This is a genomic window from Mesorhizobium salmacidum (SeqCode) (genome assembly GCF_037179605.1).
Lineage (GTDB): Bacteria > Pseudomonadota > Alphaproteobacteria > Rhizobiales > Rhizobiaceae > Mesorhizobium > Mesorhizobium salmacidum.
Map to the genome: position 1 here is coordinate 234,668 of NZ_JAPYKS010000003.1, position 110,253 is coordinate 344,920.

The following is a 110,253-nucleotide window of genomic DNA, read 5'->3' on the forward strand; positions in this document are numbered from 1 at the left end:
TTGGCCGCTTTTTCGGTTATGGGTGCGGCCAAGGGCCTGGCCATTACCGGTTCGCCGGTCGTTTCCGTCATCACCGGCGTGCTCACCGCCACGTCGGGCGGCATCCTGCGTGATCTGTTGGCGGGTGAACCCTCGGTGCTGCTGAGGCCGGAGATCTATGTTACGGCCGCTCTCGCGGGCGCTGCAATCTTCACGGCTGGCGATGTCACAGGATTGCCGCCGATCGTTTCCGAGCTGGCCGGCTTCGCCGCGGCATTCGCGGTGCGCGGCGGTGCGCTCCGTTTCGGCTGGACCTTTCCATCCTACAAGAGCCGGCCCGGCCGGCGGCCGGAAGACATTCCGTGAAAAGAAGGGAGTAGCGAGTAGCGAGTAGTGAGTAGCGAATAGGGGGTTGGCAGCCTCACGGCTGCGGCATAACTCTCGCTATTCGCTATTCGCTATTCGCTATTCGCTATTCGCTATTCGCTATTCGCTATTCGCTATTCGCTATCGTCACGCCGCGAAGCGCTGCGCTTCCCCGCCATAATAATTGACGTAGCGTGCGCCGATCTCCTTGACCGGCATCACGACGAAAATGTCGACCGTGGAGAATTCGCGGTCGATGACGCAACCATCGCCGATGCGAGCGCCTACCCGCAGATAGCCCTTGACTAGAGGCGGCATCGCCGCGATCGCCGCCTTGGTGTTGACCGCCTCGATCGGCATCAGGTCCATGGAGCAATAGCGTTCGGCCACAGCCCGCACGTCCCAGGCCGAGTTTGTGCGGCAATGATGGGCGAGATAGGTGAGCGCCTCGGCATGCGCCGCAGGCACGGTGCCGTGGAATGAGGCACAACCGGTCATCACGCCGATTTCGTAATGATTGATATAGGCCCAGATGCCTTGCCACAGCGCCTCGATGGTGCGCTTCGAACGGTATTCGGGTAAAACACAGGAGCGGCCGAGTTCGAGGAAACGCTGGCCGGGATGACGGGCGATGAGCTTGGTCAGCTCGAATTCGCCTTCGGAATAGAAGCCGCCGGCGGTTGCCGCGATTTCTTGCCGCAGCAAGCGATAGGTGCCGACGATGCGGCGGTGCTCAGGGCCGGAAAGCGTGGTATCGAGGACGAGCAGATGGTCGCAGAGCGGGTCGAAACGGTCGGCGTCACGGCGGTCCTGCGCCTGGAACAGATCCTTCCTGGCGCCAAGCTCATCATAAAATACACGGTAACGCACTTCCTGCGCGGCAGCGATCTCGGCCTCGTTGCGGGCAAGCCGCACTTCGAGGTTGCCGATACGGCCGAGCGCTGCGCCTTTTATGATGGAATCGACATTACGTCCGGCGAGCAAGGCGCTGCTGGCGTTCGGCCGAGTGTCACATTCCGGCATAACTGTATGCACGAGTGATTCTCCTTCGAGCCATCCCTCTTGGCACGGGGATACGGTGTAGGTGCAACAGGATTGTGACAGTACCGTGATACGGCGTCGCGGGCAATACTTCGTCGGCTGGCGAAAGCGGTCAACCGGCTATGTTGCGTCACAAGGCCCCAGGTGCGTGGTGTTCGCGGGCGCCGAAACCGGGCTGCTTTTTTGGTGGTCTTCGTCAGCCACGCACCGGCAAAAGGCGGCTCAAGCGGCGACCTGGCCTTCGACGGCGCTGACCAGCGCCTCGGGGTCAAGCGGCTTGGTGACGAAGCCGCTGGCGCCGTGGGCAAGCACCGCGTGACGGGTCTTTTCCTGGCTATCGGCTGACAGCACCATGATCGGCACGGGCGGCACGGATGTCTCCTCCTCATGGCGACGAATCGCGGCAATGGCGTCCAGCCCGTCCATGACCGGCATATGCAGATCCATCAGAACCACGTCGAAACGGCGGTTGTGGCCGGCGCCCGTGACCGCCTCGACGGCGGCCTTGCCATTGCCGACCACCTTGACGCGATGTCCGGCCTTCACCAGCGTTGCACGGGCCAGCATGGCATTGATGTCGTTGTCCTCGGCGATCAGCACGGACAGGCCCTGCTGGCGTTCGCCTGACGCACGAAGCGCCGATGCGCGTCGTTTTTCCGGCTGCGGCGGGGCAAGGACCGGTGCGTGGCTGCTCAAAAGGACACGCAAGAGTGTTCCTCCGCGCACTGGCCGGGCAAGGAATGTCGCGTAGCCGCTGCCGCGAAACTCGCCAAGCATGCCGCGGTCGGTGGGGGCAATCAGCGTGATGGCTTCGCAATTGGCGAACCCATGTTGACGAAGCCGCTTGAGCAGCCTTCCGTCACTCTCTTCCAGGGCCGCGTCGACCAGAAGCACGTCGCAGCCGTCGGCAAAGGAAGCGGCCTGAGCCACGGTGGTGGCCATGCCGGCCGCGCCGCCATTGGCGCGGATGGTGCGGGCGATGGCGTCGGCCTCGACGGTGTTCTTGGACAGGATCACGGCGCGTCGCCCGGCAAGCGCGTTCAACCGGCCCTGCGGTGGCTCGGTGGCTGATATGGCGGGAATTTCGAAGACGAATTCCGATCCCTGGCCAAGCCGGCTGGAGACCGAAATCGCGCCGCCCATGGCGGCCACCAGGCGCTTGGAGATGGCAAGTCCCAGTCCGGCACCGCCATGCCGGCGCGTCGAGGTGCCGTCGGCCTGCTCGAATTCCTCGAAGATGCGCTCCATGTCCTCGTCGCGCAGGCCGGGACCGGTATCAGCGATGGTGAAGCAGATGCGGTCGGTGGTCTCGGTGCGGGCGCGCGCGACGCTGACCAGAACGCCGCCGCTGTCGGTGAACTTGATGGCGTTGCCGATGAGGTTGAGCAGCACCTGCCTGACCCGGCCCGGATCGGCTGTGATCAATTGCGGCACATCCGGTTCGACATGGCAGCCGAGGCCAATATTCTTGGCGAAGGCGCGTGCGGCCATCAGTTCGATGATGTTGTCGGCGATCTCGCGCACGGACATCGGCTGCGGTTCGGGATCGAAGCGTCCGGCCTCGATCTTGGAATAGTCGAGCAGGTCCTCGATCAGGGCAAGCAAGGCGCTGGCCGAAGTCGAGATGGCCCCGACATAGGTCTGCTGCTCCGGCGACAGCCTGGTGTCGGCGAGCAGTCTGGCCATGCCCATGATGCCGTTCATCGGCGTGCGGATCTCATGGCTGACCGTGGCGAGGAAGCGCGACTTGGCCTGGCTTGCGAACTCAGCGCGCTCGCGCGCGGTGATCATGGACGATTCGGCGCGCTTGCGTGCGGTGATGTCGCGGGCGATGGCGCGATGCGAGACGGCATTGCTGTCCTTATCGCGCACCGACAGCTCGATCCACGAGAACCAGCGCGGGCCGGTCGGCGTGCGGATTTCAACGTCGGTGGAACTCAGGCATTCATGGTCGGAGAAAGCGGCATCGGGAACGATACCGACCTCGATGCCGAGCTCGGCCAGCGTCTTGCCGGCAAGGTCGCGCTGATCGGTTTCGACAAGGTCGGCGAACACCTTGTTGGCATAGACGATGTAACCGTCGCGGTCGCGATGGATGACGAGGTCGCCGAGCGCGTCGATGAGACCGCGAAAGCGCTCCTCGCTTTCCTGCATCTCCCACATGCGGTCGGCCAGCGTCTCGATCTCGGCGCGGTTGCGGGCGGTGGTTTCGTCAAGCATGACCGTATTGCGGCGCACGCTGCGTCTGGCGTGCAGATGCATGGCCAGGCCGGCAAGGCCGGTTACCAGCAACGCCACGCTGATGAAGGCCGGCGCCCCGGTCAGATAGGAGAGGCCTGCCAGCGCCATGACAACGAAGGTCAGGATCGGCAGGCTTTCCCGCTTGGCCGGTTGCTGATCGGGCACCAGCGGCGGCGCGGCGATAAACCGCCGCGCAGACGCCGGCGCTTGCGCCGGTGCCGCATCGATGTCGTCACCTGCATCGATATCGTCGCCTGCGTCGACCGGTTGGCTGTCGGATTCCGCGATCATGCGAAATCCTTTGCCAGACAGAGATTATGGAAAATTGCGGGGGATCGTTCGAATTTTAGCGGATTGGGCGTTTTTGCCTCGGCGGCGACGGATTTGCCAGCCAATGTGGCAATTCCGTCCGGCGTCGCGACCCCGACGGGTCACATGTCGACCACGACACGGCCGCGGATCTTGCCATCGACGATGTCGTGTGCCGCATCGATGATGCCGTCGAAGCCGATGGTCGTGGACAGGCTGGCGAGCTTGTCGACATCGAGATCGGCACCGATGCGCCGCCACGCCTCGAGGCGTACGGCCTTCGGTGCCATCACAGAATCGATGCCGAGCAGGGAGACGCCGCGCAGGATGAAGGGAGCGACGCTCGACGGCAGATCCATGCCGCCGGCCAGGCCGCAGGCGGCGACCGCCCCGCCATAGGAGGTCATCGACAGAACGTTGGCCAGCGTGTGGCTGCCGACCGAGTCGATGCCGCCGGCCCAACGCTCCTTGGCCAGCGGCTTGGCGGGCTGGTTGAGCTCGTCGCGCGATATCACCTCGGCGGCGCCGAGGTTGATCAGGTAAGGGCTTTCGGCATTGCGGCCGGTCGAGGCAATGACATGGTAGCCGAGGCTGGATAGGATCGAGACCGCGACCGAACCGACGCCGCCGGCAGCGCCCGTAACCACGACAGGGCCGCGATCGGGCAGGATGCCGTGCCGCTCCAGGGCCATGACGCAGAGCATGGCCGTGTAGCCGGCGGTGCCGACCGCCATGGCATCATGCGCGCTCATGCCTTCCGGCAGAGGCACCAGCCAGTCGCCCTTCACGCGGGCGCGCCCGGCATAGGCGCCGAAATGGGTTTCGCCAACGCCCCAGCCATTCAGGATGACCTTGTCGCCCTTGCGCCAGTCGGGATTGGAAGAGGAGATGACGGTGCCGGCAAGGTCGATGCCCGGCACCAGCGGCCATCGGCGGATCACCGGCGCCTTGCCCGAGATGGCCAGTCCATCCTTGTAGTTCACCGTCGTCGCCTCGACCGCGATGGTAACGTCGCCCTCCATCAGATCGGCGTCGGTGAGATCGGTCACGGCGACCGACTGTTTTTTCTCGGCGTCGCGCGAAACGAGGATGGCTTTGAAGGTTTCGGTCATCTTTTTCTCCGCGAACTTGCTTGGCGTGTGACTGTGCGGCGATGGCAGCGTGGGGTCAATCGTTCGAAGGCGTGGGTTCACGCCGCCAGCCGATGAGTTCGTCGAAGACGACCAGCGCCGCGCCCACGGAAATGAAGGCGTCCGCAAGGTTGAAGACGGCGAAGGACCAGACCGGCGTGTGGAACAGGATGTAATCGATGACGTGGCCGTAGACGGCACGGTCGATCAGATTGCCCAGCGCGCCGCCGATGATCAAGGCAAAGCCGATGCGGGCGATGATATGGCCCGATGGCGTGCGCGTGGCGAGGTAAAGCACGAAGGCGACGACCAGCACGGCGATGACCACGAGACCGGCATCGCCGAAGGAGGAGAACATCGAGAAGGCGATGCCGGTATTATAGGTGCGAAACAGCGCCAGGAAGGGCAGGAGGTCGAGCTTTTCCTGGAAGGGCAGGCCGGCCTCGACCAGCGCCTTTATCCATTGGTCGAGTCCGATGGCCAGGATGACGAGCAGCGCGTAGGGAGACCATGACTTCACGATTGGGCAATCCTCATTGCTGGTCCGGGATTGGTTCGAGTTTCAGCGCGCCGCGCCTGATCTCGAACAGCATGATGCCGGTGGCGACCGCGAGGTTGAGCGAATCGGCACGGCCCGCCTGCGGAATCCTGAGCAGCCTGTCGCAGCTTGCCGCCAGGCTTTCGGGCAAGCCCTGCTGCTCGTTGCCCATCATCAGCAGCACCGGCCCGCGGGAGAAATCGACCGAGCGGTAGTCGACCGCGCCTTTCAGATGCGTGCCGGCAACGAGACCTGAAAAGCCGCCGCGCCAGGCCAGGAATGCCTCGGTCGTTGCCTTCGCCACTGGCACGGCGAAAATGGAACCCATGGTGGCGCGTACAGTTTCCACAGAAAACGGATCGGTGGTATCGCCGACCAGAATGACGCCCCTGGCGCCGACGGCATCGACGGTGCGGATGACGGTGCCGAGATTGCCTGGATCACGCACCCGGTCGAGCGCCACCCAGACATCGCCATTGTCGGCACGGATGTCCTTCAGGGCCAGGAATTTTTGCGAAAAGACGCCGACCACCATTTGCGGATTGTCGCGGCGGGTGATGGCGACAAGCACCTTTTCCGATACTTCGAGCACGGTGCCGCCGGCGGCAACGGTGCGCGCCGCGACCTTTTCCACAGCCGCGTTGCCGCGTCCGGCCTTGGCGAAAACAAGCGTCCTGATCTGCCAGCCCAAATCGAGCGCATCGATGACCAGCTTCAGCCCTTCGGCCATGAAGGCGTTCTGCTGGTCGCGGAATTTCTTCAAGGCAAGTGCCTTGATGTCCTTGACCAGCGGATTGGCAAGGCTGGTGACTTCCTTCACCTGGCCTGGTGCGCCGGCATGCCGTTCGTTCATGTCAGGCCACCCAGCGCGAAAACAGTGAAGTCGAAAGCGCCCGGCCGACGGACTTTTCACGGATGATCAGCTCGCCCGATTCAACCTTGCCGCCCATGCCGGCAAAGGTGTCGCGCATCAGAGCGTGGATGGCGAAGAAGGAGGCACGGATCGAATAGGCGGTCAGAACCACGGCAAGCGGTTTTGGGGTCAGGATCGAGCGACAGAGGTCCGTCAAATCAGGCAGGTCCTCGAACAACTGCCACACTTCGCCCTTGGGGCCGCGGCCATAGGCCGGCGGGTCGAAGAGGATGATGTCGTAGCGGCTGCCGCGACGCTCCTCGCGTTCGGCGAACTTCACCGCGTCGTCGACGATCCAGCGGATCGACTTGGCGCCAAGACCGGCCATCTCCTGGTTTTCGCGCGCCCAGCCGATCGCCTTCTTCGAGGCGTCGACATGGGTGACCTCCGCACCCGCGCGCGCCGCCACCAGCGAGGCAAGGCCGGTATAGCCGAACAGGTTGAGCACCTTGACGGGGCGCCTGGCCGCCGCGATCAGGTCCGCCATATGGTCCCAGTGCGAGGCCTGCTCGGGAAAGACGCCGACATGGCGAAACGAGGTGAAACGGCCGAGATAGTCGATGCCGTCATGCTTCATCGGCCAGGTTTCGCCGAGCGGTGTCTTGGGAAAACGCCAGCGGCCGATGCCCTCCTCGTCGGTGTCGCCGGTGAAGATCGCGTCGGCCCGCTCCCAGTCCCTTGCCGGCAGAGCCTTCTGCCAGATCGCCTGGCCCTCGGGCCGCACGATGCGGTAGGGACCGTATTGCTCAAGCTTTTGGCCGGCACCGCTGTCGAGCAGCGCGTAATCTGCGTTGGGAGCTACTTCGAGGATTACCGGAAGGTGCTCAGCGGGCAGGGCGCCTTCGCGGCGGGCGAGGATGCGCGGCGCGGATTTCGGCTCGAACCGGTTTTCCGGTTTCACATTGTGTTGTTCGCGCGGCCTGGCATCTGGCTTGACCGCGGAACGATTCTCGGCCTGGCGCGGCTGTACGGTCCCGCTCTTCGCTGGGTGCGGTCGGCCGTCGCGGCGTTTGTCGCGAAAAGACTTCAAGAGGCAGCTTCTCCGGCGGTTCGGCCCGCTTCTGCCACAGCTATGCCCATCGGCGCAACAAACCCGCGCGACATTGCGGTTGCGGATGGCTCAGCCACGCCCGATCGAAAGGAGGGCGACAACCAGCGAAACGAAGCCGACAGCCTTGGCCGCCGTGACGGCCATGTGGCCGGTCTCCCAGCGCAGCCGTATGGCTTCGAAATTGTCGGGAATCGGGCCCGGCACCCAGGTGGCGAGAACGTTATTGGCCGGTTTGACGAGAACGAACCAAAGCACCAGGGATAGCGCATAGAGCAAGGTGGCGCCGAGTGCGAACCAGGCCGCCGGCCGATCCTCGCGCAGCAACCATGCGAGCAGTCCCGGGCAGGCGACCGCCGCGACATCCAGCGGCGCGCCAATGATAGCGAAGAGCAGGAACTGCCCGTTGAAAACGGTGGCCTCGCGCCAAAGCGCCGGGGACCACTGGGTGAGCCGGGGCGCCGATTCCAGGACATGGGCGAAGGACGGCCCGAGGCTGAGCGCAGCTATCGTGGCGGTCAAGACAGACCAGAAGAGCAGGAAGCCATATAGTCGCATGACGCGACAACGGTTCCGGGCCGAAGCCGTTCCGAACCGTCGCCACTTGCCGTTGCCTCAGCGCTGGCCCTATCGTTTACCACTCCCGGATAGCGTCCATGTCCCGTTCCGAACGCCTGCTTGACCAGATCCAGTCGCTGCGCCGGCACCGCCGGCCGGTGGGCGGGCAAGCATTGGCCGACGGAGAACAGGCCAATGGGGGACAGAAATGAGCGCGTGTTGGATCGCGGTAGCGTCGGCCGACCATGTCCGGCGCGGCCGGCAAGGCGGCTTCATGCAGGTCAACCACGGCAAGGCGGCACCGCTGCACCGCGTCAGGCCTGGCGACGGCATCGTCTATTACTCGCCGACCACCGATTAGCCCCTGAGCGCCTTGTAGACGGCAATGCCGGCGGCCAAGTCCTCGAGTGCCGCGCCAACCGACTTGAACAGCGTGATCTCGTCAGGGCTGCCGCGGCCTTCCCTTTGGCCGCGCGCCAGTTCGTGCAGGTCGGCGACGATGGCTTTCGGCTTCAGCACGCCGGAGGCCAGTGGCTGGACGATGTCGCCGGCCTCCTTGGTGGCGCCGGCGCGCGTGTCGACATAGACGCGGGCGCGCATGATCGCGTCGTCATCGCTTTCGCGCATCGTCGGGGTGAAGCCGCCAACCAGATCGACATGGGTTCCCGGCCGCAGCAGGGCACCCTTGATCAGCGGCGTGGTGGTGATTGTCGCCGAGGAGACTATGTCGGCCTGGCCAAGCTCGGCATCGAGATCGGTCGCCGCGCTGGCCGCGAAGCCCTCGGCGCACAGATCGGCCGCGACTTTCTCGGCGTTGGCCGAGGTGCGGTTCCAGATGCGGATGGTCTTGATTGGCCGCACGGCGCTGTGCGCCTTGGCCAGGAAGGGTGACAGCGCGCCGGCGCCGACCACCAGCAGCCGCGAGGCATCGTCACGGGCGAGATAGGACGCCGCGAGCGCCGAGGCGCAGGCCGTGCGCCACTGCGTCAGCCGCTGGCCGTCGATCAGGGCTTCCGGTTCGCCGGTGCCGCCGTCGAGCAGGAGGTAGAGCCCCATCACGGCGGGCTTGCCGATGGTGTTGTTGTCGGGCGAGACGGTGACGATCTTGACGCCGATATGGCCGCCGGCGGAACCGCCCGCGGCTTGAAAGTCGGTCCAGGCCGGCATCAGCAGCAGGGTCGACGCCGCACCGTCAGGCCTTTCGACCGCGTGATGATGCCTGACCGGCTGCACCGCGCCCTCGCGAAATGCCGTGCGCAGCGTCTCGACCAGACCAGCAAAGGTCAGCGCACGATCGACCTCGGCGGCCGAAATGGTCAGCATGAAAGGCTCCGTGAAAAGAAATGCGCCGGCCGACGCTTTAATTGGTGGGCTTCGGCAATGCTGACCCTGGGGCTGACCCTGGGGCTGACCCTGGGGCCGACCCTTGGACAGGGGCTTGCGGCACTGAAGGCGCGCGGACTGCCTGGCGCAGGTTTTCCGCCTCGACGCCGCGCTGGCGCGCCAGCTTGCGGTAGCGGCCCTGCTTGACCCATGTCGCCAGGCTGCCGACGACCATGCCGACGGCGAGCGCCAGGAACAGGAAAATAAACAGCGGCAAGGTCAGCGTCAGCTTCGGATTGCCGGGATTGAACGGGTCCAGCGTGAAGGCGACGAGTTCGCGGTTGGCGACGGCCAAAGCGATCAGGATGATCGCCAGGGGCACGAAGATCACGATAAGTATGAAGCGGTTGAGCATGATATTTTCCGTCGCAAGCGGGCCGGGACAAGCCGTCCGGCTACTTGCCGCCGTTCAGTCTTTCACGCAGTTCCTTGCCGGTCTTGAAGAACGGCACCCATTTCTCCTCGACCTCGACGGATTCGCCGGTGCGCGGGTTGCGGCCGGTGCGGGCAGGTCGGTTCTTCACCGAAAAAGCGCCGAAACCGCGCAATTCGACCCGGTTGCCCTCGGCAAGCGCGTCAGTGATTTCATCGAAGATCGCGCCGACGATGTTTTCGACGTCGCGCAGGAAAAGATGCGGATTGCGCGTGGCAATAATCTGCACAAGCTCGGACTTGATCATCAGACGGGTCCCCGTGAAAGCAGTTCGGCCAAAATTATCAGGATGATTTTATTTGCTTTTTCAGCTGTCCCAACGCGTCTCAAGGGTGCCAGACGGAAACGAGACCGTCAAGAAACAAGCGGTCGGCGCCAAGTTCATGGATGACGTCGCCGCCGGAGTCCGGCAGGCCGAGCGCGCCGGCGACCGTGCGTGCCATCGCCTTCGACCACAGGAAACCGCCGCGCCGTTCCGTGTCCTTCCACTCGACCACCTTGAGTTTGGCATTGACACCCTTGGTCGCCAGCCAGTCGATCGCCACAGACTCGCCGCCGACGGCGTCGATCAGCCCGTTGGCAACACCCTGGCGGCCGGTGAAGATCGAACCGTCGGCGAGCGCCAGCGCCTGTTCGTGAGTCATCTTGCGGCGTTCCGCGACGATGCCGACGAACCAGTCGTAGCTGTCAAGGATGAGCTTGCGGACCATGGCGCGTTCGTCGTCATTGGTCGGCTTGAAGGGCGAGGGTGAGGCTTTCAGCGGCGAGGATTTCACCTCCTCCAGCTTGACGCCGAGCTTGTCCATCAGGCCGCTGACGTCGGGATATTGGATCAGCACGCCGATCGAGCCGACGATCGAGGTTTTGCGGGCGACGATATGGTCGGCGGCACTGGCGATCATGTAGCCCGCCGACGCGGCGAGCGTGCCGACCTCGGCCACGACAGGCTTGTCGGCGGCGAGCTTGCGCACCTCCTCGTAGATCGACTCCCCGCCGACGGTCGTGCCGCCAGGAGAATCGACCACCAGGATCACGCCTTTTACTTTCGGCGACTGGCGGATGGTCTCCAGCCGCTTGATCAGTTCGTCGTCCTCGGTGATGGTGCCTTCGACCCTGACCTTGGCGATGTGGTCGACGGCAGAGCCCCCGAAATCGTCGCCATAGAACCAGGTCGACAGCGCAATCACGCCGAGCGCCACGATACCAAAGGCCGCAACACGCCAGAAAGTCAGTTTGCGCCGCAAGCGGCGGCGGTCGATCAGGTCGTCGGCTCTCAATGCCATCGTCAGCCTCACAGTCAGCGGGAAGAGACGCTTTTAGACCATGATGTCTTCATCGGGAAGCAGTTCCGTCCCGCACATGGCGCGACGATCTGCGCGCGACGGTCCATATGCTGTCTTTTTTGTGACTGGCCTATGCGAGCGATGCAAGGTAAGTGCGAAGAACTTCGGTGATGAAAAAAGACGCAAGGGCGTCTATTTCTGCTATGAAGCACTGGCTGTTGCGCTGACCCGGTTTTGTTTGTGCACGGCAGCTGTCACATTTTTGCGGTTTTCGTCGGCTTGTGCTTGCGTGAGGGCGCTGGCGTCCCACCTATAGGCGGGGCTCCTGGGCAGGGTTTTGGAAGAAAGCAGTCATGTTAGCGCGACCGAATGAACAGACCAGCCCGGAGACGGAGTTGGCTCCCCCGGCGGATGGCTGGACGCGGGGCGAAGCTTTCGACCGCGCCCAGCGTCATTCGCGGCGCGTGCGCGTGCTCAAATTCGCCGTGCCCTTGGCTGCGGCGTTGATCGCCGTGGCCTTCCCGGTCTATTCCTATTTCGCCGCGCCCGTCTCCGTCGCGGTGCAGGCCGAAGGCACCGCCTTCTCCAACGGCAAGCTGGTGATGGCCAATCCCAAACTCAACGGTTTCACCAAGCAGAAGCAGCCTTATTCGATGACGGCGCTGCGGGCGATACAGGATGTGAGCACGCAAGGCATCATCGAACTCGAAGGCATCGACGCCAAGGTGCCGATCGCGCCCGACAATGTCGCGGCGGTAAAAGCCTCGCACGGTACCTACGATCGCGACGGCAACACGATGAAACTGAACAGCGACGTGACCATTACCACGACCGACGGCATGCAGGCCAAGTTCAAATCGGTCTTCCTCGACATGGGCAAAGGCACTATGAAGACGGATGATCCCGTCGATGTCAGCCGTGGCGGGTCGCAGATCAGGGCGGATTCGATGTCGGTCCAGGACAATGGCAAGATCCTGGTGTTCGAGAACAAAGTTCGTGTCAATATCGATCCCGCCGTTCTGAAGGCGGCTGAGGCAAAGGGCGAAGAAGCGAATGTGGGTCAATAGTTCGACACGGCTTGCGGCCGCAACTTCGGCGCTGTTCCTGCTAAGCCTGGCGCCGTCGCTGGCGCAGTCGGGGGCGGCCAGTCAGGTGTCGGGTCTCAAACTGGCCGGCGACAAACCAATCCAGATCGAAAGCGACAAGCTGGAAGTCCACCAGGCCGACAGTGTCGCCATCTTCACGGGCAACGTCACCGTCGTCCAGGGGCCGACGCTGATGAAGGCCGGCAAGATGATGGTCTACTACGTCAAGGATCCCAACGCGGGCGCGAAGGGGGCCGAAGCCGCCGGGGCGGCAGCCATGACCGGCTCGGCCAACATCGATCACCTGGAGATCTCCGACAAGGTCTACATCAAGTCGGATCAGCAGGTCGCGACCGGCGATCAGGGCAGCTTCGACATGAAGAGCCAGGTGCTTGTGCTTTCGGGCAAAAAGGTCGTCCTGTCGCAAAACGACAATGTCCTGGTCGGCTGCAAGCTCACCGTGCAGATGAAAAGCGGGCTGGCCCAGGTCGACCCATGCGCTGGGCAGCGCGTGCAGATGTCGATCACGCCCCCGCCGAAATCGGATGCGTCGAAATCGGGAGCGACGAACCCCTGATGGCCAGCCTGTCGTCGCTGACGGCGCGTCTTCCGGGGCGGGCCGCAGGCAAGCTTTCGGCTCCGGCCGCGATCACCGTCGACAAGGCGAAGTTCAAGGGAACCTTGATCGCCAAGGGCCTGACCAAGAGCTACAAGGGCCGCAAGGTCGTCAGCGGCGTCACGCTGGGCGTGCGCGCTGGCGAAGCCGTCGGGCTGCTCGGCCCCAACGGCGCCGGCAAGACGACCTGTTTCTACATGGTTACTGGCCTGGTGCCGGTGGATGAAGGCACGATCGAGATCGACGGCTTCGACGTCACCTCGATGCCAATGTATCGCCGCGCGCGCCTCGGCATCGGCTATCTGCCACAGGAGGCCTCGATCTTCCGCGGCCTCAATGTCGAACAGAACATCCGCGCCGTGCTCGAAGTGGTCGAAAAGGACCGCAAGGTTCGCGAGCGCAACCTCGACGAACTGCTCGAGGAATTTCACATCAGCCATCTGCGCAAGGCGCCGTCCATGTCGCTCTCGGGCGGCGAAAGGCGGCGCCTGGAAATCGCGCGCGCGCTGGCGACGCGCCCGGCCTATATGCTGCTGGACGAACCCTTCGCCGGCATCGATCCGATCGCCGTCGCCGACATCCAGCAATTGGTGCGTCACCTGACGGCGCGCGGCATCGGTGTCCTCATCACCGACCACAATGTGCGTGAGACGCTCGGCCTGATCGACCGTGCCTATATCATCCATGCCGGCCAGGTGCTGACCCATGGCCGCGCCGACGAAGTGGTGGCAAATCCCGACGTGCGGCGGCTTTATCTCGGCGAGGGTTTCACGCTCTGAGACGTTCGCTGTCTGAAACGGCGAACCTCCCGTCTCTTTTTCACGGAATTCCGATCGGAAGCCATTTTTCCCCGGCTCCTGGAATCGCTCTCAGCGTGAAATTTGTTTCCTGATACGATTTTTTGCGCGCCGACGACCTGTTTTCCGCGATTTTGATCCGCAATAACGCTCCGGTAAGCGAGTTTTGCTAGGCTTTGCCTTGACAAGCAAAAGCCGGGCCAGTTTCTATGGCCGGCCGAGAAATTCATTCCGGAAGTCCGGACGCGTAGAGGAGGCGTTTGAAACCGAACCATGGCATTGGCGGCGAAACTACAGCTCCGACAGTCGCAGTCGCTGGTGATGACGCCGCAGCTGATGCAGTCGATTCGGCTGCTGCAGTTCACCCATGCGGAGCTCGAGCATTTCATCGACGAGGAGATCGAGCGCAACCCGCTGCTCGAGCGCGCCGAGCCGCAGGACGATGCCGCGAGCGATCAGGCGCAGAAGCTCGAGGCTGAGCCGCAAGCGGCTCCCGATGGCGACTGGTTCGAGAACGAGACGGCATGGAGCGCCGAGGCGATCTCGGAAAAGCTCGATACGTCCCTGGAAAACCTGTTTCCCGATGATCCCGGCACCAGCGAACGGCTCGGGCCCGACCTGACGGCGCAATGGAAATCGGCTTCGGGCAGTGGCGGCGGCTCCTCTTCCGAGGGGCTCGATGCCGGCGACATGGCGGCGAGCGCGATCACGCTGCGCGACCATGTCGGTGAGCAGATCGCGCTCGCCTTCACCGATCCCGTAGCGCGGCTGATCGCCGGAGAACTTGCCGAGGGGCTCGACGAGACCGGCTATGTCAGGGCCGATCTGGCGGAGATCGCTGGGCGGCTTGGCACCGACGGCGTGGCGGTGGGCAAGGTGCTGGCCGTATGCCAGGCCTTCGAGCCGGCCGGCCTGTTTGCCCGCGATCTCGCGGAATGCCTTTCCCTGCAGCTTGCCGTGCGTGACCGGCTCGATCCGGCCATGAAGGCCCTGATCGCCAATCTCGAACTGCTGGCGCGCCGCGATTTCCAGACGCTTAAGCGGCTCTGCGGCGTCGATGAGGAGGATTTGCTCGACATGCTGGCCGAAATCCGGGCGCTCGACCCGCGGCCGGGCATGGCGTTTTCGGGCGGCGCCAGCGACTCGATCGTCGCCGATGTCGAGGTGCGGGCGGCCAATGACGGCAGCTGGACCGTCGAACTCAACGCCGAAACGCTGCCGCGCGTGCTGGTCGACCATATCTATTTCGCCCAGGTGTCGCCGCACGCGAAGAACCAGGCTGAGAAGGACTTCCTGGCCGAGTGCCTGCAGAATGCCAACTGGCTGACACGCAGCCTCGACCAGCGGGCCAAGACGATCCTCAAAGTGGCCTCGGAAATCGTACGCCAGCAGGACGCCTTCCTCGTCCATGGCGTGCGCCACCTGAAGCCGCTCAACCTGCGCACGGTGGCGGACGCCATCGGCATGCACGAATCGACGGTCAGCCGGGTCACCGCGAACAAATACATGCTCACCCCGCGCGGCGTGTTCGAACTGCGCTATTTCTTCACCGCCTCGATCGCGGCATCGGGCGGCGGCGATGCGCATTCCTCCGAAGCGGTGCGTGATCGCATCAAGCAAATGATCGACGAAGAGAAGCCCGTCGATGTGCTGTCGGACGATGCTATCGTCGACATGCTGAGGGAAAGCGGCGTCGATATCGCCCGTCGCACGGTCGCCAAGTACCGGGAAGGCATGAATATTCCTTCGTCGGTGCAGCGCCGGCGCGAGAAACGGGCGCTCGCCAGCGCCGGCCGTTAGGCGCTCGCGATTTCCACAGTTTTCGAGTTTCATTGACAAGCCACGGTGAAGTGGCTAGAAGCCCGCCCGCATGAGACGGGCTTTATGCCCGCTAGCGGATGGTCCGTCACGACAATGACCCGGGACGGTCAAGAAGGCGGCTTGTGATCAACCGGAAAGTTCGGATTTAAATCGGCGCGAGTGACGCCGCAAAGCTTGTGCGCACGGATCACGAGTATAAACTCGGGCCAGTTTGAAGCCTGAGCAAGGAAGGTCAGTTTTCAGATGAATCTGCGCATTTCGGGAAAGCACATGGATATCGGCGATGCGTTTCGCACACGCATCAACGATCGTGTCGGTGAAGCGATCGGCAAATATTTCGATCGCGGCTTCGCGGGGCACGTCACCGTCATCAAATCGGGCTCGCGCTATTCGGCGGATTGCATGATCCGGCTGGATTCCGGCGCCTCGCTGCAGGCCACCGGCGATGCCCAGGATCCGACGCTCGCCTTCGAGGCCGCCGCCGATCGGCTGGAGACCCGGCTTCGGCGCTACAAGCGCCGTCTGAAATCGCACAATTCGGGCAATGCCAATGGCGAGTTGACCGACATTGCCTATACCGTGATGGCACCGCTTGCCGATGACGATGAGGAGATCCCGGAGGATTTCGCACCGGCCATCGTCGCCGAATCAACCATGACGCTGAAGACCATGTCGGTGGCCTCAGCCGTCATCGAGCTCGATACCAAGGACAGTCCGGTGGTTGTTTTCCGCAATGCCGGAACCGACCATCTCAACATTGTCTATCGCCGGCCCGACGGAAACATCGGCTGGATCGATCCGTCCACGACCAAAGTCGCACAGGGATAAAAGCCGGCCGCACGAGGGGTGGGGACTGGCGCGGCAGGCGAACAAGGATTTTCAAGCATGGATCTGAGCGATCTTATCAGCGTTCCGGCGATCTTGCCGGCGTTGAAGGCGAACTCCAAGAAGCAGCTTCTGCAATTGCTGTCCGAGCGAGCCGCGGCGATTTCGGGCATCCCGGAACGGGAGGTGTTCGACACCATCCTGCAGCGCGAACGCCTGGGTTCGACCGGCGTCGGCAACGGCATCGCCATCCCGCACGGCAAGCTCGCCGGCGTGAAGCGCATCGCCGGCGTTTTCGCCCGGCTGGAAACCCCGGTCGATTTCGAATCGCTGGATGACCAACCGGTTGATCTGGTGTTTCTGCTGCTGGCGCCTGAAGGGGCGGGTGCCGATCACCTCAAGGCGCTGTCGCGCATCGCGCGCGTGCTGCGCGACGCCGACACCGTGGCCAAGGTCAGGGGGACGCGCGACGCTGCGGCGATCCACGCGCTTTTGTCGGACACGCAGGCCTCGCACGCGGCCTGAAGCCATCTTTTTTAAGATATCACCCCAAGGGCCGCCGTGAGCGGCCCTTTCGTTTCCGTCCCGCCTTAATGAATGGCGACGGTGGTCAGGTCGTTTTCCATGGCGCCGGCCAAGGCACGGTCACGCGCGTCGGAAAGCAGGATCGGCTGGCCGTTGGCGCCAAACAGGGCCCACAGCTCCATACCGGGCGCGATTTCGCCGATGTTGGGAAAGCGGCCGAGCAGTTCATCGCTCGAGACCTTGCGCAGATAGGCGACCGAGCCTTCGCCGAGATGGGCGAACTCGCCGCTGGTCATGGTGATGGTTTCGTCAGTTCTGGTCATTTCAAGCCTCCTTGGCGCGAGGACGCCGCTCAAGGCCATCCCGCATGAGAGCCATCAGTGAAGATCAGTCTTTCACCGATATATTTATTTTCCGTACCAGCCGTTCAGACTCCGGCCGATCGAGGTCGATCGACAAAAGGCCGTTCTTCAGCTCCGCCGCGATCACGCGCATGCCGTCGGCCAGCACGAAGCAGCGCTGGAACTGGCGTGCGGCAATGCCGCGATGAAGGAATTCGCGCTCGGTATCGTCGGTCTGACGGCCGCGCACGACCAACTGGTTTTCCTCCGTTGTCACATCGAGATCGCTTTCGGCGAAACCGGCGACAGCGAGCGTAATGCGTAGCCTTTCGGCCTTGCCGTCGGCACCGCTGAGACGCTCGATGTTGTAGGGAGGGTAGCTGTCGCCGGACTTCGCCAGACGCTCCAGGGTCTTTTCCATGGCGTCGAAACCCAGGAGAAGCGGGCTGGAGAAAGGCGTCATTCGGCTCATGTTACACTGTCCTCTCAAGAGCGACATAAACTGGAAAAACCCAAATGGCATTTTTCCCGATGGCCTTGATATGGTCCGCCCCACGACCAAGTTCAAGCCACCAAAAGACCCGCCCAAAAAGACCAAGCCGTGGACTCACAGGAATAATCGACATGGCGCTTGAAACGACGCGCGGATGCAAGGAGAAGCGCGCAGGCCGGGACCGTTCCCCGTCGAGCGGTTCGGCAGCTTGCAGCCGGTCGGCGTTTTTCGGGCGCACGATCGGTCCGGTGAGCTGATGGCTAGCCAAACAAGGAATTGAAATGCCCCAACCACGCAAGATCATCATCGACACCGATCCCGGCCAGGACGATGCCGTCGCCATTCTGCTGGCGCTCGGCAGTAGCGAACTGGACATCATCGGCATTACTGCCGTTGCCGGCAACGTGCCGTTGAAACTGACCGAAAAGAACGCCCGCAAGATCTGCGAATTGGCCGGCCGGCCAGATATCAAGGTCTATGCCGGCGCCATCCGTCCGTTGGCGCGCGAACTGGTCACCGCCGAGGAAGTGCATGGCAAGACCGGTCTCAACGGGCCGCAACTGCCCGAACCGACGATGAGGCTGCAGGAGCAGTATGCCGTCGATTTCATCGTCGAGACGCTGATGAAGGAAGAGAGCGGCACCATCACCCTTTGCCCGCTCGGGCCGCTCACCAACATAGCGCTGGCACTAATCCGCGAACCGCGCATTGCACCGCGCATCAAGGAAATCGTGCTGATGGGCGGCGGCTTCTTCGAAGGCGGCAATGTCACGCCGGCCGCCGAATTCAACATCTATGTCGATCCACAGGCCGCCGATCTGGTGCTCAAGTCCGGCATCCCGATCGTGATGATGCCGCTCGACGTCACCCACAAGGCGCTGACCACGTCCAAGCGCATCGATGCTTTCCGCAAGCTTGGCAGCAAGGTCGGCATCGCCACGGCAGACATGCTCGAATTCTTCGAGCGTTACGACGAGGAGAAGTACGGCACCGATGGCGGACCGCTGCACGACCCCTGCGTCATCGCTTACTTGTTGAAGCCGGGCCTGTTCAAGGGCCGCCATTGCAACGTCAGCGTGGAAACCGCCTCGGAACTGACCATGGGCATGACCGTGATCGACTGGTGGGGCGTGACCAAGCGGGAAAAGAACGCCATGGTGATGCGCGACATCGACCATGACGGGTTTTTTGCGCTGCTGGTGGAGAGGCTGAGGCGGCTTAACTGACGTTTTTTGGACAGCGCGCGTTGGCACCAGCGCGCGTTGTCACCCATTGAGCAATCGATAGGTGTCGACGCCGTGCTTGTGGTGCTGCCGTTCAATAGGAACGAGGGAGCCAAGAAGATGCGGTCGCTCGACGTCATCGTCGATCGATATCCGCGTGTTGTCGTCATCAAGGCGTACATCGTAGGTATAGTATAAATTGTGACCTACCATAGCATACGGGCTGATAGGCTTCACTCTGATGTATTCGACCACGGCCATCACTCGTTGGGTGGCGACGACCGGATTGGCCTGAAGCTCTACAATCGCGATGGATTTCATCAGCGCAAGGCGCAAAATAGTGAAGAATTGTGCAGTGGCGTACAATTCTTCAATACGTCTCTGCGAAAATATATGAAGAAGGCGCTTTCGTGGTTACTTCGACCGCGAAAACGCCAGCCACAGGCCGCCGCCGACCATGAAGCTGCCGCTGATCCTGGACAGGAGCTTGACGCGGCTGGCCGAGAGCATGCGGCCGGCGCGGCCGGCGGCGAGCGCATAGGTCGAATCCGACATGACGGCGAAGATCATGGCGGTTAAGCCCATGACGACGATCTGCAGCGAATAATTGCCCTGCGGCGCGATGAACTGCGGGAAGAAGGCGCCGAAGAAAATCAGCGTCTTGGGATTGCTCAGCGCCACGAGCAGGCCCTGCAGGAAGAAGCCGCCGCGTGGTTTACGAGCGGTTCCGTCGGCGTTCAGCGTGCCCTTCGAGCGGAACATCTGCACGCCCATCCAGATCAGGTAGGCGGCGCCGATCAGACGCACCCACTCGAACCAGTGGCCCATGCCCGAGATCAGCGTGTTGAGGCCGATGCCGACGATGGCAATCATGACGGCGAGACCCGCCTGTGTGCCGGCAACATTGGCGAGACCGGCACGAGTTCCGTGGCGGATGCTGTTGGCGATGATCAAGGTCACCGTCGGCCCGGGAACCAGGATGATGACGATGCAGGCAAGAACATAGGCGGCGTAGAGTTCCAGCGACATGATTTTTCCTCGCAATGCCGCTACGCGGCCTTTCAGGCGACAATCAATGCATGGCGGCGATAACGACGCAAGCCGGTGCCCGGCGCGCCTGGCTCAGGCGCCGGTCGGCCAGGGCAACGTCGTCTCATAGGCGGCCGCGGCCTTCAGCACGGCGAGATCACCGCGTGGCCGGCCGATCAGCTGCATGCCCATGGGCCGGCCCCTGTGGTCGAAGCCGACCGGCACATTGACCGCCGGGCAACCCCCCAAGGTGGCGAAGGCTGAAACCTGCATCCAGCGATGGTAGCTGTCCATCGCCTGCCCGGCGACCTCGCGGGGCCAATGGGTGCCGACGTCGAAGGGAAAGACCTGCGCGGTTGGCAGCGCGATGAGGTCGAAACGGTCGAAGATCGACAACAGCATCCGGTGCCAGGAGGTGCGCACGACCGAAGCCGCGCGGATTTGCGGCGCCGTCAGCCGCATGGCGTTCTCCACTTCCCAGACGGCTTCCGGTTTCAGCAGGCCGCGCTTGGCGGGATCGTCATAATGCACTTTCAGGGCGCAGCCGCTGCTGGCCTGGCGCAGTGTCACGAAGGCCTGCCAGAGTGCCTCGAAATCGAAATCCGGTCGCAAGGGCTCGGCCAGAAAGGATACACCCGTGAACCGTGCGAGTGCTGCCTCGCAAAGATCGAGGATGCCGGGCTCGATCGGCAGATGGCCGTCGAGATCGCCCAGCCAGGCGATGCGGCCGCCGGTCGCCGCCGTCGCGAGCCCTTCAAGGAAGGAGCCTTGCTTCTCATAGGATAGGGGCGCCTGCGGGTGATAGCCGGCCTGCACGTCGAGCAACAGCGCCATGTCGGCGACATTGCGGCCCATCGGCCCCTCGACGCCCATCTGCGCGTGGAAGACCTCGAAGTCGGGACCAGCGGGCACGAGCCCCTGCGATGGCCGAAAACCGTAGACATTGTTCCAGGCTGCCGGGTTGCGTAGCGAACCGCCGAAATCGCTGCCGTCGGCGACGGGCACCATGTCGAGTGCCAGCGCCACCGCCGCACCGCCGCTCGAGCCGCCGGCGGTGAGCGACGGATCGAAAGCATTCAGCGTTGGCCCGAACACGTTGTTGTAGGTGTTGGAGCCGAGCCCGAATTCGGGAACATTGGTCTTGCCGATGATGATGGCGCCGGCGTCGCGGATGCGTTCGACGAAGAAGTCGTCTTCCTGCGGCACGAAATCGGCGAAGATCGGCGAGCCGAACGAGGTTCTGAGCCCCGTTGTGGAGGCAAGGTCCTTGATGGCAATGGGAAGGCCAAAGAGGGACCCGCTTCCATCCGTCCGCCTGATATCGGCGGCGTCGGCCTCGCGCAGGATGTCGGCGCGGTCGCGCAACGAGACAATGGCGTTGACCAGCGGGTTGACCGCATCGATGCGATCGAGGAACGCCGTCACCACCTCGCGCACGGAGAGTTTCTTTCGGCGGATCGCGTCGGCGAGTTCGACAGCCGACAGGCGGCAGATGTCGCTGGCCGCGGGTACGGCATGTCTGGTGCGGGGGCGCATCATCTCAACGGGTTTCCTGCAAGGCCTGGTCGACGTCTTTCGCCAGCGGGATTGCCGGCTGGGCGCCGGGCTTGAGGCAAGCCAGCGAGCCGGCGGCGCCGGCCCGCGCCAATGCCTGTTCGAGCGTGAGGCCCGACGCCAGGCCGGCCGCGAAATAGCCGCAGAATGTGTCGCCGGCCCCGACCGTGTCGACCGGCGTGATCTTCAACGCGGGAACGGTCAGGAAATCGCTCGGCGTCGCAGCCATCACGCCTTCGCCGCCAAGCGTGACGACGATGGCGCGTCCGGTTTTCCCGGCAAAATCGCGCATGCGCGCCTTCCGATCGCGGCCGCTGAGCGCCAGCGCCTCGCCATAGAGGTCGAACTCGGTTTCGTTGGCGACGACGTAATCAGCCTTGCCGAGGAAGCCTGCCGCCTTGGCGTGGAACGGAGCTGTGTTGAGCACGGTGACCGCGCCGGCCGCCCTTGCCTGGTCGAGTGCCGCATCGATCGTCGCGAGCGGAATTTCATGCTGCAGCAGCACGACGTCGCCCTCTTTCAGAAAGGCTTTGGAGAGGTCGCCGGGCACCACGGAAGCATTGGCGCCGGCAACCACGGCGATGATGTTCTCGCCGTCGTCACCGACCATGATCAGCGCCGTGCCGGTCGAGGCAAAGGTCTCTCCCACGCCCGACAGGTCGACCTTGGCCTCGCGCAGCAACGCTAGAGCTTCTGGTGCGAAATTGTCCTTGCCGACGGCGCCGACCATGCGCACCTGAGCACCGGCACGTGCGGCGGCGAGCGCCTGGTTGGCGCCCTTGCCACCGGGCGCCGTTGTGAAACCGGAACCGCTCACCGTCTCACCGGGGCTCGGCAAGCGGTCGACATTGGCGATAAGGTCGAGGTTGATCGAGCCGACTACGATAATCAAGAAATGCCTCCTGCTGAATGCAGGGGAAGCTATCCTGCCAGGCCGCTCGATGCCAGACCACGCGAATGGTCCAGCGCGATTTGCCGCCTCACTCACACAGCACTGTGACGATGCCCTGATAGCTGCCGGCCGGGAAGATGCCGCTCGATTTGGTGGCAGTGAGGTCGACCTGCATGGCGTGGGTGCCGTTGACGACCCTTTGCGGCACGCCCCCATTGTTGTCGACGCCCGAGCCATCGAGGCGGAAGACCGAGACGAAGGTCACGTTGGTGCCGCCGCCGCTCGGCGCGGACGAGAATGCCGCAGGCGCCGGCGCTGAAACCGAATAACAGTCCAGCAGGTTGAACAGCGAGCACAGCGTGGAGCTTGCCACCACGGTGGCACTGGCGCTCGATCCGCCTGCCTGCTTGGATCCGAGTATGCCGATGGCCGGATTTACGGTCATCGTTCCCGATGCCCCGACCATGATGGTGCAGGTGCCGATGATCGCCGCCGGCGCCGGAAGGCAGAAGCCGGCGAGCGCGGCCATAGCAAGCAGCGCCCGGTTATTTCTTCTTCTTTTTCTTGCCATCGCCGCTTCCGGTCCTGATGCTCCAGCCTTCGTTGGCCCATCCGGGTGATGCGGCCACGGGCGTGGGAGCGCTGGCGGCCACGCTCGCCGTCGGGCCGTCGCCGCCGAGGCCCATCTTGAGCAGTTTCAGCTCCAGTTGCAGGCGCTCGACCTCGAGTTCATAGAGGCGGCTGCAATCGACACGTTTCGGCGTACGACCGATCGGGATCACCACGCGGCCGTAGGTGGCGACGTCGTTGTTCGACTGGCTGTTGCCTCTGATAACGCCGAGGTCGAAATAGGCGCCGGTGCCCGACACCGCCGAACGGCAGGTGGTGCCGTCGGAAGCATGGACCTCGTCCTGGCCCTGAGGCAACGTCACGCCGGGCAAATTGAAGCCGCTCTCGTTCTGATTGAGGTTGTAGACATCCTCGGCCAGCACCGGCGAGATCCCCGCCCACATTGCCGCACACGCGACTGTCAGGATTTGCGGTGCCCAAAAAACTTTCCGCATATCTGTGCCTTTATCTGCGTCTGTTGATTGGGAAAGGGGATGCTCTCGGTACAGATACGCACTTTACGCTCGGCAGCGCCGCCGAAGGGCACGACCACAAGGACGGGGCGGGAAGCCTGCGAGCCCAGCTGAAAGACGCTCGGAGAGATCTTGGCGTCCACTGGCTGAAAATTCTGATCGTAGACGTGGATTTCGACCCTTATCTTCTGGCCGTAGGGATTGGCGGGGAAGACGCGGACCGCGAAGGCGTCGGTGAAACTGTTGACCTCGCCCCGCATCGGCGACATCGACTGGGCACACGCGGCAATGGGCATCAATCCGACGGCCAGCGCCGTCGCCAGGTTCAGAGCATGTTTCAAGGACCCCTCCTTCGCGGACGTCATTCGCAACGCAGCGTTACCGTTGCCTGATAGTTGCCGTTCGCGAAGCGATTGCTGCCGCCCTTGGTGCCGGCGAGATGGACCGATACAAGGTCGGCGCCGGGGACTGTCAGGGCGGTGGAGGACGCCGTTTCCGCGATCGGGTGGGCGCCGCTGGCAGAATAGGTCGGTGTCCAGGTGATGGCCGTGCTGTCGGCGGCCGGCACGGTGGTGAGGGTCACCGGATCGACGCTCAGCGAAACACCCCCGGTGGTGGTGAGCGTGACTGTTCCAGCCGAACCGCCGCTGTTGTGTGAGCTCAGCGACTGGAGGTCGGGGCTCACCGTCATCGTGCCATTGGTGGCGACGACAAGCGTGCAGGTCGCGGTGACCGTGCCATTGAAAATGACATTCTGCGGTGCGGCCATCGCGGCGTGGTCCAGGCACGCGACCAGCAGAGCTGCGCCGAAAGCGGCGCGAAACAACGTCATCGAAACCCTCCTATTAAGTCGGAATACCCGAATTAATATGGGTCATCATCGCTTTAGCATGGTTAATTTAGCGTAAACTTAAATAAACCGCCAAAACAACGGCTGTGAAGAAACCGATGGTTGTCGCCGGTTGTATCCAGAAATTCTCGAAATAATTCCTACTAATACTTCGCCATGCGAATATTCATATATTCCTTGGAACCGGAATTAAAAATCGACATTTTAGGATGAAATCTGCCCCGCCTCCCAGCCGAGGATGGCGCGTTTGCGGGTCAGGCCCCAGTGATAGCCGGTGAGATCGCCTGATTTGCCGATGGCGCGGTGGCAAGGGACCACGAAAGAGAGCGGGTTGGCGCCGTTGGCGGCGCCGACCGCGCGGCTGGCGCTCGGCGCGCCGATGCTGGCGGCGATCGAGGAATAGGTGCGGGCCTTGCCCATCGGGATACGCAGCAAGGCTTCCCAGACGCGGACCTGGAAATCGGTGCCGATCATGACGACGTGCAGCGGCTGGTCGGCGCGCCACAGCGTCGGCTCGAAGATTCGCGCGGCATAGGGGCCTGTCGCTTCCCTGTCCTCGACATAGAAGGCGTTGGGCCAGCGGCCGGACATGTCGGCGAAGGCGGCGCGCTCCTCGCCGACGTCGCAGAAGGCGAGGCCGGCAAGCCCGCGATCCGTGGCCATGATCAAGGCAGTGCCGAACGGGGAGGGGTGATAGCCGTGGCGGATGGTGAGGCCAGCGCCGCGCGTCTTGTAGTCGCCCGGCGACATCGCCTCATGGGTGACGAACAGGTCGTGCAGCCGACCGGGACCGGACATGCCCAGTTCGAATGAGGTTTCGAGCAGCGGCATGCCGGAATCGAGCAGCTTGCGCGCATGGTCCAGCGTCACCGCCTGCAGGAAAGCCTTGGGCGACAGGCCGGCCCAGCGGGTGAAGAGTTTTTGCAAGCCGGTCGGTGTCTCGCCGACCTCTTCGGCCAGTTCTTCCAGCGATGGCTGGTCGCGATAGTCGAGGCTGATCTTCTCGATGGCGCGGCGCACGATCTCGTAGTCGCTGCCCTCGGGCGTGATGTCCTTCTTGAGGACTGCCGTGTGTGTGCTCATGGACCTGTCTCCTTGGGCCGGAATATCGCCTCTTGGGGCGCCGATCGCCACCCGAAACTTGCCTTCTTGCAGCTCTTGCCCAGATAGACTCCGGGTTCGAGCCCGAACGGAAAGCCGCTTCTTTTCCTGGAATTGCTTTAGCGCGCCTTGGCGGTCGCCAGCGCGCGTGCGAAGGCGGTGGCGAAGCTCTCGCGGGAATCGGGGTCGAGGAAGCCGCCGATCGGCACGTTCTGGCCCTGTGCTTCCACGATCATTCTGGTGATGCCGATCTCGGCGTGACGGGCGACCGAAAAACGCGCCCAGAAAGGGTTGAAGCGATGCGCTTCCGATTTTCCCGAGGGGGCCGTCTTGCGGATGTCGAGGCTGGTGCGCGAGACCGACACTTCCTCGCGGGCGCGTGCGGCCCGATTATTGACGCGGAAGGCGATATAGACGGCAATCACGTCGATGCCGAAGAAGCCGAACACCGGCCAGGCGCCGCGCGACAGGAAAAACGCACCCGTGACCAGCCAGCCGAACATCAGTGCGCCCATCAGGATCAGGAAGCCCGTCCGGCCCAGCGACCGGTGTGGGGTCAGCAATGCGTGAAAGAAGGGCTCATCAGCCTGAAACGAGGCGTTTGTGTCGCTCATGACAGGATATTATAGGAGGGAAATGACCAGGCCCAAGTCCAAAGAATCTTCCATGCCCGAAAAAGAGCCGCCGTCCGGACGGCGCGACGGCTCCAATGCCAAGCCGCGTCCACGGCCCGCGCGGCGGACTTCGCGCTACAGCCCGGCCGAAGTGCACGAGATATTCCGACGCTTTTCGGTGCAGCGGCCAGAGCCGAAGGGCGAGCTTGAACATGTCAACCCCTTCACGCTGCTTGTGGCGGTGGTGCTGTCGGCGCAAGCGACCGATGCCGGCGTCAACAAGGCGACGCGGGCTTTGTTCAAAGCCGCCGATACGCCGCAAAAGATGCTGGCATTGGGTGAAGCCAGGGTCGGCGACTATATCAGGACCATCGGTCTCTGGCGCAACAAGGCCAAGAACGTCATCGCACTATCGGAGGCGTTGATCCGCGACCATGGCGGCGAGGTGCCCGATGACCGCGATGAGTTGGTCAAGCTGCCCGGTGTCGGGCGCAAGACCGCCAATGTCGTGCTCAACATGGCCTTCGGCCAGCATACGATGGCGGTCGACACCCACATCTTGCGCATCGGCAACCGGCTTGGCCTGGCGCCCGGCAAGACCCCGGAACAGGTCGAGCAGGGACTTCTGAAGATCATCCCGGACGAATATATGCGCCATGCGCATCACTGGCTGATCTTGCATGGCCGCTATGTCTGCAAGGCGCGCAAGCCGGATTGTCCGGCCTGCGTTATCGCAGATATCTGCAAGGCAGAGGTGAAGACGACCAGCATTCCGGCACCGCTGGTGCCGATCGCTCCGCTTGAAACGATTGCCGCCGACGATCAGTAGCCGTAGCCACGCGCCATCGCCGCGGCGAAAACCGGGATCAGCAGGAAAACGAACGCCTCGGCGCGGATATAGGTCTTCACCGAGGCCAGTTCGCTGACAGGCACGGCGAAGGCAGGATTGGCGCTCGCCTGCCGGCTCCAGGACATGAAACGCACGGTCGGGATGATCGACAGCAGGCCGACGGTGCCGAATGCCGCCATCTTGGCCCAGAACACCCAGTTGTAGACGTAGAACTCCCAACCCTTGAGCCCCCAGACGACACGGCCGATGCCGACGATGATGATGAGCGCGGCGATGATGCCGTAGTGGCGGTCGATGCCGGCGAGCCGCTTGAGCGTCGCGGCCGGCAGATCCCCACGGATCAGCACGAATTCGGCGCCGATGATCCCGGCTAGCGAGAACACCAGCAGATGGTGGATGATGGCGAGCACGAGGTCGGTGGTGTCCATGCGGATTTCCTTGGATCGGCGGCAGTGGCCGGGCGTGAAAAATTGGGACGTGCTGAATCAGCCGGCGTCGAAAATAACACCGCCGCGCGAAAATCCCATAGCGCCCGGATGTCGTGAAGGCTGCCGGACGTGGCGCCTTGGATGATGGTTCCTGGTTTCCTGGCTCTTGCACCGCGCCGGCGATTTGCTAACCGCAGGCCGTAACGCGAGGCAAATCCAATGAACACGACGCAAGCGACCATCGCCCCGGTCATCGAGACCCCGCGAACCATCCTGCGGGCACACCGGCTCGGCGATTTCGATGCCTATGCCACGATGTGGGCCGACCCCGTCGTCACCCGTTTCATCGGCGGCAAGCCGCGCACACGTGAAGAGAGCTGGATGCGCTTCCTGCGTCACGCTGGCCTGTGGTCGCTGCTCGGCTACGGCTTCTGGGCCATCGAGGAGAAAGCGACTGGCCGCTTCGTCGGCGAGGCCGGGTTCCACGATCTGAAGCGCGATATGCAGCCGTCGATCGAAGGTATCCCCGAGGCGGGGTGGGCGCTCGCTCCGGCCGCGCACGGCGCCGGCTTTGCCACGGAGATCGTCAGCCGCGTGCATGGCTGGGGCGACGAGACGTTCGGACGTGCCAGAACCGTCTGCATCATCGATCCCGAGAATACGGCTTCGTTGAACGTCGCCAGGAAGTGCGGCTATACCGAGCTGACGCAGACCCTCTATCACGACGCGCCGACCATCCTGCTGGAGCGGCTGCCCTGAGCGGCGTCATCGACTGGACATACCCGCTCTGCTAGCATCGATCATCAAGCGAGGGGATCGATCGATGCATGCATTAAAGTCGACAATCATGAGGTTTTTCTGGGCGGGGCTTGTTCTCGCGCTGACAGTGCGGCTCGCAGCAGCCGACGCGACGGTGCCGACCGCCGATATCGCGGGCGCCGCCGACAATCAACTGGCCAAGCGCTACGAAGGCTCTTTCATCGTGTCCTACGCAAAGCTTGCCTTTACCGACTTCAGCGTACCGCTGTCGCCCCTGAAGCCAAGTGCAGATCCCAACGCGCGCGACGCCATGAACAATCGCGTTTTCGCGCCGGACAAGATGGCCGAGGTGGAGGGTGCCCTGACCCGTATCGCCTATGTGCTGCCGGCCGAGCGGTCGCCGCTCGAGGTGCTGCGCAATTATCAGGATGTGATCAAGGCAGCAGGCGGCGAAGTCCTGTTCGAGTGCAAGAAGGAGGAATGTGGCGGCGCCGCCGACCGCTCGTCGAGCGGCGGCGGCGGCGACATGAGCCTGACGATGTATTCCTTCCATGAAAGCGATCTCAAGGACGCGGCATTCTCCAATGGCGCTTGCGCGTTGGCTACCGGCATCAACGACCAGCGCTATTTCTCGGCCAAGGTGCCGCAGGACGGCGGCGACGCCTATGTCACCGTGCAGACCTATTCGTTGACCGACGATCTCTACTGCAAGAAACTCAACGGTCGCACCGTCGCCGTTGTGCAGGTGCTGGAACCCAAGGCGCGCGACAGGAAAATGGTGGTCGTCGAAGCTGCCAAGATGGCGGACTCGCTCTCCGCCACCGGCAGCATCTCCCTCTACGGCATCTTCTTCGACACCGACAAAGCTGACATCAAGCCGGAGTCCGAGCCGACGCTGAAGGAGATTTCGACGCTTTTGACCAATGAGCCCGGGATGACCGTGATCGTCGTCGGCCATACCGACAATCAGGGCGCCTTCGATTACAATCTCGATCTGTCGTCCCGGCGGGCGCAGGCGGTCAAGGCGGCGCTCGTGGCGAAATACGGGATCGATGGGTCGCGGCTTACGGCGGCCGGAGCCGGCATGATGGCGCCCGTCGCCAGCAATGACGAGGAGACCGGCCGCGCCAAGAACCGTCGGGTGGTTCTGGTCAAGTTGAACTAAGCGCTTTCGAGCGCTTCAAACTCTTTGTTGCGACGCAATACGGACAGGAAACCGCCCACACTTTTCCGCGCGAATGGCTGTGGGCCTATAGCGGCCCGCCGGCACGACCGCTTCCTGCAGATGAGGGCACGGATAATTGAGGCTTATGCCTGCTCGAGCGGCGCAGGCGCGGGAAGCTTCAAGGTGTTCACCAGTGTCGAGAGATCGGGCTCGTCGATGAGCATCGCGGCCTCGGCCGGCGCCAGCCAGGCCCGCTGCCGCCGCTTGGCCTCCTGCCAGTCGGCAAGCTCTTCCGTCACTTCCAGCAGAAACACGATGACGTCGACGCGGACAAAGCGGTTGGCCAAGCGTTTCCAGTAGGAATAGGTGCCCACCGGCTGCTTCAGCGTTTTGCCAAGCACCCCGGCTTCCTCCAATGCCTCGATGGTGGCTGCCTTGCGCCCGCTCTTGCCTTTCATCGGCCACCCCTTGGGCACGATGAAGCGTCTCGTCGTTCTCGATGTGACCAGCATCACCTCGATGCCGCCGCGCGGGTTCAGCCGAAAGGGAATGGCCGCCACCTGGCGGATCCTTTCGCCTTTCTTGGCCTGGCGCACGGCCTTTTTCTTGGTGGCTGCCATCTTGATAATCCAGTCGCTCCAATGCCCCTTAGCGTGATGCGAAGCCTTTGCAAAATCCAAACTGCCGCAGGGGCACCTAAAGTGCCCTACCATGTAAGTCGGCTAAATAAAAGAAGATGCCCGTCGATCAGCGGCAGGTGCTGACGGCGGTGTTGCCGATTATCTGCGTCTGGCAGCTCGGCCTGACCTGCGGAACGACAGGCGGCGGCTGCTGGACGATAACGCGATCCTGGGCACGATACTGCTGTTGCTGTTGCTGAAATTGCTGCCGCTGAACCCGGCTCTGCAAGGCCTGCAGGTCATTCTGCTGGATGAGCACACTGTTTCTGGCCGCAGGATCGAGCACCTGCGCGGAAGCAGGCGATGCAAAGCCGGCGGAAGCCGCCCCGGCCAGCACCGCCAGTACGAAACTCATAGGTGTACGACGCATGTACATCCGCTCATTCCTGCAAAAAAACCTCATCGCACCAGATATATAGGGTGTTTGTCCTGCGATGCCATGGCGGGAACACGACGTGGACCTCAACAACCTCGACGGCGAAGCTCCGCTGAACTTCCTGTCGATCGACAAGCTGTTCACCGAATATGTGGTGGCCAAGGGTTCGGCGATGGCCGATTCCGGCATCGAGGCGAAGACCTTGCATCCGGCAGTGGACTTCAACGTCCAGTTCAAGGTGGACAACGGCACCGATCTCGTTCTCTACGCCGACGATCCGACCTTCCTCGAACTGGCGCAGGATCCGGGTTCCGGCACTCACCGATCCGGGCGTGTTCCAGATGGCGCAGTGGCCGCTTTGCGGCTGCGGAGAATCTGCCCGGCTATCCGGCATTGCACTTGACGGAAGCGATCGATTCGCCGCTCTATCGGGTCGGCGCCGGCCTCGAGCCGAAAGGCGTCAATGCGTCGGCATGTCCGTCAGGTATAATGGCGCCTTCGGGGAAACGGTCAAACAGAATGCAGTCAGCGCGTCTCTCAAGGCCAGTTTCTAGACTGGCTCGAGGCGGAGCCGGGAGAGGTCTTGATGAGGAAATACGCGTATTTCGCAGCAGTGCTGGGTGCCGCCTGTATCGCCGGCCTGCCGGCCATGGCGGCGCAAACCAAGAGCGACAAGGTGACGGCAACACCGCCCGCCGCAGTTGACGCGCCGCAGCTGCCCGGCGGTGCATCGGCCTTGTCCGAAACTCACGGCGACTGGACGGTCAATTGCCAGATATCGGGCACGAACAAGGTCTGCAGCCTGTCGCATCAGCAGTTCAACAAGCAAAGCAACCAGCGGCTGCTGGCGATCGAGCTGTCGAGCAAGACCGGCGAGGATGCGACCGGAACCCTTGCCCTGCCGTTCGGCCTGGCGCTTGCCAAGGGTGTCGCGCTGACCATAGACGACCAGAAGCTCGATGGCAGCCTGCCGTTCAACACCTGCCAGGTGGTCGGCTGCCTTGTGCCGGTGGCGTTCGATGCCAATGTCACGCCGCTGCTGAAGAACGGCACCACACTCAAGATCGACGCGTTCGCGGCCGATACCGGGCAAGTCGTAAGCTTTTCAATTCCGCTCAATGGCTTCGGCGGGGCGCTTGCCCGCACGGCTGAGCTTTTGGCCAACTGACGGCTTAGCGCACAGCACGCAACAGGATGTTGGCGGCTCCGCCAACACTTGTCAGACGACGATCGTTTTCAACCGCGCGGCGATGAGCGCGGCGAGCCGCGCCGCCACCTCGTCCTTGGTCATTTCAGGCCATTCCTCGATGCCGGTTCTAGACACGATCCGGACCCGGTTGCGATCGCCGCCCATCACGCCTGAAGGACCGATGCCGCTGGTCTGCGACACATCGTTGGCGACGATGATATCGGCACCTTTCTTGCTGAGCTTGGCCTCGGCGTTGCGCAGGAGATCCTGCGTCTCGGCGGCAAAGCCGACGACCAGGCCAGGTCGCCGCTCGTGGTGACCGACACCAGCCAGGATGTCGGGGTTCTCGACCATGCGCAGCACCGGCGGGCCTTCGCCGGCGACCTTCTTGATCTTCTCACCGGCCGAATTCTCGGTGCGCCAGTCGGCAACGGCGGCGACGAATACCGCGGCGTCGGCGGGTAGAAGCTGTTCCACCGCGTCGCGCATTTCCTGCGCTCGCTCGACATGGATGGTTTTCACGCCGGCTGGATCGGCAATGCTTACGGGACCGGAGACAAGTCGGACATCGGCGCCAAGCCTTGCCAATGCCGCGGCGATGGCATGGCCCTGCTTGCCGGACGACCGGTTGGCGATATAGCGCACGGGATCGATCGGCTCGTGCGTCGGGCCTGAGGTGACGATGATCCTGCGCCCTGCCAGCGGCTTGGGGCCGGCATCGAGCAGCGCCTCGACCGCGGCGATGATCTCCAACGGTTCGGACATGCGGCCTTCGCCGGCCTCGTTGCTCTCGGCCATCTCACCCTTGGCGGGGCCGACGAAGGTGATGCCGTCCTTGCCTAAGGTCGCGCGGTTGCGGCGGGTGGCGGGATACGACCACATCTTCGGGTTCATGGCCGGGGCCATCAGCACCGGCTTGTCGGTGGCGATGAGCACGGTCGAGGCCAGATCGTTGGCATGGCCATTGGCGAGCTTGGCCATCAGGTCGGCGGTCGCGGGCGCCACCACCAGGAGGTCCGCCTCGCGCGATAGCCTGATGTGGCCGACATCGTGTTCATCGTTGCGGTCGAACATGTCAGTGAAGACATGGTCGGCGGAGAGCGCCCCGACCGACAGCGACGTCACGAATTCCTGCGCCGCCGACGTCATGACCACCCGCACCGCCGCACCACGCTCGCGCAGCCGGCGGATCAGATCGAGCGCCTTGTAGGCGGCGATGCCGCCGCCGATGATGAGCAGGATGCGCTTGTTGGAAAGTGTGCCTCGCGGCAAGTTCTTGACTGCCAAGGCCGACGCCACGGTCGGGGCGCCTTGCGAATTGGCCAGTTCAAGGAGGGCTTTCTCGATCTGATCGAGACGGCCAACCGGGCCGATCTGGCCGTCGACAGCGGCCCGGATCATCACCCGCGCCTGTTCTTCCATGGAGCGATCGTTTTCCGCCGCCAGCTGGCGCAGCAGTTCCTTGACCTCATCATCAAGGTTGCGGATCGTGATGCTGGCCATATGATTGCACTCTACTCATCTTGCCCGATAGCGATGATAGCAATGCAATCAAATTGCCGCAAGCCGCAGGCCTCGGAGCGACGGGGCCTAAAGAAGCTTCCAGGCGATATAGACCAGCGTCAGCGCTATCACCCACAGCGCCACACGGCCAGAACGGCTGTAGCGTGCCTCGGCCTTGCCGATGGCGCGGGCGGTCGCCTCATCGAAGCGCAGGCCGTGCTCGGCCATCAGGTCGATCTCTCGCGACAGCCGTTCCGTACGGGCCGCGAGTTCCGGCGCCTGGCGGATCAGCGCCAGCATCGCCTTGCCGCCGTCGCGCGCGTCGGTCAGCAAGCCGCGCGGCCCGAGGTTACCGGCTATCCAGCCACTGACTACCGGCTCGGCGGTCCTCCACATGTTGAAAGCCGGATCGAGCGTGCGCGCCACGCCCTCGACCACCACCATCGTTTTCTGCAGCAGGATCAATTCAGGCCGTGTCGCCATGTCGAAGAGTTCGGTCACCTCGAACAGCAGCGTCAAAAGCTTGGCCATGGAAATGGTTTCGGCCGGCTGGCCGTGGATCGGCTCGCCGATCGCACGGATCGCCTGCGCGAAGGCGGAGACGTTGTGCTGGCGCGGCACATAGCCGGCCTCGAAATGCACCTCGGCGACGCGCAGATAGTCGCGTGTGATGAAGCCGTAGAGAATCTCGGCGAGGAAGCGGCGCTCCTTCTTGCCGAGGCGTCCGGCAATGCCGAGATCGACGGCGACGATGGTGCCGTTTGCCTCGACGAACAAATTGCCCGGATGCATGTCGGCGTGGAAGAAGCCGTCGCGCAGCGTATGGCGCAGGAAGGACTGGATGAGATTGGCGGCGATCGCCTTCAGGTCATGGCCGGCGGCTTCGAGGCCGGCGAGGTCGTTCATCTTGACGCCGTCGACCCATTCCATGGTCAGCACGTCGCGACCGGTGCGTTCCCAGTCCACCGAAGGGACGCGAAAGCCAGGGTCTTCCCTGGTGCTTTGGCCAAGTTCCGAGAGCGCGGCCGCTTCGAGGCGCAGGTCCATCTCGATCCTGGTGGTCTGCGCCAGCGTCTCGGTTACTTCGACCGGCCTCAGCCGGCGCGACGACCGTATGTATTTTTCCTGCAGGCGGGCGGCGAGGAAATAGCTTTCGAGGTCCTGGAAGAAGCGGCGGCGCACGCCTGGCCGGATGACCTTGACCGCCACCTTCCTGGCGACGCCACCATCGACGGTTTCAGCAGCATGGACCTGAGCGATGGAGGCGGCGGCGACCGGGTCGCCGAATTGCTTGTAGAGATCGCCGAGCTTGCGCCCGAGCGAGGCTTCGATCGCCGCGACCGCCTCGGCCGTCGGGAAGGTGTGCATCTTGTCCTGCAGCATGGCGAGATCGAGCGCCATGTCGTTGCCGACGACATCGGGCCGCGTCGCCAGGAACTGGCCAAGCTTGACATAGGATGGGCCGAGCCGGACCACTGCCTTGGCCAGCCGATCGCTACGCTCATAGGCAAGCGCGCGGCGGCGGGTGAACAGCCGCGCCAGGCGCCAGCCGAATTTCGGCAGGCCGGACAGTTCCTCGCCGGGCAAGGCAGCGACGACGCCCTCGCGCACCAGCACCCAACCGGCCCGTACGAGGCGGAACCCCGCGCTGACGGTGCTCATGGCCGCGTCCGCCCCACCGGTTCATTGAACTGGCGCAAGGCACGTCGCGTGTTGGAGATGGGCGACGACGTCAAAGCTTCCAGCCCGAATGCAGGGCCGCTATGCCGCCTGAATAGTTGCGGAAGGAGACGCGGTCGAAGCCGGCGCGGGAAATCATCGCCGCGAAGTTTTGCTGATTGGGGAATTTCGCGATCGATTCGACCAGATAGGAATAGGGCTCGCCGTCGCCCGTGACCAACTTGCCGATCCTGGGAATGGCATTGAACGACCAGACTTCGTAGACCTTGTCGAGCAACGGCATCTCGACCTCGGAAAACTCCAGGCACAGAAGGCGGCCGCCGGGCTTCAGCACGCGGAACGCCTCGCCCAGGGCCACGTCGATATGCGGGACATTGCGAATGCCGAACGCGATGGTGTAGGCGTCGAAACTGGCGTCAGCGAAGGGCAGTTCCTCGGCGTTGGCCTCGACGAAATCGGTGTTGCCGGACAGGCCCTTCTTTTCGGCCCTGTCACGGCCGACAGCGAGCATCGAGCCGTTGATGTCGAGCACGGTGGCATGGGCATGGCCATGACTGGCATCGACGATGCGGAAGGCGATGTCGCCGGTGCCACCGGCAACATCGAGCACACGCCAGCCCGAGCGCTTGGGCGGATTGAGCCAGGCGACCATGGCATCCTTCCACAGCCGGTGCAGGCCGCCTGACATCAGGTCGTTCATCAGGTCGTAGCGATTGGCGACCTTGCGGAAAACATCGTTGACCAGGGACTGCTTCTCGCCTTCCCCTACACGCTTGAAACCATAGGAGGTTTCCATGCCGCCGGCGGCCGTGGTTCTCTCAACTGACATTTTTTTGATCCGTCATAAAACCGGCGGGACCATAGCCGATCGACGATGCGGGCGCTATTGTTTAAGGCGCGGTGTTCAGCCGCGCTTCCAGGTGGTGGGTTTTCAAGACCTGGACTGACCGACGGGATGTTTGAATGCCTTTGAAAGCGGAACTGCATTGCCACATCGAAGGGGCAGCGGCGCCAGATCTCGTCATCCGCCAGGCGCAGAAATACGGCAAGGATACCTCGCCCTATATCCAGAACGGGTCCTTCGTCTGGCAGGATTTCACCTCCTTTCTCGCGGCTTACGATTTTTCCGCCGACCTGTTCCGGACCGAGGAAGATTACGCGCGGCTGGCCGACCATTATCTGACCAGCCTGGCCCGCGACGGGGCAATCTACTCCGAGGTGTTCACCTCGCCGGACCACGCGACGAAAGCCGGGCTGTCGCCCAAGGCCTACACCGATGCGCTCGGCGAAGGCATGCTGCGCGCCAAGGCCAAGACCGGCATAGAGGGCCGCATGATCGTCACCGGCGTGCGCCATGTCGGCGTCGAATCGATCGAGCGGGCGGCACGCTTCGCGGCGCGCTGCGGCCATCCGCTGGTCACCGGTTTCGGCGTCGCCGGCGACGAGCGCACGGGCGACATGGAAGACTATGTCAGGGCTTTCGAGATCGCGCGGGAGGCCGGGCTCGGCATCACCGTCCATGCCGGCGAACTGACGGGCTGGGAGACTGTCCAGGCGGCACTCGACCATATCCGCCCATCGCGCATCGGCCATGGCGTGCGCGCCATCGAAAATCCCGACCTTGTCCGGCGCATCGCCGACGAGGGCGTCGTGCTGGAGTGCTGCCCCGGTTCCAACATCGCGCTCAAGGTCTTCGACAGTTTCGCCGACCATCCGTTTCCGGCCCTGCAGGCGGCGGGCTGCAAGGTGACGCTCAACTCCGACGACCCACCCTATTTCTGGACCTCGCTGAAGCGCGAATACGACATTGCGGCGGAGCATTTCGCGATGAATGAGAAAGCGCTCGCCGCGGTCACCAGGACGGCCATCGAGGCGGCTTTCGTCGACCGCAAGACCAAAGCGGCGCTTCTTGCCCGGCTGAACAGTGCCGCTCGCTGATTTCTTCCGACAAAGCTGTGGTCGATGCGGGCCAAGCGGTTCCTTGGCCGGTCCAATACCGCTAGGGTTCGCCCAAGCAGCTTGAAGCGCGACACGTCCGAAAGGGTCCATGCGCGCGGTTTCGGGCGACACCGCATCAGGAGAACATCATGAAGGGCGTCACCGTCGTCGACCATCCGCTTGTCCAGCACAAGCTGACCATCATGCGCAAGAAGGAGACCTCGACGGCCGGCTTCCGGCGGCTGCTGCGCGAGATTTCGCTGCTGCTCGGCTATGAGGTCACCCGCAATCTCGAACTGACGACGACCACGATCGAAACGCCCATGGAGACAATGGAAGCTCCGACGCTGGAGGGCAAGAAACTGGTCTTCGCCTCGGTGCTGCGCGCCGGCAACGGCCTGCTCGAAGGCCTGCTTGACCTGGTGCCGGCGGCCCGCGTCGCCCATGTCGGCCTCTACCGCGATCACGAGACGCTGGAGGCTGTCGAGTATTTCTTCAAGGCGCCGAGCGACCTCGGCGATCGGCTGGTCATCGTCGTCGACCCGATGCTGGCGACAGCCAATTCGGCGATCGCGGCGATCGACAAGTTGAAGGAGCGCGGCGCCACCAATATCCGCTTCCTGTGCCTGCTGGCGGCGCCCGAAGGCATCGAGCGCTTTACCAAGGCGCACCCGGATGTTCCGGTCTTCACCGCGTCCATCGATCGCCAGCTCAACGAGAAGGGCTACATCATGCCTGGCCTCGGCGACGCCGGCGACCGCATGTACGGGACGAAATAGACTGTCGGATCGTCTTAGGTCTATAGAACGTCCCCGTACCGGCGAATTGAGCAGTAGTTTTCTGGCCTCCAGGTATTTTCGTCATGTTACCCATACTCGGATTCTTGCCTCGATTAAGGCGCCCCACGAAAGACACAAGGCGGATCTTCATCAGTGGGACGGGGAGGGCTGGAACCACTTATCTTGTCGAGCTGCTAACAGAGCTTGGTCTGGATACCGGCGAATGGTCGGCGACAGATTATTCTCCGAAAGCCCGAGCCGGCCTGGAAAGAGCGATCTTTGATCCGTGTGGCCCGAGAATAATCAAGAGTCCATTTCTATGTGAGAATGTGGACGCGGTCTTGGCTGCTGGCATTAAGATAGATCACGTCGTCATTCCGGTCCGACGGTTTGAGGATGCCGCGGCCAGTCGAGCTTACGTGCAGGAATAACAACTGGCTCGCCAGACGGCTCCCCGGTTGCGGGAGGACTGTGGGAGACGGATCATGCGGATGAACAGATTGGCGTTTTGTATCGCAAGTTCGCAAATCTGATTGAATCGTTGTCAAGAAACGACATTCCAATGCTAATCTCCTTCCCACGTAGCGCAACGGATCCCCAATACCTATTTGGCAAACTGTCGTCTCTAATGCCAGGCGTTAGCGAATCCATGTTTCAGCAGGCGTTTTCACGAATAGCGAAGCCGTCATTGATCCATAAATTCGCATAGGCCAGGAGCAACACTACTGATACAGGCTGGCGATTCCCCGGCCCGATACGGTTTGTTTACGAAAACCTGCGGTTTCGGCCCGTGTTAAAAAAGCAAACATCATGACGTGGTAAATGTCGACTTTCACAAAGGCCGATCCATGCTGCGCAAGCTTCTCATTCTCAGCGTCTTTGCCGGTGCGTCGGCATCGATCCCGGTTGTCTACCAGTCAAATCCGCGAATATTCGAAGACCTGCTGAAATCGGCGGTGACGGCCAAGCCTGGGGCCGAGACGCAACCCGAGGCCAGTCTGGCGTCTGTTCCCGACAAGCCGGTGGCGCCGCTGCCGACCGGCCGCAAGGTTGTGGTTGCGGCTGACGGGCGCGGACACTTCTCGTCCACCTTCAAGCTCAACGGCCGTCAGATCGACGGCATGATCGACACCGGCGCGACGCTGGTGGCGGTCAATACGTCGACGGCGCGCAGGATCGGGCTGTCGCTCAATCCTTCCGATTTCAGTCATGAGGTCAGCACCGCCAACGGCGTTATCAAGGCCGCGGTGGTGATGATCGACCGCCTGCAGATCGGCAGCATCAGCGTCGACGGTGTGCAGGCGATCGTGCTCGACGACAAGGCACTGCGCACCAACCTGATCGGCATGAGTTTTCTCAACCGGCTCGGCAAGTATCAGGCCGAGAACGGCACATTGCTGCTGGTTCAGTAGGGTCCACTCAGTCGCGCGGCAGAATCCGCCGGATGACCGACTTGTCGGCGGCAGGCTTCGAAGCACCGATCGCATAGGCTGAAAGCACGGCCGCGGCAGCCGCCTCGGCATCGGAGGGTGAGCGGGCGTGGATCAGCGCCAGCGCATCTCCGGCGTTTACTTCCGCGCCTATGGGCAGCAGCCTGGTGATGCCGACCGCGGGGTCGACCTTGTCGTCGGGCCGTGTGCGCCCGCCGCCCAGCCCGACCACCGCGAGGCCGATGTCGCGGGTGGCTATGCCGGTAACGAAACCGTCCGTCGTCGCCTTGACCGCGAATTCCGTTGCCGCCCCGGGCAGGTACTTTTCCGGTTTCTCGATGAAATCCGCAGGGCCGCCAAGCACGGTCACCATGCGCGCGAAGGTGACGGCGGCGCGGCCGCTGGCGAGCGTCTCGGTGGCGCGGCGCATCCCGTCCTGGTTGGACGATACCAACCCTGCCGACTGCAGCATTTCAGCGGCAAGCGCCAGCGTCACGTCCTCCAGCCGCCGGTCGCGGAAGCGGCCGGTCAGGAAATCGACGGCGTTGCGCACCTCGACGGCATTGCCGGCGGCCGAGGCCAGCGGTTCGTTCATGCCGGTGATCAGCGCCGAGACCTTCAGCCCGGCGCCGCTGGCGACCTCGACCAGACTGTTGGCGAGCGCGGTCGCATCGCGGGATTTCTCCATGAAGGCGCCATTGCCGACCTTGACGTCGAGCACCAGCGATTGCAGGCCTGCCGCGAGCTTCTTCGACAGGATCGATGCGGTGATCAGCGGCACCGATTCCACGGTTCCGGTGACGTCGCGGATGGCGTAGAGCCGGCGATCGGCAGGTGCCAGATCGGCGGTCTGGCCGATGATGGCGCAGCCTGTTTCCAGCACCGCCTTGCGCAACAGCGCGATGTCGGGCTGGCTGATGTAGCCGGGAATGGCATCCATCTTGTCCAGCGTGCCGCCGGTATGGCCGAGACCTCGGCCCGAGATCATCGGCACATAGGCACCACAGGCGGCGACGATCGGCGCCAGCATCAGCGAGACATTATCGCCGACACCGCCCGTCGAATGTTTGTCGGTGACGGGACCCGGCAAATCCGACCAGTCGAGCACGTCGCCGGAATCACGCATGGCAAGCGTCATCGCCACGGCCTCGTCGCGGTTCATACCGTTGAAGAATACCGCCATGGCGAAGGCCGCGACCTGGCCGTCGGTTACGGTGCCCGACGTCACGCCGTCGATGAAGGCGGCGATTTCGTGAGGCGCCAGCCTATGGCCGTCGCGCTTGTGACGGATGATTTCCTGCGGAAGCATCACCTCTCCAGCAGCCCGTCACGGAACACGCGCTGCAGCACCGTTGCCAGCCGCGAACCGCCAACCGGCGCCATGTCCTTGGTTTCCTGGTGCGAAAGCTCGGCGCCGGTCATGCCGGCGGCCAGGTTGGTGATGACCGAGCAGGCGGCGACGCGCAGGCCGAGGAAGCGGGCGAGAATGACTTCCGGCACGGTCGACATGCCGACGGCATTGGCGCCCATGATGCGCGCCATGCGGATTTCGGCCGGGGTCTCGAAGCAGGGGCCCGAGAACCACATATAGACGCCCTTGTGCAGCGCTGTGCCGGTCGCCTTCGCCGCGCGTTCGATCGCGTCGCGGATGCCGGCATCATAAGCTTCGGTGAGGCCGACGAAACGGCGGTCGCTCGGCTCGCCGATCAGCGGATTGGTGCCGGAGAAGTTGATGTGGTCGGTGAGCAGCATCACCGAGCCCGGCGGCATATCCGGATCGACCGAGCCGGCTGCGTTGGTGAGGATCAGTTTCGTGATGCCGATGCCGGCAAGCACTTCCAGCACCGGCCGCATCGCCGCCGCAACGCCATGCTCGTAGTAGTGGGCGCGGCCGGACAGCATCAGCACCGGAACGCCGGCAAACAGCCCGGCCACCACTTCGCCGGCATGGCCGCTGACACCGCTCCGGGGAAAGCCCGGCAGGTCGGCATAGGAGACGCGGATGGGATTCTCGATCCGGTCGACCAGGCCGCCCAGGCCCGAACCCAGCACCAGCGCGGTCGACGGCGCCAGGCCGTCGAGCCTTTCGATAAGATGGTCCAGCGCCTTTTCCGTCATGTCGGCCTACGTTTCATTTGAGCCAGCTTTTCATTTTGAGCCAGCTTATCATTTGAGAATGTCGCCGCGAAAACCATAGGGCAGCATGTCGCCCATGGTCACGGTCTCGGCCACGCCGGTGTTGTCGCAGAGATAGAGTTTCGTTTCCGGACGGCAGAATTCGGCCAGCCGCTGGCGGCAGCCGCCGCAAGGCGAGCATTTGGCCATGCGTTCGGCAAGGACGGCGATTTCCACGATCTTGCCACCGCCGCCCATGATGTAATGGCCAAGCGCGGTGGTCTCGGCGCACCAGCCCTCGGGATAGGAGGCGACCTCGATGTTGGCGCCGGTGAAGATGCGTCCGTCCTCGGTGCGCAAGGCGGCCCCCACCGGGAATTTCGAGTAGGGCGCATAGGCCTTGGCCATGGCGGACTTGGCCGCTTCGAACAGATCATGCGACATTCAGTTGTTTCTCCGATGATCGTGTCCAAAACCCGGTGCTTCGTCCGCCGAACTGTCGACCGTTAGCGTTCCTTGACGTAGGGCACGCCGCCGGCGCGAGGCGGGATGGCCTTGCCGATGAAGCCGGCGAGCAGGATGACGGTCAGCACATAAGGCAGGGCCTGCATGAACTGCACCGACACCTTGCCGACAATGGGCAGCGGTGTCCCCTGCAGGCGGATCGACGCCGCGTCGAGGAAACCGAACAGCAAGCAGGCGAACATGGCGTTGACCGGCTTCCATTTGGCGAAGATCAGCGCCGCCAGCGCGATGTAGCCCTTGCCGGCGGTCATGTCCTTCACGAAGCCACCATTCTGCACCATCGACAGATAGGCGCCGGCGACGCCGGTGAGGATGCCGGTGCAGATCAGCGCGCGGTAGCGCAGCCAGGCGACCGAGATGCCGGCGGTATCGACCGCGGCCGGATTTTCGCCGACCGCGCGCAGCCGGAGACCGAAGCGCGTGCGAAACAGCACCCACCAGGTGAACGGCACCATCGCAAAGGCGAAATAGACGAGGATCGAGTGGCCGGAGATCAGTTCGGCATAGATCGGACCGATGACAGGCACGTCCCTGGCCGCGTCGGCGCCAGGCCAGATGATCGCCTCGAACCGCTCGCCCGGTTGCAGCGCCGGCGTGCGGCCGCCCTGCTGGAACCAGGCCTGGCCGAGGATGATGGTCGATCCGGCGGCGACGAAGTTGATCGCCACGCCCGAAACGATCTGGTTGCCGCGATGGGTGATCGAGGCAAAGCCGTGCACCAGCGCGAAGGCGACAGAGATCAGGATCGCCATGCCGAGACCGATGAGCGCCGAATGGAACACGGAAGCCGCGGCAGCACCCGCGAAGGCGCCGACCAGCATCTTGCCTTCGAGGCCGATGTCGAAAATGCCGGCCCGCTCCGAATAGAGGCCGGCGAGGCAGGCAAGCAGCAGCGGCACCGACAGGCGGATGGTCGAGTCCAGCACCTGGATGATTGCGTTGAAGATATCCATTTCAGGCACCCTTCCCGGTGACCGCCTGCATACCCACCGATTTCGGGCTGAACGAAGCGAACAGAGCCTGGATATAGGGTCTGAACATGTGCTCCAGCGCGCCGGCGAAGAGGATGACCAACCCTTGAATGATGACGATCATGTCGCGGCTGATCGCCGGCATCTCGAAGGCGAGTTCGGCACCGCCCTGGTAGAGCATGCCGAACAGGATCGCCGCCAGCACGATGCCGACCGGATGCAGGCGGCCCATCAGCGCCACGGCGATACCGACGAAACCGGCGCCCGAAACAAAGTCGATCGCGACATTGTGCTGGTCGCCCATCACCGGATTGAGCGCCATCATGCCGGCCAGCGCGCCCGAGATCATCATCGCGGTAATGATGATGCGGGTTTCCGAAATGCCGGCATAGCGAGCCGCCTTCGGGCTGTGGCCATAGGTGCGCATCTCGTAGCCGAGCCTGGTGCGCCAGATCAGCAGCCAGACCAGGAAGGCCATCACCAGCGCCAGCAGGAAGCAGACATTGAGCGGCGCCGAGCGGATCTTGGCGCCGAACAGTTCGATGATCCAGTTTAGCTTCGGCAGTTCCGCGCCGGCGAGGAAGTTGCGCGTCTGCGGCGCCTGCGACCCCGCCGGCTTCAACGGACCGACCAGCAGGTAGACCATGATCGATGCGGCGATGAAGTTGAACATGATCGTCGTGATGACGATGTGCGAGCCGCGCCTGGCCTGCAGGTAGGCGGGGATCAGCGCCCACAATGCGCCCACAAGCGCCGAAGCGACGATGGCCAGCGGAAATGTCAGCCACCAGGGCAGCGTGCTGTCGAAGGAAAGACAGACGATGGCGATACCGAGGCCGGCGATGTAGGCCTGTCCCTCGGTGCCGATGTTGAACAGGCCGCAATGCGCCGCCACCGCCACCGAAAGCCCGGTGAATATGAAGGTCGTGGCATAGAACAGGGTGAAGGCGATGCCTGTTCCCTTGCCGAAGGCGCCTTCGACCAGGATGACGGCGGCGCGGAACGGGTTTTCGCCGACCAGCATGACGACGAAGCCGGCGACGATGAAGGCGACCGACAGGTTGATCAGCGGGATCAGCCCATAGTCGGCCCAGGCCGGCAATTTGGCGTAAGGGGTGCTCATTGCGCGGCCTCCTGATGTTCGACACCGGCCATCAGCAGCCCAAGTTCGCCTTCGGTCGCGTCGGGGCCGCGCTCGCCGACGATGCGGCCGGCAAACATCACCAGGATACGGTCGGAAAGCGAACGGATCTCGTCGAGCTCGACCGAGACCACCAGCACCGCCTTGCCCTGGTCGCGCATGGCGATCAGGCGCTTGTGGATGAATTCGATGGCGCCGACATCGACGCCGCGCGTCGGCTGGCCGACAATCAGCACGCCCGGGTCCTGTTCGATTTCACGTGCGAGCACGATCTTCTGTTGGTTGCCGCCGGAGAAATTGGCGGTCTTCAGGCGCGGATTGCCGGGACGGATGTCGTATTTCTCGATCTTGTCCCTGGCATCGGCCATGATGGCGTCGATGTTGAGGAACGGTCCTTTGAGGTAGCGGGGATCGTCATGGTAACCGAGGATGGAATTCTCGTTCTCCTCGAAGGCCAGCACCAGCCCGACATGGTGGCGGTCTTCCGGCACGTGCGCGAGGCCGCGGTCGCGCAATTCGCCGGGATCGGCCTTGCCGGTGAGATCGATCGGCTTGCCCTCGAGCATCACGGAACCGGAAACGGCATGCCTGATGCCGGAAATCGCCTCGAGCAGTTCGGATTGGCCGTTGCCGGCGACGCCGGCGATGCCGACGATCTCGCCGGCGCGCAAATCAAACGAGACGTCGTCGACCATGGTGACGCCGCGGGAATCCCTGACCGTCAGGTTCTTGACCACGAGCTTGACGGCACCGGCTTCGGCCTCGCCCTTTTCGACCCTCAGCAGCACGCGCCGCCCGACCATCAGTTCCGCCAGTTCCTCGACAGTGGTTTTCCTGGTCTCCCTGGTCGCCACCATCGTGCCCTGACGCATCACCGACACGGTGTCGGTGATGGCCATGATCTCGCGCAGCTTGTGGGTGATCAGCACCACCGTCTTTCCCTGTTCCTTCAATTGCCTGAGGATGCGGAACAGGTGGTCGGCCTCGGCCGGCGTCAAAACGCCCGTCGGTTCGTCGAGGATCAGGATTTCGGCGCCGCGATAAAGCGCCTTCAGGATTTCGACACGCTGCTGCAGGCCGACCGGCAGTTCCTCGATGATCGCATCGGGATCGACTTCCAGCCCGTATTCGCGCTCCAGCCGGTCAAGCTCGGAGCGCGCCTTCGCGATGCTGCTCTTCAGAAGCGCATCGGTTTCGGCGCCGAGGATGATGTTCTCCAGCACCGAGAAATTGTCGACGAGCATGAAATGCTGGTGCACCATGCCGATGCCGAGCGCGATCGCGTCGTTGGGAGTCTTGATCGACGCCGGCTGGCCGCCGACACGAATCTCGCCGCTGTCGGCCTGGTAGAAACCATAGAGGATCGACATCAGCGTCGACTTGCCGGCGCCGTTCTCGCCGACGATGCCGTGGATGGTGCCGCGCGCGATCTCCAGATTGATGTCGCGGTTGGCGCGCACCGCGCCAAAACTCTTGTTGATGCCGATCAGTTCGATTGCGGCTTGCGCCATGCAGCCCGTCCCACTCTTATTTTTTATCGCTTGGTCAAGACGCCTAGCATGACGCTCCGCCCGTGCCAATTGTCCGGAGCAGCCTCCACTCTCGACAAATCCCCGCGCGCTTGTCAATTTCGAACGTGGCCGAAGCTCTCGCATTCGCTACTATGGCGAGGTCGATTTGACGTTGCGGCGCAAGGTGTCGCGGTACAAAACTGAGGACTTTGCATGATCATGCCCACCGACCGGCTGACGACACTGGAAATCCGCGCCGCCGAGCAGGAAAAGACCATCGAGGAACTGTCGGGCCAGATCGCCGAGCAGTGGAAGGTGATCGAACGCATGCAGCGCAAGCTCGATGCGCTGACCGACCGCTTCCTGGCGCTCGAAGAGCAGGCGGCACCGGACGTGCCAGTGACCAAACCGCCACACTGGTGAGCAAAAGGGGAGGGTCCTGGCCATGGCCGGTGAAAGCGACCGCATCGCGAGGGCCGGCGACTATGTGCTCGGCCTTATGAACGATGCCGAGCGCGAGCGGGCCGAGCGCGATCTCGAGATCGATCCTGCCTTCCGCGACGCGGTGGTGCGGCTCGCCGAACGCATGCATGTTTTCGACCGCGCCGAAAAACCGACCGGCGCCAATCATTGGGCGCTGGTTGCGCAACGCCTCGCCGAATTGCCGCAAATGCGCAGCGTTGGCCTGGGCGGCAACGATGCCAGGTCACCGACAGTGATCCGAAGCCTGTCCCGGCCACCACACGGCGTTGGCGTGCACGCGCTTGGCGGCCGGCGTGGGTACGTCATTGCCATCGGGCTGATTGCGGCCTTCGCGCTCGGTTACTTGGCCGGCAAGCTATAGGCCGATGCAAAACCGCCGGGCGTTGCCCGGCGGTTCCAGTCATTGCCGTATGGCGCCGCCGATCAATACGGGCAGGCGTTGTCGGCGGTGTAGTCGTGGACCTTGACCGTGCCGGCGATGATGTCGGCCTTGGCCTTTTCGACCGCCGCCTTCATCTCTGCCGTTACCAGCGCCTTGTTGTTGTCGTCCATGGCGTAGTCGACGCCACCTTCCTTGAGGCCGAGATTCTCGACGCCACCCTTGAAGGTGCCGTTCTTGCCGTCCATGAAGGCGGTGTAGACGGCAACGTCGACGCGCTTCAGCATCGAGGTCAGCACCTTGCCGGGCTGCAGGCCGTTCTGGTTAGAATCGACACCAATGCCGAGCTTGCCGGCATCGGCGGCTGCCTGCAGCACGCCAACGCCGGTGCCGCCGGCGGCCGCGTATACAACGTCGGCGCCCTGGTCGATCTGCGTCTTGGCGATCTCGCCGCCCTTGGCCGGATCGTTCCACGCCGCCGGCGTATCACCAGTCATGTTCTGGATGACGTCGGTCGCGCCGGCCGACTTGGCGCCGCCGACATAGCCGCATTCGAACTTGCGGATCAGCGGGATGTCCATGCCGCCCACGAAGGCAACCTTCTTCGACTTCGACGCCATCGCCGCCATGATGCCGACGAGATAGGAACCTTCATTCTCCTTGAACACCAGCGAGCGGACATTGGGCAGGTCGACGGCATCGTCGATGATGGCGAAGTTGAGGTCCGGGTATTCGGCCGCGACCTTCTTCAGCGCATCCTCCCAGGCAAAGCCGGCCATAACGATCGGGTTGTGGCCGTCCTCGGCGAAGCGGCGCAGCGCCTGCTCGCGCTGCGAGGCGTTCGACACTTCGAACTCGACATAAGGGGTGCCGGTCTCGGTCTTGAACTTCTCGGCGCCGTGATAGGCAGCCTCGTTGAAGGATTTGTCGAATTTGCCGCCCAGATCGTAAAGGATGGCCGGCTGGACATCCGCGGCGAAAGCCGGAAGAACCATTGCGGTTGCGGCCAGGAGGCCGAGAACGATACGTTTCATGTGATCCACACCCTGTCGGTTATTTTTTCCGTTACGCACCGCCTGCCTGCCCGGTTCTCCGGCCGGCAAACGACGTCAGCCAGGAGTGTATTCCCCTCCCGCTCCCGGGCAATCTGGCACGGCCCGAAACAAAATTCACGCGGAATTTTGACCTTTTGGAAAAGCGTGCCGCGGGCAAGCCACACAGCGATCTGACCTTGTGTGCAAGCCGTGAGGAGGCGGCCGGAATGGTGCAGGCGATGGGTCAGTTCGCCGCGAACCGTCCGGTGCGCCGCTGCCGCCGGTAGCCGATGGCGTAAAGCAGGAAGGCCAGCACCGCGAATACGGCAAAGCCCGGCTGGTTGAGCACCCAGGCGATGACGCCATCCCACAGCAGCGGACTGGCCTTGGTGCGGACGAAGCCTTCGAAGGCGGCCCGCGTGTCCGGCGAGACGGCCAGCCAGCTCGCGTTGAGGGGGGTCAGCACAAGGGCAGAAGCCGCCACCGTGCGCGTCGTGTCGAGCACCGCCATGATGACGGAAACCGACAGGGCGACCATGGCTGCAAGACGAAAGACGAAGCGAAACATCAAGGCTCTCCCCCGGTCCCTCCTGGACGCCAACCAGGAGACCTCCGGCACATGTCCCGAAACCAGAAATAGAATGCGTGCGGCTTGTCCGCAATCGCGATACGCGAATTTGAAGCCCCGCGCTTGCTGAACCCTATGCGGCCGGCTCGCGCCGGCGGCGGTGAACGAGCAAGACGGCAAGAATGCCCCCGGCAATGGCGCCGACCACCAGCCCGGCCAAGCCGATGAAGGCGGCAAAGTAGCCGCAGCCGCCCTCGAAGCAACTGACCTCGGCGACATCGGCGATCACCGAGCCAGCCAGGAAGCCGCCAACGGCGCCGATGACCGCGCCCAGGATGATGCCGAGCGAGGCAGCGACGATGGAAACGAAGACCGACGGCGCTTCCGCCCGCTGCCTGGCATAGACGCCTTCGGCGCCGGAGCCGCGGCGCAGCAGATAGATGCAGAGCAGGCCGATGGCGATTTCGGCGCCGCCTATGAGCAAGCTCCTGGCGGAGAAGACGAAATCGGGCACGGCAAGCACATAAGCCAGCCTCGCCAGCACCCAGACGATGGTCGTCACCTGCCAGATGATGAAGTGGCGCGGGAAACGCGCCGAGCGGCCAAAGGCAAGGCCGAGCAGGTAGAGTCCCCACAGAATGGTGATGATGTCGACGGCAAGCCCGCCGAGGAGGAAATAGAAGATCCTGTCCGGCAGGCCGGAATTGCCGGTCAGCCACCAGGCCGAGGCCAGGCCGTAGACCGACCAAGCCATGACGAAGATGAGCCAGCCCACCGGCACGTAGGACAGCCCGCTGTCCGGGTGCCCTGTCGGCGCCTGTCCACTGTCCGGCGTTCCGCCCGGTTTTTCACTGCTTGAAGACATCTCCGGACGATGCCCCCCGCAAAGCCTCCGCTTCACTCGACAGGTGGGCCGCGGCGAAGTCAAGCGCGACCGGCCCTACGGCCATGGCTGTGCACATCATTCGGGCGGCGGCGGCTTGAAGAACGGGTGCGACGCAGCTTGGCGAAGCTGTGTGTGGCCGGCAAAGCGAATAGACCGCCGTTATGGCTTGGCATTCGGCGCGGGATCGACTAGATGAGCCCCGCGCCTGTTGCTTTGACGGCTCAGGTGCGAAGGGAAGGTGTTTGCTGGTTGGCGGCACCAACGGCGCTGATATCGCGTACCGGCCTCCCTGAAGGGACTGCATTGTCCCCAACCCGCGCGGCGAAACCGGCCAACGCGAAAAATGCAAGGACGGAGAGGTGGCCGAGTGGTTGAAGGCGCACGCCTGGAAAGTGTGTTTACGGGAGACCGTAACGCGGGTTCGAATCCCGCTCTCTCCGCCATAATCGCTTGATTTCCTGGGTAATTTGAAAATTTTTCAAACCTTGCCCGCCAAGAAGCCCTGTCATCGGAAATGCCATTGGATGCGTCTGCCTGCAACAGCATCCTACAGCGCGTCACTGCGTTAGGCCGCAATTCCCGCCTGGCGTTGGCTTGGGATGGTCCTTTGCCGCTTTCACAATACGCCGCCTGATAGTCGGTGCCACCTCCCAACCGTGGCTCGCTGGTCGTCGTCGAAGGCGACCTCTATCGCCGGTGGCCCGCCACCCACCCCGAAAACCTTTATAAAATTCCTATTTCTTTCCCATCCATCCCGTCTCGAACCTTTATGGCGATCGGGTCCATATAACACGCCGACAGAAGCTTTGAATGCCGTCGCCATCGAAGCGACGAGTAAGCGCGAGCGGTTTGGCCTGTTCGATTGTGCCCGAAAGACAAGTGAAAAGCAAGGAACGCAATCATGGACGTCATTGTTCTCGGGGTCGGGGTTTTGTTCTTCGCCCTGTCCCTCGTCTACGTCAAAGCCTGCGACAGAATCTGAGCGGAAGGGTCGAATCATGCTTTTAGATTACATCCTCGGTGGTGGCGTGACCTTGTTCCTGCTCGCCTACCTCACCTACGTCCTCATTCGTCCAGAGCGTTTCTAATCCACCGGCGCACGGAAGCTACATCATGACCATGAACGGATGGATACAGATCCTCCTCTATTGCGGGATCCTCGTTTTGCTGGTGAAGCCGCTCGGCTTCTACATGCACCGCGTCTTCAAAGGTGATCGCACGCCGCTTTCGCCGATCTTCCGCCCGCTCGAACAGGGACTCTACCGCATTTGCGGAACCAGCGAGCGCGAGGAACAGCACTGGGCCAGCTATGCGGTGGCGCTGCTGCTGTTCAACCTGGCAGGCTTCCTGGTGCTCTATGTCCTGCAGCGCCTGCAGGGCGGCCTGCCTTACAATCCGGCAGGCATGAGCGCGGTCGACCCGGCGCTCGCCTTCAACACCGCCGCCAGCTTCATGACCAACACCAACTGGCAGAACTACGGCGGCGAAAGCACGATGTCCTACCTCGTGCAGATGGCCGGCCTGACTGTCCAGAATTTCGTTTCGGCCGCCACAGGCATTGCCATTGCGATCGCGCTGATCCGCGGCTTTGCCCGCGCTTCCGGAAGATCGATCGGCAATTTCTGGGTCGATATGACGCGCGCCACGCTCTATGTGCTTTTGCCGCTCTGCGTCGTGCTTACCCTTGTCTATGTCTGGCTCGGCATGCCGCAGACGCTCGGGCCCTACGTCAACGCCACCACGCTGGAGGGCGCCAGGCAGACGATCGCGCTCGGCCCGGTCGCCTCGCAGGTCGCCATCAAGATGCTCGGCACCAATGGCGGCGGGTTCTTCAATGCCAACGCGGCACATCCCTTCGAGAATCCCGATGCCATCTCCAACCTGATCCAGATGCTGTCGATCTTCGTCGTCGGCGCTGCCTTGACCAACGTCTTCGGCCGCATGGTCGGCAATCAGCGTCAGGGCTGGGCGATCCTGGCCGCCATGGGCGTGCTGTTCATCGCCGGCGTCGCCGTCTGCTACTGGGCGGAAGCCGCGGGCAATCCGCTGGTGCATGCGCTCGGCATCGACGGCGGTAACATGGAAGGCAAGGAGACCCGTTTCGGCATCGCGCTCTCGGCGCTGTTCGCGGTCATCACCACGGCGGCTTCCTGCGGCGCGGTCAACGCCATGCATGACTCGTTCACCGCGCTCGGCGGCATGATCCCGCTCATCAACATGCAGCTCGGCGAGGTCATCGTCGGCGGCGTCGGCGCCGGTTTCTATGGCATGCTGATGTTCATCCTGATCGCCGTCTTCGTCGCCGGCCTGATGGTCGGCCGCACCCCCGAATATCTCGGCAAGAAGATCGAGGCCAAGGAGGTCAAGATGGCGATGCTGGCCATCCTGTGCCTGCCGCTGGCGATGCTGGTCTTCACCGCCATCGCGGTGGTGCTGCCGAGCGCGGTGGCCTCGATCGCCAATGGCGGGCCGCACGGCTTCTCCGAAATCCTCTATGCCTACACCTCGGCGGCGGCGAACAACGGTTCGGCCTTCGGCGGCCTCAGCGGCAACACGCCCTGGTACAACATCACGCTCGGCATCGGCATGCTGATGGGCCGTTTCCTGGTCATCATCCCGGCGCTCGCCATCGCCGGCGCGCTGGCGGCGAAGAAGACCGTGCCCGCCTCGGCCGGCACCTTCCCGACCGACGGCCCGCTGTTCGTCGGGCTGCTGGTCGGCGTCATCGTCATCGTCGGCGGCCTGACCTTTTTCCCGGCGCTCGCCGTCGGACCTGTTGTCGAGCACCTGGCAACGATTCATGGACAAACATTCTGAGGCAGACATGTCCTGGTTCAGCAACAAGCGCCGCAATGTCAGGCATCGGGCCGATCCGGGGAAGGAGGGAATGCCGCCTCCTTTCCCGACCCTGTCGACATTTCTTGGGCTTGCCGCCGCCATGATCGCGCTCTGGCTGCTGGCCTACGGGCTTCCTCATCTTTTTCCGGCATCCGACCAATCGGTGCCGCACATCAATATTGAAGCCGGAGCTCCAAAATGAGCCAATCAAAATCGGCCAGCATCATGGATGCCGGCATCCTGTGGCCCGCCATCGGCGGTGCCTTCCGCAAACTCGATCCGCGCACGCTGGCCGGCAATCCGGTCATGTTCGTCGTCGCCGTCGTGTCGGCGCTGACATCAGTGCTGTTCGTCAAGGACCTCGTCACCGGTGGCGGCGATCTGCGCTTCACGCTGCAGATCATCATCTGGCTGTGGTTCACGGTGCTGTTTGCCAATTTCGCCGAAGCCGTCGCCGAGGGGCGCGGCAAGGCGCAGGCGGATTCGCTGCGCAAGGCGCGCACCGAAACCCAGGCCAAGCTGTTGGCCGGCGAGGACCGGACGAAATTCAAGCTGGTTCCCGGCACCGGTTTGAAGGTCGGCGACATCGTTCTCGTCGAGGCCGGCGACATCATCCCGTCCGACGGCGAGGTGGTGGAAGGCGTCGCCTCTGTCAACGAGGCGGCGATCACAGGGGAGTCCGCGCCGGTCATCCGCGAATCCGGCGGCGACCGCTCGGCGGTCACCGGCGGCACGCAGGTGCTCTCCGACTGGATCCGCGTGCGCATCACCGCCGCCGCCGGCCATACTTTCCTCGATCGCATGATCTCGCTGGTCGAAGGCGCCGAGCGCCAGAAGACCCCGAACGAAATCGCGCTCAACATCCTGCTCGTCGGCATGACGCTGATCTTCGTGCTGGCCACCGCGACCATCCCGAGCTTTGCCTCCTACTCAGGCGGCTATATCTCGGTGACCGTGCTCGTCGCGCTGTTCGTGACCCTTATCCCGACCACGATCGGCGCGCTGCTGTCGGCCATCGGCATTGCCGGCATGGACCGCCTGGTGCGCTTCAATGTGCTGGCCATGTCGGGCCGCGCCGTCGAAGCCGCCGGCGACGTCGACACGCTGCTGCTCGACAAGACCGGCACCATCACGCTCGGCAATCGCCAGGCGACCGAGTTCCGCCCGGTCAGGGGCGTCAGCGAGCAGGAACTGGCCGACGCGGCACAGCTTGCCTCGCTCGCCGACGAGACGCCGGAAGGCCGCTCGATCGTGGTGCTGGCCAAGGAGAAATACGCCATCCGTGCCCGCGACATGGCGACATTACACGCCACGTTCGTGCCCTTCACGGCACAGACCCGCATGAGCGGCGTCGACGTAGACGGCTCTTCGGTGCGCAAGGGCGCGGTTGATTCGATCCTGACCCATGTCAGCCAGCCGACATCAGCCACGCATGGCACACGGCCCGGAAGCGATACCGTGCGCGACCTGCAGGCGATCGCCGACGAGGTCGCCAAATCGGGCGGCACGCCGCTGGCGGTCGAGAGGGACGGGCGGCTGCTCGGCGTCGTCCACCTCAAGGACATCGTCAAGGGTGGTATCCGCGAGCGCTTCGCCGAACTGCGCAGCATGGGCATCCGCACGGTGATGATCACGGGCGACAATCCGATGACGGCGGCAGCCATCGCGGCGGAAGCCGGCGTCGACGACTTCCTTGCCCAGGCAACGCCCGAGGACAAGCTGAAGCTGATCCGCGACGAACAGGCCAAGGGCAAGCTGGTCGCCATGTGCGGTGACGGCACCAACGACGCGCCAGCCCTTGCGCAGGCCGATGTCGGCGTGGCCATGAACACCGGCACGGTCGCCGCCCGCGAGGCCGGCAACATGGTCGACCTCGACAGTGATCCGACCAAGCTCATCGAGATCGTCGAGATCGGCAAGGCGCTGTTGATGACGCGCGGATCGCTGACCACCTTCTCGATCGCAAATGACGTCGCCAAGTATTTCGCCATCATTCCGGCCATGTTCGCCGTCTTCTACGTCGCGCCAGGCCAAACAACGGGCCCGTTGCAGGCGCTCAACATCATGCACCTTGCGACACCGCAGAGCGCCATCCTGTCGGCCATCATCTTCAACGCGCTGATCATCATCGCGCTGATCCCGCTGTCGCTGCGCGGCGTGAAATACCGGGCGATCGGCGCCGGTGCGCTGCTCAGCCGCAACCTTCTCGTCTACGGCCTCGGCGGCATCGTCGTGCCGTTCGTCGGCATCAAGATAATCGACATGGCCGTCACGGCCCTCGGCCTTGCATAAGGATCATTCCGATGCTCAAGCAAATCAGACCCGCGATCATCATGATCGTCTTCTTCACCGTGCTGACCGGGCTCGTCTATCCCTTGGGCATGACCGGCATCGCCCAGGCGCTGTTCCCGCGCCAGGCCAATGGCAGCCTGATCGAGAAGGACGGCAAGGTGGTCGGCTCCGAACTGATCGGCCAGGCCTTCGCCAGCGACAAGTATTTCCACGGACGGCCTTCGGCTGCGGGCAATGGCTATGATGCCGGCGCCTCGGGCGGTTCCAATCTCGGCCCGACCAATCCGAAGCTGATCGAGCGCATCAAGGGCGATGCCGGGAAGCTGAAGGCGGAAAATCCGAATGCGCCGGTGCCGATGGACCTGGTGACCACATCCGGCAGCGGCCTTGATCCGCAGATCAGCCCCGAGGCCGCTTATTTCCAGGTTCCGCGCGTGGCCAAGGCAAGGGGCATCGACGAAGCCAAGGTCAAGGCGCTCGTTGACAGCCAGGTCGTGGACCGGGAGTTGGGCGTGGTCGGCGAGCCGGCGGTCAATGTGCTGGCTCTCAACCTGGCGCTGGATGCCGCGAAATAGGTGATGGCCGGCGCCGGGGATCGACACGGTCCCCGGCGCCATTCATGATCGGACCCGATGCCGGACAACAGAAGCTACGTCGAAAACAGACCATCTCCCGACGCGCTGCTAGAGCATGCCGGGCGGGAAGGGCGCGGCCGTCTGCGCATATTCCTGGGCGCGGCACCGGGTGTCGGCAAGACTTACGAGATGCTGATGTCGGGCCGCGCCAGGCTGGCCGACGGTGTCGACGTGGTGATCGGCGTGGTCGAGACGCATGGCCGCAAGGAAACCCGGGCCCTGGTCGAGGGCTATGAAGTCATTGCCCGCCGCAAGGTCGATTACAGGGGGCGTGTCCTCGACGAGATGGATATCGATGCCATCCTTGCCCGGCGTCCGGCGCTGGTCCTGGTCGACGAACTCGCCCACACCAACGCGCCCGGCAGCCGCCATCCCAAGCGCTATCTCGACGTCCAGGAAATCCTGGCGCGGGGCATCGACGTCTATACGACGCTCAACATCCAGCATGTCGAAAGCCTGAACGACGTCGTCGCCCAGATCACGCGGGTCAGGGTGCGCGAGACGGTGCCCGATTCCATCATCGACCAGGCCGACGATGTCGAAATCATCGATCTGACGCCCGACGACCTGATCAAGCGGCTGGAGGAGGGGAAGGTCTATTTCCCCAACACGGCGCAGCGTGCCGTCGAGAACTATTTTTCGCCGGGCAATCTGACCGCGTTGCGGGAATTGGCGCTGCGGCGTACCGCCCAGCGCGTCGACGAGCAGTTGCTCAACCACATGCAGTCCCACGCCATCCAGGGACCGTGGGCTGCCGGGGAACGGGTTCTCGTCTGCGTCGATGCGCGTCCGGGCGGGGCAGCCCGCATTCGCTACGCACGCAGGCTGGCCGACAGGCTTCGTGCGCCATGGACGGCACTTCATGTCGACACGCCTCGCTCGGCCGGCATGTCCGAGGACGACAAGGACAGGCTCGCCACACTCCTGCGCCTGGCCGAGCAACTCGGCGCCGAGATGACGACCATTCCGGGCCAGAGCGTGGCGCAGGACATCGTTCGCCATGCGACGGCGAACAATTTCACCCACATCGTGGTCGGCAGGCCGACCCGGTCGCGCTGGCGGGAACTGATCGAGGGATCGCTCACCTATGATCTGATCCGCAATGCCGGCGACATCAGCGTCCATGTCATCTCCGGAACGGAGCGGGACACCGAGACGCCTTCCAGGAGAGTGAGCGCGGCAGCCGAGCAGAGGCAGTTTCAGGCGAAGCCGTATTTGCTCGCCACGGCTTACGTTGCCGGATCATTGGCCGTCAGCACTGTTCTCGACCAGTTCCTCGACGTTCGCAACCTGGCGATCGTCTTCCTGCTCTCCGTGCTGACATCGGCGGTGGCCGGTGGTCTCTGGCCGGCGCTTTACGCCTGTTTCCTCAGTGTCCTTGCCTTCAACTATTTTTTCCTCGAGCCGCGCTACACGCTGACGATCCGGGATCCCGAGAGCATCGTCGCGATTGCCGTCTTCGTCGCCGTTGCCGTCATCGCCAGCAACCTGACGGCGCGCGTCCAGCGTCAGGCCGCCGCCGCCCGCTCACGGGCGCGGGCAACCGAGGACATCTATCTGTTCTCCAAGAAGCTCGCCGGCGCCGGCACGCTCGATGACGTGCTCTGGGCCACCGCCTTCCAGATCGCCTCGATGCTGAAGCTGCGCGTGGTGCTGCTGCTGCCGGAAGACGGCACGATCACCGTCAAGGCAGGCTATCCGCCCGACGACACGCTGGCCGAGGCCGACATCGCCGCCGCCCGCTGGGCCTGGGAGCACAACCGTGCCGCCGGACGCGGCGCCGACACGCTGCCCGGCGCCAAGCGCCTCTATCTTCCCTTGCGCACGGGACGCACGGCAATCGGCGTCGTCGGTCTCGACAATGACAAGCAGGGCCCGCTTTTGACGCCCGAGCAACAGCGGCTGCTCGACGCCCTGGCAGACCAGGCGGCGGTGGCGATCGAACGCGTCCAGCTCGTCGCCGATGTCGACCGCGCCAAGCTGGCCGCCGAAGCCGACCGGCTGCGCTCGGCGCTGCTGACATCGATTTCGCATGACCTGAAGACGCCGCTCGCGGCCATCATGGGGGCGGCCGGCACACTCAAGGAGTTCGCGCCCGACCTGCCCGAGCAGGACAGGGCGGAGCTTCTGTCGACGGTGATCGACGAATCGGAACGGCTGAACCGCTTCATCGCCAATCTGCTCGACATGACCAAGATCGAGTCCGGTGCGATGGAGCCGAACTACGCCCTTCACTATCTGGGAGATATCGTCGGCACGGCACTCGACCGTGCCCGCAAGATCGCCAGCGAACACAAGATCGAGGTCGATATTCCCCCCGACCTGCCGATGCTGAGGCTCGATCCCGTGTTGTTCGAGCAGGTGCTGTTCAACCTTCTAGACAATGCGTCGAAGTATTCGCCGCCGGGCTCGGCGATCCGCGTCCAGGCCTGGGCCGACAATGGCTCTGTCGTCGTGCAGATCATGGATGAGGGGCCGGGCATTCCGGCGCAGGACCTGGAGCGCGTGTTCGACACCTTCTACCGGGTGCGCAAGGGCGATCAGGTGCGCGCCGGCACCGGGCTCGGCCTGTCGATCTGCCGTGGCTTCGTCGAGGCGATGGGCGGCACGATCGCGGCCGCCAACCGGACCGACCGCCCCGGTGCCGTTTTCACCATCAGGATGCCGGTGCCGGCGCAAGCGCGCGGTGTCGGCAACCGCGGCGACGAACCCGGCGTGGACCAGCCTCGATGACCAATTCGAATGTCAGGATACTGGTTGTCGATGACGAGCCGCCGATCCGCAAGCTGCTTCGGGTCGGCCTTGCCAGCCAAGGCTACACGGTCAGCGAGGCGCCCAACGCCAAGGTGGCGATCGAGCTGATGGAACAGGAAAAGCCCGACCTGGTGTTGCTCGATCTCGGCCTGCCCGGCATAGGGGGCCATGACCTGCTGCGCAAATGGCGTGACGAGGGCGTCGACATTCCCGTCGTCATCCTCTCCAGCCGCACCGACGAGGCCGGCATCGTCAGCGCGCTCGAACTCGGCGCCGACGATTATGTCACCAAGCCGTTCGGAATGAACGAACTGGTGGCGCGCATCCGCGTTGCGCTGCGCCACAAGTTCCAGCAACAGGGCGAAAAGCCGGTTTTCCAGTGCGGCGACCTCAGCGTCGATCTGGTCAAGCGCATCGTCAAGGTCGAGGACAGGGAGGTGAAGCTCTCGCCGAAGGAGTACGACATACTGCGCATCCTGGTGCAGCATGCCGGCAAGGTGCTGACCCACCACTTCATCCTGAAGCAGATTTGGGACGATTCGACCGACGTGCAGTATCTCAGGGTCTATGTGCGCCAGCTCAGGCAGAAGATCGAAAAAACCCCCGACCAGCCGCGTTACATCACCACCGAGACCGGGGTCGGCTACCGCCTGCGTGTCGAGTGAATAAGCCGTCCGATAGAACCTGCGTCAGCCGATGGCTGCGAGCGGCCGATTTGCCGCCGCCGATATCCGCATGGCGGCGAGGCAGCCGAGAACGCCGAGCGGCACGAAGGCAAGGAACAGCCATCTCGCGACACCAGCGGCCGCGTCATGGTTCAGGCCTTGCGAAAAACCGCTGGCATTGGCGACGATGCCGGCAAGGGCGGCGCCCACGGCATAGCCGATGCGCTGCATGGTCGGCACCGCGGCCGAGGCGATGGTCTGTTCGTCGTCCGGGGCGGAGGCGACGATGACGCGGGTGAGGAAGGGCCAGGCAATGCCGAAGCCGCCGCCCTGCAGCAGGGCGCAGACCAGGATCAGCGGGATCGAGCCCAGCGGTATCGTGTAGGCGAAGCCGGCGATGCCCGCCGCGATCATCAGTGCGCCGCAGACGATGATCAGCCTTTCGCGCCGCGGCGGCGCGTTGGCGACGAGGATCGACAGGATCGACCAGGCGATCGATTCGGCGGCGATGATGTAGCCGGTGGTCAGCAGCGGAATGTCGTGCAGGCTGGTCAGCAGCAGCGGCCCGTAGACGCCGAAGGAGCAGGTCGCGATGGAAAAGGCGGCGACCATGGTCATGCCGGCGCCGACCGGCGTGCGCCATGAGAACAGCCGCGCCGGGAAAAGCCGGGAGCGCGGCTTCAGCGCATCGATGTAGAAGAACAGCGCGAGACCTGCCAGCCCCAGCACGATCAGCAGCGAGGAACGCAGCAGGGCGATGTCGACGCCGGCCGAGGCGATCAGCACCACGGCAATGGCAAGGCAGCCAAGCGCCATGAACGGAAAAGGCGGCGCCTTGCCGGCGCTCGTGCTGGGTCTTGTCGCTTCCGGCGTGTCGAGTACGAGGAAGCTTGCCAGCGCCATGGCGGTGCCGCCGAGAGTGAAGACGCCGAAGGCCCAGCGCCACGACAGCAATTCGGTCATAACAGCGCCGAGGAGCGGGCCGCTGAACGCCGCGACGCCCCAGATCGCCGACATGACGCCGAAAAGCTGCGGCCAGATGGCACGCGAAAACAGCCGCTCGACCGAGACGAAGGCCAGCGACACCAGCGCGCCACCGCCCAGCCCCTCGATCAGCCGGCCGGCCAGGAACAATTGCATCGAAGGCGAGGTGGCGCAGATCAGCGCCCCGGCGGCGTAAAGCAGGGCGGCGACCACCATGTTGGTGCGCAGCGCCACATAGCTCACCAGCCGTCCCGCCGCGGCACCGGCGACGATGGCGCCGAGTTCGTAGATCGCCAGCGACCAGCCGACGAGCTGCACGCCGGCCAGTTCGCCGACCATGGCCGGCATAACGGTCGCCACCATCGTCTCATTGGTGGCATGAAGCAGGATGCCGAGGCTGATGAAGCAGAAGCGCGCCAGGTCGCCGCTTGCCCACAATGCACGCCAGTCGACCCTGTTTGTGCTGATCTCGGTCATGTCCATCCCTGCTTTGCATATCTTGATGCAGCCGCACCAGAAGCCAGCGCGAGGCGTCCGGCAGGACCATGCGCGCGGCGTCGAGATGCTGTTTTGCTCGGGACGGGTTTGTAGAACCTCAACCGCGATTGAGCTCAAGCGATTTTTTCGAGATATGTTTGGACCAGCGTCGTCCTGGATGCACCGCTTGCCGGCAAGCATGATTTGCAATCATGGCAGCGGCGATAGCTGTCCTCGGCATGGCGTCCCCAAAAAACAAACGGCGCGGAACCATCCTATCCGGTTCCGCGCCGCAGAGCGAAGGGTCTGGAGCCGAGGCCCCAAACCGCTTATTTGAGCGAGTGGATCAGCTCCAGCGAAGTCACCGCCACGGCGAGATTGACGCCCGTCTGCGCCTGGACGCTGAGCGGCTCCAGCATGAAGGCGCTGTCGAAGCCACCGACCAGCAGGTTGGCGCCGCCGCCAGTCACGACGCTCGCCTCGGCGTTGACGCCGTAGTAGCTGCCGGCAAGATCGCCCGCGTCACGGTCGCGGGTCGCGGCAAAAACCGCCCAGATGAGCTGGCCCTGGTGCGTCTTGCCGACATCGACACCGAGCTTCGAGATGACGCCTGTATAGATTTCCGATGGCCCGTGATGATGGGGCCGGAAGACGCAGGACACGCCCTTGTTGGACGTCACGATATAGCCGGTGCCGCCATCGATGGTGCAGTCGAGCGTGCCGAGTTGCAGCTTGCCGGCGCTGGCCGGGGCGGCAGCGAAAACGGTCGTTGCAAGAGCAGCGGCGCAGACGAGTTTCTTGATCATGGGGAGGGTCCTTTCGCAATCAGTCTTCAGTAACGTCTCGGGCGCCGCGACCGTTCCGCCGAAAACTTGGCGCGAACAAGGCAGGGGTTAACGGCTTGTCGCGGGGGTTAACACAGGGTTGCCGGATTGGCGGCGATCCGCCGCGCCGCGTGTCCTTTCGGACACGCACGATGCAATGGGGTGCTTGGCGCGGGCTTGAGGAAGCCGATGTCAGCTGACGCGGGCGAGGCCGTCCTTGGCCGGCTGGTAGGTGGGGTTGAGGCGTACGGCCTCGCGATAGGCCTTCGCCGCCTTTGCCTTGTCGCCGCGCCGTTCGTAGATCAGCGCCTGGTTGGCCCAGGCCTCGGCGTTCTGGCCGTCGAGCTTGATGGCCATGTTGAAGTCGGAGAAGGCGTTGTCCTCGTCGCCGGTCGCAAGATAGGAGAGGCCACGGCCGTTGTAGGGCTCGGCGGCGTCAGGAGCCAGCGAGATGGCGGTCGAGAAGTCCTCGATGGCGAATTTGTGCTGGCCCTGGCTCTGATAGATCAGGCCGCGATTGTGGTAGGCGCGGGCATCCGTCGTGTCGAGCTGGATCGCCTTCTGGAAGTCGGTGAAGGCATCCTGGGTGCGGCCCGCCTTGCGGTAGAGATTGCCGCGGCCGATATAGGCGGCGTCATAGTTGCCGTTGATCTGGATCGAGCGATTGTAATCCGCGAGTGCGGCTTCCTGGTTGCCGAGGAAGCGCTGGATGAGGGCCCGGTTCGAATAGGCCTGATAGAAATTCGGGTTAAGCTGGATGGCCTGGTTGAAGTCCTTGAGCGCCTGCTGGTACTGGCCGCCGCGGCCATAGGCCGAACCGCGCACATTGTAGCCTTCAGGATCCTGAGGATTGCGCTGGATGACCGCCGACAGCGAGGAGATGTTCTCGCTCGACCCTTGCGCCTTGTCGATGTTGTTGAACTCGCCGGCCGGGCCCGACGTCTGGCAGCCGGCAAGCACCAGTCCGGAAAGCAGGGCCGCTGTCAGGGCGAAACCACGCAATGCGGTCCCGCGCTCCACGCTTGTTGCGTTCATGTCTGCCCTGTCCTCACTTGCGCCGTCGTTCAGGTCCGGTTCCCCCCTCCGGGCCGGGTCACAATCAAAATAAAAGGGTGGCGGCGATTCCACATCGCGCCACCCTGGTATCCTTCGAAAAGGACGAAATATTGGCGATAATCAGCGCGGCGGACGCGCTGCACCGGCGGCACCGCCAGCAGCAACCGGACGCGGGGTCATCGGCAGCAGGCCTTCGCGCTGTGCACGCTTGCGGGCCAGCTTGCGGGCGCGGCGAACGGCTTCGGCCTTTTCACGGGCGCGCTTCTCGGAAGGCTTCTCGTAGTGGCCGCGCATCTTCATTTCGCGGAAAATGCCTTCGCGCTGCATCTTCTTCTTCAGCGCGCGAAGCGCCTGATCAACGTTATTGTCGCGGACGAGTACCTGCACGGGCAATCCTGTCTTTCGGGTTTGATATCAACAGGCAAGCAGCCATAGCCGCAAGCCTCCGCGGCGCTCGACACCACGAATTGTGGCGGCTGATAGCAGAATCAAGCCTCGCTGTCCACAGTCGAAATGACGGACGACAGCCAAATTGCCACGGTCGCCTGGAGATAGGGTGCCTGTTACGCCGTGGCCAGGTGCAGCCGCTCGAAATCCTCGAAGAACTCACCGTAATCGCAGGTGATCTCCTCGCCGACGGCGATATCCCGGGTCGCGGTGGCGCCGCCATATTGCGAAAAATCGGTGTTCGGGGTCGCCGAATGGTTCATGAAGCGCCCATTGTCGACCTCATAGACGATGAAGCCGGGCTTGTCCGGGCTCGGATAGGCATAACGGTCGAGCAATTCCTTCAGGGGTTGCGGCGCCGTCTCGTATTTGTCCATCGGGATCAGCCGATCGAAATCCGGATCCAGGCGCCAGATCGAGGCGCCCTTCCGGATGGGCTCGGCGGCGAACATGCCGACGCCTTCGATTGCACTCTGGGCGACATAGGTTCGGATCAGCATCATGGTTCCAGGACCCGTCTTGGCAAGAAGACCATTTAGATAGAAACGGAATCGCCAAATCGCGCCGAAAAAGCAAGACCGGCGGCCTGCGTCACAACGACGACAGGCCTGTCCCACAAAAAATCCTTCACGTCCGGTTGATCGACACGCCGCCATCCGCAAACAGCGCGGTTCCCGTGGTGAAGCTCGAGGCGTCGGAGGCAAGGTAAAGCGCGGAGCGGGCGATCTCTTGCGGCTGCGCCATGCGCTTGAGGGCGTGGAGGCCCTCGACGAAGGCGCGAGCCTCAGGCGTGGTCGCCGTCGCGCCTGGCGTGTCGGTCCCGCCGGGCAGCAGCGCGTTGACGCGCAGCCCCTTCGGTCCGTATTCGGCGGCCAACACCTGCGTCAATCCGATCAGGCCGGCCTTGGCCGCGGCGTAGGCGGCCATGCCCGGCATGCCGGCGGTGTAACCGACAAAGCTCGACGTGAAGATCAGCGAGCCGCCACTGCGCTCGAGCATGGCCGGTATCTGATACTTCGCACCGAGAAAGGCGCTGGTCAGATTGGTGTCCATCGTCCCGTGCCATGTCTGTGCCGACATGTCGGGGACAGGCCCCATCGGCCCGACGGAGCCGGCATTGTTCAACGCGATGTCCAGTCCACCGAAGCTGCCGACCGCCAGCTCGACGAGAGCTTTCGCGTAGGTCTCGTCGGTGACATCCCCCGCGAGAGCGACGGCCGTGCCGCCGGCGTCCTCGATTTCAACGGTGAGTGCATCAAGCTCAGCTTGGCGGCGAGCGGAAATGACCAGCTTGGCGCCTTCCTCCGCGAACAGTTTGGCGGTGGCGCGGCCGATGCCGGAACTGGCACCGGTGACGATGGCGATCTTGTTGGCGAGTGCGAGCATGTCTGGAATCCTTGTCTTTCGCGCCAGCTTTGCCGGCGATAGGATGCTTCGTCGCAAATCGGCAGGACAGCAGCCACCCGAAAGCCGCAGAGGCTCGCACCAACTATTGCCGCAGCAGCCAAGCCAATCGGTCCAGCGAGAACGCGTAGCTGATGACGATCAGCACGGCCATGATGGTGCCCGTGGCGGCATGGCCTGCCACATGGAAACCGGCCGCGCCGCCGAACAGGACGACGAATTCCAGCGCCAGCCTGACAGCGCCAGGCACCGGCACCGGGGCCCGGCCTGACCGGCTCGGATCGCCGGGCACGGCAAAAATCCCCCACAACGGTGCAGCGATGAGTGGCAAGGCAAGGGCCAGGATCCAGTGCCACCAGCCCTCGACAAGGCTCCAGCCTGCCATGCCGAGGCCAAGCAAAGCCGCCAGTTCCAGCAGGAAGCGCAATGTGAGATTCCACCAAGCGTTGCCCACCATCGTCCTCCGAATCCCCGACGCCGGGAAGTGTGACTGAAGGCAGTCATCGGGGCCAGACCGGATACCTCTCTTTCAGCACGGCGCAAAACGGCAAGCGCCGTCGCAAACAGCGCAAGGATGGCAGCGCCGTTTCGCTAGTGATACACCTCGCGCGCTGGGCCAAGGATGACCCGGCTGCAATCCGCGAGACCTTTTGGCGCGAGGCTGGACCGTGAAGAAATACTCTGTATTCGCCATCGCCCGCGAGGCCATGCGCGGCCACAAGGGCTGGGAGGAACAATGGTCCTCGCCGGAGCCCAGGAAGGAATATGACGTCATCGTCGTCGGCGCCGGCGGTCATGGATTGGCCACCGCCTATTATCTCGCGACCGTGTACGGCATCACCAATGTCGCGGTGCTGGAAAAGGGCTGGCTGGGCGGCGGCAATACAGGCCGCAACACCACTATCATCCGATCCAACTATCTCTATGACGAGAGCGCAGGGATTTACGACCATGCGCTGAAGCTGTGGGACGGGCTCTCCCAGGAACTCAACTACAACGTCATGTATTCGGCGCGCGGCGTCATGATGCTCGCCCACAATGTGCACGACATCCAGGTGCTGAAGCGCCATGTCCATGCCAACCGGCTGAACGGCATCGACAATGAATGGCTGACGCCGGAGCAGGCCAAGGAATTCTGTCCGCCGCTCAATACGTCGAAAGACGCGCGCTATCCGGTCGTCGGGGCTGCCCTGCAGCGCCGCGGCGGCACGGCGCGCCATGACGCGGTCGCCTGGGGCTATGCGCGCGGCGCTTCGGCGCGCGGCGTCCACATCATCCAGAACTGCGAGGTCACCGGCGTCAAGCGGGCTGCCAACGGCGCGGTCACAGGCGTCGATACGACGCGCGGTTTCATCGGCGCCAAGAAGGTCGGCGTCGTCGCGGCCGGCCATTCCTCGGTCATCATGAACATGGCCGGCGTGCGCATGCCGCTGGAGAGCTATCCGCTGCAGGCGCTGGTGTCGGAGCCGGTCAAGCCGGTTGTGCCTTGCGTTGTGATGTCGAACACGGTGCACGCCTATATCTCGCAGTCCGACAAGGGCGAACTGGTGATCGGCGCCGGCACCGACCAGTATGTTTCCTATTCGCAGACCGGCGGACTTCACATTCTCCAGCATACGCTGGACGCCATCTGCGAGATGTTCCCGATCTTCACGCGCATGAAGATGCTGCGTTCGTGGGGCGGCATCGTCGACGTGACGCCCGACCGCTCGCCGATCCTGGCCAAGACGCCGGTGCCCGGCCTCTACGTCAATTGCGGCTGGGGCACGGGCGGCTTCAAGGCGACACCGGGCTCGGGCCATGTCTTCGCCCACACCATCGCCAAGGACGATCCGCACCCGATCAACGCGCCCTTCACCATCGAACGCTTCCGCACCGGCCGCCTCATCGACGAGGCAGCGGCGGCGGCGGTGGCGCACTGATGATGATGGCCGAGGTGGCAGTAGCGATGCCGCTGATGCTGGCGGGGGAACAAGGCATGTTTCATGTTCCCACGGCGCAGGAGGTGCGGCTACAGCCGATCAACCGTGCCGGAAACGAGGCCGGCTGGCCGTTTTCCGTCGACGAGGGAATGCTCGCCTGCGTCTGGAGTGTCGGCCAGAAAGTGGTGATGTTCTTCGAGGGCAGGCCGCATGGGCTGGATGAGGACGAGGATTTCCAACCGCGTGGCGTCATCGTTACGACAGATCCGATGCAGCTGACGCTCGGCAACATGGCCAACCGCGATCTCTTCAGTGCGGCGACGAGCGTCGAGGAGCGGCTGCGACTCGTCGCTCCCTTCATGACCATGGGCCAGAAGCTTTGCGACCAACCCCCCGGCGCGCGCGTCGGTCACGGCGAATTGTAGGAACAAACACGATGCTTCTCATCCGCTGCCCCTATTGCGAGGAAGAGCGCCCGGAACTCGAGTTCCGCAACGCCGGCGAGGCGCATATCGCGCGCTCGGCCAACATGGCCGGCGAGAGCGACGACGATTTCGAGAAGTTCTTTTTCATCCGCTCGAATCCCAAGGGCATCATTTATGAGCGCTGGCGGCACATGCATGGCTGCGCGCGCTTCTTCAACGCGGTGCGCGACACCGTCACCGACAAGTTCGTCATGACCTACAAGGCCGGCGAGCCGAAACCTTCCAAGCTGCCCATCGTTTCCAACGGAGTAGTAGCCAAATGAGCGGCGCGTTGCGCATTCCCGGCGCCGGACGCCTCAGCCAGGCCAAGACCGCCCGCTTCAGCTTCGATGGCCAGTCCTATGCCGGCATCGAGGGCGACACATTGGCTTCGGCGCTGCTTGCCAACGGCGTGCATCTGGTCGGCCGTTCGTTCAAGTACCACCGCCCGCGCGGCATCCTCTCGGCCGGCGCGGAAGAGCCCAACGCCCTGGTGCAGATCGTGCGTGATGACGCGCGCAAGACGCCCAACGTGCGCGCCACCGTACAGGAACTCTATGACGGGCTTGCCGCCAATTCGCAGAACCGCTGGCCGTCGCTGTCCTTCGACGTCGGCGCGGTCAATGATTTGGCATCACCGCTGTTCTCGGCCGGTTTCTACTACAAGACCTTCATGTGGCCGAAGGCGGCCTGGAAGAGCCTCTACGAACCGAAGATCCGCGAAGCCGCCGGTCTTGGCGTTTCCCCCGACAGGCCGGATCCCGACCATTATTCCTCGCGCTACGCCCATTGCGACGTTCTGGTACTGGGCGGCGGTGCGGCTGGTATCGCGGCGGCGCTTGCCGCGGCGGAGACCGGCGTGCGTGTCATCCTTGCGGACGAGCAGGCCGAGTTCGGCGGCAGCCTGCGCTTCGAGTCTGGCGCGAAAATCGACGGCCAGGACGGCTTTGCCTGGGCGCAAGCGGCGATCGCCAGGCTGGGTGCGATGGACAACGTCCGCGTGCTGCGGCGCACCACGGCGTTCGGCTACTACGCGCAGAATTTCGTCGGTCTGGTCGAGCGCGTCAGCGATCACCTGAAGGCTCCCGGCCATGACCTGCCGCGCGAACGGCTATGGCAGGTCCGAGCCAAGCGCGTGGTGCTGGCCTCCGGCGCCATCGAGCGCCACATGGTGTTCGCCAATAACGACCGGCCGGGCGTCATGCTGGCGGGCGCGGCGCGCACCTTCCTCAACCATTATGGTGTCGCGGTCGGAAAAAATGTCGGTGTCTACACCGCCAATGACTCGGCCTACGGCGCCGCGATCGACCTGAAGAAGGCCGGCGTCAACGTGGCGGCGATCGTCGATTTGCGCGACAACCCGACCGGCCCGGTGATCGACGAGGCGAGGGCGCTCGGCATCGAGATCAATTCCGGCCGTGCTGTGATCCGCGCCGGCGGCAAGCTGCGCGTGTCGTCGATGACCGTGCAGCCGAAGAATGGTGGCGGCGAACGCACAATTCCGGTCGATGCGATCCTGATGTCTGCCGGCTGGACACCGTCGGTGCATCTGTTCTCGCAGTCGCGCGGCAAGGTTGCCTTCAACGACGAGACCAAGCGGTTCGTGCCCGGCACCTACGCGCAGGACTGCGTCTCGGTCGGCGCCTGCAACGGCACCGACGGACTGGCGGCGACGGTCGACGAGGCCTATGCGGCGGGCGCCAAGGCGGCCAAGGATGCCGGCGCGAAAGCCGCCAAGGGGACCAAGCCGAAGGTGGACGCCTCGGAGAGCTGGTCGCGCGGCATGCTGGGTGCGGCGCCCGGCGCCGGACCGGACACGACGGTTAAAGCCTTCGTCGATTTCCAGAACGACGTGACTGCGAAGGACATCCGCCAGGCGGTGCATGAAGGCATGCGCTCGATCGAGCATGTCAAGCGCTTCACCACCAACGGCATGGCGACCGACCAGGGCAAGACCTCCAACATGCACGGCCTGGCGATTGCCGCCGAAACGCTGGGCAGGCCGATCCCGGAGGTCGGCCTGACCACGTTCCGCGCGCCCTACACGCCTGTCACCTTCGGCGCGATTGTCAGCCATGCGCGTGGGCCGCTGTTCGACCCGACACGCAGAACCGCGATCCATCCGTGGGCCGAGGCGCAAGGCGCGGTGTTCGAGGATGTCGGCCAGTGGAAGCGCGCCTGGTATTTCCCGAAAGCCGGCGAGGACATGCATGCGGCGGTCGACCGCGAATGCGTTGGGGTCCGCAATCAAGCCGGCCTGTTCGATGCCTCGACGCTGGGCAAGATCGAAGTGGTCGGCCCGGACGCGGCCAAGTTCATGGAACTGCTCTACACCAATCCGTGGGAGAAGCTGGAGCCAGGCCGCTGCCGCTATGGCATCATGCTGCGCGAGGATGGCTTCATCTATGATGACGGTGTCGTGGGCAGGCTGGCGCCGGACCGCTTCCATGTCACGACGACGACGGGCGGCGCGCCGCGCGTCATGAACCACATGGAGGATTACCTCCAGACCGAGTTCCCGCATCTCAATGTCTGGCTGACCTCGATCACCGAGCAGTGGGCGGTCATTGCCGTGCAGGGTCCGAAATCCCGCGACATCATCGCGCCGCTGGTCGAAGGCATCGACATGTCTGATGAAGCGCTGCCGCATATGTCGGTGCGGGAAGGCAAGATCTGTGGCGTGCCGACACGGCTGTTCCGCATGTCGTTCACCGGCGAGCGCGGTTTCGAAGTCAATGTCCCGGCCGACTATGGCCAGGCCGTCTGGGAAGCGTTGTGGGCCGAGGGCCAGAAGCATGGCGCCACCGCTTACGGCACCGAGGCGATGCACGTGCTGCGCGCCGAGAAGGGCTACATCATCGTCGGCCAGGATACCGACGGCACGGTGACGCCAAACGATGCCGGCCTCGACTGGGCGGTCGGCAAGAAAAAGGCCGACTTCGTCGGCATCAGGGGCATGGCGCGGCCGGATCTGGTCGCCAAAGGCCGCAAGCAACTGGTCGGCTTGAAGACCAAGGATCCCAAGGTGGTGCTGGAAGAAGGCGCGCAGATCGTCGAGGACCCGAAGCAGGCAATCCCCATGAAGATGATCGGCCACGTCACCTCGAGCTACTGGTCGCAGAATTGCGGCCGTTCCATCGCCCTGGCGCTGGTTGCCGGCGGGCGTGACCGGATGGGCGACACGCTCTACGTGCCGATGCCGGACGGGGTGATCGAAGTGGAGGTTGCCGGCATGGTGTTCCTCGACGAGACGGGAGGGCGCCTCAATGGCTAAAGCTGCTGCAAAGACGGCCGCGACGGCTTCGCCCTCGGCGGAGCGGCGTCCGGCATTGGCCGGGCGCACTGTCTCCGCAACGGGTGTCAAGGTCGAAGTGCTGCCGCCGGCCCTGCGCATTTCGCTGCGCGCGCCGGAAGCTTCGGTCGCCGCTCTGTCGAAGGCGCTCGGTGTGACCCTGCCGAAGCAGCCGAAAACATCCGCGTCGAAGAGCGGCCGTACGGCGCTGTGGCTTGGGCCGGACGAGTGGCTTGTCATCGACGAGGCCGGCAAGGACCCGCTCGCCGATTGCGCGAAGGTTTCAACCTTGCACTCGTCGGTCGGCATCTCGCATCGCAACATCGCGATTTCCGTCACCGGCCCGGCGGCGGAAGCCGCGATCAATTCGGGCTGCCCGCAGGATCTGTCGCTCGAAGCCTTCCCGGTGGGCGCCGCTTCGCGCACCATTTTGGGCAAGGCCGAGATCGTGCTGTTGCGCACGGCCGACGAGGCCTTCAGGGTCGAGTGCTGGCGTTCTTTCTCGGATTATGTCTTTACTTTCCTGTCTGAGGGAGCCCGCGAAGCCGCCGGCTGACCCCGGAACGTTTGCCGCCCGCGTCCATTGTGCGGCGACAAATCGAGGGAGAACTGCCGATGTCGTCGAAGTCCGCGCCGAAATCGCCGAAAACCGCGGCGGTCCGTTCGCTCGAACATGAGCGGCATCACGAGGCCGACGCCGAAGACGAACTCGAGGAAGGCCTCGAGGACACATTTCCAGCCAGCGATCCCGTGTCGATTACGGGGTCGTCCATTCCCGGCGCACCGGCCAAGCCTGGCAAGGCCAAGACAGTCCCTGGCCGCAAGGCCCGCAAGCCCTGATTTCACAAATTTTGATCGACGACATCTTTCCAAGACCTCATCGGATGCGGTACTCAAAGCGCTTTGGAGAGGAAAGATGCCTGTTAAAGCCGTTGTCTGGGGCGAGAACGTCCATGAACAGACCAATGCCGCCGTGCGCGACCTCTATCCCTTGGGCATGCACGGTACCATCGCCGCCGCGCTCAACCAGGACAAGCGAATCGAAGCGACCACCGCCACCTTGCAGGAACCCGAGCACGGCCTGAGCGACACGCGCCTGGCGGCCACCGACGTGCTGCTATGGTGGGGCCATGCCGCCCATGGCGAGGTCAAGGACGAGATCGTCGAGCGCGTCCAGAAGCGGGTCTGGGAAGGCATGGGGCTGATCGTGCTTCATTCCGGCCACTACTCGAAGATTTTCAAGCGGCTGATGGGCACGCCCTGTTCGCTGAAATGGCGCGAGGCGGGCGAGCGCGAGCGTGTCTGGGCGATCAATCGCGGCCACCCGATCGCGCAAGGCATCGGCGAATGCCTGGAGATCGGCGAGACGGAAATGTATGGCGAGCCGTTCGCGGTGCCGGAGCCGCTGGAGACGGTGTTTATCTCCTGGTACGAGGGCGGCGAGGTGTTCCGCTCCGGCCTGACCTATCAGCGGGGAGCGGGAAAAATCTTCTATTTCTCACCGGGCCACGAGACCTATCCGATCTATCACAATGAAGGCGTGCAGCAGGTGCTGCGCAACGCCGTGCACTGGGCGCACAACCCGGCCCCGGCATGGTCCGGCATCACCAGCGCGCCGAATGTGCCGACGGACAAGGCCAAGGAGAAGATCGTCCAGAAAGGCCTGCGCCTGCATGCCGACGGTGAGAAGGGGCTGAGCTGATGCATCGCCTGCTTTTGCTCGGCACCGGCTGGATCGCGGCACATCATATCGAGGAGTTCGGTCAGGTTCCGAGCTGTACCATCGTCGCTTGCGTCGATCATCTGCCGGGCCGCGCGGCGGCCTTCGCCGCCGCCAACAAAATAGCCAATTTCTTCGAAAGCCTCGAAGCTGCGATCGCGTGGGGCGAGTTCGATGCCGCCATCAACGCGACGCCGGACCAAGTCCACAAGGCGACGACGCTCGCCTTGCTGGCCGCCGGGAAACATGTGTTCTGCGAGAAGCCACTGGCGCCGAACCATGCCGATGCGCTTGCGATGAGCGAAGCCGCCGAGGCGGCCGGGCTCGTCAACATGGTCAACCTGACCTATCGCAACAGGCCGGTGATCCACGAGGCGCGGCGCATGGTGGAGGCCGGCGAGATCGGCGAACTGCGCCATGTCGAGGCGAACTACCGGCAAAGCTGGCTGGTCAGCAAGTTCTGGGGTGACTGGCGGGTCGACGACAAATGGCTGTGGCGCCTGTCGAGCCGGCACGGTTCGACGGGTGTTCTGGGCGATGTCGGCATCCATATCCTCGACTTCGCGACCTATGGCGCGGCCCAGGATATCGTCTCGCTGCATGCCGATCTGGTGACGTTTCCGAAGGCGGAGGGCGACCGCATCGGTGACTATGTGCTCGACGTCAATGACAGCTTGGCGATAACGGCGCGGCTCAGCTCAGGCGCGCTGGCCACGATCATGGCCAGCCGCTACACGACGGGCCATGGCAATGATTTGTCACTGGCCCTGCACGGCACCAAGGGCGCGATCAAGGTCGAGACCGACGGCAAGGTTTCGCGGCTGTCGGCCTGCCTGGGTGACGACGTCGATCAGCACCGTTGGCGGATGCTGACGCCGCCTGACGTCAAGCACAATGCCCGGCGCTTCGCCGATGCGCTGGACACGGGACGGAACGGCGATCCGTCGTTCCGGCGCGCCGCCGACATGCAGAAGCTGATCGACGCGGCCTTCGAAAGTTCAGCGGCCAAGCTGCCGGTCTCGATCGCCTGAAATCACCATCTGGCCGGCTGAGCCGGCCAGACTTTCGGAAAATCTCAGTAGGCGCTCGGCATAATCCACGGGTTCACCGTGATCCCGAGCCTGGGACCCTTGCCGTCGGTCGTGGCTCCCGTGGAAGCTTTCTTGTCGACAGATCCGGTCGAAGCGCAATCGAGCTTCACATTGGTCTTGGTGTCGACGCAGGTCGCTGCAGTCGGGTGCTTGATCGCATGGGTGGTGGTGTTGGCGGCAAAGGCCGAACCCGAAAGCGCCAGGACGGCGGCGAGGGCGAGGAGTGTCTTTTTCATGGTCAGTCTCCGTGTTCGACGGGGTGAATTTGTTCCGTACATGTACGTTGCTCTGTACAAATACGTCCGTCGATCGCGAAGTTCAAGAGAAATTGTACACGTACGGTAGACTTTTTGTTAACCAAGAAATCCGCCCCATTCTGGCTGGGAGAGGCGGTGAGGAAATCTGGAAAAACGAAGAGGTCGCGCTCAGCAGTTGACCGGTGTTTCGGTCAACGGCGGCACATCTTGCGTGCTGAGCGTGGCAAGGGTGAAATCGCACATCCGCTTCACGAAAGCCTGCGCGTCGCCGAAGGGATAGAAGGGGAATGTGATCAGCAGCGAGATCGTGCCATGGCCGACCGCCCACAGCATGGTGGCGATGGCGCGCGGATCGCCACGCAATTTGCCGGCGGCGACGCAGGCCTCGACCCTGCTGATCAGCACCTTCATCGCCGGGTTGCCTTCCTCCATGTCCTCGTAGCTCCTGCCTTCCGGCAGCTTGGTCTTTTCGGTCATGAAGACAGTGCGGTATTCATTGGGATTGCCGAGCCCGAAGGCCGCATATTCGGTCATCACCGCCTGCAAGGCCTCGATCGGATCGTCGGACGGGTGCTCCTCGATGCGCCGGGCGAGCGTTTCAAATGCGTCCTCGGCCAGCGCGAAGAGGATGTCCTGCTTGTCGGCGAAGTAGGAATAGACCGACATCGGCGCATAGCCGACCCGCTTGGCCAGCTTGCGGATGGTCAGGCCTTCATAGCCTTCTTCCTGGACGAGCTTGTGTGCGGCCGCGACAAGCTCCGAGCGCAGTTCGGCCTTTTGTTTCTCGCGGCGTTTCTGGACGCTCAGCGGCAAGTCCGTTGCCCTTGTCTGGTTGGTGCCTTGGCTAAATTATATACGCTGTACGGAAACGAACAAGGGCGCCGCGGGTTCCCAAGCGGCAGGCGTCAGAAGCGACCCATGACGTCTCCCCACTACGACTGCTTTTCGATCAGTTCGGCGGCGAAGTGCGAGAGCAGTTTCACCGCCTCGCCATAGGTTCTGGCCTTTTCCGGATTGGAAGCGTTGCCGTCGAGCGCCCGCTTGTAGACGCCCTGGCAGATTGCAGCCAGGCGAAAGAAGGAGAAGGCGAGGAAGAACGTCCAGTTGCCGATGCCGGTCAGCCCACGTCGCCGGCAATAGGCGGCGACATAGTCTTCCTCGGAAGGCAGGCCTAGTGCCGAGCGATCGATGCCGCCCAGGCCGCGAAAGCCGGATGCATGCGGCAGGCGCCATTGCATGCATTGATAGGCGATGTCGGCGAAGGGGTGGCCTGATGTCGACAATTCCCAGTCGAGCACCGCCAGTACCCTCGGCTGGTCCGGCGCGAAGATCAGATTGTCCAGCCGATAGTCGCCATGCACCAGCGAGGCCCTGATATCATCGGTCGGCATATCCATCTCCAGCCAGGCAATCAGCTGATCCATGTCGGCAATGGTGCCGGTTTCGGAGGCACGGTACTGGCTGGTCCAGCGTGCCAGCTGCCGCTCGAAGTAATTGCCGGGGCGGCCGAAATCGCTGAGACCCACGGCCTCGACATCGACATCGTGCAGGGCAGCAAGTGTGGCGTTCATGGCATCGTAGATCGCGGCGCGCTCATCGTTGCCGCGCACCACAGGCAGCGCCGGATCCCAGAAGATGCGGCCATCGAGGAAATCCATGACGTAGAACATACGGCCGATCGGCGAGCCCTCTGCCGACAGATGCAGCATTTTGGGCACCGGCACGGCGGTGCCCGAAAGCGCCTCCATCACCCGGAATTCGCGGTCGACCTGGTGCGCCGATTTCAAGAGTTGGCCTGGCGGCTTGGCGCGCAGCACGTAACGGCCGCTTGCCGCTGTCAGGAGATAGGTCGGATTGGATTGGCCGGATTTGAATTTTTCGATTGCCGCGAGCCCGGAAAAGCCCGGGATGTGCGCCTCGAGGTAAGGCGCAAGCGCCGCCTGATCGAGCGCGTTCGGGTCGCTCATACCGTCTCGGGCTGACGTTCAAGTAAGGTCAGCGTCAGCCAGCGGGCGGTCAGCGCCGGCTTTTTGGAACCTTCGATCTCGATGGTCACGTCATGCGCCGTCTGCACCCAGCCCGATGGCCTGACCTTGACGTCGGCCAGCACGAAACGGGTGCGGATGCGCGCGCCGGTCTTCACCGGCGCCAGGAAGCGCAGCGAATCGAAGCCATGGTTGACACCCATCTTGCCGTTTTCCAGCGGCGGCATGGTCTCGAACGTCATCGCCGACAACAGCGACAGCGACAGGAAGCCGTGCGCGATGGTGCCACCGAACGGCGTTTCGCGCTTGGCCCGCTCCGGATCGCAGTGGATGAACTGGTGATCGTCGGTGGCGTCGGCGAACTGGTCGATCATGCGTTGCGTGACCACGCGCCAGGGCGAAACGCCGACCTCCTTGCCGACACTGGCCAGAAGCACATCGAGACTGATCGGTTCCACGCTCATGTCCTCCTGTTTCACTCCCGGCTTCTGCGGCCGGAAAATGTCATTCCTTGAATAAGGTCAACCCATGCTGCACCGCCTGCCCGCCGTCGATCGGCAGGATGGCGCCGGTGACATAGCTGCCTGCACGGCTGCACAAATAGAGCGTTGCGCCGGCAATGTCATCCGGCGTGCCGATGCGGCCGATCGGGACATGGCCGCCGACATGCCTGGCCTGTTCGTCCGTGCCGGTGGCGAATGCGGTCATGCGGCTCTGGAATGGGCCTGGTGCGAAGGCGTTGACGGTGATGCGGCGGCCAGCGAATTCGAACGCCAGCGTGCGTGTCAGATGATGCACGGCGGCCTTGGAGGCGGTGTAGGAATAGGCATCGTCGGCCAGCGGCTGCGTGCCCATCACCGATCCCAGATTGATCACCCGGGCCGGATCGGCTTCGCTTGCGGCAGCATCAAGCAGCGGCAGCAATTCGCGTGTCAGATGGAAGACCGCGGTGACATTGACGCCGAACACCTTGGCCCAGGCGTGATAGGGAAAGCTCTCCAGCGGCGCACCCCAGGACACGCCGGCATTGTTGACCAGAATATGCAGTCTTTCGGTCCGTGCCTTGACCTCGCCGACCAGGGCGGCAATGCCAGCCTCGCTCGAAACGTCGGCGGCAAAGCCTTCCGCCCGGCCCGGGGCGCCAAGTCCGTTCAACTCGCTGGCGACCTTGATGCAATCCTCGCCCTTGCGCGAGGCGATCATGACGCTAGCGCCGGCCTTGACCAGCGCGGTTGCCGCCATGCGGCCGATGCCGGTCGCCGCTCCCGTTACCAGCGCGGTCTTGCCGGCAACCGAAAACAGCTCATCCAGATAGCTCATCCAAATTCTCCGCGCCTTCGCCCGCGGGCAAAACAGTTCGCGTTGACAAGGCTATCCGAAGTACGGTCATCCTTGCCACGGATAAAATGCCCGGCCTGCATGAAGGGTTAGCGACCGATGACGCAGATGAATCTCGGCATGACCGAGCGGCTGAAGCCGATCCACGCACGCGTCGCGGCCATGGTGCGCGACGAGATCATGCCGCTCGACAAGGAGTTCCTGGGCGAAGTCGGCAAGGCCGGCGACCGCTGCGTCTACAGCAAACGCCAGAGCGAGATCCTCGAAGGGCTGAAGAAGACCGCACGGGAGCGCGGCCTGTGGAACTTCTGGTTGACCGGCTCGGAACGTGGCTACGGCCTGTCCACTGTCGAATACGCCTATCTGGCCGAGGAGATGGGCAAGGCGCATCTCGGCGCCGAAACATTCAACTGCTCGGCACCGGACACCGGCAATATGGAGGTTCTGGAACGCTACGGCTCGGCCGAGCACAAACGGGAATGGCTCGAGCCGTTGCTGGACGGAAAAATCCGCTCGGCCTATCTGATGACGGAGCCGGATGTCGCTTCCTCCGACGCCACCAACATTTCCATGCGCTGCGGGCGGCAGGGCGGCGACTATGTGCTCAACGGCGAGAAATGGTGGGCGTCGGGCGCCGGCGATCCGCGCTGCGCCATCTACATCGTCATGGTGCGGACCGGCGGCGATGACGAGCCGCAGCACCGCCGCCACTCGATGGTCCTGGTACCCTCGGTCACGAAAGGCGTGACCAAGGTCCGCGCCATGCAGGTCTATGGCGACGATGACGCGCCGCATGGCCATATGCATCTTCGCTTCGACAATGTCCGGGTACCGGCCTCGAACCTGATCCTGAGCGAGGGCAGGGGCTTCGAGATCGCGCAAGGCCGGCTCGGCCCCGGCCGCATCCATCACTGCATGCGCGCCATCGGCCAGGCCGAGATGGCGCTGGAGATGCTGTGCGAGCGTTCCGTGCGCCGCGAGGCCTTCGGCCAGAAGCTGGCGAAGCTTGGCGCCAATTTCGACATCATCGCCGAATGCCGCATGGAGATCGAGATGGCCCGCCTGCTCTGCCTCAAGGCGGCATGGATGATCGACCAGGGAGACGCGCGGGCCGCCGCTCCCTGGATCAGCCAGATCAAAGTCGTCGCGCCACGCGTGGCGCTCAAGGTCACCGACGAGGCGGTGCAGATGTTCGGCGCCCAGGGCATCAGCCAGGATACGCCACTGGCGCGCTCGTGGACGCATCTGAGGACGCTGCGCCTCGCCGACGGGCCTGACGCAGTCCATCGCCGCCAGGTGGCGCGTACGGAGTTGAAGAAATACACGCAGGAGAAGCTCTGAGCGGCAGTTCGGCTGGCCATATACGGGTTTTCCTGCGGCAACCAAGGAGTGTCAGTGATGACCATCCCCTCCGAAATGAAGGCGCTGCTCTTGGTCGGTGACGGCTATACCAGGACGCCGAGCGGCAGTGCGCTCGAGGCGATGAAGCCCTATCTCGAGCCGGGCAGCATCGCAGTGCCTGCGCCCGGACCGAGCCAGGCGCTGATCAAGGTCAGTCTGGCTTCGATCAATCCATCGGATGTCGCCTTCATCAAGGGCCAGTATGGCCAGCCTCGCGCCAAGGGTCAGCCGGCGGGCTTCGAGGGCGTCGGCACGGTCGTCGCGGGGGGCGAGGAGGCCTATCCCAACAGCCTCGTCGGCAAGCGTGTCGCTTTCGCCACTGGTCTCAGCAATTGGGGCTCGTGGGCCGAATATGCCGTCGCCGAGGCGGCGGCCTGCATTCCGCTGCTCGATACGGTGCGCGACGAGGACGGCGCCGCGATGATCGTCAACCCGCTGACCGCGATCGCCATGTTCGACATCGTCAAACAGGAAGGCGAGAAGGCCTTCGTCATGACCGCCGGCGCCAGCCAGCTCTGCAAGCTGATCATCGGCCTTGCCAGCGAGGAAGGGTTCCGGCCTGTTGTCACCGTGCGCCGCGACGAGCAGATCGCCATGCTTAAAGAGCTTGGCGCGGCGCATGTCCTCAACGAGAAGGCGCCGGATTTCGAGGCCACGCTGTGCGAGGTGATGAAGGCCGAACAGCCGCGCATCTTCCTCGATGCTGTCACGGGCCCGCTGGCTTCAGCCATCTTCAATGCAATGCCGAAACGGGCGCGCTGGATCATCTATGGCCGGCTCGATCCCGAGGCCACGGTCATCCGCGAACCCGGCCAACTGATCTTCCAGCACAAGCACATAGAGGGCTTCTGGCTGAGCGAATGGATGCGGCAATCCAGGGATCGGCGTGGTCCGGCGATCCTCGAGGCGCAGAAGCGTTTTTCCGATGGACGCTGGTCGACCGACGTGACGGCGGTCATTCCGCTGGCCGAGGCAATGGCACGCGTGCCGGCGGAACTGGCCAAGCGCAACGGCAAGGTCTTCATCCGGCCTTAAAGCGGTGACCTTGCTCTCGACGCTCGACACAATCACGTGTCCGGCGCTATCGGAACGGCCGGATCGCCGTTTGCGCCATTGTGCCCCCCTATGCCTGGTCGCTTTGTCCGTGATATGCCGCCGCCATCGAATGCCGGGACGACGCCAGGCTGAGGCGTCTTCCGCGATGGCGTGCGGGGTGTATTGATGACGATTTCCAAGCCGGTTTTCGACCGTTTGGGGCTGGGCATGTGGGTCGGGGCATTCCTGGTCGTTCTCGGCCTGGTGCTATGGTCGCCCCACACGCGCACGGTGATGCAGGCCTACGGATATGGCAGCGAGGCATTCCTCAGCGGTCAGCCGCTGTACAATCTCCAGTCGGAGATGGGCTATCTCTACGCGCCGGCCTTTGCTGCGCTCTACGTGCCGGTGCTGAAGCTTGGACCGTATCTGGGCGGCGTGGTGTGGCATGCGGTGGGCTTCGCGGCGCTCACCTTCGCGGCGATGCGGCAAGTGCGCAAAATCGGCGGCGGGGAATTGCCGTGGCTGCTTTCCTTCGGGCTCTTCCTTGCCCTGCCGATGGCGCTGGGTGCGATCCGCAACGGCCAGGCGACGATCCTCTTGACCGGCGCCTGCTGGCTCCTGACCCTGTCGGCGCTCGAAGGGCGGCGCGCCGAGACCTTCTTCTGGGCTTCGGTCGCCATCATTGCCAAACCGACCGCGATCATCATGCTTTTGCTGGTGGGAGCCCTGCGCCTGCGGCTGATACCCGTGCTCGTGCTGGCGGTGCTGTTCGTGCTCGCCCTACCGTATGCCTTCGCACCTGCCGGCTATCTCAACGCGCAGTACGGTGATTTCGCCCGCATGCTGACCTCGATGGCCGTCGACCAGTCCGGCCACTTTGTCCCCACCGACTTCACGGCGCCTTTCACCTCGGCAGGAGTGCCCATGCCTGAATTCGCCGCCACGATCGCGCGCGTCGTCGTGGCACTGCTTACGCTATCGATCGTCCTCTGGTTCGACCGCAAGCTCCAGCCTGGGATGGCCGGACTGGCGATCTTCCTGACGGCCGCCTTCTACATGTGCGTCTTCAATCCGCGCGTCGAGCCAAATACCTATGCCATGATCGCCGTGCCTGCCGGTCTCGCTATCGCCACACTGTGGCGGGAGGAGCGTGGTGGCGTCTTGGCTTCGGTGCTGTCGACGGTATTGTTCCTCACAGGTTTGACCAGCGTCGAGCGCCACATGCATAATTTCTTCTACCCTTGGTTCCGGCCGCTCGCGGTCACCTTCATCGCCTGTTCGCTGATCTGGTGGTTCTGGGCCAAGGCGCGTGACAAGGCGGTGAATGTCGGACCCGTTGCACATGGCTGAGTCGCGGCAGAAACTCGATATCGTAGCGCCCTTCTTCAACGAGGCGCAGTCAGCGTCGGCCTTTGCCGGGCTGCTCGAGAGGCTCGAGAAAGCGGTATCAAGCCGTTTCGGCATGGCCGTCCATAAGATCCTGATCGACGATGGCAGTCGCGACGATGGCGCCGAGCGGTTTTCGCTGGCGCTGTCGGGTTCCTGGGAGGTCGTGCGACTCAGCCGCAATTTCGGCAAGGAGGTCGCGGTGCTCGCCGGCCTCGACCATTCGCGCGGCGACATGGTGCTGATCATGGACTCCGACCTTCAGCATTCCATGGATGTCAGCCTGCAGATGATTGCCGAGTTGGTGGAACACCCCGATATCGACGTCGTCTACGCCCAGAACGACCGGCGCGAGGCCAGTTGGCGGCGCAGCCAGCTGGCGAAGCTGTTCTATAGCCTGATCAACAGCAGCCAGCGTTTCGATATCCCCGAGAATGCGGGAGACTTTCGCGTCATGCGCGGTACCGTGGCGCGCGCGCTGACAAGCTTGCGCGACAAGCGGCGCTTCAACAAGGGCCTGTTCGCCTGGGCCGGCTTCCGCCAGAAAGCCATACCCTATTCGCCGGAAAATCGTGCCATCGGCACATCGAAATGGAGCCGGCTCAACCTGATCGCCTTTTCGCTGGAAGGCTTTACGTCGTTTTCCGTCATCCCGCTGCGCATCATCAGTCTGAGCGGCATGCTGGCGGCGCTGGCGGGCGTCGTTTACGGCGCCAAGGTGTTCTTCGAAGTGATGTTCTACGGCATTGCAGTGCCTGGCTATCCCAGCCTGATGGTCGCCGTCGTCCTGCTCGGTGGCCTCAACCTCACCCTCCTTGGCCTGATCGGCGAATATGTCTGGGTCACGCTGTCGGAGAGCAAGGACCGTCCGGTGTATATCGTGCGCGATGTCGTGCGCAGCGACGTTTCGGACGGCGCCGCGGTAGCGTCCCGCGGATGACGCGGCGCATTCGCCTGATCGCCGATGACTACGGCCTGGCGCCAGGGGTTTGCGCCGGGATTCTCGACCTGCTCGACCGGCGACGCCTGACCGGCACCAGCTGCATGACCGGTTTTCCGGAATGGGCTGGGGCAGCGGCGCGTATAAGGCCACTGTGCGGTCACGCGGCGATCGGACTGCACCTAACCCTTACGGACCAGCCAGCCGTCACGGGCAAATCGAGCCTGGCGCCTGAGGGCCGGCTGCCGCCGCTTCGTTCGCTGGCCCTGCCGGTCTTGCGCAGCCGGATCGATGAGCGCGACGTTCATGCCGAACTCGGCGCGCAATATAGTCATTTCGTCGAGGCGCTGGGCCGCAAGCCCGACTTCATCGATGGACATCAGCACGTGCATTTCCTGCCCGTCGTGCGCGGATGGCTGCGGGCGAATTTTCGTGAAGCTGCGGGCAGGCCGGTGTTGCGCGGCGCTCCCGCGCTGGGTGATGCCGCCGTCGCACCGAAGATCGCGGCAATCGCTGCCGTGGCCGCCGGCTTCAACCAATCGATGCAGCGCGCCGGCTTTGCTGTTTGGAGGCCGCTCGCCGGCATCTATGACTGGCGGCAACCCGAAAAATTTGCCCCATTGCTGGAGGCTGCGGTCGAAGCGCTGCCGGACCATGGACTGTTCATGTGCCACCCCGGCCATGTCGACGAAACACTGTGCGCGCGCGATCCGATGCAAAGCGTGCGCGAAGTGGAATTTGGGGTTCTGGCCTCGGATGCGTTCGGCGCGCGCCTAGCCCGCGCCGGTGTCGAGATCATGGACGGCATGGGATGAGCGGCGGCAAACAGCCCCAGCGTTCGACCGGCAGCAAGATCGTCCGTTTTGCGCTTGTCGGACTGGCGAACACGGCCATCGATCTTGCCGGCTTTTCCCTGCTGCTCAAGCTGCACGTCCCGCCGCTGTCCGCCAATGTCGTCTCGTGGTCGATCGCCGTGATCTTCTCTTTCGTGGCGAATGGCTTCTGGTCGTTCGAGCGCAATCACGCCATCCGGCTGCATGACGCCTTCCTGCGGTTCGTCACGGCCGGGGCGTTGATTTCGCTCGGCGTTTCCAGCCTGTCGATCGCACTCTTCGCCGGTATCACGGGTGTGTGGCCGGCAAAGATCGGCGGCGTCATCGTAGCGGCTGTGTTGAACTTCCTTGCCGCCCGCTGGTCGATCGAAGGCCGGCTGCTGAAATAACTATCTCTATTGCGCCGGTTCCACATTGGTGTAGACGGCTTCCTCGAGTTCGCGCTTCAGCCGTGCTTCCTCGTGGGTCTTCGGGGTGACGAAGCGGCCAAGCAGGAGATAGGCGACCGGTGTCAGGAACAGCGTCGAGACGGTCGCCAGGCCAAGCCCGCCGACGATGACCCAGCCGAGCGCCACGCGTGCCTCTGCGCCCGCGCCGGCGGCCAGCACAAGCGGCACACCGCCGAGAATTGTGCAGATCATCGTCATCATCACCGGCCGCAGGCGGATGGTGGAGGCCTGCTCGATCGCTTCGCGCACGCCGAGGCCCCGATCACGCAGCTGGTTGGCGAATTCGACGATCAGGATGCCGTTCTTGGCCATGACGCCGACCAGAAGCACCAGGCCGATCTGGCTGTAGGCGTTGAGGCTGGTGCCCGAGAGCAGCAAGGCGAAAACGGCGCAGGCAAGGCCGAGCGGCACCGTCGCCATGATGATGACGGCGCTGACGAAACTCTCGAACTGGGCGGCCAGCACCAAGAGGATGATGACCAGCGCGAAGCCGAAGATGGTGACCATTGCGCTGTTGGTTTCGCCCAAAGTCGCGGCCTCGGCCAGCGGCAGGATGCGGCTGCCGGGCGGCAGAAGCGGCGCGGCGATCTCCTGCGCGCGTGTCAGCGCGTCCCCAAGAGCGAAATTGCCTGAGAGGTTCGAGGTAATCGCCACCGAAGGCTGCTGCTGTTCGCGCGAGAGCGACGGCGGCACGGCGCGCTCGGTCAGCGTGGCGATGGTCGACATCGGCACGAAGCGGCCGTCCGCCGTCTTGAGGAAGACATTTTCCAGATCGGTCGGGTCGTTGATCGGGTTGGTGGTCGAGACCAGCTTCACGCCATAGCTACGGTCGGCGATGTAAACATCGACGACGTCGTTGCCGTCGAGCATGGCTTGCATGGTGTTGGCGAGCCCGGTGATGTCGATGCCGAGATCGGAAGCGCGCTCGCGGTCGATGGCCACGGCGAGCTGCGGCTGCGTCGGGTCGATCGACAGGCGGGGCGTCTGGAATCGCGGATCCTTCTGCATCTCCGCGATGATCTTGACCGCCGCGTCGCCAAGCGCCTTGCGGTCGTTGCCGACCAGCGCGAATTGCAGGCCATTGCCGGCGCCGCGGATGCCGAGGCTGTTGGGCTGGACCGGGAAGATGCGCACGCTGGGCACCTGCCTGGTCAACTGGCTGATCTCGGCCATGATCTCCTGCTGGCTGCGGCTGCGCTCGCCCCACGGCGCCAGCGTCATCACCATGAAACCGGAGTTGTAGGAGCCGTTCTGGCCGGCGTTTTCGAAGGTCGAGCGGATCTCGCCGGAATCGCGCATGGGCTGGATCAGGCGCTCGATTCTCTGCATCTGCTGCGTCGTATAATCGAGGCTGACGCCTTGCGGGGCGTTGATGCGCAACAGCACGGCGGCGCGGTCCTCGGTTGGCGTCAGCTCCTGGCGGATGGTGCCGAACAGCGCAAACGCGATGCCGGCAAACAGCACCGCGACCAGAACCACGATCCACGGCGCGTCGAGACATGCATGGAGGGCGCGCTTGTAGCCGGCATTCAGGACGCCGCCGATGCGTGCGCCAATGCCGTGACCGCCTTCGTGGTGGAGGGACGCGCTGGTCAGCATGCGTGAGGCAAGCATTGGACAAAGCGTCAGTGCCACCACGCAGGACAGAAGCACCGACATCGCAAGCACGAAGCCGAATTCGCGGAATAGGCCGCCGGTCTGGCCCGGCAGGAACGAGATCGGCACGAAGACGGCGACCAGAGTCAGCGTCGTGGCGACGACGGCGAAGAACACTTCCTGTGCACCGAGCACGGCGGCCGCGCGCGGGCCCATGCCTTCGTTGCGCCGTCGCACGATGTTTTCCAGCACCACGATGGCGTCATCGACGACAAGGCCGGTGGCCAGCACCAAAGCAAGCAGCGTCAGGATGTTGACGGAGAAGCCGGCCAGATAGATGGCGGCTATGGTGCCGATCATGGCGACCGGCATCGATAGGCCCGGGATGAGCGTGGCGCGCCAGTCGAGCAGGAAGACATAAATCACGATCAGCACCATGGTGACCGACAGGCCAAGCGCGATCTCGACCTCGTGCACCGCACCCTTGACGAAGACAGCGTCGTCGCTGGTGATCTTGATCGACATGCCCTTGGGCAGGTTCTCCTGCAGCTTGGCGACGGCGGCCTGGACGCCGGTCGAAATGTCCAGCGTGTTGGATTCCGCCTGCCGGATGATGCCGATGCCGATGCCCGTCTTGCCGTCCGAACGCAGCGCCGTCTGGCCGACATCGGGGCCGAGCGTGACGGTCGCGACATCGCGGATGCGCGTCGTGCCGCCGATGATGATGTTCTCGAATTCCTCAGGCGTCGTTACGTCGGCCGTGGTGCGGACGATCAGGTCCTGGTTTGTCGTGGTGATCGACCCGGCCGGGGAATCGAAGGCGACGGAGGCAAGCGCCGCCCTGAGGTCGGCGACCGTGAAGCCAAGGCTGGCCAGCTTGTTCTGGTCGACATCGATGCGGAAGATCTTGTCGCGGTCGCCATAGACCTGGACGTCGGCGACACCGGGCACGGCGGCCAGTTCGTCCTCGATCTGGTCCTGGACCACGACCGTCATGTCCTGGATCGACATGGTGTCGGAGGTCACCGCCAGGCGCATCACCGCGTCGGAATTGGCGTCGGCCTTGACGATGCGCGGCGGATCGGCCGTGTCCGGCATCTGGTTGGCGACGCGGCCGACCGCGTCACGCACGTCCGAGGCGGCGACGTTGAGATCGACCCCGTCGTTGAACTCGATGGTGACACGGCTCGAGCCGAAGGAGGAGGATGACGAGATCGACTTGACACCGGAGACGCGGGCGACGGCGCCCTCGATCGTGTCGGTCAATTCGCGATCGACGGTTTCGGCGGCGGCCCCTTCGAAGGTGGTCGAGACCGTGACGACGGCACGGTCGACGTCGGGTAATTCGCGGATCTCGACACCGTAAAAGGCAGCGAGGCCGGCAACGGCAATAAGGGTGTTCAGCACGAAGGCCATGACCGGCCTGCGGATGAACAGCGCGGTGAAGCCGGTGTCGCTGGAGGCGTCGGCGGGGCCGGTCATAAGCCTTCCGCGGCGTTGGCGGCGCGCTGGTCCTGGCCGGCGATGCGAACCTCGCCGCCTTCGCTGACACCTTGGGTGCCTTCGGTGACCACCATGTCGCCGCAGTCGATCTTCGCGTCGATCAATACGGTCTCGATGTTGCGCTGGATGATGCGAACCGGCAACCGCCTGGCCTTGCCGTCCTCGACCTGCCAGACATAGGCGCCCTCCGATCCCCACAGGATCGCCAGCGGGCTGACGGCCGGATAGGTCTCGCCGGTGAATTTCATGGTGATGGAGAACGACATGCCGGCGCGCAGCGAATCGGCCGGGTTGGCGATCTTCGCCTTGACCAGCAGGGTGCGGCTCTTTTCGTCGATGTGGTTGTCGATCGCCGACACCGTTCCGGTATAGGCGTTGCTCGGATTGGCGATCGGCGTCGCCGTCAATTGCGCGCCGACCTTGACAGCGGCCGCGAAGCGCTCGGGCACCTGGAAATCGACCAGGATCGAGGAGCGGTCGTCAAGCGTGGCGATCGCCGACTGGTTGGTCACATAGTTGCCGGCCGAGATCGGCAGGATGCCGACGGTACCGGCGATCGGCGCCAGGATCGAGCGGCGCTGCAGCGCAAGCTCGGCATCCTGAAGCGCCAGCTTGGCGCCGGCCAGCACCACTTCGGCATCGGCGACCGCGACCGGTGTGGCGGCGTTTGAGGCACGCAACGACTTGACGCGGTCGAGCTTGGACTGGGCATCCTGCAAAGCGAGCTTGGCCCGGTTCTGGGCGATGATCTCCGTGTCGGAATCGAGCGAGGCGATGATCTGCCCCTTATCGACATGGCTGCCGGTTTCGACCAGCAGTTCGGCAAGGCGGCCGGAACTATAGGGATTGACGGTCACCGAGGCGTTGGCGCGGCCGGTGCCGATCGCCTGCAGGCGGTCGTTGATCGTGGCCATGCTGGCTGGCGACGCGACGATCGTGGCAATCCGGGTGCGCTCCGTCTGCCGGGCGCCAGCCGCTGCGGTGTCCTTTGCTGGAGGCGTCGCGCCATACGCCCAGTCAATCCCCCAGCGTGACAGCACTTCGGGAGCGCCGGGGTAGAAACGCGCCCACGCAGCCACGGCGGCGACCACGATCACAAGTGCAAGGACAATCTGTTTCCAGCTCGACATCGATACTCCAGCGGCAACAATCGTCCGCTGGGTTCCAGGTGGAAGCGGATGCAGCGACGATGCGGGCTGGCGGCAACAACCGGCCACGCCACACCCCGATATCATCGGTTTATGGCAATTATCACGCAATCGTGCACATTAAATCTCGGTAACGTGAATTCGGGACGCTGTAGCGGAGCCGATGCGATGCCCCGGGAGATCTGCTTATCGCAGGCCTTCCATCTCGCGGATGCGCCGGGCGCCGTCGGCCTCGAGTTGTCTTGTGACGGCGCCGATCAGCGTTTCGGCGACGACAAAAAGCGCCGCCGAGGAGTCCCATGCGGAAGGCACTGCGGTTCGTCCGGCGATGACGTGGCGGGCAAAGCGGGCGATCGGCGACAGCCACTGGTCGGTGAACAGCACGATCTGCACGCCGCGCTGATGCGCTTTTTCGGCGAAGCGGAGGAGGCTGCCTTGGTAGCGCCTGATGTCGAAGATCACCAGCACGTCGCGCTTGCCCATGTCGATCAGCCTGTCGCGCCACATGCTCTCCTGGCCGGCGAGGTGAAAGACATCGGGCTGGATGACGGTCAGATGGGCTGCCATGTAGCGCGCCAGCGGATCGGTGAAGCGGCCGCCGATGAGGAAGGTCTTGCCGCGCCGCTCGGCCAGCCTGGTGGCAATGTCGGCAAGCTGCCTGTCGGATAGATGCCTGAAGGTCTCGCGCATGTTGTCGAGCGTCGCTTCCAGCATGGGCGACACCGTGCCGCCATTGGGCGAGGGCGGATTGAGCGTTCGTATCGCCGGCGACTGCAATTGCGCCGCCAGTTCGTCCTGCAGACTCGACTGGAACTCGGGATAGTTCTGGAAGCCGAGCCGGGCGACAAAACGCAGGATCGTCGGCGAGGAGACGCCGGCCGCGGATGAGAATTCGGCGACCGTCTTCAGGCCGATCATCGGATAGTTCGCGATCAGCGTCTGCGCCGCTCGCCGTTCGCCGGCGGGCATCGCGCCGATACGGTCGGCGATCAATTCGGCAATGTTGGAAATCATCTTCTCCCACCCTGGCCGTCGACGGTCTTTTCCCCAGATCGCATTTGACAAAGCCAAACAAACTGTATGAAATCATCCGTAGGGACGCAATGAGGCAAAATACGTAACATACGATACAGCGCTCCCCGGGGACGGCAGACTATGGAGAAAGCACGGCCCGCCAGCCTTGCATCGTCTGATACCGTGCGGGTGATGAACCCCGGCGGATCGAGCCCTTTCGTACTGACCTGCGACCACGCTTCCAATTTCCTGCCGACCGAATTCGGCACGCTCGGCCTCGCCGCCGAGGACCTGACGCGCCACATCGCCTGGGATCCCGGTGCGCTGCCGGTTGCGTCGCGGATGGCGCAGGCACTCGATGCCACGTTGGTCGAAACCCGGATTTCGCGATTGGTCGTCGACTGCAATCGGTCGCTCGACGCGCCGGACCTGGTGCCGCAGGTCAGCGAAACGACAGCCATACCGGGCAATACCGGCCTGTCCGAGAAGCAGCTCGCGGCGCGGGTGGCCGTGTCATGGCAGCCATTTCACAGCACGATCGAGCGCATCGTCGAGGAGCGGCTGGCGCGCGGCCAGGAGACGCGGCTGGTCTCCGTCCATTCCTTCACGCCGGTCTACAAGTCCAAAAACCGGCCCTGGCACATCGGCATTATCCATGACGAGGATAGCCGCCTGGCGGCGCCGCTGATCGCGGCACTCAAGCGGCTTGCCGGCGTAACCGTCGGCGTCAACGAGCCCTATTCGCCGGCCGACCGCGTCTATTTCACGCTGGAACGGCACGCACGTTCGCGCGGCTTGCCCTGTGCGATGATCGAGATCCGCAACGACGAAATCTCCGGCGAGACCGGGCAGCGGAAATGGGCGGATCTGCTCACCGGCATTTTTTCCAATCTGGAGCCAGAGGAGGCCATGGGCTCCCGACAACGCGCAGTAGGAAAGTCAGTACTTTCGGCCAGCTAAGAAACAAAGAGGACTAACATGTCAGCGCAAGACTACACGGAAGTCGACAAGCACGAGGACCTAAAGGTTCTCCACGGAATGGGCTATGCCCAGGAATTGTCGCGAAGCATGAGTCGCTTCTCGAACTTCGCGATCTCGTTCTCGATCATCTGCATCCTTTCAGGCGGCATCAATTCCTTCGCCCAGGCCACGTCTTCGATCGGCGGCGCCGGTGCCGGCATCGGCTGGATCGTCGGTTGCGCCGTATCCGGTTTCTTTGCGCTCGCCATGGCACAGATCGCCTCGGCATTTCCGACAGCCGGCGGCCTTTATCACTGGGCCTCGATCCTTGGGAACCGCTTTACCGGCTGGCTGACCGCCTGGCTCAACCTGCTTGGCTTGATCACCGTGCTCGGCGCAATCAACATCGGGACCGCGTTCTTCTTCACCGGAACGTTCGGGAGCTGGTTCGGGATAACCGGGACTCCAGGAGAAATTGTCGGGTTCGTCGCTCTGATTACCGTGCTGCAGGCTTTGCTCAATCATTTCGGCATCAAGTTGACCGCCATGCTGACCGATGCTTCCGGCTTCATCATTCTCGCCACGACCGCAGTGTTGATCGTGGCCTGCCTTGTGTTTGCCCCGGCGATCGACGTCACGCGGCTGTGGACTTTCACCAATTATTCGGGTGACGCCGGCGGCGGCGTTTTCCCGCAGACCGACTCCATGAGCTATCTTTTCCTGCTTTGCCTGCTTTTGCCGGTCTACACCATCACCGGATATGATGCTTCGGCACATACGTCGGAAGAGACGCTGAAGGCTGCGCACTCGGTTCCGCGGGCGATCGTTTCGTCCGTGGTCTGGTCCTCGCTGATCGGCTGGGTGATGCTGTGCGCCATCGTTCTGGCGATCCCGGACCTGGCGGCGGGCGCCAAGCAAGGCTGGAACGTCTTTTTCGCCACCATGGACGCGATCTTGCCGGTTTGGTTGAAGGAACTGCTCTATCTGGGAATCCTGATCGCGCAGTTCCTCTGCGGTCTGGCCACGGTGACCTCGGCTTCGCGCATGCTTTTCGCCTTCTCTCGTGACGGCGGCATGCCGGTCGGCTCGGCCTCACTCGCCAAGGTCAATCCGACTTGGCGCACGCCGGTCAACGCCATCTGGACTGCTGCGATCCTCGAGATCATCTATGTCTTCCTTGCCCAGTTCATCTCGATCGGCGGCACGAACATCTATACCATCGTGGTCAACTCGACGCTGGTCTTCCTGTTCCTCTCCTTCATCATTCCGATCGTGCTCGGCATGATGGCTTTCGGAACGGCGAAGTGGCCGAGCCCCGGTCCATGGAATCTCGGCAGCGGCCTGTTCAAGCTGTTCTGCGCCCTGTCTGTCGTCGGCATGGCGATCATTTTCTACATTGCCGTCCAGCCGCCGAATGACAAGGTGCTCTACATCACCATCGGCTTTCTGTTGCTGACCGCTGTGCTCTGGTTCGGCTTCGAGAGCCGCCGCTTCCAAGGTCCGCCGATCGGTGACCAGATTGCCAAGCGCCAGGCCGCGATCAAGGCAGCGGAGCAGGCGGTCGGCGAAACCGGCCACTGACATCCGCCATCATGGCCATGGCCGGCATCGCGCCGGCCATGGTTTTGTTTCTCCCTTTCAACGACCAAGCACTGGAGTGCCAAAGGAATGGCCGGAAATTTCTCGTTCGATCAGTTGAAGAAAGCGGTCTCCAATGGCGAGATCGACACGGTGCTGGCCTGCATCGTCGACATGCAGGGCCGACTGGCGGGAAAACGGTTCCTGGCGCAATATTTCGTCGATTCCGCGCATGACGAGACGCATGGCTGCAACTATCTGCTGGCGGCCGACATCGATATGGAACCGGTGCCGGGTTACAAGGCGGCAAGCTGGTCGAAGGGCTATGGCGATTTCGTCATGAAGCCGGACCTGGCGACGCTGCGGCGCATTCCATGGCTGGAGAAGACGGCGCTGGTGATCTGCGACGTGCTCGACCACCACACCCATGACGACTTGCCGCATTCGCCGCGCGCCATCCTGAAGAAGCAGGTCAAGCGGCTGAGCGAGCGTGGCTATATCGGCTATTTCGCTTCCGAGCTCGAATTTTACCTGTTCAACGAGACCTACGATTCCGCCCGCAAGAAGCACTGGCAAGGTCTCGACACCGCTTCGCCCTACATCGGCGATTACCAGATCGGCATCACCACCAAGGAAGAAGGCGTCATGCGCCGGCTTCGCAACGAGATGGAAGCGGCCGGCATTCCGATCGAGAATTCCAAAGGCGAGTGGGGCCCGGGCCAGGAAGAGATCAATGTGCGCTATGCCGAAGCGCTCGACATGGCCGACCGCCACGTCATCCTGAAGAACGGCGCCAAGGAAATCGCCGAGTCCGAAGGCAAGGCGATCTCCTTTATGTCGAAGTACAATTACGGGCTCGCCGGCAATTCCAGCCACATCCACAACTCGCTGTGGAGCGCCGACGGCAAGACACCGCTGTTCTTCGACGAGAAGGCCAACTGGACCTTGTCGACGCTCGGCCAGCAATGGGCGGCCGGACAATTGAAATACGCCAAGGAATTCACCTGGTTCCTGGCGCCCTACATCAACTCCTACAAGCGCTTCCAGGCCGGCACCTTCGCGCCGACCAAGATCATGTGGAGCGAGGACAACCGCACCGCCGGCTTCCGCCTGTGCGGCGAGGGCACCAAGGGCATCCGCATGGAATGCCGCATCGGCGGCGCCGACCTCAATCCCTATCTCGCCTTCGCGGCGCTGATCGCGGCCGGCCTTGCCGGCATCGACGAGAAGCTGGAATTGCAGAAGCCTTTCGTCGGCGACGCCTATCAGGCTTCTCGTTTGCCGGAGATTCCGAAGACACTGCGCGATGCCACGGAGACGCTGGCCAAGTCGAAGATGCTGAAGCAGGCGCTCGGCGAGGATGTGCTCGAGCACTATGTCCACACGGCGAAGTGGGAACAGTTCGAATACGATCGCCGGATCACGGATTGGGAACTGCACAGAGGGTTCGAACGATATTAAACCAAGCCGCCGCTGCCCTCTCCGGCCATCGCTGGAATGGCGGCGGCGCAAATCAAGATTCATGAAGTGCGAGGACTGAACGAATGACCGAAACGGTCAAGTTAAAATCTCCCATCGACGGCTCGATCTACGCCGAGCGTCCGATCGCGACGGATCAGGCGATCAACGCCGCGGTCGAGCGCGCCAAAGCGGCGCAGGAGAAGTGGGCGCAGACGCCGATCGTAGAGCGCGGCAAGTGCATGCTGGCGATGCTGGAAGCGCTGGTCGCGATGACCGATGAGATCGTGCCGGAGATTGCCTGGCAGATGGGGCGACCGGTTCGCTATGGCGGCGAGTTCGGCGGCGTCAAGGAACGCACCAACTATATGGTCGAGATCGCCGAGCAGGCGCTCAAGTCGGTGCCGGCCTCCAACCCGAAGGACGGCTTCCGCCGCTATGTGAAGAAGGATCCGCTCGGCGTGGTCATGGTGATCGCGCCGTGGAACTATCCTTATCTCACCGCCGTCAACACCGTCGTACCGGCGCTGATGGCCGGCAACGCCGTTATCCTGAAACATGCGGCGCAGACATTGCTGGTCGGCGAGCGCTTCCAGCAGGCCTTCGACAAGGCTGGCCTGCCCAAGGGCGTGTTCCAGAACGTGGTTCTCAACCATGCCCAGACCGAAAAACTGCTGGGTTCGGGCAAGATCGACCATGTCAATTTCACCGGCTCGGTCGGCGGCGGCCGCGCCATCGAAAAGGCGGCGGCAGGCACCTTCATGACGCTTGGCCTGGAGCTTGGCGGCAAGGATCCGGCCTATGTGCTGCCCGATGCCAAGATGGACCATGCGGTCGCCAATCTGGTCGACGGCGCTTTCTTCAACTCCGGCCAGTGCTGCTGCGGTATCGAGCGCGTCTATGTGCACGAGAAGGTCTATGACGAGTTCGTCGAAGGCTTCATCGCCGAGACGAAGAATTATGTCGTCGGCAATCCTCTGGAGCAGGCGACGACGATGGGGCCGATGGCGCAGGCGCGTTTCGCCGACTTGATCCGCGAGCAGAAGGCCGAAGCGCTGCGTAAGGGTGCGGTGGCGCACATCAACATGAAGGTGGCTAACGACAAGGCCGGCTCGCCCTATCTGGCACCGGAGGTATTGACCGGAATCGACCACCAGATGAGCGTCATGCGCGAGGAAAGTTTTGGCCCGATCGTCGGCATCATGAAGGTGCGCAACGACGAAGAGGCGATCGCTTTGATGAACGACAGCGCCTATGGGCTGACCGCCTCGATCTGGACGCGCGACACCGAGCATGCGGTGGCGATCGGCGACCGGGTCGAGACTGGCACGGTGTTCATGAACCGCTGCGACTATCTCGATCCGGCGCTGGTCTGGACCGGTGTCAAGGACACCGGCAAGGGCGCCGGGTTGTCGGCCATCGGCTACGACAATCTGACGAGGCCGAAGTCATTCCACCTGCGCGAAGCCATCTGATTTTTGAAAGACAAGCAATGTCCAAGCTCATCTCCAAATGGAACTATCCCACCACCGTCCGCTTCGGCGCCGGGCGCATCAAGGAATTGCCGGAGGTGCTCGCGGCCACCGGCATCAAGCGGCCGCTTTTCGTGACCGATCCGGGCCTGGCGAAACTGCCGGTCGTCGCCTCGACACTCAGGATTCTCGATGAGGCCAAGGTGCCCTATGGCGTATTCTCCGAGGTGAAGCCGAACCCGGTGGATTCCAACCTCACCGCCGGCATCGCGGTGTTCAAGAAGGGCAAGCATGACGGCGTCATCGCTTTCGGCGGCGGCTCGGCGCTCGACCTCGGCAAGCTGATCGCTTTTCAGGCCGGCCAGACGCGGCCGGTCTGGGATTTCGAGGACGTCGGCGACTGGTGGACGCGCGCCGACTCCGATGCGATCGCCCCGATCATCGCCGTGCCGACCACTGCAGGCACCGGCTCGGAGGTCGGTCGCGCCGGTGTCATCACCAATGAGGCGACCCATACCAAGAAGGTCATCTTCCACCCGAAACTTTTGCCGGCGATCGTCATTGCCGATCCGGAACTGTCGGTCGGCATGCCGGGCTTCATCACCGCCGGTACCGGCATGGACGCGCTCGCCCATTGCCTCGAAGCCTATTGCGCACCAGGGTATCATCCCATGGCCGATGGCATTGCCGTGGAAGGCGTGCGCCTGGTGTTCGAGAACCTGCCGAAGGCTTATGCCAACGGTGGGGACCTCGTCGCCCGCGCCCATATGATGAGTGCAGCCGCCATGGGTGCTGCCGCCTTTCAGAAGGGACTGGGCGCCATCCACTCGCTGTCGCATCCGATCGGCGCGCTCTACGACACCCATCACGGTATGACCAATGCCGTGTTCATGCCTTACGTGCTGGCCTTCAACCGGGACTCCATCGAGGAGCGTATTGCCAGGCTTGCCGCCTATTGCGGCATCAAGGGCGGCTTCGACGGCTTCGCAAAGGCAATCATCAAACTGCGCAAGGAATTGAAGGTGCCGCACGCGCTGCCGGGCCTGATCAAGGGGCTCGACATGGACAAGAAGCGCAAGGCGCTGATCGCGGACATGGCGGTGGTCGATCCGACTGCCGGCGGCAATCCCGTCAAGCTGACCAAGAAGGCGGCGCTGACACTGCTCGAAAACGCTATCGCCGGGACGGTCTGAGGCTGGTTCCGGGGTGCGGAAGTTGATCGGGAAACGAGGGGAAAGGAAAGGGGAAGGGGCAATATAGGGCGTATTAATGATTAGCCGGAAAATTAAGTGATGGCTAATTGCTACAGCCCGTTAAAAAGAGTTAACTTTTCACACTGCGAGGCGCTGGTTTCACAAAGCTTTCATCTGGCTGTCACACGGAAACTATACCGCATCGCAGACGTCCAACGGCGTCAGTTCAATGGAGAGAACACATGTTCAAATTCACGGGGAAAGTACTTTCCCTTTCGGCCGCGACCCTCATGGTGTCGTCGGTGATTTCGTCCGCCGCTTCGATGGACGATCTCATCAAGGCCGCCAAATCCGAAGGCCAGCTCACCACGATCGCTTTGCCGCATGACTGGTGCGGCTACGGCGACGTCATTGCCGGTTTCAAGGCGAAATATCCGGAAATCACCGTCAACGAACTCAACCCCGACGCCGGTTCCGGCGATGAAGTCGAGGCGATCAAGGCCAACAAGGACAACAAGGGCCCGCAGGCTCCTGATGTCATCGACGTCGGCCTGTCCTTCGGCCCGACCGCCAAGGCCGACGGCCTGTTGATGCCCTACAAGGTGTCGACCTGGGACTCGATCCCGGACAGCGCCAAGGATGCCGATGGCGCCTGGTATGGCGATTATTACGGTGTGCTCGCCTTCGAAGTGAACAAGGATCTGGTCAAGGAAGCTCCGACCGACTGGGCCGACCTGCTGAAGCCGGAATTCGCCAACTCGGTCGCCCTTGCCGGTGATCCGCGCGCTTCGAACCAGGCCATTCAGGCCGTCTACGCCGCCGGCCTTTCCGGTGGTGCGGCAGCTGGCGAAGCCGCCGGCACCGCTGGCCTCGACTTCTTCAAGAAGCTCAACGCCGCCGGCAATTTCGTGCCGGTCATCGGCAAGACGGCGACGCTCGCCCAGGGCCAGACGCCGATCCTCGTCACCTGGGACTACAACGCGCTTTCGGGCCGCGACACGCTGAAGGGCAACCCGCCCGTCGACGTCATCGTGCCGAAGACCGGCGTTGTCGCCGGTGTATACGTGCAGGCGATCAGCGCTTTCGCGCCGCATCCGAATGCAGCCAAGCTGTGGATGGAATACCTCTATTCGGACGAGGGGCAGATCGGCTGGCTGAAAGGCTATTGCCACCCGATCCGCTTCAACGATCTTGCCAAGAACGGCAAGGTCCCGGCTGACGTGCTGGGCAAGCTGCCGCCGGCGGAATCCTATGCCGCCGCCGCGTTCCCGACGCTCGACCAACAGGGCAAGGCCAAGGAAGCCATCACCAAGAACTGGGACGCTGTCGTCGGCGCCAACGTCAAGTAACTTGAAATTCACCGGGCGGCCACGTGGCCGCCCGGTCTTTCCTCGAAGACGGTAGCCGGCGCATGACCGATCTTACGCTTTCCAGTCAGGCCATTGCGGGAAAGACCGCGCCCCCAGGAGAAGCGCGCGCCTTGCGGTTTCCGACGCAGTGGCTCGGGGTGACGCCGTTCTTCATTTTCGCCATCATGTTTCTGATTTTGCCGACGCTCTACCTGATGCTCGGCGCATTCCAGAACGATGCAGGCGAATTCACGCTGGATAACATCTTCGCGTTGTCGCAGGCGAACATCGTTGCCGCCTATTGGATATCGATCAAGGTAAGCCTGGCCTCGTCGCTGATCGGCGCCTTTGCAGGCTTGGCCATAGCGATTGCCATCGTGCGCGGCGGTCTGCCGAACTGGATACGGTCGGCAACGCTGACCTTTTCCGGGGTGGCTTCCAATTTCGCCGGCGTGCCGCTTGCCTTTGCTTTCATCGCCACGCTTGGCCGCCTTGGGCTGGTTACCGTTCTGCTCAATACACTGGTTGGGCTGAATCTCTATGCGCATGGTTTCAACCTACTGTCGTTCTGGGGGCTGACGCTCACCTATGTCTACTTCCAGATCCCGCTCATGGTGGTCATCATCGTGCCGGCGATCGACGGGCTGAAGAAGGAATGGGGCGAGGCCGCAGCGACGCTCGGCGCGACACAGTCGCAGTACTGGCGGATGGTTGTGATACCCGTGCTATGGCCGAGTTTCCTGGGCACCGTGATCTTGCTTTTCGCCAACGCCTTCGGCGCCATCGCCACCGCCTATGCGCTAACGGGCTCTTCGCTCAACATCGTGCCCATCCTGCTCTACGCGCAGATACGCGGCGATGTGCTGCACAATGCCCACCTCGGCTATGCGATTGCGTTCGGCATGATCTTCATCACCGGGCTGGCCAACATCTTCTACATCTGGTTCCGGTCCCGTTCCGAGAGGTGGCTCAAATGAAGGCTGGCAAATTCTGGGCCTGGGTCGTCTTCATCCTCGGCGCGGCCTATTTCTTCATACCGCTCATAGCGACGATCGAGTTTTCGCTGCGCATGCGTCGCGGCGTCTATTCCTTCGACGCCTACAAGGTCGTGCTCGGCGATAGCCAGTTCCAGACAACTTTCATGTATTCGGTGATCGTGGCGGTCTTCACCATCCTTCTTGGTGTGCTGATCGTTGTGCCCACCGCCTATTGGATCCGGCTGCGTCTGCCCCAGCTTCGCCCGGTGGTCGAGTTCATCACCTTGTTGCCGCTGGTCATACCGGCCATCGTCATCGTTTTCGGCTATATCAGGATGTACGGCTCGAATTCGCCCCTGCCGTTCCTGTCTAACAATACAGCCACAAATGCTCTGCTGGTCATCGGCTACGCGGCGCTGGCGCTGCCCTATATGTACAGAGCAGTCGACACCGGCCTTCGTACCATCGACGTTCGGACGCTGACGGAAGCTGCCCAGATCCTCGGCGCCGGCTGGGGTACGATCGTCACCCGCGTGATCCTTCCCAACGTGTTGATCGCCGTGCTCTCCGGCGCCTTCCTGACGTTCGCGATCGTCATCGGCGAGTTCACCATGGCAAGTCTGCTCAATCGGCCCGCTTTCGGTCCTTATTTGCAGAACCTGGTTGCCAACCGAGCCTATGAACCGGCAGCGCTGTCCATTATTGCTTTCGTAATCACCTGGGGTTGCATGTCGCTGATCCAGGTCCTGTCGCGGTTTGCGCCGAAGTCCGCCAACCGCCCGAATTGATTGAAAGAAAGAACCATGGCCGAGCCATTCCTTTCCATCCAGCACGTCCGAAAATCCTTCGGCGCCACCACGGTGGTGGAGGACTTCAATCTCGACGTCGAGCCGGGTGAATTCGTCTCGTTTCTTGGGCCGTCCGGCTGTGGCAAAACCACTGTGCTGCGCATGGTAGCCGGCTTCGAGGAGCCATCAGCCGGCAAGATCGTCGTAGCCGGCAAGGACATCACCCGGTTGAAGCCCAACCAGCGCAATGTCGGCATGGTGTTCCAGGCCTATGCGCTGTTCCCGAACCTAACCGTGGCGCAGAACATCGGCTTCGGCCTGAGGGTCGCCGGCATGCCCAGGGCGGATATCGATGCCCGCGTCGCCGAGATGCTCGATATGATCAAGCTGCCGCAGATGGCGGACCGCTACCCCTACCAGCTCTCCGGCGGCCAGCAGCAGCGCATTGCGCTGGCGCGTGCGATCGCGCCGAAACCGAAGCTGTTGCTCCTCGACGAGCCGCTGTCGGCGCTCGACGCCAAGGTACGTGTGTCGCTGCGCGAGGAAATCCGCTCGATCCAGAAGAAGCTCGGCATCACCACTATCTTCGTCACCCATGACCAGGAAGAGGCGCTGTCCATCTCCGACCGCATCGCCGTCATGTATGGCGGCAAGGCCGAGCAGGTCGGCACACCGTTCGAGATCTACAACCGGCCGGCAACCAAATTCGTCGCCAATTTCGTTGGCACGCTGAACGTGCTCGAAGGCAAGGTCACTGACGCCGCATCCGGCACGGTGCAGGTCAACACGCAGGAAGTCTCGCTCAAGGGCAAGCTCAACGGCTCGAAGTCCGGCGACATGCTGTCGCTGGCGCTGCGGCCCGAGGCAATTTCGCTTGGTCGCCAGCCCGGCCGTGATTCCAGTCTTTCGGGCGAGATTTCCGAAGTACACTTCCTCGGCTCGGTGATCCGTGTTCGCGTCGGCATCGGCGGCAACACGGTGTCGCTCGACACATTCAACAGCCCGGCGACGCCGCCGCCCGCGGTCGGTGAAAAGGCGGAGATTTCGTTTTCGTCGAGCGATATGCTGGTGTTGCACTAGGTACTCCACGGTCGGTTGGCGCTCCCGAACGGGTGCTCCAGCGATCCGGATTCCTCGTGCCCGCGGCGACACAACCGGTACCGGAGGTGTCACCCCGTTGTTTCACGGCCATGACTTTGGCACTGCCAATCGTTTCATTCGGCCGCTACGATAGCGCATGGCCCTTTTCGAACTGACGCTTATCCTGCTTTTGACCGCCGTCGCGCTGACGGCGCTGTCGCGTCGGCTGGAGATTCCCTATCCGTCCCTTCTGGCCCTGGCCGGCGTCGCGATTGCCTTTGTACCCGGTGCGCCAGTGATCGAGATCGATCCGGAGCTGGCGCTTGCCCTGTTCATCGCGCCGGTGCTGCTCGATGCCGCCTATGACACGTCGCTGCGCGACCTGAAGCGCTACAGGCTGTCGCTGGTGCTGCTGGCGCTCGGCGCCGTGGTCTTCACCACCCTAGTCGTTGCCTTTGTCGGCTGGAAAATGGCCGGGCTGCCGATCGCGGCGGCGGTCGCGCTTGGCGCCATCGTCGCGCCGCCGGATGCCGTGGCGGCCAGCGCCGTGCTCGGCCAGTTCAAGGTGCCGTACCGCCTCACCGCCATCCTGCAGGGCGAGAGCCTGCTCAACGATGCCACCGCGCTGCTGATCTACCGGTTGGCGGTTTCGGCCGCGCTCGGTTCGATCCTGCTGAGCAACGCCATTCCGGTGATCTTGCTGTCGACGATTGGCAGTTTGGCCGCGGGTTATGTGCTTGGCCGTGTCTCGCTGCTTACACTTAGCCGGATCGACGACGCCGCAAGCAGCACCGTGGTGCAGTTCGCCGGGACATTCGGGGTGTGGATCCTGGCCGACAGGCTCGGTCTTTCCGCCATCATCACAATCGTCGTCTATGCCATCACCATTGCGCGCAGTGCGCCGCGCCGCATGTCGGCGAGACGTCGCGTCAGCACCTATTCAGTCTGGGAATCGGCGGTGTTCGTGCTCAACGTGCTGGCTTTCGTGCTCATGGGGCTGCAAGCACGCTCTATCGTCGGCCGGCTCTCCGGCGATGGGCAGGGCGGAGCCTTTGTCTTTGCCGCGACGGTGCTGGTTGTCGTCATTCTGGCACGCCTCGTCTGGGTGGCGAGTTACGTTGCGATCATCAGATGGTTCGCCCGTTTCGGCGGCGAAGACAGAAGGCGAGAAGCGCCGACATTTCGCGGCGCCGTGCTGGTCGGCTGGTGCGGCATGCGGGGGTTGGTGACGCTGGTGGTGGCCATTGCCCTGCCGGCCGGCTTTCCCGGCCGCGACCCGATCGTGCTTGCCGCCTTCGCGGTGGTTCTGGGCACGCTGGTGTTGCAAGGCATGACCTTGAAGCCCTTGCTGCGGATACTCAACTTCGAACGGGACACGAGTGTCGATCGCGAAGTGGCTCAGGCGCGGGTTGCCATCATGCAGGCCGCCCTTGATGTGTTGAGCCGCAAGACGTCGGCCGCGGCGGCCGTCGTGCGCGAACAATACGAGGCTCAGCGCGTGGTCGCGGAAAACCCGGAGGACGCGCAGGCGGCGACCGAATACGACCGGCTGCGGCTCTACGCCATCAACCGCCAGCGCGACACGCTGGAAGAACTGCGCAGCAACGGCACGATCGGCGATGAAGCCTATCACCGGCTGGAGGAAGAGATCGACTGGGCGGAACTGGCGGCGTCGCCGGCAGGCCGGTTCCAGCCGCTGACCACCGACTAGCAGATGCCGCGTCTCGACTGCCGCCCTGCTGGCCCAAGCCCCGTCCGTCCTCCTGCACATTGCAAGCGATCGACCGAACCGTTACTGCCAACACCGGGAAGTGAGCCGGATAAGCAATGAAGCTGGTCAGCTACAACATCCAGTACGGGTTCGGCAGCGACGGGCGCTACGATCTTTCGCGCGCCGCGCGCATGATTGCCGGCGCCGACATCATCGCCTTGCAGGAGGTCGAGCGGCACTGGCAGCGCAGCAATTTCGATGACCAGCCGGAGCTGCTTTCACGGCTTCTGCCTGATTATCACTGGGTGTATGGCCCGGCCTTCGACATGGATGCCAGCGAATGGCGGGACGGCCGTCTGGTCAACCGCCGCCGGCAATTCGGCACCATGGTCCTGTCGAAGCTGCCGATCGTCTGGTCGCGGCTGCATGCGCTGCCGATGCGCCGTACCTTGCGGCCGCTCAACACCCGCAACGCCGCGCTCGAATGCATGATCCGCACGCCGGCCGGACCGGTCAGGGTGCTTTCGCTGCATCTCGCGCACATCGCCGCGGAAGAGCGGCTGGACCAGATCGACTATCTCTTGGCGCAGCATCGCCGGGCGCCGGTGGAAGGCGGGCCGTGGAGCGGCGCGGACGACGAACCTTCGCGTAACTGGACACATGGGGAAGTCGAGCCGGAAAATCCGCCGGCGGCGATCTGGCTGGGCGACTTCAACATGGAACCCGGCAGGGCCGAGTACCGGCGCATCGTCGGCAGCACGCCATATCATCGTGGAGCAGCCTATCTCGACGGCTTCGTCGATGCCGCCGCCGTGGCGGTTGAACCGGCTGGTGATTTCCATACGCATGAGAAGATCATCGACGGCAGACTGGCAAAGCGCCGTCTTGACCATTGCTTTGTCGGCGGCATGTTGGCCGGGCGTGTGCGCTCGGTCGGCGCCGATATCGGCGAGCTTGCTTCCGATCACTTCCCCGTCCGGGTCGACATCGATCTCGAAACGCCCTTCGGCTCCGGAGGTCGATGAGCTCCATATGACGCTTTTCGTCTTCTTCGCGGTGCTTGCCGCGGCCGCCATGCACGCGATCTGGAACGCGCTGGTCAAGGTGCATCTCGACCGCTTCCTGTCGATCACTTTGATGACGTTCGGCATGGGGGTCGCTGGCCTCGTGGTGCTGCCTTTCGTCGAGGTGCCCAAGGCGGAAGTCTGGCCCTACATCACCGCTTCGGTGATCTTCCACATGGGCTACCGCACCTTCCTGATCGGCGCCTACCAGGCCGGCGATTTCGCCCAGACCTATCCGTTGGCACGCGGAACGGCACCTCTGCTGGCCGCGATTGGCGGGATGTTCGTCGTCGCCGAGGTGCCGGCGCCGCTCGCCATCGTGGGCATCCTGCTGTTGTCGGCCGGAACGCTGGTAATGTCGTTTCGCGGCGGGGCGCATCTGGAGAAGCTGAACCTGCGCGCGGTCGCATTTGCGCTGGGCACGTCGATCTTCATTGCCAGCTACACGCTATCCGACGGCAGCGGCGCGCGGCTGGCCGCGACCGCGCAAAGCTATGCCGCCTGGCTGTTCATCTGCGATGCGCTTGGGGCGCTGGTGCTCTGCCTCGTTTTCCGAGGATCCAAGGCGCTTCCGGTGTTGGCGCGCGACTGGAAGACCGGGCTGTTCACCGGCGTGCTTTCCGGCGCCGCCTACTGGATCGTGATGTGGGCGATGACCAAGGCGCCGATCGCCTCGGTCGCGTCACTGCGCGAAACCTCGATCCTGTTCGCCATGATGATTTCGGTCTACGCGCTCGGCGAGAAGATGACGGGCTGGCGCGGTGCCGCCGCGCTCAGCATCGTCGCAGGCGTCATCGCGCTGAGGATGGGCTGACGTTTCAACCCAGCACCGTCATTACCTGACCGCGCCGCTCCGGACTGAAGCGGATGACCACGATGATGCAGACGGCGACCACGCCGGCAAATAGCGCCAGCGCATAACCATAACTGCCGCCGGGCGCTTCCGCGATCCCCGCTTGATACGGACCGCCGTAGGAGGCGGCGAGATTGCCGGCCTGGTATATGAAGCCGGGCAAGGTGGCGCGCACCGCGCCGGGCGAAAGCTCATTGAGGTGAACCGGGATGACACCCCAGGCACCCTGGACCGCGACCTGTATGATGAAGGCGCCAATGGCCAGCATGAAGGGCGTGGAGCTGTAGGCCCATAGTGGGATCGCCGGCAGGGCGATGATGCATGCGAGGGTAATGGCGTTGATGCGGCCGATCTTCTCCGACAGCGCGCCAAACGCCAGGCCGCCGACAATGGCGCCGATATTGGCGACGATGGTGATCCAGCTCACCGTATGCGGATCAAAGCCATGTTGTTTCTTCAGGAAGGTCGGGTAGAGGTCCTGCGTGCCATGGCTGAAGAAGTTGAAGAACATCATCAGCACCACGGCATAGAGCGCGACGCGCCAGTGCTTCCGCAGCGTTTCCAGCAACCCCGGTCTGACCTGCTTTTGTGCCTCGACGAAGGGGGGCGATTCCGGCACGTGCGAGCGGATGAACAGCACCATCAGCGCCGGTATGAAGCTCAGCAGGAACATGAAGCGCCAGCCGAGGACGAAGTCGCCGACCTTCTGTCCGTAGAGCAGCCCATAGACCACCGCCGCCAGGAGGTAACCGGCGGGATAACCGCATTGCAGGATACCCGAGACCATGCCGCGTGCCCGCGGCGGTATGGATTCCATGGCAAGCGAGGAGCCGAGGCCCCATTCGCCGCCCATGGCGATGCCGAACAGGGCGCGTAGCGCCAGGAAGATGCCGAGATTGGGAGAGAAAGCAGCCAGCGCCCCGATCACCGAGTAGCTGACGATGTTGAGCATCAAGATCGGCTTGCGACCGTATTTGTCGGCAAGCATGCCAAAGAAGAACGCGCCGATGAAGCGGGTCGCCAAGGTCAGGAACAGAGCCTTCGACACCGCGGGGACATCGGTCTGGAACTCAGCCGCAATATCGGTGAGTAGAAAGGTCAGAAGGAAGAAATCAAAAGCATCGAGCGTCCAGCCCAGAAATGACGCCAGAACGGTTTTCTTCTGCTCGGCGGTGAGGTTCAAGGCGTCCTCCTTTGTGCCCCCAAAGGAACGATATGTCGCCTTGTCGGCAAAAGAGAACAGCGATCGGGCGGCTTTCGAAAGGCCGGCGGTTCACTTTTTCGTAAGATCGAGGTCGAAGACCATCAATCCGTCGGTGCCGCCTTCGAGGGCCGCGACCAGCCGGGCGCCGGCACGCTGATGCGCCTCATGGACGAGATAGGCGTCGCGCGCCGCCGCATCGCGGAAATCGATGGTGAAGCCATGGCTGAAACCCCGCGCGAAGGGCTCCGGACTGACATTGGCGCTGTCCATGCCTTCGATCACCTGCCGCAACGCTTCGAGGTCGGCGCGGATAGCCGTGCGCTCGGCCGGGGACACATCACTACGAAATCTTGCGAAAACACAGTGCCTGATCATTTTGCCACTCCCTAAGCAGCACGATTGCCGGAAAACACCGCCGGCGCCAGCGGCTCGCGGCCAAGGATCAGATCAGCGCCCTTTTCGCCAACCATGATGGTCGGCGCGTTGGTGTTGGAAGAAGGCACACGCGGCATCACCGATGCGTCGCAGACGCGCAAGCCCTCTATACCGCGCAGCTTGAGATCCGGCGTCACCACCGCCATCTCGTCATGGCCCATGCGGCAGGTGCCGACGGGATGGTGGTCGGTCTTGGACGTGCGGCAGGCATAGTCGATCAACTCGTCATCACTGGCGAGCGACGGACCGGGCAGCACCTCGCGCAGCACGTAGGGGGCAAGTGCCTTCTGCCGCATGATCTCTCGCGCCAGCCGCAGCCCCTTCAGCGACATGGCGCGGTCATAGGGATCGGACCAGTAGTTCGGATCGATCAGCGGATGGTCGGCTGGATCGGCGCTTTTCAGCCGCACCGTTCCACGCGAGCGCGGCCGCAGGAAAGCCGAGTTCAAGGTGACGCCCGGGTTTTTCAGCTTCTCGACGCCGGCCTCGATGCCGGAGCCGAGACCCAGATGGAACTGGATGTCGGGCGAGGCGGCGGTCGGATCCGCGTACCAGAAGCCGCCGGTCTCGAACAGGCTGGAAGCCACCGGTCCGTTCTTCAGCAGCAGATATTGCAGGCCGGCCCAGGCCGTGCGGTGGAGCTTGGCGTAATTGTCGTAGGTGTGATCGCCTGTGCATTCGGCGATGACGAACAGGTCGAGATGATCCTGCATGTTGGAGCCGACGCCTGGCAGATCGTGTACCGGCGTGATGCCGACCGATTTCAGGTGGTCGGCCGGGCCGATGCCCGACTGCATCAGAAGCTTCGGCGAACCGACGGCGCCGGACGAGACGATCACCTCGCGGTCGGCATGCAGGATTGTTGTCTGGCCGCCCGGCCTGTCGACCACCTCGACGCCGATGGCACGGCCGTTCTCGACGACGATGCGGGTGACCAGCACATCGGTCCGGACAATGAGATTCTTCCGGTCGCGGATCGGCTTGAGATAGGCCACCGAAGCGGAGGACCGGCGGGCGTCCTTCTGGGTGAGCTGGTAGTAGCCGACGCCTTCCTGGCTGGCGCCGTTGAAATCCGGGTTGAAAGGAATGCCCATCTCCTGGCCGGCGCGGAAATAGGCCTCGCAGATCGGCAGCGGCGAGATCGGGTTGGAGACGCCGAGCGGGCCCTGGTCGCCGTGAAAATCGTTGGCGTAACGCTGATTGTTCTCGGCGCGCTTAAAATAGGGCAGTACGTCGCGATAGCCCCAGCCGGCCAGCCCTTCTTCCTTCTCCCACGCGTCGTAGTCGCGGGCATTGCCGCGCGTGTAAATCTGGGCGTTGATGGAAGAACCGCCGCCGACCACCTTGGCCTGCGTGTACCAGAAGACGCGGTCGTTCATGTGTTTCTGCGGCACGGTCGACCAGCCCCAGGAGGCGATGCCCTTGGTCATCTTGGCGAAACCCGCCGGCATGTGGATATAGGGGTGCCAGTCCTTGCCGCCGGCTTCGAGCAGCAGCACGGAATTGGAGGGATCCTCGCTTAGCCGGTTGGCCAGCACGCAGCCGGCCGGACCGGCGCCCACGATGATGTAGTCGGTCATTGTCTTATCCGTGTCTTATCCGTGTCTTATCCGTTCACAGCCGGGGCACGGAGAGCGCGCCGTCGACATTGATGATCGAGCCGGTCGAAAAACCCAGTCTGCCGGCAGCGAGCGCCGCCACCATGGCACCAATATCGGAGGCTTCGCCCCAGCGTTTCGCCGGCACCAGGCCGCCGTCGATCAGCGCGTCGTATTTGGCACTCACGCCTGCCGTCATGTCGGTGCGGATGATGCCCGGCCGCAGCTCGAACACGCCGATGTTTTCCGGGGCGAGCCTGAGCGCCAGGTTCTTCACCCACATGGAAAGCGCTGCCTTCGACATGCAATATTCGGAGCGTTCCGGAGAGGCCATCTCGGCGCTGACCGAGGTGATGGTGATGATCGATTTCGCATGATCGCCCGGCTGGCGGAGCATCACCTTGGCGACAGCCTGGGTGAGGAAGACGGTGCCACGCAGGTTGACGCCGAGCGCACGGTCGAAATTATCGGGTTTGAGGTCGAGGAGGTCGCCCCGCACCACGGCGCCGACACCTGCATTGTTGACCAGGCAATCGATGCGGCCGAAGGCGCGCATGGCGGCGTCGACGAGGGAAGCATGGGTGGAAAGGTCGGCGATGTCGCAGCCGACATAGGCAAACTTCGCGCCGCGCGCGGTGATGTCAGCGGCGAGCTCGCCTGCGGCTGTTTTGGCAAGGTCAGCGACGAGAATGTCGAATCCGGCGTCGGCCAGCGCCTCGGCGCAGGCAAGGCCGATGCCGCGCGCGCCGCCGGTGACGATGGCCGCCGGGCGGGTCATGCGGCAAGCTCTGTTTTGCGGATGTGTTCGGCTACCCGCAGCGCTTGGGCGGCGATCGACAGCGCCGGGTTCACGGCCGCCGAGTTCGGCAGGAAACTGGCGTCGACGACGAAGAGGTTCCGGTGATCGAAGGCGCGACAGAACGGATCGAGCGGCGACGTCGCCGGATCATCGCCCATTTTGACCGTGCCGCACTGGTGCGAGGGCGTGCGCTTGTCGAACGGGCGCGACAGCACGATGGGATAACCGCAGGCGCGGAAATTCGCGCGCATCACCTTGGTCAGCCCGTCGAGCGACTGCATGTTGGAGCGTCGCCATTGCATGACGATGTCCTTGCCGTCGACCATGATGCGGCTTTCGGGATCGGGCAGGTCTTCGCACATCAGATACCAGTCGATGGCATGGCCGGCCATGAAGTCGAGCGCGAATTTCGGCAGCCGTTTCACATTGGCCTTGAGCATGTTGCCGTCGATCTTGCCGAGAAGCTGGACATTGCCGAGCGGTTTTCCGCCCTTGCCGTCCGTGAGATAGTAGTCGTTCAGCATCAGGGTCTTCTGGTAGACGGCATCGTTCCTGCGGCGCGGATCGATCGCCAGCATGGCGCTCGAATTGTGATTCATGAAGTTGCGGCCGACCTGGTCGGAGCGGTTGGCCAGGCCGTTGCCGCCCCCCTTGCCATTACCGGGTGAGGGCGAGCGCAGCAGGATGACCGCTGAATTGACCGCGCCGGCCGACAGGATCACCAGCTTCGGCGCGACTTTCCTCGGCTCGCCGTTCTGGCGGTAGTGAACGGCCGAGATGGTTTTGCCGTCCGGGGCTGTCTCGAGATATTCGACATAGGCGCCGGTCTCGAGCTTGATGTTCTGGTCGGTCAGGGCCGCCGTCAGCGGTCCGGTCTGCGCGTCGACCTTACCCTGGCCGGTATTGGGAAAAGCGTCCCAGCCGGTCCTGCCCTCCTTCAGCCAGGTGTCGATGTCGACGCCGAGCGGCAGGGAGGCCGGATGCAGCCCGAGCCCCTTGAGTTCGGCACGGGCGCGCGCGATCGGCGCCTCGTCGGGCACCGGCTTGAAGGCATAGGGAACCGAATGAAATGGCTCGGTTGGATCCTCGCCCAGCGCGCCGCGCACGCGGAACAGCTGCTCTGCCCTGGAATACCAAGGCTCGAATTCGTCATAGGAAAACGGCCATGCCGGCGAGACGCCGCCAAAGTGTTCCATGGCGGAAAAGTCTTCCTTGCGGTAGCGGATCAGCACCGCGCCGAAGAATTTCGAATTGCCGCCGACATAGTAGTAATTACCTGGGTTGAACGCGGCACCGCCAGCTTCGCGCCACATCTCCTTCGGCCGGTAATGGCCGTCAACGAAGATGGCGCGTGTGTCGCGCGCGTGCGGCGTTGCCGGCAGCGGCTCGCCACGCTCCAGCATCAGGATAGAGGCGCCGCTGCCGGCCAGACCAGAGGCGATCGTGGCGCCGCCGATGCCGGAACCGATGATGACGATATCGGGGTTTGCCATCGCCTAAAGCGCGCCGCGTTTGAATTGACACATGCGACCCGCTTCAGGTCTTTTGTTTTGATGCATATCGTTGCCCCAAAACCGGATCCACTTTTGGGCGACACGCATCAGCGAATACGGCTCTCGGTCGCCGGATCAAAGAACACAGCCTTGGTCAGGTTGAAGGCCAGCGGCGTGTTGGTGCCCGGCTGGATGTTGGCATCGGCGCGCAGCCGCGCCACCACGCCCTTGCCACCGAGATTGGTGACGGCGAAAGTGTCGGAACCGGCCGGTTCCACAACCTCGATATGACAATCGGCGGTGGCGATTTGCGAGGCGTTGCGTTCCGCGCCTTCCGGATCGGTGAGCGCCTCCGGGCGGACGCCGAAGATGATCGGCTTACCCTTGAACGCCGACAGTCCGGCCGGCGCGTTGGCCATCGGCAAGGTGATCGGCTGGCGTGCCTCGCGATCAAGCACGACGGCCAGATCGCCGCCATTGCCGCCGATGGTCGCCGGGATCAAGTTCATTGCCGGCGACCCCATGAAGTCGGCGACGAAGACATTGCTCGGGTTATTGTAGATTTCCGCCGGCGTGCCGAATTGCTGCACCTCGCCGTCACGCATGACCGCGATCTTGGTCGCCAGTGTCATCGCCTCGATCTGGTCGTGGGTGACGTAGACGATCGTTGTGCCCGTGGTGGCATGCAGGCGCTTGATCTCGATGCGCATGTCGACGCGCAGCTTGGCGTCGAGGTTGGACAGCGGCTCGTCGAACAGGAACAGCTTGGGGTCGCGTACCAATGCCCGGCCCATGGCGACGCGCTGGCGCTGGCCGCCGGAGAGCTGGCTCGGCTTGCGCTGCAGCAGATGGCCGATCTGCAGGACCTTGGCCACCTTGTCGATCGCCTTCTGGCGTTCCTCGGCTGGTACGCCGCGCATCTCCATGCCAAAGGAGATGTTCCCGGCCACCGTCATGTTGGGGTAGAGCGCATAGCTCTGGAACACCATGGCGATGTCGCGCTTGGACGGGTGAAGATCGGTGATGGTGCGGCCGTCGACGCGGATATCGCCAGAGGTGATCGTCTCCAGTCCGGCAATGGTGTTGAGCAGCGTGGACTTGCCGCAGCCGGACGGACCGACCAGCACCAGAAAGCCGCCCTTTTCAAGCTCGAGGTTAATCCCTTTCAGGATCTCGACCTGGCCGAAACGCTTCCTCAGACCATCAATTTCCAGAAAAGCCATTGCGTTATCCTTTGACCGCGCCGGCCATCAGGCCACGCACGAAATAGCGGCCGGCGAGCACATAGACGAGAAGGGTGGGCAGCGCGGCGATCATCGCAGCCGCCATGTTGACGTTGTATTCGACGACGCCGGTCGAGGTGTTGACGACATTGTTGAGCGCCACCGTCATCGGCATCGCGTCACCTGTGCCGGCATAGGCGGAGGCGAACAGGAAGTCGTTCCAGATGTTGGTGAACTGGTAGATGACGGTGACGACGAAGATCGGCATCGAGTTCGGCAGCATGATGCGCCGGAAGATCTGGAAGAAGGAAGCGCCGTCCACCTGCGCGGCCTTCACCAGTTCGGTCGGGAACGCCTCATAATAATTACGGAAGAACAGCGTGGTGAAGCCGATGCCGTAGACGACGTGGACGAACACCAGGTTGACCGTCGGGTTGCCGAGGCCGAAGCTGGTTCCGACCGTGTTCTGCAGCGTCACGCCGAACCGTCCGAGGCTGCCCAGGATCGTCGCCATCGGCAAGAGCACCGACTGGAACGGGATGAAGCAGGCAAACAGCATCAGCCCGAACACCAGTGTCGCGCCGCGGAAACGCCATTTGGTCAGCACGTAGCCGTTCAGCGCACCGAGCATGGTCGAGATCAGCACGGCGGGAACCACCATCTTGATGGAGTTCCAGAAATAGCCCTTGATGCCGGCGCAGGTGAGGCCAACGCAGGTCTCGCCCCATGCCTTCAGCCAGGGCTCGAAGGTCGGCGCCTTGGGCAGCGCCAGCATGTTGCCGTTCTGGATCTCGTCCATGGTCTTGAACGAGGTCACCAGCATGACGAACAGCGGCATCAGGTAGAACAGCGCGAATAGCGCCAGAAGCCCGTAGATGACGATGCGGTTGACGACCTTGACGTTGACGCCGCTGGCCTGGCGGGCGGGAGCGGTCACGGCGCTCATCGCGACTTCTCCCTGAGTTCCGAATAGAGATAGGGCACGATGATGGCGACGATGGTCATCAGCATGATCACGGCACTTGCCGAACCGACGGCCATTTCGTTGCGCTTGAAGGTGTATTCATACATAAAGTTGGACGGCAGCCAGGCCGAGCCGCCGGGGCCACCGCTGGTCAGCGCCACAACCAGATCGTAAGATTTGATGGCAAGGTGCGCGAGCACGATGAAGGCTGACAGGAAGATCGGCCGCAAGAGCGGAATGACGATGCGGCGATAGAGCTGGAAGGTGGTGGCGCCGTCGATCTGCGCCGCTTTCATGATCTCGCCGTCAATGCCGCGCAGGCCGGCCAGGAACATCGCCATGATGAAGCCGGAGGCCTGCCAGACGCCGGCGATGACCACGGTGTAGATAACGAAATCCTTGTTCTTGATCCAGTCGAAATGGAAGCTCGTCCAGCCCCATTGATGCAGCGTCTGCTCGAGACCGAGGCCAGGGTCGAGGAACCATTTCCAGGCAACGCCGGTGACGATGAAGGAGAGCGCCATCGGGTAGAGATAGATCGGACGCAGCACGCCTTCACCGCGGATCTTCTGGTCGAGCAGGATGGCCAGGAACAGGCCGAGCGCCAGGCAGATCAAGATGTAGAGAAAGCCGAAAATGCCCATATTGGTGATCGACGTGTACCAGCTCGATGGCGGATCGGTGTCGAAGGTCCAGCCCCAGAGTCGCTGATAGGCGCGCCCGCCCGTTATGGCGTAGGACGGGAAGGTCTTGGAGTTGGTGAAGGATAGGTAGATCGTCCACAGGATGAAGCCGTAGACGAAAACGATAGTAATGGCGAAGCTCGGCGCCAGCACGATTTTCGGCAAGGCGTCCTGCAGGCGCGACCGCACAGAGGTGCGCGGGCGGGCATGCTCCGGCGTCAGCTTGATCTGGCTTGTCGCAACTGTGTTCATGGGTTCCTCCCATCGGCGTCCGGCCGACCGGCCTCACGGGGCCTTCCCCGCCGGAGCGGGGAAGGCGTTTTCGTGCGTAACGCTTACTTGGCGTCGTCGATTGCCTTGACCAGTTCGGTCACGGCCTCGTCCGAGGTCTTGATCTGACCATGGACGAATTTGGAGATGACGTCCTTGTAGGCATTGGCGACAGCCGGGGGCGCGCCATAGCCCTGGGCGAGCGAGCCGAACAGCGTGCCGCCTTCATTGGCCTTCTTCAGGTCGGCAATACCCTTCTTGCCGCAAGCGTCGAAGTCGGTGTCAGGCACGTCGGTGCGGGCCGGAACCGAACCCTTGACGACGTTGAAGGCCGACTGGAAGCTCTTCGACAAAGTGGCGGTGGCGAGTGCAACCTGGGCGGCCTTGCGGTCGTCCGGGACGTTGAACATGCCGAACATGTCGGAGTTGTAGATCACCGAGCCGTCGGTGCCCGGGAAGCGATAGCAGAGGAAGTCGGTGCCCGGGGTCTTGTTGGCGGCGTGGAATTCGCCCTTGGCCCAGTCGCCCATGACCTGCACCAGCGCATCGCCCTTGATGACCATGGCGGTGGCGAGGTTCCAGTCGCGGCCCGAGAAGTTCGGGTCGACATAGGTGACGAGCTTGGCGAGATTGTCGAACGACTTCTTCATCGTGTCGGACTTGAGCGAAGCGTCGTCGAGGTCGTTCATCGCCTTCTTGTAGAACTCCGGCCCGCCGGTCGACAGCACGACGGAATCGAACATGGTGGCTTCCTGCCAGTTCTGACCACCAAGCGCGAGCGGGGTGACGCCGGCCGCCTTGGCCTTGTCGAGCAATGCCACGAAGTCGTCGAAGGTCTTCGGCTCGGTGCCGCCGATCTTGTCCATCACCGCCTTGTTGATCCACAGC

Annotated in this window: 114 protein-coding genes, 1 tRNA gene and 2 pseudogenes (2 of these 117 only partly in view); 54 read left to right on the forward strand and 63 right to left on the reverse strand. The window is 63.4% G+C overall.

Annotated elements, in window-relative coordinates:
• Nucleotides 1-345: the 3' portion of a trimeric intracellular cation channel family protein gene (locus tag O7A60_RS05690; RefSeq protein WP_027143050.1), read on the forward strand. Its footprint begins 288 nt before the window's first position; only the last 345 of its 633 coding nucleotides appear in the window; its start codon lies off the left edge, out of view; the stop codon is at nucleotides 343-345.
• A gap of 147 nt (nucleotides 346-492) precedes the next feature.
• On the opposite strand, the gene olsB is transcribed toward O7A60_RS05690, so the two are convergent.
• The 7 genes from olsB to O7A60_RS05725 form a co-directional block, all read right to left on the reverse strand.
• Nucleotides 493-1,368, reverse strand: a complete 876-nt coding sequence (gene olsB / locus O7A60_RS05695) for a l-ornithine N(alpha)-acyltransferase (protein WP_337105558.1) — start codon at nucleotides 1,366-1,368, stop codon at nucleotides 493-495.
• 240 nt (nucleotides 1,369-1,608) lie between these two features.
• A complete protein-coding gene (locus O7A60_RS05700) occupies nucleotides 1,609-3,918 on the reverse strand; it encodes a hybrid sensor histidine kinase/response regulator (protein WP_337105421.1) in 2,310 nt (769 codons plus the stop codon).
• Nucleotides 3,919-4,058: 140 nt separating this feature from the next.
• On the reverse strand, nucleotides 4,059-5,048 hold the full coding sequence (gene acuI / locus O7A60_RS05705) for an acrylyl-CoA reductase (NADPH) (RefSeq protein WP_027143047.1): 990 nt from the start codon (nucleotides 5,046-5,048) through the stop codon (nucleotides 4,059-4,061).
• A 55-nt stretch (nucleotides 5,049-5,103) separates the two neighbouring features.
• Entirely contained in the window at nucleotides 5,104-5,586 is a 483-nt protein-coding gene (gene lspA / locus O7A60_RS05710; protein WP_337105422.1) for a signal peptidase II, read from the reverse strand.
• A 13-nt stretch (nucleotides 5,587-5,599) separates the two neighbouring features.
• Complete coding sequence (locus O7A60_RS05715) at nucleotides 5,600-6,457, reverse strand: TrmH family RNA methyltransferase (RefSeq protein ID WP_337105423.1); 858 nt, start codon at nucleotides 6,455-6,457, stop codon at nucleotides 5,600-5,602.
• A gap of 1 nt (nucleotide 6,458) precedes the next feature.
• Complete coding sequence (locus tag O7A60_RS05720) at nucleotides 6,459-7,547, reverse strand: class I SAM-dependent rRNA methyltransferase (RefSeq protein ID WP_337105424.1); 1,089 nt, start codon at nucleotides 7,545-7,547, stop codon at nucleotides 6,459-6,461.
• 90 nt (nucleotides 7,548-7,637) lie between these two features.
• Nucleotides 7,638-8,123, reverse strand: coding sequence for a DUF1772 domain-containing protein (locus tag O7A60_RS05725; protein ID WP_337105425.1), 486 nt, complete (start codon nucleotides 8,121-8,123; stop codon nucleotides 7,638-7,640).
• 98 nt (nucleotides 8,124-8,221) lie between these two features.
• Here O7A60_RS05725 and O7A60_RS05730 point away from each other — a divergent pair.
• Nucleotides 8,222-8,305: pseudogene (locus O7A60_RS05730) on the forward strand (transcriptional regulator); the annotation flags it as partial.
• 26 nt (nucleotides 8,306-8,331) lie between these two features.
• Nucleotides 8,332-8,475: pseudogene (locus O7A60_RS05735) on the forward strand (EVE domain-containing protein); the annotation flags it as partial.
• 5 nt (nucleotides 8,476-8,480) lie between these two features.
• On the opposite strand, the gene lhpI reads toward O7A60_RS05735, so the two are convergent.
• From lhpI to sppA, 4 genes are all read right to left on the reverse strand, one after another.
• Nucleotides 8,481-9,446, reverse strand: a complete 966-nt coding sequence (gene lhpI, locus O7A60_RS05740) for a bifunctional Delta(1)-pyrroline-2-carboxylate/Delta(1)-piperideine-2-carboxylate reductase (protein ID WP_337105427.1) — start codon at nucleotides 9,444-9,446, stop codon at nucleotides 8,481-8,483.
• A gap of 37 nt (nucleotides 9,447-9,483) precedes the next feature.
• On the reverse strand, nucleotides 9,484-9,861 hold the full coding sequence (locus tag O7A60_RS05745; protein WP_337105428.1) for a DUF1049 domain-containing protein: 378 nt from the start codon (nucleotides 9,859-9,861) through the stop codon (nucleotides 9,484-9,486).
• 40 nt (nucleotides 9,862-9,901) lie between these two features.
• Nucleotides 9,902-10,186 carry an integration host factor subunit beta gene (locus O7A60_RS05750; protein WP_006200394.1) on the reverse strand — a complete coding sequence of 95 codons (285 nt, stop codon included), beginning with the start codon at nucleotides 10,184-10,186 and terminating at the stop codon, nucleotides 9,902-9,904.
• Nucleotides 10,187-10,265: 79 nt separating this feature from the next.
• The gene (sppA, locus tag O7A60_RS05755; protein WP_337105442.1) at nucleotides 10,266-11,222 is read right to left on the reverse strand and encodes a signal peptide peptidase SppA; all 957 of its coding nucleotides are present in this window, start codon (nucleotides 11,220-11,222) and stop codon (nucleotides 10,266-10,268) included.
• Between the two features lie 353 nt (nucleotides 11,223-11,575).
• Here sppA and lptC point away from each other — a divergent pair, with 353 nt between their 5' ends.
• The 6 genes from lptC to ptsN all read left to right on the forward strand — a co-directional run bounded on the left by lptC (nucleotide 11,576) and on the right by ptsN (nucleotide 16,891).
• Complete coding sequence (gene lptC / locus O7A60_RS05760) at nucleotides 11,576-12,289, forward strand: LPS export ABC transporter periplasmic protein LptC (protein ID WP_337105443.1); 714 nt, start codon at nucleotides 11,576-11,578, stop codon at nucleotides 12,287-12,289.
• Complete coding sequence (locus O7A60_RS05765) at nucleotides 12,276-12,884, forward strand: LptA/OstA family protein (protein WP_337105444.1); 609 nt, start codon at nucleotides 12,276-12,278, stop codon at nucleotides 12,882-12,884. The genes lptC and O7A60_RS05765 overlap by 14 nt, the downstream gene beginning before the upstream one ends.
• Nucleotides 12,884-13,702, forward strand: a complete 819-nt coding sequence (gene lptB, locus O7A60_RS05770; protein ID WP_337105446.1) for an LPS export ABC transporter ATP-binding protein — start codon at nucleotides 12,884-12,886, stop codon at nucleotides 13,700-13,702. The genes O7A60_RS05765 and lptB overlap by 1 nt, the downstream gene beginning before the upstream one ends.
• Nucleotides 13,703-13,993: 291 nt before the next feature.
• Nucleotides 13,994-15,520 (forward strand): RNA polymerase factor sigma-54, encoded by a 1,527-nt coding sequence (gene rpoN, locus O7A60_RS05775; protein WP_337105447.1) that lies wholly within the window; start codon nucleotides 13,994-13,996, stop codon nucleotides 15,518-15,520.
• A gap of 264 nt (nucleotides 15,521-15,784) precedes the next feature.
• Complete coding sequence (gene hpf / locus O7A60_RS05780) at nucleotides 15,785-16,369, forward strand: ribosome hibernation-promoting factor, HPF/YfiA family (RefSeq protein ID WP_027143036.1); 585 nt, start codon at nucleotides 15,785-15,787, stop codon at nucleotides 16,367-16,369.
• Between the two features lie 57 nt (nucleotides 16,370-16,426).
• A complete protein-coding gene (gene ptsN / locus O7A60_RS05785) occupies nucleotides 16,427-16,891 on the forward strand; it encodes a PTS IIA-like nitrogen regulatory protein PtsN (RefSeq protein ID WP_027056629.1) in 465 nt (154 codons plus the stop codon).
• A 65-nt stretch (nucleotides 16,892-16,956) separates the two neighbouring features.
• Here ptsN and O7A60_RS05790 read toward each other — a convergent pair whose 3' ends face one another.
• The 3 genes from O7A60_RS05790 to O7A60_RS05800 form a co-directional block, all read right to left on the reverse strand.
• Nucleotides 16,957-17,214, reverse strand: a complete 258-nt coding sequence (locus O7A60_RS05790) for a BQ00720 family protein (RefSeq protein WP_015315721.1) — start codon at nucleotides 17,212-17,214, stop codon at nucleotides 16,957-16,959.
• 64 nt (nucleotides 17,215-17,278) lie between these two features.
• The gene (locus O7A60_RS05795) at nucleotides 17,279-17,704 is read right to left on the reverse strand and encodes an Hsp20 family protein (protein WP_013893014.1); all 426 of its coding nucleotides are present in this window, start codon (nucleotides 17,702-17,704) and stop codon (nucleotides 17,279-17,281) included.
• Nucleotide 17,705: 1 nt separating this feature from the next.
• Complete coding sequence (locus tag O7A60_RS05800) at nucleotides 17,706-18,032, reverse strand: hypothetical protein (RefSeq protein ID WP_337105449.1); 327 nt, start codon at nucleotides 18,030-18,032, stop codon at nucleotides 17,706-17,708.
• Here O7A60_RS05800 and O7A60_RS05805 point away from each other — a divergent pair.
• Nucleotides 18,007-18,951, forward strand: a complete 945-nt coding sequence (locus tag O7A60_RS05805) for a nucleoside hydrolase (protein ID WP_337105450.1) — start codon at nucleotides 18,007-18,009, stop codon at nucleotides 18,949-18,951. The two genes, O7A60_RS05800 and O7A60_RS05805, sit on opposite strands and share 26 nt — an antisense overlap.
• Nucleotides 18,952-18,990: 39 nt before the next feature.
• Here O7A60_RS05805 and O7A60_RS05810 read toward each other — a convergent pair whose 3' ends face one another.
• From O7A60_RS05810 to O7A60_RS05855, 10 genes are all read right to left on the reverse strand, one after another.
• The gene (locus O7A60_RS05810; RefSeq protein ID WP_337105452.1) at nucleotides 18,991-19,314 is read right to left on the reverse strand and encodes a hypothetical protein; all 324 of its coding nucleotides are present in this window, start codon (nucleotides 19,312-19,314) and stop codon (nucleotides 18,991-18,993) included.
• Nucleotides 19,315-19,362: 48 nt separating this feature from the next.
• Complete coding sequence (locus O7A60_RS05815) at nucleotides 19,363-19,977, reverse strand: LysE family translocator (protein WP_337105453.1); 615 nt, start codon at nucleotides 19,975-19,977, stop codon at nucleotides 19,363-19,365.
• A 93-nt stretch (nucleotides 19,978-20,070) separates the two neighbouring features.
• The gene (locus tag O7A60_RS05820) at nucleotides 20,071-21,516 is read right to left on the reverse strand and encodes an amidase (RefSeq protein ID WP_337105454.1); all 1,446 of its coding nucleotides are present in this window, start codon (nucleotides 21,514-21,516) and stop codon (nucleotides 20,071-20,073) included.
• A gap of 1 nt (nucleotide 21,517) precedes the next feature.
• Nucleotides 21,518-22,423 (reverse strand): ribokinase, encoded by a 906-nt coding sequence (locus O7A60_RS05825; RefSeq protein ID WP_027143029.1) that lies wholly within the window; start codon nucleotides 22,421-22,423, stop codon nucleotides 21,518-21,520.
• 88 nt (nucleotides 22,424-22,511) lie between these two features.
• Nucleotides 22,512-22,994 (reverse strand): hypothetical protein, encoded by a 483-nt coding sequence (locus tag O7A60_RS05830; RefSeq protein WP_337105457.1) that lies wholly within the window; start codon nucleotides 22,992-22,994, stop codon nucleotides 22,512-22,514.
• Entirely contained in the window at nucleotides 22,969-23,487 is a 519-nt protein-coding gene (locus tag O7A60_RS05835) for a hypothetical protein (protein ID WP_337105458.1), read from the reverse strand. Before O7A60_RS05835 ends, O7A60_RS05830 begins: the two co-directional genes overlap by 26 nt.
• Nucleotides 23,454-23,846 carry a hypothetical protein gene (locus O7A60_RS05840; RefSeq protein ID WP_337105459.1) on the reverse strand — a complete coding sequence of 131 codons (393 nt, stop codon included), beginning with the start codon at nucleotides 23,844-23,846 and terminating at the stop codon, nucleotides 23,454-23,456. Before O7A60_RS05840 ends, O7A60_RS05835 begins: the two co-directional genes overlap by 34 nt.
• A gap of 20 nt (nucleotides 23,847-23,866) precedes the next feature.
• A complete protein-coding gene (locus tag O7A60_RS05845) occupies nucleotides 23,867-24,337 on the reverse strand; it encodes a hypothetical protein (protein WP_337105460.1) in 471 nt (156 codons plus the stop codon).
• A gap of 222 nt (nucleotides 24,338-24,559) precedes the next feature.
• On the reverse strand, nucleotides 24,560-25,438 hold the full coding sequence (locus O7A60_RS05850) for a bifunctional helix-turn-helix domain-containing protein/methylated-DNA--[protein]-cysteine S-methyltransferase (RefSeq protein WP_337105461.1): 879 nt from the start codon (nucleotides 25,436-25,438) through the stop codon (nucleotides 24,560-24,562).
• 137 nt (nucleotides 25,439-25,575) lie between these two features.
• Nucleotides 25,576-26,070 (reverse strand): DUF2244 domain-containing protein, encoded by a 495-nt coding sequence (locus tag O7A60_RS05855; RefSeq protein WP_337105462.1) that lies wholly within the window; start codon nucleotides 26,068-26,070, stop codon nucleotides 25,576-25,578.
• A gap of 22 nt (nucleotides 26,071-26,092) precedes the next feature.
• Between O7A60_RS05855 and nth the strand changes: the two genes are divergently transcribed.
• The gene (gene nth, locus O7A60_RS05860; RefSeq protein ID WP_337105463.1) at nucleotides 26,093-26,899 is read left to right on the forward strand and encodes an endonuclease III; all 807 of its coding nucleotides are present in this window, start codon (nucleotides 26,093-26,095) and stop codon (nucleotides 26,897-26,899) included.
• Here the strand turns inward: nth and O7A60_RS05865 are convergent.
• Nucleotides 26,893-27,348, reverse strand: coding sequence for a DUF2214 family protein (locus O7A60_RS05865; RefSeq protein ID WP_337105464.1), 456 nt, complete (start codon nucleotides 27,346-27,348; stop codon nucleotides 26,893-26,895). The two genes, nth and O7A60_RS05865, sit on opposite strands and share 7 nt — an antisense overlap.
• A 219-nt stretch (nucleotides 27,349-27,567) precedes the next feature.
• Between O7A60_RS05865 and O7A60_RS05870 the strand changes: the two genes are divergently transcribed.
• Both O7A60_RS05870 and O7A60_RS05875 read left to right on the forward strand, forming a co-directional pair.
• A complete protein-coding gene (locus tag O7A60_RS05870) occupies nucleotides 27,568-28,107 on the forward strand; it encodes a GNAT family N-acetyltransferase (RefSeq protein ID WP_337105465.1) in 540 nt (179 codons plus the stop codon).
• 88 nt (nucleotides 28,108-28,195) lie between these two features.
• Nucleotides 28,196-29,272 carry an OmpA family protein gene (locus tag O7A60_RS05875; protein WP_337105466.1) on the forward strand — a complete coding sequence of 359 codons (1,077 nt, stop codon included), beginning with the start codon at nucleotides 28,196-28,198 and terminating at the stop codon, nucleotides 29,270-29,272.
• Nucleotides 29,273-29,415: 143 nt separating this feature from the next.
• Here O7A60_RS05875 and O7A60_RS05880 read toward each other — a convergent pair whose 3' ends face one another.
• On the reverse strand, nucleotides 29,416-29,892 hold the full coding sequence (locus O7A60_RS05880; RefSeq protein WP_337105467.1) for an NUDIX hydrolase: 477 nt from the start codon (nucleotides 29,890-29,892) through the stop codon (nucleotides 29,416-29,418).
• A gap of 127 nt (nucleotides 29,893-30,019) precedes the next feature.
• Entirely contained in the window at nucleotides 30,020-30,328 is a 309-nt protein-coding gene (locus tag O7A60_RS05885; protein ID WP_337105468.1) for a hypothetical protein, read from the reverse strand.
• Nucleotides 30,329-30,407: 79 nt separating this feature from the next.
• On the opposite strand from O7A60_RS05885, the gene O7A60_RS05890 reads away from it, so the two are divergent.
• On the forward strand, nucleotides 30,408-30,731 hold the full coding sequence (locus tag O7A60_RS05890) for a hypothetical protein (RefSeq protein ID WP_337105469.1): 324 nt from the start codon (nucleotides 30,408-30,410) through the stop codon (nucleotides 30,729-30,731).
• Between the two features lie 183 nt (nucleotides 30,732-30,914).
• On the forward strand, nucleotides 30,915-31,496 hold the full coding sequence (locus O7A60_RS05895) for an invasion associated locus B family protein (protein ID WP_337105470.1): 582 nt from the start codon (nucleotides 30,915-30,917) through the stop codon (nucleotides 31,494-31,496).
• Nucleotides 31,497-31,547: 51 nt separating this feature from the next.
• Here O7A60_RS05895 and coaBC read toward each other — a convergent pair whose 3' ends face one another.
• The 3 genes from coaBC to ubiE form a co-directional block, all read right to left on the reverse strand.
• Nucleotides 31,548-33,020, reverse strand: a complete 1,473-nt coding sequence (coaBC, locus tag O7A60_RS05900; RefSeq protein WP_337105471.1) for a bifunctional phosphopantothenoylcysteine decarboxylase/phosphopantothenate--cysteine ligase CoaBC — start codon at nucleotides 33,018-33,020, stop codon at nucleotides 31,548-31,550.
• An 87-nt stretch (nucleotides 33,021-33,107) separates the two neighbouring features.
• Nucleotides 33,108-34,682, reverse strand: coding sequence for a 2-polyprenylphenol 6-hydroxylase (gene ubiB / locus O7A60_RS05905; protein ID WP_337105472.1), 1,575 nt, complete (start codon nucleotides 34,680-34,682; stop codon nucleotides 33,108-33,110).
• Between the two features lie 70 nt (nucleotides 34,683-34,752).
• A complete protein-coding gene (gene ubiE, locus O7A60_RS05910) occupies nucleotides 34,753-35,529 on the reverse strand; it encodes a bifunctional demethylmenaquinone methyltransferase/2-methoxy-6-polyprenyl-1,4-benzoquinol methylase UbiE (protein WP_337105473.1) in 777 nt (258 codons plus the stop codon).
• A 134-nt stretch (nucleotides 35,530-35,663) separates the two neighbouring features.
• Between ubiE and O7A60_RS05915 the strand changes: the two genes are divergently transcribed.
• The 3 genes from O7A60_RS05915 to O7A60_RS05925 all read left to right on the forward strand — a co-directional run bounded on the left by O7A60_RS05915 (nucleotide 35,664) and on the right by O7A60_RS05925 (nucleotide 38,829).
• Nucleotides 35,664-36,638 (forward strand): adenosine deaminase, encoded by a 975-nt coding sequence (locus O7A60_RS05915; RefSeq protein WP_027143011.1) that lies wholly within the window; start codon nucleotides 35,664-35,666, stop codon nucleotides 36,636-36,638.
• 149 nt (nucleotides 36,639-36,787) lie between these two features.
• Complete coding sequence (gene upp, locus O7A60_RS05920; protein WP_027143010.1) at nucleotides 36,788-37,417, forward strand: uracil phosphoribosyltransferase; 630 nt, start codon at nucleotides 36,788-36,790, stop codon at nucleotides 37,415-37,417.
• Nucleotides 37,418-38,265: 848 nt separating this feature from the next.
• A complete protein-coding gene (locus O7A60_RS05925; protein ID WP_337105474.1) occupies nucleotides 38,266-38,829 on the forward strand; it encodes a TIGR02281 family clan AA aspartic protease in 564 nt (187 codons plus the stop codon).
• Between the two features lie 7 nt (nucleotides 38,830-38,836).
• Here the strand turns inward: O7A60_RS05925 and deoA are convergent, their stop codons facing one another.
• The 6 genes from deoA to O7A60_RS05955 all read right to left on the reverse strand — a co-directional run bounded on the left by deoA (nucleotide 38,837) and on the right by O7A60_RS05955 (nucleotide 45,110).
• The gene (deoA, locus tag O7A60_RS05930) at nucleotides 38,837-40,156 is read right to left on the reverse strand and encodes a thymidine phosphorylase (RefSeq protein ID WP_337105475.1); all 1,320 of its coding nucleotides are present in this window, start codon (nucleotides 40,154-40,156) and stop codon (nucleotides 38,837-38,839) included.
• Entirely contained in the window at nucleotides 40,156-40,965 is an 810-nt protein-coding gene (locus O7A60_RS05935; RefSeq protein WP_337105476.1) for a purine-nucleoside phosphorylase, read from the reverse strand. The genes deoA and O7A60_RS05935 overlap by 1 nt, the downstream gene beginning before the upstream one ends.
• 48 nt (nucleotides 40,966-41,013) lie before the next feature.
• The gene (gene cdd, locus O7A60_RS05940) at nucleotides 41,014-41,406 is read right to left on the reverse strand and encodes a cytidine deaminase (protein ID WP_337105477.1); all 393 of its coding nucleotides are present in this window, start codon (nucleotides 41,404-41,406) and stop codon (nucleotides 41,014-41,016) included.
• Nucleotides 41,407-41,468: 62 nt separating this feature from the next.
• Nucleotides 41,469-42,440, reverse strand: coding sequence for an ABC transporter permease (locus tag O7A60_RS05945; protein WP_140502929.1), 972 nt, complete (start codon nucleotides 42,438-42,440; stop codon nucleotides 41,469-41,471).
• Between the two features lies 1 nt (nucleotide 42,441).
• Nucleotides 42,442-43,581: an ABC transporter permease gene (locus O7A60_RS05950; RefSeq protein ID WP_027143003.1), complete on the reverse strand. Its 1,140-nt coding sequence runs from the start codon at nucleotides 43,579-43,581 to the stop codon at nucleotides 42,442-42,444.
• Complete coding sequence (locus tag O7A60_RS05955) at nucleotides 43,578-45,110, reverse strand: ABC transporter ATP-binding protein (RefSeq protein ID WP_140745252.1); 1,533 nt, start codon at nucleotides 45,108-45,110, stop codon at nucleotides 43,578-43,580. Before O7A60_RS05955 ends, O7A60_RS05950 begins: the two co-directional genes overlap by 4 nt.
• A 216-nt stretch (nucleotides 45,111-45,326) precedes the next feature.
• Here O7A60_RS05955 and O7A60_RS05960 point away from each other — a divergent pair, with 216 nt between their 5' ends.
• Together O7A60_RS05960 and O7A60_RS05965 are read left to right on the forward strand one after the other, a co-directional pair.
• Nucleotides 45,327-45,533, forward strand: coding sequence for a SlyX family protein (locus O7A60_RS05960; protein WP_181165827.1), 207 nt, complete (start codon nucleotides 45,327-45,329; stop codon nucleotides 45,531-45,533).
• A 22-nt stretch (nucleotides 45,534-45,555) separates the two neighbouring features.
• A complete protein-coding gene (locus O7A60_RS05965) occupies nucleotides 45,556-45,954 on the forward strand; it encodes a hypothetical protein (RefSeq protein ID WP_337105478.1) in 399 nt (132 codons plus the stop codon).
• 62 nt (nucleotides 45,955-46,016) lie between these two features.
• On the opposite strand, the gene O7A60_RS05970 is transcribed toward O7A60_RS05965, so the two are convergent.
• From O7A60_RS05970 to O7A60_RS05980, 3 genes are all read right to left on the reverse strand, one after another.
• The gene (locus O7A60_RS05970) at nucleotides 46,017-47,006 is read right to left on the reverse strand and encodes a BMP family lipoprotein (protein ID WP_140502920.1); all 990 of its coding nucleotides are present in this window, start codon (nucleotides 47,004-47,006) and stop codon (nucleotides 46,017-46,019) included.
• A gap of 244 nt (nucleotides 47,007-47,250) precedes the next feature.
• A complete protein-coding gene (locus O7A60_RS05975; RefSeq protein ID WP_337105479.1) occupies nucleotides 47,251-47,574 on the reverse strand; it encodes a hypothetical protein in 324 nt (107 codons plus the stop codon).
• A gap of 133 nt (nucleotides 47,575-47,707) precedes the next feature.
• A complete protein-coding gene (locus O7A60_RS05980; protein WP_337105481.1) occupies nucleotides 47,708-48,439 on the reverse strand; it encodes a hypothetical protein in 732 nt (243 codons plus the stop codon).
• A 374-nt stretch (nucleotides 48,440-48,813) separates the two neighbouring features.
• Between O7A60_RS05980 and O7A60_RS05985 the strand changes: the two genes are divergently transcribed.
• The 8 genes from O7A60_RS05985 to O7A60_RS06020 all read left to right on the forward strand — a co-directional run bounded on the left by O7A60_RS05985 (nucleotide 48,814) and on the right by O7A60_RS06020 (nucleotide 57,644).
• Nucleotides 48,814-48,903 (forward strand) — tRNA-Ser (locus O7A60_RS05985).
• 555 nt (nucleotides 48,904-49,458) lie between these two features.
• Nucleotides 49,459-49,548 (forward strand): K(+)-transporting ATPase subunit F, encoded by a 90-nt coding sequence (kdpF, locus tag O7A60_RS05990; RefSeq protein WP_337105482.1) that lies wholly within the window; start codon nucleotides 49,459-49,461, stop codon nucleotides 49,546-49,548.
• 25 nt (nucleotides 49,549-49,573) lie between these two features.
• Nucleotides 49,574-51,277 carry a potassium-transporting ATPase subunit KdpA gene (gene kdpA / locus O7A60_RS05995; protein ID WP_337105483.1) on the forward strand — a complete coding sequence of 568 codons (1,704 nt, stop codon included), beginning with the start codon at nucleotides 49,574-49,576 and terminating at the stop codon, nucleotides 51,275-51,277.
• Between the two features lie 7 nt (nucleotides 51,278-51,284).
• A complete protein-coding gene (locus tag O7A60_RS06000) occupies nucleotides 51,285-51,500 on the forward strand; it encodes a hypothetical protein (RefSeq protein ID WP_337105484.1) in 216 nt (71 codons plus the stop codon).
• Nucleotides 51,497-53,590: a potassium-transporting ATPase subunit KdpB gene (kdpB, locus tag O7A60_RS06005; protein WP_337105485.1), complete on the forward strand. Its 2,094-nt coding sequence runs from the start codon at nucleotides 51,497-51,499 to the stop codon at nucleotides 53,588-53,590. Before O7A60_RS06000 ends, kdpB begins: the two co-directional genes overlap by 4 nt.
• An 11-nt stretch (nucleotides 53,591-53,601) precedes the next feature.
• Nucleotides 53,602-54,165 (forward strand): potassium-transporting ATPase subunit KdpC, encoded by a 564-nt coding sequence (kdpC, locus tag O7A60_RS06010; RefSeq protein ID WP_337105486.1) that lies wholly within the window; start codon nucleotides 53,602-53,604, stop codon nucleotides 54,163-54,165.
• A gap of 57 nt (nucleotides 54,166-54,222) precedes the next feature.
• Nucleotides 54,223-56,958 (forward strand): sensor histidine kinase KdpD, encoded by a 2,736-nt coding sequence (locus O7A60_RS06015; RefSeq protein WP_337105487.1) that lies wholly within the window; start codon nucleotides 54,223-54,225, stop codon nucleotides 56,956-56,958.
• Nucleotides 56,955-57,644, forward strand: coding sequence for a response regulator transcription factor (locus O7A60_RS06020; RefSeq protein WP_337105488.1), 690 nt, complete (start codon nucleotides 56,955-56,957; stop codon nucleotides 57,642-57,644). Before O7A60_RS06015 ends, O7A60_RS06020 begins: the two co-directional genes overlap by 4 nt.
• 24 nt (nucleotides 57,645-57,668) lie before the next feature.
• Here O7A60_RS06020 and O7A60_RS06025 read toward each other — a convergent pair whose 3' ends face one another.
• The 7 genes from O7A60_RS06025 to O7A60_RS06055 form a co-directional block, all read right to left on the reverse strand.
• On the reverse strand, nucleotides 57,669-59,105 hold the full coding sequence (locus tag O7A60_RS06025; RefSeq protein WP_337105490.1) for an MFS transporter: 1,437 nt from the start codon (nucleotides 59,103-59,105) through the stop codon (nucleotides 57,669-57,671).
• 329 nt (nucleotides 59,106-59,434) lie between these two features.
• Nucleotides 59,435-59,911: a DUF992 domain-containing protein gene (locus tag O7A60_RS06030; RefSeq protein ID WP_337105492.1), complete on the reverse strand. Its 477-nt coding sequence runs from the start codon at nucleotides 59,909-59,911 to the stop codon at nucleotides 59,435-59,437.
• A 210-nt stretch (nucleotides 59,912-60,121) separates the two neighbouring features.
• Complete coding sequence (locus tag O7A60_RS06035; RefSeq protein ID WP_027142988.1) at nucleotides 60,122-60,964, reverse strand: tetratricopeptide repeat protein; 843 nt, start codon at nucleotides 60,962-60,964, stop codon at nucleotides 60,122-60,124.
• A gap of 141 nt (nucleotides 60,965-61,105) precedes the next feature.
• Nucleotides 61,106-61,372, reverse strand: coding sequence for a 30S ribosomal protein S21 (rpsU, locus tag O7A60_RS06040; RefSeq protein WP_010911429.1), 267 nt, complete (start codon nucleotides 61,370-61,372; stop codon nucleotides 61,106-61,108).
• Between the two features lie 176 nt (nucleotides 61,373-61,548).
• Nucleotides 61,549-61,935, reverse strand: a complete 387-nt coding sequence (locus tag O7A60_RS06045) for an SET domain-containing protein (protein WP_027142987.1) — start codon at nucleotides 61,933-61,935, stop codon at nucleotides 61,549-61,551.
• A 124-nt stretch (nucleotides 61,936-62,059) separates the two neighbouring features.
• Nucleotides 62,060-62,818: an SDR family oxidoreductase gene (locus O7A60_RS06050; RefSeq protein ID WP_337105497.1), complete on the reverse strand. Its 759-nt coding sequence runs from the start codon at nucleotides 62,816-62,818 to the stop codon at nucleotides 62,060-62,062.
• Nucleotides 62,819-62,921: 103 nt separating this feature from the next.
• The gene (locus tag O7A60_RS06055; RefSeq protein WP_337105499.1) at nucleotides 62,922-63,293 is read right to left on the reverse strand and encodes a DUF2568 domain-containing protein; all 372 of its coding nucleotides are present in this window, start codon (nucleotides 63,291-63,293) and stop codon (nucleotides 62,922-62,924) included.
• Between the two features lie 211 nt (nucleotides 63,294-63,504).
• Between O7A60_RS06055 and O7A60_RS06060 the strand changes: the two genes are divergently transcribed.
• The 8 genes from O7A60_RS06060 (at nucleotide 63,505) to O7A60_RS06095 (ending at nucleotide 71,265) form a co-directional block, all read left to right on the forward strand.
• A complete protein-coding gene (locus O7A60_RS06060) occupies nucleotides 63,505-64,758 on the forward strand; it encodes a sarcosine oxidase subunit beta (RefSeq protein ID WP_337105501.1) in 1,254 nt (417 codons plus the stop codon).
• A gap of 2 nt (nucleotides 64,759-64,760) precedes the next feature.
• Nucleotides 64,761-65,183 (forward strand): hypothetical protein, encoded by a 423-nt coding sequence (locus tag O7A60_RS06065; RefSeq protein ID WP_337105559.1) that lies wholly within the window; start codon nucleotides 64,761-64,763, stop codon nucleotides 65,181-65,183.
• A gap of 11 nt (nucleotides 65,184-65,194) precedes the next feature.
• Nucleotides 65,195-65,506 (forward strand): sarcosine oxidase subunit delta, encoded by a 312-nt coding sequence (locus O7A60_RS06070; protein WP_337105503.1) that lies wholly within the window; start codon nucleotides 65,195-65,197, stop codon nucleotides 65,504-65,506.
• Entirely contained in the window at nucleotides 65,503-68,496 is a 2,994-nt protein-coding gene (locus tag O7A60_RS06075; RefSeq protein ID WP_337105504.1) for a sarcosine oxidase subunit alpha, read from the forward strand. Before O7A60_RS06070 ends, O7A60_RS06075 begins: the two co-directional genes overlap by 4 nt.
• Nucleotides 68,489-69,070, forward strand: coding sequence for a sarcosine oxidase subunit gamma (locus O7A60_RS06080; RefSeq protein ID WP_337105505.1), 582 nt, complete (start codon nucleotides 68,489-68,491; stop codon nucleotides 69,068-69,070). The genes O7A60_RS06075 and O7A60_RS06080 overlap by 8 nt, the downstream gene beginning before the upstream one ends.
• 59 nt (nucleotides 69,071-69,129) lie before the next feature.
• Nucleotides 69,130-69,354 (forward strand): hypothetical protein, encoded by a 225-nt coding sequence (locus O7A60_RS06085; RefSeq protein ID WP_337105506.1) that lies wholly within the window; start codon nucleotides 69,130-69,132, stop codon nucleotides 69,352-69,354.
• 76 nt (nucleotides 69,355-69,430) lie between these two features.
• A complete protein-coding gene (locus O7A60_RS06090; protein WP_337105507.1) occupies nucleotides 69,431-70,216 on the forward strand; it encodes a ThuA domain-containing protein in 786 nt (261 codons plus the stop codon).
• A complete protein-coding gene (locus O7A60_RS06095; protein WP_337105508.1) occupies nucleotides 70,216-71,265 on the forward strand; it encodes a Gfo/Idh/MocA family protein in 1,050 nt (349 codons plus the stop codon). Before O7A60_RS06090 ends, O7A60_RS06095 begins: the two co-directional genes overlap by 1 nt.
• A gap of 44 nt (nucleotides 71,266-71,309) precedes the next feature.
• On the opposite strand, the gene O7A60_RS06100 is transcribed toward O7A60_RS06095, so the two are convergent.
• The 5 genes from O7A60_RS06100 to O7A60_RS06120 all read right to left on the reverse strand — a co-directional run bounded on the left by O7A60_RS06100 (nucleotide 71,310) and on the right by O7A60_RS06120 (nucleotide 74,887).
• The gene (locus tag O7A60_RS06100) at nucleotides 71,310-71,561 is read right to left on the reverse strand and encodes a DUF680 domain-containing protein (protein ID WP_337105509.1); all 252 of its coding nucleotides are present in this window, start codon (nucleotides 71,559-71,561) and stop codon (nucleotides 71,310-71,312) included.
• Between the two features lie 189 nt (nucleotides 71,562-71,750).
• Nucleotides 71,751-72,395: a TetR/AcrR family transcriptional regulator gene (locus tag O7A60_RS06105; RefSeq protein ID WP_027142975.1), complete on the reverse strand. Its 645-nt coding sequence runs from the start codon at nucleotides 72,393-72,395 to the stop codon at nucleotides 71,751-71,753.
• Between the two features lie 119 nt (nucleotides 72,396-72,514).
• Nucleotides 72,515-73,549: a phosphotransferase gene (locus O7A60_RS06110; protein ID WP_337105511.1), complete on the reverse strand. Its 1,035-nt coding sequence runs from the start codon at nucleotides 73,547-73,549 to the stop codon at nucleotides 72,515-72,517.
• Nucleotides 73,546-74,031, reverse strand: a complete 486-nt coding sequence (locus tag O7A60_RS06115; protein WP_280940097.1) for a MaoC family dehydratase — start codon at nucleotides 74,029-74,031, stop codon at nucleotides 73,546-73,548. Before O7A60_RS06115 ends, O7A60_RS06110 begins: the two co-directional genes overlap by 4 nt.
• A gap of 40 nt (nucleotides 74,032-74,071) precedes the next feature.
• Nucleotides 74,072-74,887: an SDR family oxidoreductase gene (locus O7A60_RS06120; RefSeq protein WP_337105512.1), complete on the reverse strand. Its 816-nt coding sequence runs from the start codon at nucleotides 74,885-74,887 to the stop codon at nucleotides 74,072-74,074.
• A gap of 117 nt (nucleotides 74,888-75,004) precedes the next feature.
• Between O7A60_RS06120 and O7A60_RS06125 the strand changes: the two genes are divergently transcribed.
• The 6 genes from O7A60_RS06125 to O7A60_RS06150 all read left to right on the forward strand — a co-directional run bounded on the left by O7A60_RS06125 (nucleotide 75,005) and on the right by O7A60_RS06150 (nucleotide 80,892).
• Nucleotides 75,005-76,246 carry an acyl-CoA dehydrogenase family protein gene (locus tag O7A60_RS06125; protein WP_337105514.1) on the forward strand — a complete coding sequence of 414 codons (1,242 nt, stop codon included), beginning with the start codon at nucleotides 75,005-75,007 and terminating at the stop codon, nucleotides 76,244-76,246.
• Nucleotides 76,247-76,303: 57 nt separating this feature from the next.
• Nucleotides 76,304-77,341, forward strand: coding sequence for a zinc-binding dehydrogenase (locus O7A60_RS06130; RefSeq protein WP_337105515.1), 1,038 nt, complete (start codon nucleotides 76,304-76,306; stop codon nucleotides 77,339-77,341).
• A gap of 186 nt (nucleotides 77,342-77,527) precedes the next feature.
• A complete protein-coding gene (locus O7A60_RS06135) occupies nucleotides 77,528-78,694 on the forward strand; it encodes a glycosyltransferase family 87 protein (RefSeq protein ID WP_337105516.1) in 1,167 nt (388 codons plus the stop codon).
• On the forward strand, nucleotides 78,687-79,670 hold the full coding sequence (locus O7A60_RS06140; protein WP_337105517.1) for a glycosyltransferase family 2 protein: 984 nt from the start codon (nucleotides 78,687-78,689) through the stop codon (nucleotides 79,668-79,670). The genes O7A60_RS06135 and O7A60_RS06140 overlap by 8 nt, the downstream gene beginning before the upstream one ends.
• A complete protein-coding gene (locus O7A60_RS06145; RefSeq protein WP_337105518.1) occupies nucleotides 79,667-80,485 on the forward strand; it encodes a ChbG/HpnK family deacetylase in 819 nt (272 codons plus the stop codon). The genes O7A60_RS06140 and O7A60_RS06145 overlap by 4 nt, the downstream gene beginning before the upstream one ends.
• Nucleotides 80,482-80,892: a GtrA family protein gene (locus O7A60_RS06150; RefSeq protein ID WP_027142966.1), complete on the forward strand. Its 411-nt coding sequence runs from the start codon at nucleotides 80,482-80,484 to the stop codon at nucleotides 80,890-80,892. Before O7A60_RS06145 ends, O7A60_RS06150 begins: the two co-directional genes overlap by 4 nt.
• A 6-nt stretch (nucleotides 80,893-80,898) precedes the next feature.
• Here the strand turns inward: O7A60_RS06150 and O7A60_RS06155 are convergent, their stop codons facing one another.
• From O7A60_RS06155 to O7A60_RS06165, 3 genes are all read right to left on the reverse strand, one after another.
• A complete protein-coding gene (locus tag O7A60_RS06155; protein ID WP_337105519.1) occupies nucleotides 80,899-84,030 on the reverse strand; it encodes an efflux RND transporter permease subunit in 3,132 nt (1,043 codons plus the stop codon).
• A complete protein-coding gene (locus O7A60_RS06160) occupies nucleotides 84,027-85,181 on the reverse strand; it encodes an efflux RND transporter periplasmic adaptor subunit (protein WP_337105520.1) in 1,155 nt (384 codons plus the stop codon). The genes O7A60_RS06155 and O7A60_RS06160 overlap by 4 nt, the downstream gene beginning before the upstream one ends.
• Before the next feature lie 204 nt (nucleotides 85,182-85,385).
• Nucleotides 85,386-86,213 (reverse strand): MurR/RpiR family transcriptional regulator, encoded by an 828-nt coding sequence (locus O7A60_RS06165; RefSeq protein WP_337105521.1) that lies wholly within the window; start codon nucleotides 86,211-86,213, stop codon nucleotides 85,386-85,388.
• Between the two features lie 141 nt (nucleotides 86,214-86,354).
• Here O7A60_RS06165 and O7A60_RS06170 point away from each other — a divergent pair, with 141 nt between their 5' ends.
• The 12 genes from O7A60_RS06170 (at nucleotide 86,355) to O7A60_RS06225 (ending at nucleotide 100,657) form a co-directional block, all read left to right on the forward strand.
• Nucleotides 86,355-87,173: an N-formylglutamate amidohydrolase gene (locus tag O7A60_RS06170; protein WP_337105522.1), complete on the forward strand. Its 819-nt coding sequence runs from the start codon at nucleotides 86,355-86,357 to the stop codon at nucleotides 87,171-87,173.
• Between the two features lie 18 nt (nucleotides 87,174-87,191).
• Entirely contained in the window at nucleotides 87,192-88,754 is a 1,563-nt protein-coding gene (locus O7A60_RS06175) for an amino acid permease (protein ID WP_337105523.1), read from the forward strand.
• An 87-nt stretch (nucleotides 88,755-88,841) separates the two neighbouring features.
• Complete coding sequence (locus O7A60_RS06180) at nucleotides 88,842-90,212, forward strand: glutamine synthetase family protein (RefSeq protein ID WP_337105524.1); 1,371 nt, start codon at nucleotides 88,842-88,844, stop codon at nucleotides 90,210-90,212.
• Between the two features lie 83 nt (nucleotides 90,213-90,295).
• Nucleotides 90,296-91,684: an aldehyde dehydrogenase family protein gene (locus O7A60_RS06185; RefSeq protein ID WP_337105525.1), complete on the forward strand. Its 1,389-nt coding sequence runs from the start codon at nucleotides 90,296-90,298 to the stop codon at nucleotides 91,682-91,684.
• Nucleotides 91,685-91,701: 17 nt separating this feature from the next.
• Nucleotides 91,702-92,874, forward strand: a complete 1,173-nt coding sequence (locus O7A60_RS06190; protein WP_027142958.1) for an iron-containing alcohol dehydrogenase — start codon at nucleotides 91,702-91,704, stop codon at nucleotides 92,872-92,874.
• Between the two features lie 242 nt (nucleotides 92,875-93,116).
• Entirely contained in the window at nucleotides 93,117-94,223 is a 1,107-nt protein-coding gene (locus O7A60_RS06195; RefSeq protein WP_337105526.1) for an ABC transporter substrate-binding protein, read from the forward strand.
• Nucleotides 94,224-94,285: 62 nt separating this feature from the next.
• A complete protein-coding gene (locus O7A60_RS06200; RefSeq protein ID WP_337105527.1) occupies nucleotides 94,286-95,200 on the forward strand; it encodes an ABC transporter permease in 915 nt (304 codons plus the stop codon).
• On the forward strand, nucleotides 95,197-95,988 hold the full coding sequence (locus O7A60_RS06205; RefSeq protein ID WP_337105528.1) for an ABC transporter permease: 792 nt from the start codon (nucleotides 95,197-95,199) through the stop codon (nucleotides 95,986-95,988). Before O7A60_RS06200 ends, O7A60_RS06205 begins: the two co-directional genes overlap by 4 nt.
• 15 nt (nucleotides 95,989-96,003) lie before the next feature.
• A complete protein-coding gene (locus O7A60_RS06210) occupies nucleotides 96,004-97,068 on the forward strand; it encodes an ABC transporter ATP-binding protein (protein ID WP_337105529.1) in 1,065 nt (354 codons plus the stop codon).
• Nucleotides 97,069-97,225: 157 nt separating this feature from the next.
• Nucleotides 97,226-98,779 (forward strand): cation:proton antiporter, encoded by a 1,554-nt coding sequence (locus tag O7A60_RS06215; protein ID WP_337105530.1) that lies wholly within the window; start codon nucleotides 97,226-97,228, stop codon nucleotides 98,777-98,779.
• A gap of 116 nt (nucleotides 98,780-98,895) precedes the next feature.
• Nucleotides 98,896-99,804, forward strand: a complete 909-nt coding sequence (locus O7A60_RS06220; protein ID WP_337105531.1) for an endonuclease/exonuclease/phosphatase family protein — start codon at nucleotides 98,896-98,898, stop codon at nucleotides 99,802-99,804.
• Between the two features lie 7 nt (nucleotides 99,805-99,811).
• On the forward strand, nucleotides 99,812-100,657 hold the full coding sequence (locus O7A60_RS06225; protein ID WP_337105532.1) for an EamA family transporter: 846 nt from the start codon (nucleotides 99,812-99,814) through the stop codon (nucleotides 100,655-100,657).
• Nucleotides 100,658-100,661: 4 nt separating this feature from the next.
• Here the strand turns inward: O7A60_RS06225 and O7A60_RS06230 are convergent, their stop codons facing one another.
• From O7A60_RS06230 to O7A60_RS06270, 9 genes are all read right to left on the reverse strand, one after another.
• A complete protein-coding gene (locus tag O7A60_RS06230; protein ID WP_337105533.1) occupies nucleotides 100,662-101,879 on the reverse strand; it encodes an MFS transporter in 1,218 nt (405 codons plus the stop codon).
• Nucleotides 101,880-101,969: 90 nt separating this feature from the next.
• On the reverse strand, nucleotides 101,970-102,275 hold the full coding sequence (locus tag O7A60_RS06235; protein WP_337105534.1) for a Dabb family protein: 306 nt from the start codon (nucleotides 102,273-102,275) through the stop codon (nucleotides 101,970-101,972).
• 11 nt (nucleotides 102,276-102,286) lie between these two features.
• Nucleotides 102,287-103,915 carry a GMC family oxidoreductase gene (locus O7A60_RS06240; protein WP_337105535.1) on the reverse strand — a complete coding sequence of 543 codons (1,629 nt, stop codon included), beginning with the start codon at nucleotides 103,913-103,915 and terminating at the stop codon, nucleotides 102,287-102,289.
• A gap of 34 nt (nucleotides 103,916-103,949) precedes the next feature.
• Nucleotides 103,950-104,711, reverse strand: coding sequence for a 3-ketoacyl-ACP reductase (locus tag O7A60_RS06245; protein ID WP_337105536.1), 762 nt, complete (start codon nucleotides 104,709-104,711; stop codon nucleotides 103,950-103,952).
• A complete protein-coding gene (locus tag O7A60_RS06250) occupies nucleotides 104,708-106,225 on the reverse strand; it encodes a GMC family oxidoreductase (protein ID WP_337105537.1) in 1,518 nt (505 codons plus the stop codon). The genes O7A60_RS06245 and O7A60_RS06250 overlap by 4 nt, the downstream gene beginning before the upstream one ends.
• A 107-nt stretch (nucleotides 106,226-106,332) precedes the next feature.
• Complete coding sequence (locus O7A60_RS06255) at nucleotides 106,333-107,448, reverse strand: ABC transporter ATP-binding protein (RefSeq protein WP_140711924.1); 1,116 nt, start codon at nucleotides 107,446-107,448, stop codon at nucleotides 106,333-106,335.
• A 4-nt stretch (nucleotides 107,449-107,452) separates the two neighbouring features.
• A complete protein-coding gene (locus O7A60_RS06260; RefSeq protein WP_337105538.1) occupies nucleotides 107,453-108,394 on the reverse strand; it encodes a carbohydrate ABC transporter permease in 942 nt (313 codons plus the stop codon).
• Nucleotides 108,391-109,347 (reverse strand): carbohydrate ABC transporter permease, encoded by a 957-nt coding sequence (locus tag O7A60_RS06265; protein WP_337105539.1) that lies wholly within the window; start codon nucleotides 109,345-109,347, stop codon nucleotides 108,391-108,393. Before O7A60_RS06265 ends, O7A60_RS06260 begins: the two co-directional genes overlap by 4 nt.
• 83 nt (nucleotides 109,348-109,430) lie before the next feature.
• A protein-coding gene (locus tag O7A60_RS06270; RefSeq protein ID WP_337105540.1) for an ABC transporter substrate-binding protein crosses the window boundary here: on the reverse strand, nucleotides 109,431-110,253 show its 3' portion. Its footprint extends 431 nt past the window's final position; 823 of the gene's 1,254 nt are visible here — the last part of the coding sequence; the start codon falls outside the window, past its right edge; the stop codon is at nucleotides 109,431-109,433.

What these genes read in the sequence shown, in the direction of transcription:
- O7A60_RS05745 (WP_337105428.1), bottom strand. Translation starts at nt 9,861, where the DNA reads ATGCTCAACCGCTTCATACTTATCGTGATCTTCGTGCCCCTGGCGATC.
- O7A60_RS06120 (WP_337105512.1), bottom strand. Translation starts at nt 74,887, where the DNA reads ATGAGCTATCTGGATGAGCTGTTTTCGGTTGCCGGCAAGACCGCGCTG.
- O7A60_RS05750 (WP_006200394.1), bottom strand. Translation starts at nt 10,186, where the DNA reads ATGATCAAGTCCGAGCTTGTGCAGATTATTGCCACGCGCAATCCGCAT.
- O7A60_RS06025 (WP_337105490.1), bottom strand. Translation starts at nt 59,105, where the DNA reads ATGACCGAGATCAGCACAAACAGGGTCGACTGGCGTGCATTGTGGGCA.
- O7A60_RS06175 (WP_337105523.1), top strand. Translation starts at nt 87,192, where the DNA reads ATGTCAGCGCAAGACTACACGGAAGTCGACAAGCACGAGGACCTAAAG.
- O7A60_RS05790 (WP_015315721.1), bottom strand. Translation starts at nt 17,214, where the DNA reads ATGACCAGAACTGACGAAACCATCACCATGACCAGCGGCGAGTTCGCC.
- O7A60_RS06155 (WP_337105519.1), bottom strand. Translation starts at nt 84,030, where the DNA reads ATGACCGGCCCCGCCGACGCCTCCAGCGACACCGGCTTCACCGCGCTG.
- rpoN (WP_337105447.1), top strand. Translation starts at nt 13,994, where the DNA reads ATGGCATTGGCGGCGAAACTACAGCTCCGACAGTCGCAGTCGCTGGTG.
- O7A60_RS06150 (WP_027142966.1), top strand. Translation starts at nt 80,482, where the DNA reads ATGAGCGGCGGCAAACAGCCCCAGCGTTCGACCGGCAGCAAGATCGTC.
- O7A60_RS05935 (WP_337105476.1), bottom strand. Translation starts at nt 40,965, where the DNA reads ATGACGGAAAAGGCGCTGGACCATCTTATCGAAAGGCTCGACGGCCTG.
- O7A60_RS06245 (WP_337105536.1), bottom strand. Translation starts at nt 104,711, where the DNA reads ATGACCCGCCCGGCGGCCATCGTCACCGGCGGCGCGCGCGGCATCGGC.
- O7A60_RS06200 (WP_337105527.1), top strand. Translation starts at nt 94,286, where the DNA reads ATGACCGATCTTACGCTTTCCAGTCAGGCCATTGCGGGAAAGACCGCG.
- deoA (WP_337105475.1), bottom strand. Translation starts at nt 40,156, where the DNA reads ATGCTTCCGCAGGAAATCATCCGTCACAAGCGCGACGGCCATAGGCTG.
- O7A60_RS06190 (WP_027142958.1), top strand. Translation starts at nt 91,702, where the DNA reads ATGTCCAAGCTCATCTCCAAATGGAACTATCCCACCACCGTCCGCTTC.
- O7A60_RS05850 (WP_337105461.1), bottom strand. Translation starts at nt 25,438, where the DNA reads ATGAGCACACACACGGCAGTCCTCAAGAAGGACATCACGCCCGAGGGC.
- O7A60_RS06050 (WP_337105497.1), bottom strand. Translation starts at nt 62,818, where the DNA reads ATGCTCGCACTCGCCAACAAGATCGCCATCGTCACCGGTGCCAGTTCC.
- ubiE (WP_337105473.1), bottom strand. Translation starts at nt 35,529, where the DNA reads ATGTCAGTTGAGAGAACCACGGCCGCCGGCGGCATGGAAACCTCCTAT.
- O7A60_RS05885 (WP_337105468.1), bottom strand. Translation starts at nt 30,328, where the DNA reads ATGTACATGCGTCGTACACCTATGAGTTTCGTACTGGCGGTGCTGGCC.
- O7A60_RS06260 (WP_337105538.1), bottom strand. Translation starts at nt 108,394, where the DNA reads ATGAGCGCCGTGACCGCTCCCGCCCGCCAGGCCAGCGGCGTCAACGTC.
- O7A60_RS06015 (WP_337105487.1), top strand. Translation starts at nt 54,223, where the DNA reads ATGCCGGACAACAGAAGCTACGTCGAAAACAGACCATCTCCCGACGCG.
- O7A60_RS06220 (WP_337105531.1), top strand. Translation starts at nt 98,896, where the DNA reads ATGAAGCTGGTCAGCTACAACATCCAGTACGGGTTCGGCAGCGACGGG.
- O7A60_RS06130 (WP_337105515.1), top strand. Translation starts at nt 76,304, where the DNA reads ATGACCATCCCCTCCGAAATGAAGGCGCTGCTCTTGGTCGGTGACGGC.
- O7A60_RS06055 (WP_337105499.1), bottom strand. Translation starts at nt 63,293, where the DNA reads ATGGTGGGCAACGCTTGGTGGAATCTCACATTGCGCTTCCTGCTGGAA.
- O7A60_RS06020 (WP_337105488.1), top strand. Translation starts at nt 56,955, where the DNA reads ATGACCAATTCGAATGTCAGGATACTGGTTGTCGATGACGAGCCGCCG.
- O7A60_RS05795 (WP_013893014.1), bottom strand. Translation starts at nt 17,704, where the DNA reads ATGAGCCGAATGACGCCTTTCTCCAGCCCGCTTCTCCTGGGTTTCGAC.
- O7A60_RS05800 (WP_337105449.1), bottom strand. Translation starts at nt 18,032, where the DNA reads ATGATGATCTTGCGTGGTTGGGGCATTTCAATTCCTTGTTTGGCTAGC.
- O7A60_RS06000 (WP_337105484.1), top strand. Translation starts at nt 51,285, where the DNA reads ATGTCCTGGTTCAGCAACAAGCGCCGCAATGTCAGGCATCGGGCCGAT.
- kdpA (WP_337105483.1), top strand. Translation starts at nt 49,574, where the DNA reads ATGACCATGAACGGATGGATACAGATCCTCCTCTATTGCGGGATCCTC.
- ubiB (WP_337105472.1), bottom strand. Translation starts at nt 34,682, where the DNA reads ATGAGCACCGTCAGCGCGGGGTTCCGCCTCGTACGGGCCGGTTGGGTG.
- O7A60_RS06135 (WP_337105516.1), top strand. Translation starts at nt 77,528, where the DNA reads ATGACGATTTCCAAGCCGGTTTTCGACCGTTTGGGGCTGGGCATGTGG.
- O7A60_RS06075 (WP_337105504.1), top strand. Translation starts at nt 65,503, where the DNA reads ATGAGCGGCGCGTTGCGCATTCCCGGCGCCGGACGCCTCAGCCAGGCC.
- acuI (WP_027143047.1), bottom strand. Translation starts at nt 5,048, where the DNA reads ATGACCGAAACCTTCAAAGCCATCCTCGTTTCGCGCGACGCCGAGAAA.
- O7A60_RS06145 (WP_337105518.1), top strand. Translation starts at nt 79,667, where the DNA reads ATGACGCGGCGCATTCGCCTGATCGCCGATGACTACGGCCTGGCGCCA.
- O7A60_RS06185 (WP_337105525.1), top strand. Translation starts at nt 90,296, where the DNA reads ATGACCGAAACGGTCAAGTTAAAATCTCCCATCGACGGCTCGATCTAC.
- O7A60_RS06240 (WP_337105535.1), bottom strand. Translation starts at nt 103,915, where the DNA reads ATGACCGACTACATCATCGTGGGCGCCGGTCCGGCCGGCTGCGTGCTG.
- O7A60_RS06205 (WP_337105528.1), top strand. Translation starts at nt 95,197, where the DNA reads ATGAAGGCTGGCAAATTCTGGGCCTGGGTCGTCTTCATCCTCGGCGCG.
- O7A60_RS05830 (WP_337105457.1), bottom strand. Translation starts at nt 22,994, where the DNA reads ATGGCAAGAAAAAGAAGAAGAAATAACCGGGCGCTGCTTGCTATGGCC.
- O7A60_RS06035 (WP_027142988.1), bottom strand. Translation starts at nt 60,964, where the DNA reads ATGAACGCAACAAGCGTGGAGCGCGGGACCGCATTGCGTGGTTTCGCC.
- O7A60_RS06195 (WP_337105526.1), top strand. Translation starts at nt 93,117, where the DNA reads ATGTTCAAATTCACGGGGAAAGTACTTTCCCTTTCGGCCGCGACCCTC.
- O7A60_RS06095 (WP_337105508.1), top strand. Translation starts at nt 70,216, where the DNA reads ATGCATCGCCTGCTTTTGCTCGGCACCGGCTGGATCGCGGCACATCAT.
- O7A60_RS06250 (WP_337105537.1), bottom strand. Translation starts at nt 106,225, where the DNA reads ATGGCAAACCCCGATATCGTCATCATCGGTTCCGGCATCGGCGGCGCC.
- O7A60_RS05975 (WP_337105479.1), bottom strand. Translation starts at nt 47,574, where the DNA reads ATGTTTCGCTTCGTCTTTCGTCTTGCAGCCATGGTCGCCCTGTCGGTT.
- O7A60_RS06080 (WP_337105505.1), top strand. Translation starts at nt 68,489, where the DNA reads ATGGCTAAAGCTGCTGCAAAGACGGCCGCGACGGCTTCGCCCTCGGCG.
- O7A60_RS05820 (WP_337105454.1), bottom strand. Translation starts at nt 21,516, where the DNA reads ATGATGCGCCCCCGCACCAGACATGCCGTACCCGCGGCCAGCGACATC.
- O7A60_RS06140 (WP_337105517.1), top strand. Translation starts at nt 78,687, where the DNA reads ATGGCTGAGTCGCGGCAGAAACTCGATATCGTAGCGCCCTTCTTCAAC.
- O7A60_RS06235 (WP_337105534.1), bottom strand. Translation starts at nt 102,275, where the DNA reads ATGATCAGGCACTGTGTTTTCGCAAGATTTCGTAGTGATGTGTCCCCG.
- O7A60_RS05915 (WP_027143011.1), top strand. Translation starts at nt 35,664, where the DNA reads ATGCCTTTGAAAGCGGAACTGCATTGCCACATCGAAGGGGCAGCGGCG.
- olsB (WP_337105558.1), bottom strand. Translation starts at nt 1,368, where the DNA reads ATGCCGGAATGTGACACTCGGCCGAACGCCAGCAGCGCCTTGCTCGCC.
- O7A60_RS05980 (WP_337105481.1), bottom strand. Translation starts at nt 48,439, where the DNA reads ATGTCTTCAAGCAGTGAAAAACCGGGCGGAACGCCGGACAGTGGACAG.
- O7A60_RS05865 (WP_337105464.1), bottom strand. Translation starts at nt 27,348, where the DNA reads ATGGACACCACCGACCTCGTGCTCGCCATCATCCACCATCTGCTGGTG.
- O7A60_RS06225 (WP_337105532.1), top strand. Translation starts at nt 99,812, where the DNA reads ATGACGCTTTTCGTCTTCTTCGCGGTGCTTGCCGCGGCCGCCATGCAC.
- kdpC (WP_337105486.1), top strand. Translation starts at nt 53,602, where the DNA reads ATGCTCAAGCAAATCAGACCCGCGATCATCATGATCGTCTTCTTCACC.
- O7A60_RS05970 (WP_140502920.1), bottom strand. Translation starts at nt 47,006, where the DNA reads ATGAAACGTATCGTTCTCGGCCTCCTGGCCGCAACCGCAATGGTTCTT.
- kdpF (WP_337105482.1), top strand. Translation starts at nt 49,459, where the DNA reads ATGCTTTTAGATTACATCCTCGGTGGTGGCGTGACCTTGTTCCTGCTC.
- O7A60_RS05835 (WP_337105458.1), bottom strand. Translation starts at nt 23,487, where the DNA reads ATGCGGAAAGTTTTTTGGGCACCGCAAATCCTGACAGTCGCGTGTGCG.
- O7A60_RS06255 (WP_140711924.1), bottom strand. Translation starts at nt 107,448, where the DNA reads ATGGCTTTTCTGGAAATTGATGGTCTGAGGAAGCGTTTCGGCCAGGTC.
- cdd (WP_337105477.1), bottom strand. Translation starts at nt 41,406, where the DNA reads ATGTCGCATGATCTGTTCGAAGCGGCCAAGTCCGCCATGGCCAAGGCC.
- O7A60_RS06165 (WP_337105521.1), bottom strand. Translation starts at nt 86,213, where the DNA reads ATGATTTCCAACATTGCCGAATTGATCGCCGACCGTATCGGCGCGATG.
- hpf (WP_027143036.1), top strand. Translation starts at nt 15,785, where the DNA reads ATGAATCTGCGCATTTCGGGAAAGCACATGGATATCGGCGATGCGTTT.
- O7A60_RS05870 (WP_337105465.1), top strand. Translation starts at nt 27,568, where the DNA reads ATGAACACGACGCAAGCGACCATCGCCCCGGTCATCGAGACCCCGCGA.
- ptsN (WP_027056629.1), top strand. Translation starts at nt 16,427, where the DNA reads ATGGATCTGAGCGATCTTATCAGCGTTCCGGCGATCTTGCCGGCGTTG.
- coaBC (WP_337105471.1), bottom strand. Translation starts at nt 33,020, where the DNA reads ATGGCCAGCATCACGATCCGCAACCTTGATGATGAGGTCAAGGAACTG.
- O7A60_RS05955 (WP_140745252.1), bottom strand. Translation starts at nt 45,110, where the DNA reads ATGGCGCAAGCCGCAATCGAACTGATCGGCATCAACAAGAGTTTTGGC.
- O7A60_RS06070 (WP_337105503.1), top strand. Translation starts at nt 65,195, where the DNA reads ATGCTTCTCATCCGCTGCCCCTATTGCGAGGAAGAGCGCCCGGAACTC.
- O7A60_RS06160 (WP_337105520.1), bottom strand. Translation starts at nt 85,181, where the DNA reads ATGTCGAGCTGGAAACAGATTGTCCTTGCACTTGTGATCGTGGTCGCC.
- O7A60_RS05805 (WP_337105450.1), top strand. Translation starts at nt 18,007, where the DNA reads ATGCCCCAACCACGCAAGATCATCATCGACACCGATCCCGGCCAGGAC.
- O7A60_RS06125 (WP_337105514.1), top strand. Translation starts at nt 75,005, where the DNA reads ATGACGCAGATGAATCTCGGCATGACCGAGCGGCTGAAGCCGATCCAC.
- sppA (WP_337105442.1), bottom strand. Translation starts at nt 11,222, where the DNA reads ATGGCATTGAGAGCCGACGACCTGATCGACCGCCGCCGCTTGCGGCGC.
- O7A60_RS05855 (WP_337105462.1), bottom strand. Translation starts at nt 26,070, where the DNA reads ATGAGCGACACAAACGCCTCGTTTCAGGCTGATGAGCCCTTCTTTCAC.
- O7A60_RS05945 (WP_140502929.1), bottom strand. Translation starts at nt 42,440, where the DNA reads ATGGATATCTTCAACGCAATCATCCAGGTGCTGGACTCGACCATCCGC.
- O7A60_RS05875 (WP_337105466.1), top strand. Translation starts at nt 28,196, where the DNA reads ATGAGGTTTTTCTGGGCGGGGCTTGTTCTCGCGCTGACAGTGCGGCTC.
- lptC (WP_337105443.1), top strand. Translation starts at nt 11,576, where the DNA reads ATGTTAGCGCGACCGAATGAACAGACCAGCCCGGAGACGGAGTTGGCT.
- O7A60_RS06085 (WP_337105506.1), top strand. Translation starts at nt 69,130, where the DNA reads ATGTCGTCGAAGTCCGCGCCGAAATCGCCGAAAACCGCGGCGGTCCGT.
- O7A60_RS05965 (WP_337105478.1), top strand. Translation starts at nt 45,556, where the DNA reads ATGGCCGGTGAAAGCGACCGCATCGCGAGGGCCGGCGACTATGTGCTC.
- O7A60_RS06210 (WP_337105529.1), top strand. Translation starts at nt 96,004, where the DNA reads ATGGCCGAGCCATTCCTTTCCATCCAGCACGTCCGAAAATCCTTCGGC.
- upp (WP_027143010.1), top strand. Translation starts at nt 36,788, where the DNA reads ATGAAGGGCGTCACCGTCGTCGACCATCCGCTTGTCCAGCACAAGCTG.
- O7A60_RS06045 (WP_027142987.1), bottom strand. Translation starts at nt 61,935, where the DNA reads ATGATGCTGATCCGAACCTATGTCGCCCAGAGTGCAATCGAAGGCGTC.
- O7A60_RS06100 (WP_337105509.1), bottom strand. Translation starts at nt 71,561, where the DNA reads ATGAAAAAGACACTCCTCGCCCTCGCCGCCGTCCTGGCGCTTTCGGGT.
- O7A60_RS06265 (WP_337105539.1), bottom strand. Translation starts at nt 109,347, where the DNA reads ATGAACACAGTTGCGACAAGCCAGATCAAGCTGACGCCGGAGCATGCC.
- O7A60_RS06090 (WP_337105507.1), top strand. Translation starts at nt 69,431, where the DNA reads ATGCCTGTTAAAGCCGTTGTCTGGGGCGAGAACGTCCATGAACAGACC.
- O7A60_RS06170 (WP_337105522.1), top strand. Translation starts at nt 86,355, where the DNA reads ATGGAGAAAGCACGGCCCGCCAGCCTTGCATCGTCTGATACCGTGCGG.
- O7A60_RS06180 (WP_337105524.1), top strand. Translation starts at nt 88,842, where the DNA reads ATGGCCGGAAATTTCTCGTTCGATCAGTTGAAGAAAGCGGTCTCCAAT.
- O7A60_RS05715 (WP_337105423.1), bottom strand. Translation starts at nt 6,457, where the DNA reads ATGAACGAACGGCATGCCGGCGCACCAGGCCAGGTGAAGGAAGTCACC.
- O7A60_RS06115 (WP_280940097.1), bottom strand. Translation starts at nt 74,031, where the DNA reads ATGAGCGTGGAACCGATCAGTCTCGATGTGCTTCTGGCCAGTGTCGGC.
- O7A60_RS06065 (WP_337105559.1), top strand. Translation starts at nt 64,761, where the DNA reads ATGATGGCCGAGGTGGCAGTAGCGATGCCGCTGATGCTGGCGGGGGAA.
- lhpI (WP_337105427.1), bottom strand. Translation starts at nt 9,446, where the DNA reads ATGCTGACCATTTCGGCCGCCGAGGTCGATCGTGCGCTGACCTTTGCT.
- kdpB (WP_337105485.1), top strand. Translation starts at nt 51,497, where the DNA reads ATGAGCCAATCAAAATCGGCCAGCATCATGGATGCCGGCATCCTGTGG.
- O7A60_RS05700 (WP_337105421.1), bottom strand. Translation starts at nt 3,918, where the DNA reads ATGATCGCGGAATCCGACAGCCAACCGGTCGACGCAGGCGACGATATC.
- O7A60_RS06215 (WP_337105530.1), top strand. Translation starts at nt 97,226, where the DNA reads ATGGCCCTTTTCGAACTGACGCTTATCCTGCTTTTGACCGCCGTCGCG.
- O7A60_RS05815 (WP_337105453.1), bottom strand. Translation starts at nt 19,977, where the DNA reads ATGTCGCTGGAACTCTACGCCGCCTATGTTCTTGCCTGCATCGTCATC.
- O7A60_RS05925 (WP_337105474.1), top strand. Translation starts at nt 38,266, where the DNA reads ATGCTGCGCAAGCTTCTCATTCTCAGCGTCTTTGCCGGTGCGTCGGCA.
- O7A60_RS05765 (WP_337105444.1), top strand. Translation starts at nt 12,276, where the DNA reads ATGTGGGTCAATAGTTCGACACGGCTTGCGGCCGCAACTTCGGCGCTG.
- O7A60_RS06110 (WP_337105511.1), bottom strand. Translation starts at nt 73,549, where the DNA reads ATGAGCGACCCGAACGCGCTCGATCAGGCGGCGCTTGCGCCTTACCTC.
- lptB (WP_337105446.1), top strand. Translation starts at nt 12,884, where the DNA reads ATGGCCAGCCTGTCGTCGCTGACGGCGCGTCTTCCGGGGCGGGCCGCA.
- O7A60_RS05725 (WP_337105425.1), bottom strand. Translation starts at nt 8,123, where the DNA reads ATGCGACTATATGGCTTCCTGCTCTTCTGGTCTGTCTTGACCGCCACG.
- nth (WP_337105463.1), top strand. Translation starts at nt 26,093, where the DNA reads ATGACCAGGCCCAAGTCCAAAGAATCTTCCATGCCCGAAAAAGAGCCG.
- O7A60_RS05845 (WP_337105460.1), bottom strand. Translation starts at nt 24,337, where the DNA reads ATGACGTTGTTTCGCGCCGCTTTCGGCGCAGCTCTGCTGGTCGCGTGC.
- O7A60_RS05880 (WP_337105467.1), bottom strand. Translation starts at nt 29,892, where the DNA reads ATGGCAGCCACCAAGAAAAAGGCCGTGCGCCAGGCCAAGAAAGGCGAA.
- O7A60_RS05895 (WP_337105470.1), top strand. Translation starts at nt 30,915, where the DNA reads ATGAGGAAATACGCGTATTTCGCAGCAGTGCTGGGTGCCGCCTGTATC.
- O7A60_RS06030 (WP_337105492.1), bottom strand. Translation starts at nt 59,911, where the DNA reads ATGATCAAGAAACTCGTCTGCGCCGCTGCTCTTGCAACGACCGTTTTC.
- O7A60_RS05950 (WP_027143003.1), bottom strand. Translation starts at nt 43,581, where the DNA reads ATGAGCACCCCTTACGCCAAATTGCCGGCCTGGGCCGACTATGGGCTG.